Consider the following 115343-nt stretch of genomic DNA (forward strand, 5'->3'; position numbering starts at 1 on the left):
CCTTAGTAACTACTTCCTATTTTTATTTTTGCCCAAAACGTTTAGGACAATATTGTCATAAAACCCATAATTATGGTTTTCATAGCAATTTCAACGAGGTTAACTTTGAATCATGAAAATAAGACTCGCAATTACCGCTGTCATATTATTGTCGATATGCGGCACTTTGACAGCAAAAGAAACCGAAAATAACTATATGGATAATCTGAAACTTACGCAAGCATGGGACAAGAAGTTCCCGAAGAGTGACAAGGTCAATCATCGTAAAGTCACATTCATTAACCGTTTCGGCATCGAACTGGCTGCCGACATTTATGAACCTGAGGGCATGAGCGGCAAGCTGTCGGCTTTGGCTGTTGCCGGTCCTTTCGGCGCGGTCAAGGAACAGGTGTCGGGAAGATATGCGCAGGCTATGGCTGAGCGCGGTTTTGTGACGATGGCCTTTGATCCTTCGTTTACGGGAGAGAGCGGCGGTGAGCCCCGCAACACGGCTTCTCCCGACATAAACACCGAGGATTTTTCGGCCGCTATAGATTATCTTGCGACATTGCCGGAGGTTGATGCCGATAGGATTGGTATAATCGGTATTTGCGGATGGGGAGGCATGGCTCTAAATGCGACTGCTATTGATACACGCATCAAGGGTACCGTGACATCGACAATGTATAATATGAGTGAGCAGATGCACAACGGTTATCAGTTTGCACCTGTTTCTGCCGCTGATTTGCTCAAGACAAAGATCGCTATTAACGCCCAGCGTACAGCCGATGCTCTCGCCGGAAAACCGGAATATGTAGGAGGTTTCCCCAAAGAGCGTCCGGTCGATGTGCCGCAGTTTATGCTTGATTACTGGGACTTCTACATGTCGCCCGAAAGAGGATATATCGATCGTGCTCCGGCATGTTCCACAGGATGGACAAAGACAACGCCGCTGGCATTTATCAACACGCCCCTCGACACATTTATAGAAGATATTATTACACCGGTGCTGTTGATTCACGGCGAGAAAGCTCATTCCCGCTACTTCAGCGAAGAGGCGTTTATAAGACTCAAAGGCGACAACAAGCATCTTATGATTATACCTGGAGCAAATCACACCGACCTCTATGACAATCTTGATGTCATACCTTACGATGAGATAGAACAATTTTTTAAGAGTAACATGAAGTAAGTGATAGTGCGATAAAAAACTGATTTATATGACAAACTTTTTAAACCAACAATGAATCGCATATTTTTTACAATCGTTTCAATATTAATGACATTAATCCCCGTTATGGCACAACAGAAAATAATACAGACTGCGGGCCGTCAGCAGCTTGGCGACTTCGCCCCGGAGTTTGCGCATCTCAACGACGACATACTTTTCGGCGAGGTATGGAGCCGCAACGACCTCCTTTCGTTGCGCGACCGCAGCCTCGTGACGATAACCTCGCTCATATCGATGGGCATAACCGACAATTCGCTCAAATATCACCTGACTACAGCGAAGCAGAACGGCATAACCCGCACCGAGATTGCTGAAATCATCACTCACATAGCCTTTTACGCCGGTTGGCCTAAAGCGTGGGCCGCGTTCCATATCGCCAAAGAGGTGTGGAACGACGACATTAAGGGCGATGATGCCAAAGCCGTCTTTGCACGCACTATGATATTCCCTATTGGCGAGCCTAATACGGCCTACGCCAAGTATTTCACAGGCAACAGCTATCTTGCTCCCATATCCACTAAACAGATTCCTTTTTTCAATGTCACTTTTGAGCCGGGGTGCCGCAACAACTGGCACATCCACAAGGCTGAGAAGTGTGGCGGTCAGATGCTCGTAGGCGTAGCCGGCCGAGGCTGGTATCAGGAGGAAGGCAAACCCGCTGTGGAGATACTTCCCGGCACTGTAATCCATATTCCCGCCAACGTAAAGCACTGGCACGGAGCCGCAAAGGACTCATGGTTTGCTCATCTCGCTTTTGAGATACCCGGCGAGAAGACCGAAAACGTATGGCTTGAACCGGTCAACGACGAAGAATACAACAAATTTGAATCACGATGAATCGATTTATTTGCGCATTACTGTTGATTGGCTCAATATTTCTCAGCTCATGCGCCCAAAACAACAATATATCTGATATGGATAAGGAAAATAATAGTGCCTTGATAGTTTATTACTCTGAAACAGGTACTACCGAGGCTATTGCAAAAAAGATATCGCAAGTCACCGGCGCCGACCTCTATCGTATAGAGCCGGAACAACCCTATACCTCGGCCGACCTTGACTGGCAGGACAATAATTCCCGCTCTACCAAAGAGATGAATGACCGATCCGCGCGTCCGGCAATTAAGAACGGCAAGGTAAATCTTGATAATGTTGCTACTGTTTACCTCGGTTATCCGATATGGTGGGATCAAGCTCCTCGCGTCGTCAATACATTCATTGAATCCAACGACCTATCAGGTAAGAAAATAGTGACTTTCTGCACTTCAGGTGAAACCTCTATTGACGGAAGCGTGCGACAACTCAAATCGGCATATCCCGCTCTCGACTTCGTGAAAGGCAGACGCCTGAACGGAGCCTCAGTCAACGAAATCGAAAAATGGATTGCTTCCATGAAGAAATAGTTAGAAGCACGACATACCTTTTGCGAAGAATCGCCGATATAGGAGTGATGGCGGTATCGTCAATATAGGTAAGTGGCGGAACTGTAGCGGATTACTGCATATTTGCTTTGCGGGCGAGCTCAAATCGCTCGGGATGGATGTGACAATATCCGTCGGGATTCTTGTCGAGATAGTCCTGATGATACTCCTCGGCAGGGTAGAAGTTTTTGAGTTGCATTATCTCCACGACTACAGGACGGTCGTAATCCTTGGCAAGACGGGTTACCGTGTCGATTATGATGTGTTGCTGCTCGGCGTTGGTGTAGTATATGCCGGTGCGGTACTGTGTGCCTTTGTCGCCACCCTGGCGGTTTAGCGAAGTAGGGTCTATCGACTTGAAATATAGCTCGATTAGGAATTCGAGGCTCACGACGGCAGGATCGTATTGAACTTCCACACCCTCGGCGGCCATGGTCATGCCCGTACACACTTCGTGATAGGTGGGATGGGGGATGGTGCTGTTGGCATATCCTACGCAGGTGTTGACAACTCCTTTTATCTGTTTGAAATAGTGCTGGGTGCCCCAAAAGCATCCTCCGGCAAAGTATACGGTAAGCATTTGTTTATATATTAAGGGTTGAGGGGATGCAGATTCATTTTTGCGGCTACTTGGTGCATATATTCAAGGGCCGCGTCACGCTCGTTGGGGATTACCCCGTCGAGTATGGCATTCTTGATGCTCTCTTTTATTTGCCCTACTTCGCGTGAAGGCGACAGGCCGTATATCTCCATGATCTCCTCGCCCGATACCGGCGGCTGGAAATTGCGGATGCGGTCTTTTTCCTCCAACTCCACCATTTTGTGCCTTACGAGTGCGAAATTGTCGAGAAACTGTCGCACCTTGACCTGGTTTTTGGAGGTTATGTCGGCTTCGCACAGTGTCATGAGCTCATCGATGTCGTCGCCTGCGTCAAAGAGCAATCGCCTTACGGCCGAATCGGTTACTTCGTCTTCGACCAATGCAATGGGACGCATGTGCAGCTCTACGAGTTTCTGCACATATTTCATCTTCTCGTTGAGCGGAAGTCGCAGATTCCTGAATATGCGCGGAACCATCTTGGCCCCGATGAAGTTGTGGTTGTGGAAAGTCCATCCCGATTTTCCGTCCCATCGTTTTGTCACGGGCTTGGCGATGTCGTGCAACAGGGCACCCCAGCGAAGCCACACATTGTCGCTCTTGCGTGCCACGTTGTCGAGCACGGTAAGGGTGTGGTAGAAGTTGTCCTTGTGTCCACGGCCGTTGACCGTTTCAACTCCCTTCATCGCTTCAAGTTCGGGCAGAATGTAGGAGAGAAGTCCGCAGTTCATGAGGAGCGTCCAGCCTATCGAGGGGACAGGCGACGACATTATCTTCATCAACTCATCGGCGATGCGTTCGTGTGATATAATCTTGATTCGTGACGCATTGCGGCTTATTGCCTCGAATGTTTCATCGTAGATGGTGAATCCGAGTTGAGTGGCAAAGCGTATAGCACGCATCATGCGCAGCGGGTCGTCGCTGAACGTTATATCGGGGTCAAGGGGCGTGCGTATCAGCTGACGGTCGAGGTCGCCTACTCCGTCATAGGGGTCGATCAGCTCACCGAAGTTGTCACGGTTTACGCTCATTGCCATGGCGTTTATAGTGAAGTCACGCCTCGACAGGTCGTCGTCGAGAGTGCCGTCCTCAACTACGGGTTTGCGGCTGTCGTGGCTGTAGGACTCGCGACGCGCTCCAACAAATTCAAGCTCCGTGTCCCGGAATTTCACTTGCGCCGTTCCGAAATTCTTGAACACGTTACATCGCGCTCCCCGTCCGAGATGCCTGGCTACAGCTTCGGCCACCTCGATTCCGCTGCCTACGGTCACAAAGTCGATGTCCTTGGAGTGTCGACATAGGAACAAGTCGCGTACATAACCGCCTACGACATAGCATTGGCGGTTCATGGAATCGGCAATAGAGCCTACTGAGTGAAAGAGAGGTGTATCTATCTTCTGTGACGGGGTCATTTACTGAATGGTGATGTTAGTCAAGACTTATTATGTGCTCGGGAGCATTGGTTATGCGCTCAAGCCCGTTTGCGGTGACGATGTAGGTGTTCTCGATGCCTACGGCTCCAACCTGCGGGATTACAAACTTGGGTTCAAGGGCAATCACGTTGTTGAGCTGCAGGATGTCCTTGGAGCGTGGAGCTATTACCGGGAGCTCGTTTATCTCGATGCCCACGCCGTGACCTATGAATCCTGCTTTCTGGGCATGGCCCATGAAATAGTGTTCAAGGCCGTGTTGCGTCACAATCTCGATTGCGCGTTCATACAGCTGTGATGCCGGAGTGCCGGGGATGCCGAGTTTCTCAAGTTCGCGACATATCTTTATCGAGCACTCATGGGCTTCGGAGGCGAGAGGCTCTACATTGCCGAGCGAGAATACACGAGTCATGTCGGTCATATAGCCGGTGAAGTTACCGTTGGCATCGACCATGACGGTCATGCCGGGCTTTATTATCGTGCCGTTGGCTCCTACGGGCAGTGACGGATCAAGACCTCCGCCTCCCATTGCAAAGTCATAGGGGGTGGGGGTGTCGGCATTCTCACCGGTGAGAATGTTGCACATGAAAAGCTCCATCGACCCTCCGCTTATGCGGAATTGTCCGAGGCACCCTTCAAGACGCGAGGCGCGCTCAATCTCTATTTGCAGCTCTATGTCGCTCATTCCGTCCTGATAGAGGTTGGGGATGTGCTTATAGACCATGGCGTGTTTCACACCCGAACGGCGAAGCATTTCCAGTTCAAAAGGTGTCTTGACGGCGCGTGACACACGCAAAACCTGCGACGCATTGCTTATGGTCGAGGATGGGAACAGCTTCGACAGCCTCTCGGCGGTCATGTAGTCGGTCACGCTCAGTTCAAGGCCGAGGTTGCGCGGCTGCTCGATGCCTTTAGCCTCGAGGTATTCGGCAATTTGTTCGGGCTTGCGGATGTAGTGGATGTTGTCGCCTTTCAGCTCAACTGGGCGTCGGATGAAATAAGTGACATCACCGTCGGCCGGCAGGTATACATAGCCGTTTATCACACGGCCTGTAACATAATATATGTTGGCATTGTCGGTTATGAGAATGGCGTCAAGGTTCTGTTGAGCCATGGCGCTGCGTATCTTGGCAATGCGGAGGTTGATTTCGTCAATCGGGGTCAATGCATGTAATTCCATAATTGAATTTTGGTTTTTGGCCAACTATGGGCCGTGGTTGTCATTTCTTAGGAGAAACGAATGTAATACCTATTTGTTCAATGTCGCATAGTGTGTCGACACGCATTATGTGTCTGACCATTATCGGAGAACCGTTGATTATTGACGCGGGATATTGCACCGTGTCGCTGTATTGGTAGCTTGCGCCAAATCCGTTGCCGTGCCATCGACCGTAAATGTCGGCGAGCTCAAGGTTTACCGTGTCGCGTCGCACAATGCCTTCGGGCGTGTTACGTGTAACTTCCAGCCACAGGTTGCTGAACTCGTATTCATTGTTGTGGCGTATTGCCACAGTGAGTAACCCGGTGGCTATGGAGTCCTCGATTGACGGGACGAATTTGACTGTGTCATCGTAAATCCAGCCTTTGACAGGCAGATTCCTGAATTCACTAAAATCATTGTGCCCGGGAACGCATGCTCCCAGACACAATGTCATTATTGCTATTATGGAAAGTATTTTAAGCGGGTGTGTCATTGCTCGGTTGAGTTGACGGTTTGTTTCCGTTGTCGCGACGGTTATTGCCGTCACGTTGCGGCTGGCGATTGTCGTTGCGCTTGTTGTCGCGCTTGGGCTGCTGGCGTTGACCGTTGTTGTCGGGCCTTGGCTGCCGGTTGTTGCCTCCCTCCTTGCCGGGGTTGCCGTTGGGCTTCGGCGGTCGAGGCTGGCGCTGTTGTTGCTGTCCTTGTTTGGGCTCGCTTCCTTCTTGCCTGCTGCGTTCCTTGGGCTGATTGGGTTGCTGGTTATTGTTGTTGCTGTTGTTGTTCTTGCGCTTCTTTTTCTTCGCCTTGTCAAATCGGGTTACGCTGTCTTGTCCTACAAGCTCGACAAACTCCTTGGGGGCCTTGGGCTTTTCGTTGTCCTCCAACGCCAGCTTTTCGGGCTTCTCACCGCGCTTGTTCATTGTGATCACCTCAAATGCCCTGTCGGCGCTTATCGTCACCAGATTGGCCGGCATCGACTTGTCGGTCGAGTAGGTTATCTCACGCTTGAATATATCGGTCTTGAAGTGATAGTAGGTGCTGTCGAGTGTCTCAAGGGCGATTTCACGCGAAGGCATGCGCTTTACGCTTTCGACATAGGTGTCGACCTCGAAGTTGAGGCAACATTTCAGCTTGGCACACTGTCCGGCAAGTTTCTGGGGATTGAGCGATATGTCCTGATAGCGTGCAGCGCTTGTGGCTACCGACACGAAGTTGGTCATCCAGCTCGAGCAGCACAGCGGTCGTCCGCACGGTCCTATACCGCCGATGCGACCCGCTTCCTGGCGGGCACCGATCTGCTTCATCTCTATTCTCACCTTAAATGTTTCGGCAAGAACCTTGATGAGCTGTCGGAAGTCGACACGCTCGTCGGCGATATAGTAGAATATCGCCTTGTTGCCGTCGCCTTGATACTCGACATCGCCGATTTTCATGTTCAGCTTGAGGCTTTCGGCGATTTTGCGCGAACGTATCATCGTGTCGTTCTCCTTGGCTTTGGCTTCTTCATACTTTTCAAGGTCGTTGGCCTTTGCCTTTCGGAATATTCGGCGTATTTCGGCATCGGGACGCACATTGGCCTTCTTCATCTGGATAGCCACAAGGCGTCCGGTGAGCGTCACCATGCCAATGTCATGACCCGGCGAAGCTTCTACGGCAACCATGTCGCCGATGGAGAGCTGCAGGTTGGATGAGTTTTTGTAAAACCCTTTTCGGGTGTTCTTGAACTGGACCTCGACCATGTCGAAGTCGGCATATCCGCCGGGAATGTCATCGAGCCAGTTGTAACAATGCAACTTGCCTCGCGGAGCGCATTTGCTGCTGCAATTGCCTTCCGTGCACTTGGAGCATCGGTCACATTCCGACAACTCGCGACGGCATTTGTCGTCAAATTCTTTTGCCATAGTACTCTCTTAATGAAAGATTACTTGGCGAAGCTTACCGAACGAGTTTCGCGGATTACGGTTATCTTTACTTGGCCCGGATAGGTCATTTCGTCCTGAATGCGCTTAGCGATTTCAGCCGACAGCTTTTCGGTTTCGACATCGTCGATCTTGTCGGCTCCTACGATTACGCGGAGCTCGCGTCCGGCCTGGATGGCATAGGTCTTTATTACTCCGGGATAGGAGAGTGCAAGCTGCTCAAGGTCGTTGAGGCGCTTGATGTAGGCTTCCACGATTTCGCGGCGGGCGCCAGGACGGGCGCCTGATATGGCGTCGCACACCTGTACGATGGGAGCAAGCAGTGTTGTCTGCTCGATTTCGTCATGATGGGCGCCTATGGCGTTGCATATTTCGGGCTTTTCCTTGTATTTCTCGGCGAGCTTCATACCCAGCAGTGCGTGGGGCAGTTCGGGCTCCTCGTCGGGCACTTTGCCTATGTCGTGCAATAGTCCGGCGCGACGGGCCTTCTTGGGGTTGAGGCCGAGTTCCGAGGCCATGATTGCACACAGGTTGGCTGTTTCGCGTGAGTGCTGGAGCAGGTTCTGTCCGTAGCTTGAGCGGTATTTCATCTTTCCTACGAGGCGAATCAAGTCGGGGTGCAATCCGTGGATACCGAGGTCGATGGCGGTTCGCTTGCCGGTTTCCACGATTTCTTCCTCGATCTGCTTGCGCACCTTTGCCACCACTTCCTCGATGCGGGCGGGGTGGATGCGGCCGTCGGCCACGAGCTGATGCAGGGCGAGGCGGGCGATTTCGCGGCGCACGGGGTCAAATCCTGAAAGTACGATGGCCTCGGGTGTGTCGTCGACTATGATTTCAATGCCGGTAGCGGCTTCAAGTGCGCGTATGTTGCGGCCTTCGCGACCGATGATGCGACCTTTGATTTCGTCGGAGTCGATGTGGAACACGGTGACCGAGTTTTCGATAGCCGTTTCAGTGGCTACACGCTGTATCGACTGCACTACGATGCGCTTGGCCTCCTTGTTGGCGGTGAGCTTGGCTTCATCCATGATGTCGTTGATGTAGCTGGCCGCTGCGGTCTTGGCTTCGTCACGCAGTGATTCGATTAATTTTTCCTTTGCTTCGTCGGCCGACAGTCCCGATATGTGTTCCAGGGTGTCCTGGGCGGTGCGGGTGAGCTTGTCGAGCTCGGTCTTCTGGCTTTCAAGCACTTGTGCCTGTGCGTCAAGGTTGGCCTTTATTGCTTCGTTTTCGTTGCGACGGCGGGCTATGTCGCCTTGCTGCTGATTAAGCTGCAGTTCGCGCTGCTTGATTCGGGCTTCAGCCGCTTGTATTTTGGTCAAGCGCTGGTTGGCTTGCTTTTCGGCTTCGGCTTTTATCTGTAGTTCTTCTTCGCGTGCTTCGAGCAGTTTCTTTTGCTTAATCATCTCCGATTCCTGTTGCGCTTCTTCGATGATTGTCTTGGCTTGGCTGCGTGCCGATGACTTCTGGATGGCCACTCCTATCGCCAATCCTATGGCGGCCGCCGCTATGCCCACTAAGACGTATATTAATAACGATGTCATAAAATGGTATATAATAAATGGTTAAAAAAATTGCACCTTCAATTGTCGACATCCACGGCGGAATGCGGTGACAATTGTAAGTGCAGGTTAATACGCTCTAATACTGTGGGATAGAGCTGAGATAACTATATCATTCGACCTTCAGAAGCATTTGGTCGAGTTCGTCCTCAAATTGTGTCAGGACTTCTTGGGTGGCCTGTGACTGTCGGCGTTGCTCAAGGTACATCTTGGCAAACTGATAGGCCACCATGGCCAGAACTTCCTTTGAAGTCTTGTTTTTTTTGTAGGCTTCCATCCATTTGCTCCAGACGAGATTCACGTTATACTCGGCTGAACGAACGATTTCTTCCTCCTGAAGCTTCACCGACATGGCCATAGGGTCGAGGTCGGCAAGGCGTATAGTTATATTCAGTTTATCTTTCATTGCATCATTCGCTTAGTTCGGAGATGCATCTGTCGATTTCCCGCACTAACTCGGAAAGTTTGGCACGACTCATCTCAATATCCTTACGCGATGGAATCGCGGTAGTGACAATGGTCAGATATTCGACTCTGCGGTTTAATTCTTCGATTTCCTTGCGCATGTCGTAAACAGTTGTTTCCAACTCTTCTATCCGTGCCTGTGCCTCGTTTCTCTCTTTGAGAACTATAGAGTAGCGTTCTGTGAGCAATCGGGCTTTACGGCTTATGCGGTCAAGTGTTTGCTGCAGGTCGCTTGCCATTATTTCCAAGTTTTTACAAAAGTACTAAAAAATATTGTTGTTCCACAATTTTCCTGAAAAAAAATTGCGTAAAAAGTTAGACCGGGTTAAAGTACGGGGCTTAGCAGCCTTACGAGCGACTCCTTGATCTTTTGTGTCGCCGGTCGTTTGCGCCACTGGTTGGAGCTTACCCTCATGCACTTCTTCTGGTCCTCCAGAAATATTTCGCGCATGCGGCTGTTGACGGCATGGGAGTAGATGAACACGTTGCTCTCGAAGTTGTATTCAAAGCTTCGGAAGTCAAAGTTGGTGGAGCCTACCGACACAAACTCGTCGTCGACAATCACCGTCTTGGCGTGCATCATGCTTGGCTCGTAGAGATAGACCTTTATTCCCGAGCGCAGGCACTCCTGGATGTAGGAAAATGAGGCGTAAGTGAGTATTGATGAGTCGCTTCGGGCAGGAATCATTAGCCGCACATCGACTTTTGACAAGGCCACTGTCTGCAATGTGCGCAGCAGGCTCTCAGTGGGCAGGAAGTAGGGAGTCTGGATGTAGACACACTGTTTCGCTCCCGCTATGGCTTTGTGGAACATCATCGCGATGTTGCTCCAATGGCTTGTGGGGCCGCTCGTTAGCATCTGTATGCCCGATGTGAACCCCGGTGCGTCGGGAATGTTGGTATCGGTGGTTTCTTCAAGCAGCGGCTGACCCATGAAGCTCCAGTCGACGGCAAATGAGTATTGGAGCGCGCCTACGGCAGGACCTGTTATGCGCAAATGAGTGTCGCGCCACGGGCCTTCGCCGGTGCCGTAGATGTAACGGTCGGCGATGTTCATGCCGCCTATATAGCCTATGGTGCCGTCGATTATAACTATTTTGCGGTGGTTGCGCCAGTTTATGCGCGTGGCGAAGTGAGGGAATGTCACGCGGAAAAATGGATAGACCATTACGCCCGCTTCGCGAAGTTGCTTGAAAAACTTGTTTTTGGTCTTTATAGAGCCGATGTGGTCATATATTATCCTCACCTTGACCCCTTCGCGCGCCTTGCGCATGAGCAGTTCGCCTATGCGGGTGCCTATGCGGTCGTCGTCGAAAATATAGTACTGCAGGTGTATGTATTGTCGCGCATTTTCGATGTCGGCCATGAGTGCATCGAATTTTGAGTGGCCCGAGGTGAATATCTCCACTTTGTTGCCGGGATAGTATATAGCTCCCGACAGGGTTTGCCCCAGTTTGACCTGCTGTATGCTCTCGTCGCTGAAAGGCATGGTGTTGATGTCGATGCTGCGAAACGACTCGCGCTTGCGCAGTCGCCTGCGGTTGCGCCGGGTGATCATGCGTGTGTTTTTCAGGCTTCGGCCGAAAAATATGTAGAAGATGACGCCGAGCACCGGCACCATCAGTAGCACCGTTATCCACGCGAGCGACTTTACCGGATTGCGATTTTCCGATAGCACGACGGCTACGAGGCTTATTATGGTGCCAACGTAGGCGGCGATTAGCAGTGCGTAATACCAGGCCATTGATTTATTATGTGCATTAAATCATCCGCTAAGATAGTAAAAACTTGCTTAGCTTGTTCAGCATGGCGGTAAAAAAAATAGCGGAGATTGCAACATTGTGCAATCTCCGCTGATGAGCGTTATGTCAAATTCCGATTATTCGGCTACTACTTCAAAGGGAATCTCAACTGAAACTTCCTTGTGAAGCTTGATGGTGGCGTTGTATTTACCAACTTCCTTTACATTCTCCTTGAGAACGATGAGCTTGCGGTCGATGTTGTGACCGAGCTTCTCGAGAGCCTCGGCAATCTGGAGAGCGTTGACTGAACCGAATATTGTGCCGGTTGCGCTTGTCTTTGCTCCGATGGTGAGGGCTACTCCTTCAAGTGAAGCTGCAACAGCCTCGGCGTCGGCCTTGATCTTGGCGAGCTTGTGGGCGCGCTGGCGCTGATCCTCGGCAAGAACCTTGAGGGCTGCGGGGGTTGCGATGACTGCCTTTCCCTGGGGGATAAGGTAGTTGCGGCCGTAACCGCTCTTTACTTCAACGACATCGTCCTTGTATCCAAGGTTGTTAATGTCTTCTTTAAGTATAATTTTCATAATGTATTGTCTCCTTTAACGTTAAAGATTATTTCATCAAGTCGGTTACATAGGGAAGCAATGCCAAGTGACGGGCGCGCTTTACGGCCTGAGCCACGCGACGCTGAAACTTGAGCGAAGTGCCTGTGATGCGACGGGGAAGGAGCTTTCCTTGCTCGTTGAGGAACTTCTTGAGGAATTCGGGATCCTTGTAGTCGATATACTTGATGCCACTTCTCTTAAAGCGACAATATTTTTTCTTCTTAACGTCAACCGACAGAGGGGTGAGATAACGGATTTCTGATTGAGCTTGTGCCATGTCTTAGTTCTCCTTTACTTCTTGTGATGCATTATTTTTTGCTGCTCTCAGGCTGCGACGCTTGATGGCGTACTCTTCAGCGTACTTGTCAAGACGGAATGTGAGGAAACGCAGAACGCGCTCGTCGCGACGGAATTGAGTTTCGAGCTTCTTGATTACTTCGGGATTTGCGTCAAATTCCAAAAGTGTGTAGAAGCCGGTCGACTTCTTCTGGATGGGATAGGCAAGCTTGCGCAGTCCCCAGTTCTCTTCGTTGACAATAGCTCCGGCGTTGTCGGTGATGACTGCCTTGAACTTGTCTACCGCTTCCTTCATCTGAGCATCAGACAAAACGGGAGTTAAAATGAAAACGGTTTCGTAATGGTTCATGTTAAACGTTAATTAAAATGTTTTGTTAAAAATCGAGTGCAAAGGTATTGATTTTTTTTGGATTGCGCAAGTGAAGGACTGATTTTTAAGCTGTAAAAATCAAGAAGGCCGTCGCTGTTGTTGATGCGACGGCCTTACAATGTAATCTTTAAGTAGAGCGCAGGGCTTACTTGCGGATACCAAGCTCCTTCTGGGCGATGATTGCACGGTAGCGGTTGATGTCCTTTCTGATCAGGTAGTCGAGAAGACGACGACGCTTACCTACAAGTGCCTTAAGAGCGCGCGCAGTGGTATAATCTTTGTGATTTGACTTAAGATGTTCAGTCAAATGAGCAATACGAACCGAGAATAATGCTATCTGAGCTTCAGGTGAGCCAGTATCAGTCTTGCCCTTACCGTATTTCTCAAAGATTTCTACTTTTTCTTCAGAATTTAAATGCATTCTTAAAGGAATTAATAGTTAATAATTATGATAGTGCTCGCAAATGAGCGCACAAAGGTAGTGATTTATCCCGTTACGGCCAAATCCTTAGTCGAGATTTTTGCCTTTTGCGGGGTTGCGATAATGAATTTTGCCTTCAAGATACTCCTGAGTGGCAATCAGAGTGGGCTTCGGGAGCTTCTCGTAGTAGCGTGAAATCTCGATTTGCTCACGGTTTTCCGAAATTTCTTCGAGGTTGTCGTTGAGCGATGCAAACTCCTGCAGCTTCTTTTCAAGGTCGTGCTTCATCTCGCCGGCAATCTGGTTGGCGCGTTTGGCGATGATGCACACGGTTTCGTAAATGTTACCGGTGTCCTCCGACATCTTAATAAGGTCACGAGTCGTGGTCGTGAGGGGTGCATTGGATTTCTTGTAGTCCATTATTAATAATGTATAGTTGTGAGATTTATTCGTTTACGTATTTGCTGGCAATCTTCATTATGTTGTCGGCCTCCTTGCGGTTTTCCGAGTCGGGATAGTTGTTGATGAACGAGTAGTATTCATCGACTACATCGCGGAATCGGTCGGCTTTCTTCTCCTCGATACTTTGTGACGCTTCCTGATAGCGTGCTTTCAGTATGAGCATCTCAAGCTCCTCCTTGTACTTGGAGTAGGGGTAGTTCTTTATGGCGTTGCGGGCCACAATCACGGCCGACTCGTAGTTGTTGCCGCCGTAATTGCCGAGGTTGTAGTAGAGCTGTGCATTCTGTAGCTCCTTGAGGGTGAGCTTGTCCTGAAGCTCGAATATCGCGTTTTGTGCCACGGGCACTTTGTCGCTGCGCGGGTAGTAGTCGAGAAACGCCTGAAGCTCCTCGATGCCTTTTATGGTTTCGCTTTGGTCGAGCTGAGGTTCGGGCGAGTCGAGGTAGTAGCCGTAGCCCGAGTAGAAGCGTGCAAGCTCGGCATATTTGCCTTTGGGGTAGCGGCTGTAGTAGGTGTGGAAATAGAGTCCCGAGTTGTAGTAATCCTTGTTCTCGTAGTAGCTGAGGGCAAGTAGATAGAGCGATTCCTCGGCGTTTTTGGTGCCTTTGAGCTGCGTTACGATGTCGGTCAGCACGGTTGTGGCCTGGGTGTAGCGCTTCTGCTCGAATGCGCGGCGCGCGAAGTCGAGCTTCTCGTCGGGATTGGTGCTTTTTAATATTCGCTGGTACTCGCCGCATGATGTGAGGGCGAGCATTAGAACGGATAATGTTATATAAATGTATTTACGCATATATGCAATCAAATATTCAAGCTGCAAAGTTAAAAATAAATCGCGACAGGAGCAGAAAAATGTGCGCTTTTTTTGATGAAAAACGCTATTTGAGCTTTTTTAAGCTACAAAATTAATATAAATAGCCTCTCGTTTCGGCTTTTTTAGTTAAGTTTGCACTCTAAACTGACATCCTTGTCGGCGGCTCTTGTTTTAATCGCCGAGGGCCGGCTGCTGCAACCGGATTGTCGATAAATTGATTTTACGCGTGGAAGACAAAACTGACAAAAAGACTAATAAGCCGGTTGACTTCATAAAAAAACATCCGATACTGTTCAATCTGTTGTTGATAGTGCTTGTCGGGTGTGGCATCATCTGGCTTACACTCGTGGCGTTGGATGTGTGGACAGGTCACGGCGAATATCGCGTGGTTCCCGACATGAAAGGGCTGAGCTATGAGCAGGCCGTGAAGGCGCTTGATGAAGCCGGACTTCGTGCCGAGCTCTCCGATTCGATCTATGACTCATCGACTCGTCCGGGCACGGTGCTTGAGCAGTCGCCAAAGGTCAATGCCAAGGTAAAGCCCAACCGCACTGTCTATCTCACTATAAATGCCTTTTCACCGAGAATGATTTCGGTGCCGAGCCTCACCGACATGTCGTTGCGACAGGCACGTTCAACTCTTGAGGGACTTGGATTTGAGAAAATAAGGGAACTTTATGTCCCGAGCGAATACAAGGATTTGGTGCTCGGCGTCAGGTTCAACGGTATCGAGCTGGATCCCGGAGCGCGTGTTCCGGCATCGGCTTCGCTTACCATAGTGGTTGGCGAGGGCATAACCGAGGAGTCATCCGACACAATTGTTGACATGGCTGTTGCCGATGACACAGAGGCCGAGGTGCTCGACCTTGATTGATGAAAAACCGAGAATCGTTTCAATTATTATGCAAGACTCAGCCCCGCAGAGTAAGCCGATGACCGATGATGACGACGAACTCGATGCCCTGGAAGGTGTCGACGGCGTCGAGGGTGATGACGGCGGCGGACTATATGAACATTTCCGTTTTGTAGCCGATAAGGGACAGCAGCTGCTGCGTGTCGACAAGTTTCTTGTGGCGCGCATCGAGAAGTCGTCGCGTAACCGCATACAGCAGGCCGCCGATGCCGGGTGTATTCTCGTCAACGGCAAGCCGGTGAAATCCAACTACCGCGTGAAGCCTCTCGATGTGGTGAGCGTGGTCATGGACCGTCCGCGTTACGAGCTTGAGATAATAGCCGAGGATATTCCTCTCGACATCGTGTACGAGGACGAGCATCTGCTCGTGGTCAACAAGCCTGCCGGGCTTGTGGTGCATCCCGGTCACGGCAACTATCACGGCACTCTTGTAAACGCGCTGGCATTTCATTTCCGCGACAATCCCGACTATGATGTCAACGATCCGAGAATGGGACTTGTGCACCGAATAGACAAGGACACCTCGGGACTGCTGGTTGTGGCCAAAACTCCCGATGCCAAGACCCATCTCGGCAAGCAGTTCTTTAACAAGACCACCAAGCGTGAGTATGTGGCCGTTGTGTGGGGACAGCCTCGTCCGGCTTCTGGGCGCATCGAGGGCAACATCGGACGCAGCCTGAAGGACCGGCTGCAGATGGCGGTGTTCCCCGAGGGCGATTACGGCAAGCATGCCGTGACCCATTACGACACAGTGGAGCCGCTCGGCTATGTAAGCGTGGTGAAGTGTGTGCTCGAAACGGGCCGCACCCATCAGATAAGGGTTCACATGAAGCACATCGGACATCCCCTTTTCAATGACGCGCGTTACGGCGGCGACCAGATACTTCGAGGCACTCCCGGAGGGAAGTACAAGCAGTTTGTGGCTAATTGCTTTGCCGTGTGTCCGCGACAGGCGCTCCATGCCCGTACATTGGGCTTTGTGCATCCCGAAACCGGAGAGGAAATGTTTTTTTCGGCACCCGTGCCACCCGATATGACAGAGCTCATCGAAAAGTGGCGAAACTACAATCAGGGCTCCGAGTGATTAAAATTTCGTAAAGAAATTGCAGTGCTTCATGATTTTCTAATGTAAAATTGTTATCTTTGAGGAAATTGGATATTTCCATATTATTATAGAAATACAGACATGAATAAGGAAGAACAACTTTTTAATGATATCTGTCCCTATCCCGACAGTATGTTCCATGAAAAAATGGAGCACCTTGTAAAGGAACCGGGTTTTGAACATGCCGTAAAATGGGTTCTGCCGCAGGTCGATTTTCAGGAGTTCTGTAAAGAGCTGCTGCAGGTACAAGATAAAGAAACTTTCCAGCGAAAGATAATGTGGCCGTTCTTGGAGATGTTGGCCGCAAAAACCACTTCGGGCGTAACTATGGACGGTGTGGAGAATATAGATTGCTCAAAAGCCTATACTTTCATCACCAATCATCGTGACATAGTGCTCGACACATCATTCCTTAACTTGTGCTTCCTGCGTGCGGGACTTCCCACCACTGAGGTTGCCATAGGAAGCAATCTGTTGATCTACGAGTGGATAAGCGACCTCGTGCGCCTCAACAAGAGCTTCATCGTAAAGCGCAATCTGCCGCGTGCAAAGGCTCTTGAGGCTGCAAGCGAGCTCTCGGCCTACATCCACTATGCCGTAAGCGACCGCCGTCAGTCGGTGTGGATTGCCGAGCGTGAGGGACGAAGCAAGGATTCAAGCGACCTTGCCCAGGACAGCTTGATAAAGATGCTCGGATTGGCCGGCGAACATGATTTCCACGACAATCTGATGGAAATAAATCTTATGCCCGTGTCGATTTCCTATGAGTATGACCCCAACGACTATCTGAAAGCTCGTGAGTTCCTGCTGAAACGCCGCAATCCCGATTTCAAGAAGTCGCAACGCGACGACCTCTTCAGCATGGAAACCGGACTGCTTCAGCCCAAGGGACGCGTACATTACACTGTAGGCAACACGTTGACCGATGAACTTAAGGAGTTGCCCAACGACCTCGACAAGACTTCGATAGCGCGTGATGTGTGTCAATTGATTGACTGCCAAATACATTCGGGTTTCAAGATATTCCCCATCAACTACATTGCCTACGACAAGCTGCACGACACCGATGAGTTTGCCTGTCACTACAATGCCGACGATGTGGTCGGTTTCGAGCGATATATCGACGAGCAGTTGGCAAAAGTGGAGGATGTTCCCGACCTGACTGCCGACGATATGGCCTATATGCAGAAGATGATGCTCACCATGTATGCCAATCCTTTGAAAAACAAGATGTCGGCAAGCCGTTATTGCCGAAAGTAGTTGAACCGGTAATTATAATGAAAACGATATGCGTCTGCCTATCTTAACAATGATAATCCTGATAGTTGTCAATGTTTTTGTCGACATCTATATATGGCGATGCATCGTGAATAAAGAGCGCAAGCGTTGGCCCGGTGTGGTCTATGCATGGAGCTCGTTGTTCTTCATCATCTTCATCATCGTCACCGTGGCGTTGCCTCGGCGAAGCGGCAGCGATGCAGTGTTGCTTGCCGTGATGTGGATGCTCTATACCTACCTGTCGGTCTATATCTCCAAATACGTTTTCTGTATAATAAGTTTCATCGGCCTCATTCCGCGACTGTGGCGCGGAAAGCGTTGGAAGGCCATGAACATTATAGGATCGGTGGCCGCGGTAGCTGTATTTTTGACTATGTGGTGGGGTGCGTTGATTAATCGCACCCGCTACCAGATAAAGGAGGTGGTGATTGAATTTGCCGACTTGCCCGACGCTTTCGACGGGTATCGCGTGCTTCAGTTCTCCGATTTCCATGTTGGTACTTATGGCTCCGACACGACTTTTGTCAGCGAAATAGTTGATGTAATTAACAATCAAAGTGCCGACCTGGTGCTGTTTACCGGCGACATAGTGAACCGTCGCACCGATGAACTGTTGCCTCAGGTCAAGCCTCTGTCACGGCTCAAGGCTGCCGACGGAGTCTATTCGATTCTTGGCAACCATGACTACGGTGACTATAAGAAATGGCCGTCGGCCGAGATGAAGAGCGAAAACATGGACATGATGTACAGGCTGCAACGTGACATGGGATGGAATCTGATGAACAACCGGTCGGAGTACATAAGACGCGGAAATGATTCTATCGCGCTTATTGGGGTTGAAAACTGGGGCGACCCGCCTTTTACTGTGTATGGCGACCTCGACAAGGCTTATCCCATGCAGTCCGACAGTACATTTAAGATTCTGATGACCCACAATCCCGCCCATTGGAGTGAAAAGATAGCCGATAACGACACCGTCAACATCGCCCTGTCGCTGTCGGGTCACACTCATGCCATGCAATGCCAGATTGGTTCATGGTCACCCGCTGAGTGGCGATATGACAATTGGGGCGGATTATACGACGATTTATCTTCACGACATAAACTTTATGTAAACATCGGGCTCGGTACGGTGGCGTTGCCGGCACGTATCGGTGCGACTCCCGAAATAACTGTATTAACACTACGAAAGGCTCATTGATTATATCCATGACTAATGACTATTCCTCTATTATTGCACAAGAATTGAATATTCCGCGCAAGTCGGTCGCGGCAACTATAAAACTCCTTGACGACGGTGCGACAATACCGTTTATAAGCCGTTATCGCAAGGAGGCCACCGGAGCCCTTGACGAAGTCGGGGTGCACAACGTGCAGCTGCGTTACGAAGCTTTGAAGGCGTTGGCCAAGCGCAAGGAAACTATTCTCGACACCATAAAGGAGCAAGGTAAACTCACAGCCGAGCTTAAACGCCGCATAGAGGAAACTCTCGATTCGGCAACACTCGAGGATTTGTATATGCCTTTCCGCCCTCGCAGGCGCACACGTGCCCAGATGGCCGCCGAGAAGGGGCTTGAACCGCTTGCACGCATGATAATGGCGCAGAATCTCGATGATGCCGCAAGTGTTGCCAAGCGATTCAAGAACGACGAAGTGCCCGATGTCGACAGCGCCATTGCCGGTGCTTGTGACATAATGGCCGAGTGGATGAGCGAAAGCGAAAAGGCGCGTTCGATTGTAAGGTCGCGTTACATGCGCAATGCCGTGATATCGTCCAAAGTGGTGAAGGGCAAGGAGGAGGAAGGTCGCAATTACGAAAATTACTATGATTTCTCTTCGCCGTTGCGCACTTGCACATCCCATCGCCTACTGGCCATACTGCGTGGTGCCGATGAGGGATTTCTCAAGGTCACGGTGACAATCGACGATGACGAGATGATCGACCGACTGTCACGCCTGTTTGTCAAGGCCGGTACATCCGATAAGATAGCCTCGCTGATGCGACTCACCGTGAAGGACAGTTACAAGCGTCTTATAAAGCCGTCGATTGAGAGTGAAGCGTTGGCCGCCGCCAAGGTGCGTGCCGACGATGCCGCGATAGCCATGTTTGCCGAAAATGTGCGTCAGCTTCTTCTCGCGCCTCCGTTGGGACGCAAGAGAGTGCTTGCCATCGATCCTGGTTTCCGCACCGGATGCAAGATTGTGTGTCTTGACGAGCAGGGCAATCTGATGCACACCGAGGTAATCTATCCCAATCCGCCACAGAACGATTTCCACGGAGCCGCCTTTAAGCTGAGCCGTCTTGTGGAATCCTACCGCATCGATGCCATAGCCGTAGGTAACGGCACGGCAAGCCGCGAAACCGAGAAGTTCCTGGAGTCGTTGCGTTATCCCCGCAAGATTCAGATATTTGTCGTGAGCGAGAACGGCGCTTCCATATACTCGGCCTCCAAGGTCGCGCGTGACGAGTTCCCCGATTACGATGTCACGGTGCGTGGAGCCGTGTCGATCGGCCGCAGGTTGATCGACCCTCTTGCCGAACTGGTGAAGATTGATCCCAAGTCGATAGGGGTGGGGCAGTATCAGCACGATGTCGACCAGAATAAGTTGAAGGAGGCACTGAACTATACGGTGGAAAGCTGTGTCAACATGGTCGGCGTCAATGTCAACACTGCGTCACGTGAGCTGCTCTCCTATGTATCGGGTATCGGGCCGGCACTTGCTTCCAACATTGTGGCTTATCGGGCTGAAAACGGTGATTTTCGCAGCCGCAGGGAGCTGCTCGGCGTTCCTCGCATGGGTGAAAAGGCATTTCAGCAGTGTGCCGGATTCCTGCGTATTCCCGGTGCCGACAATGTGCTCGACAACACAGCCGTGCATCCCGAGCGTTACGAACTGATAGAGCAAATCGCGGCCGACAACGGCGGCGATGTCGAGAAGCTGGTAAAGGACGCTTCGATGCGACGCAGTGTCGACTTGTCGCGTTACATCACCAAGCAGGTGGGATTGCCTACGTTGTCCGACATTTTCCTTGAACTGGAGAAGCCCGGACGCGATCCGCGTGCAACGGTCGAGGTGATGGAGTTTGACGACCGCATCAAGGATATACACGACCTGCAGCCCGGACTTGAGCTGAACGGCATCGTCAACAACATAACGGCATTTGGCTGCTTTGTTGATTTGGGTATAAAGGAGAGCGGACTTGTGCACATCTCGCAGTTGTGCGACAGGTTCATCTCGTCGCCTGCCGAAGTGGTGAGCGTGCATCAGCACGTAACGGTGAGGGTGCTCGATGTCGACTACGAGCGTGGGCGCATAGCATTGACTATGAAAGGGGTACCGCAGCGATGACCGCATTTGTCGTAAGCATCGGAAGCAATGTCCTCGAGCGTGAAGCGATGATGTCACGCACTGTCAAGTGGCTTGAAGAGCAATTTGACGATGTGAGGGTGTCCGAGATTTACGAAACCCCCGAGTACAGCCGGCGTTACGATCCTTATTTTAATTGTGTGGCTTCGGCGTCGACCTGCATGTCGTTGGACGATGCAGTAAAGCTGATGAAGGAGTGGGAGATGAAGTGCGGGCGCACACATCAGTCCAAGATTACCGGAAAAGTGGTGATTGACCTTGACATAGTCATTTGGAATGACTCGGTAGTGAGGCCCAAGGAGTTGTCACGCGACTATTTTCTGCGCGGCTATCGCATGCTGTTTCAGTAAGAGCCGGTTCGAAAATAAACGTTATTCGGTTTCAAGCACTATACTTTTGGAGCATCCGGCCGCCGAGGCCATGATGCCTACACCGCCGTTGATGTTGGTGTAGACCTTCACGGGATTGGCAAGCCCGAGGTTGCCGAGGACGCTGTTTATGCCAGAGTGCGAGCGGTGTACCGACATCAGATAGGTGTAGTAGTCCTTGCTTATGTGGTGGAGCGTCACCTCTTCTTCGATTTTGTCTATGGGGTCGGATGTACGCAGATTGTGGATGAAACTCAGGTGTATCGTTTCTCCGTCTGATGACACATCACGAAATAACGGCACTCTGTTTCCGGCCGAGAATGATTCGTCGAGAATTGACTCGTTGGACGAGAATATGTCGTCAATCGACAGGTCAAAGTCATCGTCGGCACCTCCGGTAGTTCCGTTAAGGGCTAGATAATAGTAGTCATCGCTTCCCGCAGGGTCGTTGAAACTCAATGTGTAGAATATTCTGTAAAGGTAGCCGTATGTTGTTTGATTGTCAGAGCCTACTATGATGTGATTGGTGTCGATGAGTTTCTGTACGCGGCCTTCCATTGACTCAATTTCCACTTTCTCGGGAATTTCCGAAGTGCCCGATACCGAGGGATAGTCGGGGTGGGATGCCGTGATTGTTATTATGTCACCTTCATGAGCAGTTACGGTTGAGGCGTACAGTTTCGACTCGGCATCGAATGTCATTAGCGATGAAATCTGCCCGTTGACACTCAATATCACTGTGGCGTTGTCCTGTGTTACATCGGGACGGTTTTCGCTGTGGTTCCATGTGCGTGTTATGCTTGCCGATATTGTTGCGTCGGGAGTGACAAGCGAGTTCAGCACAAGCACTTGTGAGCCGTTTTCATCGATGTCGACAGTCGATGTGCATGCCGTAGCAAGTGCCGTGGTTGCAATGAATAGTATGATGAGTTTTAGTCGTGACATGGCTGTTAAAATTTCAAAGTGTAGGAAACCGAAGGAATCAATGGTATCATGCGAAGTTTTTCGTAGACGGCGCCTTTCCCCGGAGCATATTGTTGTTTTCGTATCGCGATAACGTTCATGTTGCAGTAGGCGTTGTAGAGGCTGAAGTTCCACACTCCCTCCTTGCCGTTGGCTCCTTTTATATGCAGGTTGGCTCCTATGTCGAGTCGGTGATAGGCAGGTAGTCGGTAGTTGTTGATTGATGTGATGTAGTCTATCGTTTCGTCCTTCCGGCTGCCTATTATTTCGTTGGTTCCGGGAAGCGGATTGTAGCTCTTTGTGGGCAGCGTTATGCGATTGCCGCTCATTATTGTCCATCCGGCATTTATTTCCCAACGGTCGTTTATGCGCCAATTGGCTACGATATTGGCCTTGTGACGGTTGTCGTAGGCCGATGGGAATTTTTGTCCGTTGTTCTTGTTTTCAAACCGTCGCTCGTTCCACAGCATGCTGTAGCTGATGTGTCCCGTTATGTTGCCGAAAGTCTTGCGCACCGACATGTCGATGCCCCTTACCTTGCCGTCGCCCACGGCAAGTTTTTCATATATTATGGTGTTGGATGGGTAATAATAGTAGTCGTCGCGATAGTCGATGAGATTGTACATCCTCTTGTAGTAGGCTTCCATCGACAGTGTGTAACGGTTGTTGATGTTGTAATAGGCTCCGATTGATGCCTTGCGGCTCTTCTGCGGCTTGAAGTCGCCGGCAATCGGAATCCACATGTCGGTGGGAAGACTCAGGGCTGTTTCCCGCAGTTGATGGTTGTACTGCGACAGCTGTGTGAACGAAGCCTTCACACACAATGAAGGTATCGGACGATACATCGCCGATACCCTCGGATTAAGTTTGAGGTAGTCTTTGTTGCCAGGATTGATCCATGAACTGAGCGACACGCCCGCCAATATGGCCCAATGCCGGTTAATGTACCACTCGTCGTCGATGTATAGGTTCATCTCATGGGGATGAGAACCGTACTGAAGTGTCGTGGAGGTGTTGGTGTTGTGGTTGACTTTCCTGATGAACTCGGTGAGGTAGGGGGTGAATACGTGATATGTGTAGTTGACGCCGAAGTTCAGATGGTGGCTGTGAGTCAGTTGCCAGTCGTAGTTTACTCGCAGCGAATAGTCGTCGATGCGATTATGGATTTTGGATGTCGTCGATGAGATGAGGTCGTTGAGAAATGTGTTTTTGTACTTCATCTTACGCTTCAGCATCGAGTTGTAACGTGAAAATGACATCGATATCTCGCCAAACAGCTGTGGAGTGTAGACATGATTCCAGTTGGCCGACACGATGAAGCTGCCCCAGTCGAGGGTGCTTATGTCGCTCGACTCCTCAAGATCCTTGTCGTGACGGTGCTTTCGTTTGGTGCCGCCTTTAAAGAAGTCGTTGCCGTAGTAGACCATCAGGTGCAGGCGGCTGCGGTCGTTGAAGTGATAGGTGGTTTTGGCGTTGAAGTCGGTGAATGCGTAACGTGACACAATCTTGCTCTTGTTTTCATTGATGGCCGCGTTATATATGGCTATGCCGGGTATCGACAGCAGGTCAAACCACGATCGGCGCACCGAAATCGTATAGGTCATGCGATTCTTTATTATGGGGCCTTCGATGTTGAAGCTTCCCGATGTCAATCCTATTTTCCAGCTGCCTTGACGGCGCGTCAGGTTGCCGTCGCGTGTGCGTATGTCGATTATCGACGAGAGGCGCCCGTCGTAGCGTGACGGAAACGATGACTTGTAGAAGTCGACATTGTTTATCGCATCGGTGTTGAACGACGACAACATCCCTGCGAGGTGATTTACCTGATAAAGCGGCACGTTGTCGAGCAGATACATGTTCTGGTCGTCGCTTCCGCCGTGTACCTGCAGCCCGGAAAATCCCTCTACGCCGGGAATCACTCCGGGTTGGAACTGAAGTGACTTTATGATGTCGCTTTCGCCAAACAGCGTTGGCGTCGATGTGATCGAATAGCGGTTCATGGAGAGGTTGCCGATGACCGGCGACTCAAATGTAAGTTCGGAATTCTTGTCGCCCACTATTATTACCTCGTCGAGCTTGCCCGACGGCGTGAGCGTTATGTCGAGTCGATTGTCGAGCTTAAGCGAGTCGAGGCGTATCGACATGGGGGTGTAGCCAGTGAGCGTGACATTGATGTCAGCTTCGGAAGAGGTTACGGGCAGGCTGTAAAAGCCATTGCTGTTGCTTGTGGTGAACGCTCCCGAGTTGGCGTCACGCACGATGGCTCCTATGGCAGCCTCTCCCGATTCCTCCTCACGTACAAAACCGCTTATTACCCGTTTGGGGCTTAATACCGCTTCGCGTCGCAGTATTATATTGTTGTCCTTTACGCTGTAAGTGACACGCGTGTCCTTTAATATTGCGTCAAGGCACTCTTTCAGTGTTGCGTCTTCGAGATGCAGGGTTATCTTGCGGTCGGGGATGTCCGATGTTATGTAGATGAGGTTGATGCCCGACTGCGCCTTAACCTCCTTGAGCACCTCTTTTATGGGTTGTGAGTTGACATTGATTGTGATACGCCCGGCGGCCGAAGCTACGGCTGCCAAGGTCAGTATCAACAACAATGCCAACCTATTGCGCATTGTCCGCTATTTTTAATTGTGTTCCGAGCAGGGAGTTTATTTCGTTGACGAGTTGTTGAGCATCGCCCTTGAAGTAAAGAGTTAATGAGGGGTCGTTTTTGGGGAGTCCGGTTACAGTGACTCCGTAAACGCGTTCGATTGTGCCTGCAATCTTGCTCAGAGGCATGTTGTCAAACTCGACATTGCCGTCGACCCATGCAAATGCGTTTACATCGTCGATTGCCTGAACCTTAAGTGCTCTGTCGGTGGCTATGGCCATTGTGCCGCGCTCGAGTGTCGCGGTTCCGCTGGGGCATGTCACCTCCACTTTTCCCTCCTGCACCTGCACGATTGTGCTTTGTGACTCATCGTCCACCGCAAATCGTGTTCCGAGCACAGTCACTGTGGCTACATCGGTGTTTACGGTGAATGGCGACGACTCGTTGTGCGTTACATCGAAGAATGCACGGCCGTCAAGCGTTATGTCACGCTTTTCGGCAAATGTTGACATGTCGTAGGTCAACTTGGCTCCGCGTGTCAGCGTGACACGTGAGTCATCGGGAAGCAGATAGGTGGTGTTGGCGTCATTGCAAGCCAGCGTTACGGGATGCGGTTCAGCCAATGATGATGACGAATTGATGAGATGTCGAATGACAAATGCCGATCCCACAATCACAATTACGGCAGCCGCTATGGCTATGACGCGACGACGATAGTAGCTGCTCGTACACGGAATGTCGAGCTTGCTCCAGGCCTGTCCGGCATCGAATGCTCCCTGGCGATAATGACGGGCTACAAATTGCAATGAACGTTCGTCGGCCGATGTGAGATTTATGTTATTTTCCTGCATAGAATAAACTTAATTGTTGTGTTTTACTATACATGATGCACATTTGTCGAAATACCCCTATTGTAAATTGAAAAATTTTCAACAAAAAATCCAAAAATATATGCGCAGAGCTGCTCCCTTGACCGCATCGCGCAGTCGTTCAAGGGCTTTGCTTATGTGATGCTCAACAGTGCGCACTGACAGATTCAGCTCTTCGGCTATCTGGGCATAGGTCATTCCGTCGCGCTTCGACATGAGGAACACGTTACGGCACTGATCGGGCAGCTTGTCGATGACGCCCCACAGCCGCGAGTCACGCTCCGAGGTGTCAATGGCCTCTTCAAGCGGCAGGTCGGAGTAGGATTCGTCGAAACTCACCTTGTTGATGCTGCCGCGCATGGCCATCAATGCGTTGTTGCGCACGGCGGTGTACATGTATCGGCGCAGGTCGGATATTTCGGTGCCTCGGTTGAGGCTTTCCCACACCTGGGCGAAACTTTCCTGAACTACATCCTCGGCACTATCTATGTCGCCTGTTATTCGCAGGGCATACATGCCGAGCGGGCGATATAGAGTGCGGTACTGAAGTTCAAATGCCCGGACTTCCATGACTATTGTTCCTTAAAGCCGGTTTCACTGAAGAGTTGCTTGTCGTCGGCCACGCTGTTGCCTATTGTGGTGAGCATGTCACCCATGAGCGCACCGTTCATTCCGCCGCGCATTATGCGTCGCATCGATTCGGGCGACAGCCTCATGCGTCCTCCGGCAAAGCGCAGGGTTGCCTTGGGCGCGATGAAGCGGAACAGTGCTACGGTGCGTATTATCTCTTCCTCCGACAATAGCGGAGTGTCCTCAAGCTTGGTACCCTTTATGGGGTTGAGGATGTTGATCGGGATGGATACCGCACCGGCATTTCGGGCCTCTTCGGCAAGTTCAAGGCGCTGGCGCATCGATTCGCCCATGCCTATTATGCCTCCGCAGCACACATCAAGTCCTATTTCACGTGCAAGAGCTATTGTCTTCAGTTTGTCGGCTTGGGTGTGGGTGGAGCAAAGCGAGGGGAAGTAGCTTGCCGAGGTTTCCAGATTGCAGTGATAACGCTTTACTCCGGCCTCCTTGAGCTGCATCAGTTCGTCGCGGTTGAGCAATCCCATGGATGCACACAAGTACAGCCCCGTCGACTCGCCCAACTTGCGGTAGAGGTCGCAGAAGCGTGACATGTCACGCGGAGCTACTTTGCGTCCGCTCGTCACGAGTGAGTATCGTTTTATTCCGTGGGTTTCGTTAAGCATTGCGGCGCGCATGGCTTCATTTTCGGGCACGAAGTCATACTCCTCGATGCCGGTATTGTGGAAGCGTGACTGCGCGCACCATTTGCAGTCCTCGCTGCATCGTCCCGAGCGGGCGTTGACTATCGAGCAGGTGTCGATGACATCGCCGCACCATCGGATGCGTATTTCGTCGGCTGCGTCAGCGAGCATGTCGGCAGAATAGGATTCGTTCAGCTTCAGAGCATCGTCCACAGTTGCCGGATTGCCGTTGAGAGCCTCTTTTTTCAATCGTTCAAGCATGATGAAGATAATGTTGGTTAAACAAAGATACGAATAAGTCGAGAACAAAAGAAAATTTATTTTGCTTTTGTCGAGCGAGAGTATCTAAGACGGTAGTCAAAGATACGAATAAGTCGAGAACTAATGCCTGGCCGATGCCGATTAATTAATATTTTTTAGCTAAGTTTGCGCTCAAAATTCCCAACTGCTATGTCAACAAAAGTCAAGCGCATTATAATTGCAAGCGTAATCGCGGCGGTGGTAATCGTGATTGCGTCAATAGCCGTGAGGGCCTGTCGTGAAAATCGGCTACTTGAAGAGGGGTCGGTTGATGTCAAGGCTGTGATAGAGAAGGTCGAGCGCCGTCACCATGAGGAGCGCTATCAGCGAATAAGGCATCGTGTTCACCGTCAGCCCGCCTATACCTCCTATACGATATATTTCGCCTACACTGTCGACGGTGTGGAGTATCACGATGACTTTACCACGCGAAAGGGAATGTTGCGTTCGCTCTACAAGGGCGACTCCATCATCATAACCTATGCCATAAAGGATCCTGCCGTGACAAGGGTCGACACCAAGCGCATAAAAAGGCGCGGCCTGCCGGTGTTTACCGACTGACCGCGCTACCGTTAACGTTTATTGTCGAACCGGCTCTAAGACCACGTTCCGACACAGCCCCGGGGGTTATTCATTCTTAAGCCTTATTACAGGATTCTCGTTCACGATTTTTCGTGTCATGACATAGACGCAAAGCACTATGGCGACAAGCACGGCAATCGATGCGAGAATGTAGTATCCGGCGAGGAAGTTGACTTCAACGGTGAACTGCTCCAGCCATATTTTGCCTGTAAACCATGCCGCAACGGCACCTGCGATTATCGACGGAACGGCAATCGACACGATGTCACGTATGAGCAGGCTGAACAGGTGGTGTGACTCGGCTCCGTTCACCTTGCGGATGGCTATCTCCTTGCCTCGGCGCTGCACTTCGTTGCGTATGTAACCGATGAATCCCATGAGAGTTATGAAGAGGATTACCACACAGGCCATGACGGTGGCGTTGCGGAACTGCCGCACGTTTTCGTAAGTGTCGGATATCTCCTTCTCCATCAGTGAGAATTCAATGTCGTAGGCCGGAAACAGCTCCTTCATCGACTCTTCGAGCTGCAGGAGGTTTTGCTTGAACGGCTCCTTTACGCGCAGATACATCGCCGGGTAGAAGTATCGGTTGTAGAACATCAGGTAGGGCATAGGTTCTTCAAAGAATCCGCCTATGTTGAAGTCACGCAACAGTCCCGTTACTGTCACGGGATGCTTGGCGATTTTGCTGCTTTCGGGCACGATGCGTCCCACGATGTCATCGCCCCAGTTCATGAGCCGCGCAAACTCCTCGTTGACCGCTATTTCGTTATCGTCCCTCGGCTCGCGACCTTTAATCAGGGTCATGCCCATGAAGTCGATGTAGCCGTTGATGCAGGCATCGTAACGTGACGAGAAAAGATCGTTGCCGCTATTGTCCGACACCATCATTCCGCTGTAGCCCCACACCGGGTTGTAGTAGGACGCGCTCAGGCCTTCAATCACGGGCAGGTCACGCAGGGCATTGTAGGCCGCATCCACCTCCTTTGCGGTTTGTCCCGGCACCTCGGCTATGACAACACGCTCGGGATTGTAGCCGAGGTCGTGATTCATCACCTCATGATATTGCAAAGCGGCTACGGTCATCATGCACACAATGAATGTGACGCCGGCAAACTCGACGCAGAGCAGCGTGCGCGTCCACGGATTGCGGCGCGAGCTGAAGCGACGGAATATGTTGCTGACAGGGATGCGGCTGAATATGCGTCCCGGTATGATTCCGCCAATGAGCACGAATATGAGCATTATGCTTATCGGTACCCACAACCGTGACGGCTCAAGCATCTGCTTCGGCGTGATGTTGATAGTGTCCTTTATCATGTCGCCAAACACCAGTGTGAGGATGACCATGAGCACAAGCGCGCAGCCGAGCACCATGAGAGTTTCGATGATGAACATGCTGAATATGGTGGGGCTTCCGGCACCGTTGCATTTGTGGATGCCTATCGACTTTGCCCTCTTTGACAGTGACGCTATTGTGATGAGCACGTAGTTCAGCGTCGTGATGAAGAGCAGGGCCAGGCTGAGCACGAGCATTATGCGGTCCATGCGCCTCACCTCGTCGTTGCTCATGTAGGTGTCGGTGAGCGGTGCTGCATCGATTACGAGCTGCAGCGACTCGGTGTCGGGCAGATTTTTCTGCAACATCTCATTAATGCGGCGGTTGAGTTCCACGGGATCGACACCGTCGGCTACCCTGATGAATTCGGGCCAGCTGTCGCCTCCGTTCCATGAGTAGTTGCCCCTTTCACGGCTCCAAAGCGTGGGCATGGATATAACGGCTTTATGCGGGGCCGTTACGTTGTCGGGCAGGTCACGGTATATGCCTTTTACGGTGAGTTCCCACTCGTTGTTGTACTTAAGCACCTCTCCTATGGGGTCGTCGCCGCCGAATATCATCAGTGCGTAGCTTTCGCTCAGGTACACAACATCCTTTTGGGCGAGGTCGGTCACCGGGTCGCCTTTCAACACCTCGATGCCCATTGTCTTGAAAAACAGTGAGTCGGCGGCTATCGCTTTCTCGGAAAACTTTGTGTCACCCCGAAAAAGACCTTGCCCCATGTTGCGGTTGGTAGTCGTGGCGGCGACAACCATTTCGGGCAGTTCCTCGTAGATGGCTCCCGCAAGTTTTCCCAGACATTGCTGCTGCCGGTCGAGAGTATTGCCGTTGATGGTGTACTGCATCCACAGCTGATAGAGCTGCCGGTGATTGTCGTAGCAGGTGTCGAAGCTATGGTTCAAAGCCATGCGCGACATGAGCAGGATTGTCATGAGCAGTCCCAGTGCCACCGATATTATTTTGATGGCGTTGGAGTTTCCGGGACCCGACATGGCCCGCCACGAATAGTATAGCTGTTTCATGTAGCGGGTCGACTGTTAGAGTTGGTTGTCGTTTGACACGTTGGCGACGATGTTTCCGTCGAAGAGATGGATGATGCGGTGGGCATATCCCGCGTCGTGCTTTGAGTGCGTCACCATGACGATTGTCGTGCCCTGACGGTTGAGCTCGGTGAGCAGTTCCATCACTTCGGCACCGTTCTTCGAGTCGAGGTTACCGGTGGGCTCATCGGCGAGTATCAGCTTGGGATCGGTGATGACGGCGCGCGCTATTGCCACACGTTGCTGCTGACCTCCCGAGAGCTGCTGGGGGAAGTGCTTGGCGCGGTGGCTGATGTTCATGCGCTTCAGCATTTCGTTCACGCGTTTTTTGCGCTCCGAGGCGCTGAGTCCCATGTAGGTGAGCGGCAGTTCCACGTTCTCAAATACGTTAAGCTCGTCGATGAGGTTGAACGACTGGAACACGAATCCTATCTCGCCTTTGCGCAGGCGTGTGCGCTCCTTTTCCTTAAGATTGGCCACTTCGGTGTCATTGAGCTTGTAACTTCCGCCGGTGGGGTTGTCGAGCAGTCCGAGGATGTTGAGCAGCGTTGACTTGCCGCATCCCGAGGGGCCCATTACGGCTACAAACTCGCCTTTGTCGACATTGATGTTTACCTTGTCGAGCGCTACGGTTTCAACTTCCGATGTACGGAACACTTTGCTGAGATTTTCAATCTTAATCATGATAGTTGTTTTTTAGTGTTATATTTTATTCTGATTTTAAATTCGATGAGGGATTTTCACATGCCTTATGCCTGGTCATGGCCACGGCACACACCACTATGAGAGTCAGCACCACAATGGCCGAGATCACATAGTATAGCGTCAGGTAAGGAACTTTCACGGAGAAGCTGTCAAGCCACATGCCGCTTATCAGGAATGCGGCCACGGTGCCGAGAACTACCGCCGGGACGGCTATCCAAAGCATTCCCGATGTAATCATTTTTATTATCTGAGGTGATGAAGCTCCGCTTATCTTGCGTATGGCTATCTCCTTGGAGCGGCGTTGCATTTCATCGCGCAGGAAGCCCGTAAGTCCCACAAACGCTATCAATGCGATTATGACGGCCACCGACAGGAATATGCGTTGTATGATTTTGGTATTCGAGTTTTGCTCGTCGGCTATGCTCTTGTAGCTTACAAGGTTGTATTCGCTTTCAGGATAATGATTTTTAATCTCGGCTTCAAGCTTGTTGAAGTTTGCGTTAAAAGGCTCCTTGAGCTTTATGGATATGTAAGGCACAATTTCGGGATCGTAATACATTATCAACGGCTTGATTTCTTCATTGAATGACTGCTGATAGTCCTTTATTATGCCTACGATGCGTTGTCGGTTGTGACGGTCGGTGCCTACCGTCAGATTGGGATTTTTGTCGAGCAGATTTTCCTCACGGAGGTTCATTTTCTTTATGAAAGTCTGGTTGACCACCGCTTCGCCTACATTTTTCGGAGCACGGCCCTGGAGGAGCGTCATTCCCATCACATCGATGTAGTTTTCCGAAATTTCGTCATAGGGTGAATAGAACATTGCATTGCCCTCGTCATTGTATATATCTTCACCTACGTGTCCCCATACGGGAGTGAATGCCGAGTAGGCCGTTTCTTCTATATAAGGCATGTTGCGGGTCAGGTTTATGATGCCGTCCATTTTCCCGGGTTCATACCGGCTGAACATGAACAGGGCTTTGTCGTGGATATTCCATCCGCGATCCTTGTTGGAGATGTAGATGTACTGAGCGGTGATTATCACAAGCCAAGCCATAACGAAGGCCACGCCTGCAAATTCAATGAAAAGCAATATGCGTTTCCACAGTGAGTTGCGTTCCCTGAAGCGTCGGAACACGTTGGCCACCGGAATCTTGGCGAATATATGTGCGGGAATCACACCGCCCACTATGATAGTGACGGCTATCACCACCAAGGCGATGATTATTTTATCAAGCAACGGTGTCTTTCCGAATGAATCGTTGTATAGTTCGGCTATCATGGGCTTGAATAACGCTGCGGTGGCAACCGTTACGACAAGCGACATGAGCACGATCAATGTGGTTTCGGCAATGAACATGGAGAATATCGTGCCTTTGCCGGCTCCGTTGCACTTGTGCACACCGATCATCTTGGCGCGTTTTGAGAGCGACGACACTGACAGCAGGGCATAGTTAAGAATCGCGATAAACAGTACGATCAGTGCGGTTGAAAGTAATATCACGATCATGTTACGGGTGTACTCATATTCAAATACTCCGTAATTGATGGGGCGTGCCATTGCTTCGTATGAAAGGCCGTCGGCCTCGGGGCGATTTTTCTGAAGTATATTGTTAAGCTTCTTGTTGAGCACCTCGATGTCGGTGCCTTTTTTCACGCGCAGGAAGGTTTGCCAGGCCAAGTAGTCGTTCCATCCGTGACCTACGTAATTGTTGCCGAGTTTGTAAACGGTAGGCATCGACAACACTATGTCAGGTCGGGACGAAGTGTTTGGCGGTAATGATTTATATACTCCCACAATTTCGACATCTTCCGAGTCAAAAAAGAATCTCATGTGTTTCCCTATCGGGTCGCCTCCGGGAAAATTTTCTTTCACGAAATTGGAGCTGACAAATGCAGTTCCGGGCCGCGCCAGCTCGACCGAGGGATTGCCTTTAAGCACCTCGATACCCATTGTCTTGAAAAACAGTGAGTCGGCGGCGACGCCCATTGAATTTACTTCCTGACCGTCCATCTTGAAGTAACCTCCTCCGCTGTAAAAATTGGTCACAACCGTCGATGACTCTACAAGGTCGCTCAGCTCTTCGTTGATGTGTTGGCTGAACGGACCGAACGACATTGACGAAGGCTCTCGGTTTTCATTTTCCATCTTGGGCTGGGTCCATACCATATAGAGTTTCCGGTAGTCGCGATAGCCCGTGTCCATACCGGTGTAGTAGGAGATAATGGTGAGCAGCACAATGGCTACCATGAGCCCGGCTCCGAGCGACAACACCTTGATGAATGTTGTCGATCGGGCATTCACTATTGTACGCCATGCGTAATATACCTGTTTCATTCTATTTTATTGGGATATTTATTCGTTTCGCAGTGATGTTACGGGATTTTCTTTAGCTATGCGCTGTGTCATGAGTGCTACGACAGCAATTACTACTATGATGAGAAGGAGCGCGATTGCTACGTACCACAATCCGATTCCGCTTACGACTGTGGAGTATTGGCTGAACCATGCCCGTTGAAAGAACCATGCCGCCAATGTGCCTATGGCGACTGCGGGAACGGCGGTTTTCAGCATGTTGGAACACAGCAGCTCGACGACTTCGCGGGCTGTCGCACCGTTTATCTTGCGTATGGCAATCTCCTTGCTCTTTCGTTGGATTTCATCGTTTATGAATCCTATCATTCCCATCGAGGTTATAATCACGATTATGATTATTGCGAGAGAGAAGATGAATATCGTGCTTTTTATCGATGAGTATCCGTTGGCGCCTAATTCGCTCACTTGATATATCCAGAAACCGTCATTACCCATGTAGTCGCTGAGCGATTCGTTAAGAAGCTTGATGCTCTCATTTACGGGTTGTTTAAGGCGCACCGTGAAAGGTGACGCCGGGTTGCCGATATAGTGCATTATGATGGGTTCCTGCTCATCGTAGAATCCGCCTATGTTGAAGTCCTTTGCGATTCCGGTGATGCGTACTCGTCCACGTTCGGCATTGGTAAACAGGCCTTCGCCGGCTGTAGGCGATGTGTTTTCGGGAAGTCCCGACTTTCGCAGAAACTCTTGGTTGACAATTGCTTCGCCTTCCTGCTGAGGAGCGCGTCCGGCCAGCAGGGTCATGCCCATGACCTCGACATAGTTGGGCGAGCAATCGTCGGTGCGGCTTGAGAAGATTATGTTTCCGTTGTCGTCGCGTATATATTCACCCGAGTAACCGAATGCCGGGCACGAGTAGGATGATGCTATTCCCTCCACCGCCTGATGGCTTCGGATGAAGTTATAGGCTGCTTCGGGCGATATGTCCATGGTCATGTTTTCGACCTGAACCAATAGATCGGAATCGTAACCCTTGTCGGCCGTGCGCAAGTGCCGGTATTGTAGCGATGTCGCGCACAGCCATGCAAATACGAATGACACACCCACCAGCTCTATAAACAGGAGCACGCGCTTCCACCCGTTATTGCGCTCGGAAAAGCGACGGAACACCTGCGACACCGGAACGCGGGCAAACAGTCGGCCGGGAATAACCGCTCCCACGGCTACCATCATCAGTGCCACGGCTACTATCACCCATGCACGGTCGGCGTTAAGCATTTCGGTCAGCGGGTTGCCTGTCAATTCACTTATCGTGTCATTGAACAGCCACCACATTATTCCCATCAGCAACAGAGCAATCAGGGTGATGGTGACGGTTTCCAATACAAACATTCCGAATATTTTATTGCTGTCGGCTCCGCAACACTTGTGGACTCCGATGGCCTTTGCCCTTTTGCTCAATGTGGATATTGACATGAGAGCGTAGTTTAACGCTGTAATCAGGAACAGTGCCAGAGCCAAGGCTCCGAGTATCATGAGCTGGCGCCGTAAGTCGCTGTTTTAAGGATGGAGTCACGAATTGATATGGCAAATGTTTCGCAGCTGTTGTCGTCGGCCGGCGGTGCGTGACGCTCGGTGACTTGATTTATGAGTGCATGGAGCCGCTCGGGATCGATGTCCTTGTCCTTAAGTCGCACGAATTCGGTCCATCCCGAACCTCCGTCCCAGCCAAAATAGCCTATGCCTCGATTAAGTAACGACGGGAGCGACAGCACGATGTCGCATGTGATGTCGCAATTGGCGGGCAACGCTTCGAATACACCCTTTATCGTAGCCTTGTCGTTGCCTCTTATCAGTTGGGTTCCCACGGGATTTTCGCCATGGAAAACTTCGTCGACCATGCGGGTGCTTACATATATCACATCATTCTGTTGAAGATCCATGCGCGGATTTCCGCTTATCACATTGATACCCATTGTTTCAAAGAATAGCGAGTCGGCTGCGGTGGTGAAATAGGGCAGATTCCGGCCGTCGGACATGTCAAAGCAGTAGCCTAAGTCGCGCATTGCCACTGCCGATTCAATCATATCGGGCAACTCCTCGTAGAGGCTTCCTGCGAGTTTTCCGTAACATTGCCGTGTTATGTCCGATTTATTTCCTGCCGTTTCAAACTGCATCATCAGCTGGTAAATGCTGTCATAGTCGCGAAGGCATTTGTTGTAGCTTAGCGTGTAGGCAATGCCTGCAAACAATATTATACTCATGCCGAGCCCAAGCGTCAGCGACAGGACTTTGATTGTCGTTGCCGCCTTGTTTTGTGACAATGACCGAAATGTATAGTATATCTGTTTCATTTTGGGTGATATTTATTCGCTTTTTAAAGATACTACGGGGTTTTCGAGCGCGACACGGCGTGTGAGCAGTATTGCCGTGACGGTTACGGCCAGCAGCACCGTGACTGCCGACACCGGGTACCACACGCCGATGTACGGTGCAACGATGGTGTATTGCATGAACCACTCGCGCAGGGATAACCATGCCACGACTGTGCCGATGAGTGTGGCGGGAACTGACGTCATCATTAAATCGCGGCACAACAGCTCGATAATCTGTCGTGACGACGCTCCGTTGATTTTCCGCACTGCAATCTCCTTGCTTCGGCGGTATATGTCGTCGCCTATGAATCCCACCAGTCCTATGACGGTTATGATGATGCACACAGCGAGCGCGATGCAATATATGGTTATTATGTTTCTGACAGGTGCGTTTTTTGCATCCTCCAGCTCTTTGACCGAGGAGGTAAACCATCCGTCATTTCCGAGTGATTCAGCGAGATTTTTGTTCAATGCGTTGAAATTTTTGCGGAAGGGCTCTTTCAGTTTTATGAGGAACCAAGCCGGTGACTCATTGGTGTAGGTCATGATGATGGGCTCGCTGATTCCATGGATGCGGTTGCCGCCGATGTCGAAGTCCTTGACTATGCCCGTCACGTTGACCGGTGAGTTCTGGAGGAAGACGGTGAATCGGCCCGACATGGCTTCGGGTGAATCATCGCGGAGTCCGTATTGTCTTACAAATTCCTCGTTGACGAGGGCTTCGCCGTCACGTTGCGGCAGGGAGCCTGATTTCAACTGCATCTCGGCCAGCTCCACGATGTTGGGAGAGCACATGTCGTAGCGGCTTGAAAATATGGGATTGCGGCTGTCGTCCATAACCGTTCGTGACGGATATTGCGCAATGGGTGAGCCGAATGATATAGCGGTTCCTTCAACGTAGGGCAGATTGTTGAGGTGACTCATCATCCCTTCGGGTTGGTTGGTCTGCATCATCACCAATCGGTCGGGATTGTAGCTCTTGTCGATGTTGCAGATGTGGATGTATTGCACCGTAGTGACGCACAACCATGCGAAAATAAGTGCCACAGCGGCTATTTCGACAAAGAGCAGTGCGCGTTTCCATCCCGGGTTGTTGCGGGAGAAGCGTCGGAATATGCTTGTTACGGGGATTCGCGTGAATATGGGCACCGGAATCATGACGCCTATCGCGGTTATCACTGCAACCACTGCAACTATGATCCATGCCCTGCCTGCGCTGAACAGGTCGTTGAGCGTGATGCCTATTTTGCTTTCGAGGGGCTCGCTTGCGATGAATAGGATGACCAACATCAGCAATAGGGCAATTATGATGGTGACAAAGGTTTCAATAAAGAACATCGAGCCGATGGCCGTGTCGCCTGCTCCGCAGCATTTGTGTACGCCTATGCCTTTGGTGCGTTTGCTGAGCGACGATATGGACATGAGCACATAGTTGAGTGCCGTTATCAGCATTATAGCCAGTGCTATGGCTCCCATGACGAAGATGAGTCGGCGCACATTGGGGTCGTCAAGCGTTATCTTGCGAATAGGGATGGCAAATATCTCGGCGCTGCTATCGTCGGTGGGCGGTGCGTGATTCACCAATACCCGGTTTATCAGCCGATGGAGATGCTTGGGGTCGATGTCATTGTCCTTCAGGCGGATGTAGCTGTGCCAGCCGTTGCCCGTTATCTCCATGCGGCGGTTCTGATTGTCCCACCTGTCATATCCCCAGATGCCGAGGCGCGTCTGCGGCAGAGTGAAGAGTATGTCGGGACTGTTGAGTGAATTGTTGGAGGGCAGCGACTTGAATATTCCTTTTATAGTGCCTTCCTGCTCTCCGTCGAAAAATGAGAGCTTGCGGCCGACGGGATTTTCTCCGTGCATGAAATCATTCACAAATTGCGAACTCACGTATATGGCGCCGGGCTGCTGCATGTCGAGTGACGGATTGCCCGACAATACTTCGATTCCCATCGTGGCGAAGAACATCGAGTCGACGGCGAGGCTTTGACCGTGAATGCGTTCCCCGTCGAGAGTCGAGAACGAATCTTCGCCTAAATCCCTGACGGTAGTGGCCGACTCTACGATGTCGGGCAACTCCTCGAGCAAAGCACCCGAAAGTCCGCCATAGCACTCTGCGATTTGTCCCGATTCATTGCCTGCGGTTTTATAGTCGGTTTTCAGTTGATAGAGGTTCTCGTAACCGTTCAGACAGGTGTCGTAACTTAAATCATAGGCTATTCGTGTAAACAATATAATACATATACCCAGCCCTAAGGCAAATGATACAACCTTGATGGCTGTAGTCGCCTTGTTGTGCCAAAGTGTGGTTAATGAATAATATATTATTTTCATCTTGGATTATTTGATAAAAATGATCGGTTTACTTAAAATAGTTGTAAATATCGTGCCAAACTCGCAATTGATTGGCTGTCAATAGGCTGCTCTCTGTGCTATTTTCGTGAGTGTAAAATTTTTAGACACAAGCGTATGATTTGTTGACAGTAGGGCTGCTCTAAAAAATGATTGTTTATTTACAAAGTTATACAATAATTTTGTAGATTTGTCCATTATGAGTAAACGCAATAAAATAGTTGTAGTCGACGATAATCGGGGTGTGCTTGCTGCGGTTAGCCTTCTGTTGCGTCCCTATTTCAATCAGGTGATTACGCTTCAGTCGCCTGTAAGGCTTGAAGAGGTGCTGCGTGACGGTGTTCCCGACTGCCTGTTGCTTGACATGAATTTCAGTGCGGGAATCAACACCGGCAATGAAGGCATATATTGGCTGAACCGTGTGAAGCGTCTTTATCCCGACCTGCCTGTAGTGCTGTTTACTGCTTACGGTGACATAGACCTCGCCGTGAGAGGAATGAAGGAGGGCGCGGTCGATTTCATCATAAAGCCGTGGGACAATGCAAGGCTTGTCGACACGCTGCTGAAGGCTTCAGGCGGCCGGAAGTCGAGAAATGCGGCTGCCGATGACGATAACTCCATGTATTGGGGCGAGAGCAAGGCCATGCTTGCGCTTAAGTCGCTTGTTGAGCGAATAGCTCCTACCGATGCAAATGTGCTTATTACGGGAGAGAACGGTACCGGCAAGGAGGTGCTTGCACGTGCGGTGCATCGTCGCTCGGCGCGTCACTCGCGTCCCATGCTCAGCGTCGACATGGGGTCGGTGACCGAAACCCTGTTTGAGAGCGAGTTGTTTGGCCACGTTAAGGGTGCATTTACCAATGCGTCGGCCGACAGGGCGGGAAAGTTTGAAGCTGCCGACGGCAGCACTCTCTTCATGGACGAAATAGGCAATCTGCCTCCCTACCTGCAGTCCAAGCTGTTAACCGTCATCCAGAACCGCAAGATCGTGAGGGTGGGGAGCAACAAGCCGGTCGATGTAGACATAAGACTTATATGCGCCACCAACTGCGACCTGCAGGCCATGGTTGCCGACGGACGCTTCCGTCAGGATTTGCTCTATCGCATCAACACCATACACCTTGAAATACCTCCGTTGCGTCAGCGAAAGGATGACATAGTGCCTCTTGCCGAAATGTTCATGAAGCGTTTCAGCGAGAAGTACAAGCGAGAGGCGTCGGAGCTCGACGGCTCGGCGCGTGACAAACTCATGTCACACTATTGGCCCGGCAACATTCGCGAGCTTGAGCATGCGGTCGAGAAAGCCGTGATAATAAGCGACGGCCCTGTGTTGAGGGCTTCGCACTTCGAGCTTCCCAAGGTTGAGGCTTCCGTTCCGGGCGATGTGGCCGGAGCCACTCTTGAAGATATGGAACGACAGATGATAACCGCAGCCGTCAACGACTGTCACGGGAACTTGAGCGCGGTTGCGTCACGCCTTGGCATAACGCGCCAGACACTCTACAACAAGATGAAAAAATTCGGATTATGAAAGGCTTTTTGTTGCGTATAGCGGTTGTAGTCGTTTTGTGTGCCGTAATCGGCGGGCTGTGCCTTTCACGCGACTGGATTGTCGCGTCATTTTGTGGGATTGGGCTCATTTTCCTCATCGTGGAGTTGTGCAGCTACTACAAGCGCAGCGACCGCAAGATAAAACTGCTTCTTTCAGCCTTGGAGAACGGCGACAGCAGTGTGCGCTTCTCGACCCGCAGGCTGCACTCGGTCAATTCCGAGGTCAACACGATGCTCAACAGCATAGCGCAGATACTTAATGAGGTGCGCACCGATGCGGCCCGGCGTGACAAGTACTACGAGGTGATACTCGATTTTGTCGATACGGGAATAATCGTGCTTAACTCGGCCGGTGCCGTGTATCAGAAAAACAGGGCGGCGCTGCAGATGCTGGGCCTGGAGGTGTTCACCCACCTTAGGCAGCTTAAGGGGCATCCCGAACTCATGGAGGCTTTGGCTCAATGCGGGTCGGGCGACAAGCTGCAGGTCGACATGACCTTGCCGCGCGGCAAGGTGACGCTGTCGTTGAGGGTGTCGGGGATGATGCTGAGAGGCGAACTGATGCGTATCGTTGCGTTGAGCGACATCAACCGTGCGCTTGACGAGCGTGAAATAACCACATGGATGAAGCTTACGCGCGTCATGACTCATGAAATTATGAACTCGCTCACCCCCATAACATCGCTTAGCGAAACGTTGATGACGATGCCCGATGACAATATCGACGAGATAAGGCAGGGCATGTCGACAATCTATTCCACAAGCCGTGACCTGATAGGTTTTGTGGCCTCCTACCGCAAGCTGACGCACATTCCCACACCTTGTCCGCGATTGTTCAACGTGAAGCCGTTTCTTGAGCGCATGATTGAACTTGCCAGGTATCAGGTGGAGGCGTCCAATGTGAGGATGACAGTTACGGAGTGTGCCGACGACCTTATCGTCTATGCCGATGAAAACCTGGTAGCCCAGGTGGTCACCAACCTGCTGAAGAATGCCGTTGAGGCTATGAACCACAAGGGTGAAGTGACCATGAAAGCCTACAGCGACAGTAACGAGAGCGTCAACATCGAGATAGCCAACGACGGGCCGCGCATCGACGATGAAGTGGCACAGCAGATATTCGTGCCTTTCTTCACCACCAAGCCAAGCGGGTCGGGCATAGGCCTGAGTCTGAGCAAGCAGATAATGCACCTCAACGGCGGCACGCTCACGCTGAGGCCCTATTCGTCATGCAGCAACACGACATTTGTCCTCACATTCTCCTGACGCTATCTCTCGCCCCAGCGCGAACGTAACGGATAGCGGCTCGGGTGCAGCAACAGTCTTAGCGAAGTGGGGTAGGAGAAGTAGGCCCATATCCAGTTGATGAGCACGGTGAACTTGTTGCGCATACCGAGTATTGAAATCAGATGCACAAACATCCAGCAGAACCATGCCGGGAAGCCCGAAAGTTGCACGTGATTCAGGTCGGCTACGGCGCGATTGCGTCCCACGGTGGCCATCGACCCTTTGTCCTTGTATCGGAACGGAGTCTTGAATTCCCCGTCATTGAGATTTTTTGCAAGTGTGCGCGCCTGCTGTATTGCCACTTGTGCCAGTTGCGGGCATCCGTGAGGATATGCGTCGTCGGCGTGATACGATATGTCGCCTATAATGAATAGATCGTCGATTCCCTGTGCGCGATTGAACTCATCGACCACAAACCGATGCCCCGGACCCATTTCAGGTGACGCTCCCTTGAACTCGAATGTCACGCCCGTGACTCCCGCCGTCCATATCACCATTTCGGAGTAGATTTTCGTGCCGTCGGAGAAGGTCAATACATTGTCTTCATAGGACTGCATGCGCCGTTGCAGGTGCACATCCACCATGAGGCTTTTTAGATATTCAAGCGCGTGACGCGAAGCCGAGGGACTCATGACCTGAAGCAGCCTGTCGGAACCTTCGACAAGGATTATCTGCACCTCATCGGGATTGATTCGCGGATATTCGCGATGGATTATGTAACGCTTCATCTCGCCTATGGCTCCGGCCACCTCAACTCCGGTAGGGCCGCCTCCGATGACAACGAAGCTTAGCAGCTTGCGACGCTCTTCAAGGTCGGTGGTGATGCTTGCGCGTTCGAGGCGGTCGAGAATCTCGTTGCGGCATCGCAACGCCTCGCTCGTACTCTTCAGCGTGTACACATATTTATATAGGTCGGTCATGTTGAAGTAGTTGTTGATTGTGCCGGCCGCAATGACGAGTTTGTCGTAGTGTATAGTTTCAAATTGTGTAGTCAGTTTCTTCTCGACGACATCGATTGTCTTCACCTCGCCCATGTTGTAGATGGGGCGCGGCTTCATTTTGCGCATTTCGCGCCTGAACGGAAATGAGATGCTGGCGGGGTCGAGGCCCGATGATGCGATTTGATAAAATAACGGCGGAAAGCTGTGATAGTTGTTGCGGTCGATGAGCAGAACATCATACTTGTTTCGGTCAATGCGCTTTATGAAATTTATTCCGGCAAATCCTCCGCCCACCACTACTATTTTTTCTTTGGAATCCATGTAGATATGTTATTTTTTCAAAATTCGTAAAATAATCAATATTAATGGCGTATCTTTACACGATATTTTGCAATGGATGCTATAAATCGATATTCAATGATATACCTAAGATATATACTCGTTTTTGTCATATTATGTTCATCGTGGACATCATCTATTTTTGCGCAGATTAATGCCGAGCAAGTGCTGAGGGTGGGACGCAACACATTGTATCTCGAGGACTATGTGCTGTCGATTCAATATTTCAATCAGGTGATAGCCGCAAAGCCCACTCTTGCGCAGCCCTATTTCTACCGTGCCATAGCCAAGATAAGCCTTGATGATTATCGGGGTGCCGAGAAGGACGCTTCCACTGCAATAAAATACAATCCTTTCATAACCAACGCTTACGAAGTGCGAGGTGTGGCCCGCCAAAATCTTGGCAAGTTGAAGGAGGCAATTGAGGATTACACTACGGCTCTCGAACAGTTGCCCGAAAACAAGGGAATCCTGTTTAACAAGGCTATGGCCGAGGAGGAGCTTAAGGATTATGATGCCGCCGAGGCCACTTATGCGACTTTGCTCGGTGCTTATCCCAACTACGACAACGGTTATGTGGGACGTGCCAAGCTGCGTCTTGCCAAGGGTGACACAATCAGCGCCGTGGCCGACCTTGACAAGGCTCTGGAATTGAACAAAAACTCAACCAACGCCTACGTGTTGCGCGCTGATATAGCAATCCAGTCGTCGCGTGACTTCAAAACGGCTCTTGACGACATGAACGAGGCCATAAAGCTTCAGCCACAGTATGCGGGCTTCTACATCAACCGAGCTTTCCTGCGTTACAACCTCGATGACTATTTCGGGGCGATGGCCGACTATGACTACGCCATCCAGCTTGACCCGCTGAATACAGCCGCGCTCTTCAACCGAGGACTGCTTCGCGCCGAGGTGCACGACAACAACAAGGCAATCGACGACTTCAGCAAAGTGCTCGACCTTGAAAGCGACAACTATAAGGCTCTCTATAACCGAGCCATACTCTACAAGGAGATTGCCGACTACAAGAACTCGGTCGCCGACCTCAATCGCGTAATCGAAGCGTTTCCCTCGTTTTCGGGTGCCTATTTCGCACGTTCCGAAAATCTGCGCATGATGGGTGACATGGCTTCGGCCGAGCGTGACTACAAGCGTTCGATGGCTCTTGCCAAGCAGCCTGTGAGCGATGACGGCAATAGGGATGAGAACAGCAGCAGTGCCGATGTTGTGAATGAGTCGCAGGAGGCCGTGGCTAAGCGCTTCACTTCGTTGTTGACAATCGACAATAATGTCGGCGCACGCGAGGAGTATAACACCGCCGGAATAAAGGGTCGTGTCCAGGATCGTAACGTGGCGATAGAGGTTGAGCCTATGTTCACACTCAGCTACTATGTCACCACCAACGAGATAAAGGAGATGCCTTACTACATCAAGGAGATCGACGACCTTAACTCAACCCGAATGCTGCGTTTCATAGTCATGGTGACCAATCATGAGCCCCAGCTTTCCGATGAAGAGGCCATAGCAAGGCACTTTGCGTCGATTGAATATTATAACTCCTACATAGCGACTCACCAGCCCCGAGCCATCGACTACTTCGGACGGGCTATGGATTTCTTCACGTTGCGCAACTATCAGGCTGCGTTGACCGACCTTGACCGTGCCATAGAGCTTACACCCGACTTCACGCTTGCCTATATGCTGCGTGCTGTTGTCAAGCTGAGAAATGCCGAAACCGAGCGATTGTCGGGAGAGTCGAAGACCGAGCCCGGATTGCGTGACTTTGGTGCGCAAGGTGCCAAGATGCTGGCCTCGACCGTTATGGCCGACATTGACAAGGTGATAGAGCTGTCGCCGCGCATGGCCTTCGCCCACTACAACAAGGGCAACGTGCTTGTGTCGCTCGGCGATTATACTTCGGCCATAAGCGCCTACACCAAGGCTATCGAGCTTAAGGCCGACCTTGGGGAGGCCTATTACAACCGCGGCTATCTCTACCTGATGCTCGGCAATAAGGATGCCGGCATAGCCGATCTTAGCAAGGCCGGTGAGCTTGGAATCGTTCCCAGTTACAACCTGTTGAAGCGAATGACTCGCTGATGCGGAAATTTTGTGGATGATTCTGTGGCGTGATTGCGGAATTTTGACTATTTTTGACATTATACTTTATACTATCATAAAATACCTATTTTTCTTATGTTACCTGAAGATCTAAAGACACTTGAGCAGAAGGGCATCAGCCCTGAAGCTTTCAATGCCCAGATTAAGAGATTTGAAACCGGATTTCCTTACCTGCGCATCCTTGATTCGGCACGCGTGGGTTGTGGAATAATCAGTCTTGACGATGCCGGCCGTGAAAAGGCTGTTGCACGTTGGGATGAATATTTGTCACATGGCGGACAGGTTTTCAAGTTCGTTCCTGCATCGGGTGCCGCATCACGTATGTTTAAAGCGCTTTTTGAATTCCTTGATGCCGAGGCCAACGAGCCGGCCGAGGGAAGTGCTATGGCCGACTTCTTCAAGCGCCTGCCTGACTTCGCTTTCTATGCCGAGCTTGACGCAGTGTGCCAGACCCTTTACGGAAAGGATATACCCGCATTGCTCGACGGAGGCGAATACAAGAAGATTGTAGCCGCTCTGCTTGGCAAGGAGGGAATGAATTATGGAAGCCTGCCCAAGGGACTGCTTAAATTCCATCTCTATGCCGATGGTGCGCGCACTCCTCTTGAAGAGCATCTTGTTGAGGGCGCACAGACCGCTACCGACAGCCAAGGTGTGGTTAACCTTCACTTCACTGTTTCGCCCGAGCACCGCACGTTGTTTGAGGCAAAGATTGCCGAAGCGGTTCCCGCACTGGAGAAGAAGCTTGGCGTGAAGTACAACATAAGCCTTTCGGAGCAGAAGAAGTCGACCGACACGGTTGCCGTGAATCCCGACAACACTCCCTTCCGCGAGGACGGCAAGCTGTTGTTCCGTCCCGGAGGTCACGGTGCCTTGATCGAGAATCTCAACGACATCGACTCGGCTGTCGTGTTTATCAAGAATATCGACAACGTGGTTCCCGACTCGCAGCGTGGCGTAACCTTGGAGTATAAGAAAGTGATTGCAGGATACCTGATTGAGGTACACGACAAGATTGAAGAGTATATGCGCAAAATCAATGCAGGCGACTACACAATGGACGATGTGCGCGAAATGATATCGTTCATGCACGACACTCTCAATCTGCGTGACGATGCGATGAAGAACCTTGAGGATGTCGACCTTGTGCTCTACATCAAGAATAAGCTCAATCGCCCCATAAGAGTGTGCGGAATGGTGCGTAACGAAGGCGAACCCGGCGGTGGCCCGTATATCGCTTACAATCCCGACGGCTCTACCTCGCCTCAGATTCTCGAAAGCACTCAGATTGATCCTGCCAACAGCCAGTACAAGGAGATGGTGGCCCGCGCCACTCACTTCAATCCGGTTGACCTCGTGTGCTTCCTGAAGGATGTCGACGGTAACAAGTTTGACCTTCCCCGTTATGTCGACCCCGACACCGGCTTCATCTCGTCGAAGTCACGCAACGGAAAGGAGCTTCGCGCACTTGAACTTCCCGGATTGTGGAACGGTGCCATGAGCGACTGGAACACGGTGTTCATCGAGGTGCCCATCGGTACGTTCAACCCTGTCAAGACCGTCAACGACCTGCTCCGTCCCGCTCATCAAGGTTAATGCCGTCGAGGCACAAACATTAAGTTCGCGTCAGGCGTTATAACAGTGTCATGAATAAGAAGGATGCTGTAAAAAAGATTTGGCGTGAAAGCTTTGATGATTCAGAGCAGTATGTCGACATGTTTTTCTCCCGGATTTACCGCGACGACGACGCTATGTTGCTCGTCGATAACGGAATCCCGTCGAGCTCATTGCTGTTACAACGTTACGCCATGAACTTTCATGGCGTAACTGTTTCTATAGGTTACGTGTGCGGGGCGGCCACTATCAAGGATGCCCGTTGTCACGGACTGATGCACCGGCTCATGAGCGATGCGCTGCGGGAGTCCTATCGCCGTGGCGATGTGCTGTGCTCGCTCATTCCCGCCAATGAATGGCTGTTCCACTACTACGGCCATCAGGGATTCTCGCCGGTGTTCTATGTCGATGTCGAGCGTTACACATCGATGCACACGTTCCGTCACTCGGGTAAGTATTTCCGGTTTGAAGATGTCGACTCGGACGATGCCTACGATTTCTTCAACACCATGATGAGGCAGCGCCCGTGCTGTGTTCAACATTCGCGTGAGCAGTATGACTGGATATTGATGGACAATTCGATCGACTCGGGCACGGTGCTCGGCATTGTCGACGGAATGGACAACATCGCCGCTCTCGCATTTGTAGTGTCACACGACGGCATCGCGCTGGTCAAGGATGTGCTTGCCGTGGACAATGATGCACGTGACGCCATCCTGGAGGAGATACACAATCTTTACGCCGACATGCCTGTAACGGTGCTCGGATACTACACTCCGGGACGCGAGGAGCTTGTGGCGCGCGGCATGGCGAGGATTGTCAATGCCTTCCGCTGCCTTGAGATAATAGCATCGGTCTATCCTCGGCTGAAGCTTGTGATGAGGCTGTGTGACTCAATCGTGCCTGAAAACAGCCATGTCTACAGGATTCACGATGGATTGTGTGAGATAGATGACGACTACGAGGGGCAGTGTGACTTCGATATTGACATAGAGGTTCTGACCTCGATAATATTCGGTAACGATGTCACGCGCCGGTTGCTCGATTTCCCGGCGACGCGCCCATTCATAAGCCTTATGCTTGATTAAAAACAGATTGTTATGATACGTAAACTTATATCCGCGACAATGCTCGCATTGTCGGTCTTTACAGTTTCGGCCGACGACGACGGCAAGGTTGAGAGCATCAACCAGGCCGAATTTTCGGAAAAGATATTTGATTACTCGACCCGCGAGAAGCCGGTGATAAAGTCGGAGCGTCCGGCTGTCATCGATTTCTGGGCACCGTGGTGCGGTCCATGCCGGCGACTCGCTCCGGTGATGGATTCACTTGCCGTGCGCTATAAGGGCAAGGTGGATTTCTACAAAATAAACATTGACAATAACGAAGCTATAGCCCGGCAATTGGGTGTAAGCTCGATACCCCTTGTGCTCTTTGTCCCGGTCGACGGTAACGATGTGCAGGGCATGATGGGAGTATATCCCACCGACGCCTATGTCGATGTGGTGGATGAGTATCTGCTGGGAATGCCCTCAAAGTCGCGTTAGGCTGTAAGCTCAATCGACTTCTCCTCGGCAATTCGCCTCATGTTGAGTATGGCGTAACGCATGCGTCCGAGTGCGGTGTTTATGCTCACTCCGGTAGCGTCGGCGATTTCCTTGAAGCTCATGTCGTTGTAGTAACGCATCTTCAGTACTTCGCGTTGAGAGTCGGGGAGTGCTTCGATGAGGTTGCGCACATCGGCGTGTATCTGGTCGATTACAAGGTGATCCTCGATGTTGTCGTCACACAGGTCACGACGGTTCAGCAGGTCGGCGGTGTATTCATCGGTCGACACGTTGTTCTCCGACTTTGACTGCCGGTAGTAGTCGATTATGAGGTTGTGGGCTATGCGTGTAAGCCAGGAGCCGAATTTTCCCGTTTCGGTGTATCGTCCCTGCTTCAAAGTCATTATGATTTTTATAAAGGTGTCTTGAAAGATGTCATCGGCGACATCCTTGTTCTTTACAATGTGCATTATGTAGGAAAATACTTTGGATTGATGACGGGTTAAAAGCGTGTCAAAAGCCTCGTTGTTTCCTTCGAGATAGAGTTCTACCAACTGCTGGTCGGTAAGATTGGTCAAATTTTGCATTATTGTCAGAAAATTGTTGATTGGAGTAAAGGTGTACTTATAGGCGGTAAGGTTAAAATGGTTAATAATGGATGTTTTTACAAATGTAGTCAAAAGCATTGAAATATTCAATGGTTTAAGGATTTTTCGCAATACTGATATAATAAAATTGTGATTTTTAAGTTGTCGCATCAATTTGCGTTACGTTGATAATAAACGGGGTTGTAATGGCGTTGTAAATATGTGTCGTCATTAAAAATTGCCTATGGATAGAAAGTCTACTCAACACAACTGCCCGATAAAAGCCTCAAAGTGCCGTAAGGATGTCGAGGCTCTCCCCGACAAACGCACCATCGAGTTTATAAGGATGTTTGCTCGAAGTTACCATTGCGAGCCGGCCCTTGCACGAGGGTTGCAGGATATGGTGCTTAACTGATGTGACGCTATCGGCGTGACGGATTGTAGCCCGACCTGATGAGTGGCGATGCCGAGTTGTAGAATGTCGAGTCGAGCATTTGCCTGAGCGTGGCCTCGGGATGTCTTTTCATGTAAGATTCTATGATGCGTAATCCTATGTAGCGTCCGGCGCGTCCGGGTGACTGCGGGTGGAGCAGTGTCGTGTGAGGTGCCGCCGCAGTGAGTCGTGACGCTACATCCATGTCGGTGGAGTAGAGCATCTTCCTTTCGATCAAGGCGCTCCACGCCGGAGCCTCGTTCTCCGCGAGCCATGTCAGCTGCGACTTGTCGTAGCCTAATGCTGTGGCAGTGTCACTGTCGGGGACAAGTAGCATGACGGCTTTAACAAGGGCTCCCTCATAAAGTAATCGGCTCAGCACGGTGGCATCGTTTGACGGTCGGAAGGGATAGGCCGTGGCGATGATCGATTCGGCTATGTCGTAGGGCAGCCGTGTGGCGGTTTTGGTGGCCCGGCGGTAGCTGTCAAGGTAGTTGTAGCCCTCGTAGTCACATCCCAAATAGTGGTTCAGGCCTAACAACATCACCGTGTCGGCGAGAATTATCGACTGGTTGTAGGTGATTGCCGCACTATAGATTTCAGGCGGCGTTATGTCGGGAAATTCATCACCCATGCGGCTGTATATGCATCCCGTGACGGCCTCGATTGAGTCGAGCGACAAGAAGCGTGATTCTATATCGGGAGTGAAAACTCTCACCCCTCGGCTTTGGGAGTAGGCGGTCAGCGACGAGTCGCTGATGTCGTTACCGAGCATGATGCGCAGCGCAACGGCAAATGTGTCGCGTATGGCCTGCCGGTCGGCACTGTCGGCCGTGTCATAGCGGTAGGCCGCTCTGTCAAATCGATGTATTTCAACAGGTGCGCAGTCGTCGGTCGGCGGCTTGCTGCAGCCGATGAGCATTGCCGTCGACAGCACGGTTAGGATTGCCTTAAGCTTGTGGTTCATTTTGTTGATTGGGTTCTGATTGTCGCAAATTTAGCCTATTTTTGTATTTATGGAGCAGATTGTTGTTCAAAAATGCTTCATTTCTATGCTTCACGGACAAAAATGTGCCGTATGTTGACGAAAATACGAGGCTATTTCTTAATTTTGTAGTGAATTTCAACCAAACTATGCTCCGATTGATAAGACTAATATTGTGCCTCTTCGTCGTGTCGTTGACTTCGCTGTCGATTATGGCCGGTGACTTCGTAGTAGTCCTCGACCCCGGTCATGGAGGTCATGACTACGGAGCTATCGGTGCAAAGGCAAGGGAGAAGGACATAAACCTCGGCGTGGCGCTCAAGCTGGGTGCCTTATTGAAAAAAGAGAAGGGTGTCAAGGTCGTCTACACACGCGACGGCGACTATTTCAAGACGCTGCAGCAGCGTGCCGACATTGCCAACAAGGCTCATGGCGACCTCTTCATCTCGATTCACACCAATTCACTCGACAAGAAAGCACGTAACCGCAAGACGATAAGCGGTGCGTCGACCTACACTCTCGGTCTTCACAAGAGTGCCGAGAACCTTGCGGTGGCTAAGCGTGAGAATGCCGTGATGATGCTTGAGGATGACTTCTCGACAACTTATTGCGGATTTGATCCTAACTCAACCGAGTCCTACATCATATTTGAGCTTAGCCAGAACAACCACCTCGACCAGAGTATCGACTTTGCCGGCAAACTTCAGTCGGAGATGAAGTCGACAGCCGGAAGGGTCGACAGGGGAGTGAGGCAGGCCGGATTCTGGGTCCTCGCAAAGACGAGCATGCCCGCGGTGCTGATTGAGCTTGATTTTATATGCAATCCCACTGTCGAGCGTTACCTCGCTTCGGAGAGCGGACAGAAAAAGTTTGCCGAGGCGATTCACAACGCCTTCAAGAGCTATAAGACCGCCTACGACCACCGCCAGGGCGTTGAGCCTGAGCCCGATGTCGATGTCGACGATGAGCAGCAGTCGGTCGATGATGACTCCGATAAGAAAAAGCGCAAGGAGATGAGCGAGCGCAAGAAGCGTGTCCTCAACCGTCCCGAGTCGATCGAGGGAAATAAATCGTCGGCCAAGGAGGCCGTCGTTGATGATGGAGATGTCGCTTCCGAAAGCACTGATGAGGGATTGCGTTACAAGATTCAGTTCCTTACAAGCGGAAAGCCTCTTTCCAAGAAATCGAAAGAGTTCAAGGGGCTGAAGAATATCGACTCCTACCGTGACGGAGGTCTTCACAAATACACCGTAGGCAACTACAAGTCGATGGATGATGCCGTGAAGGAGCTGCGTAAGGTCAGAGCCAAATTCCCCGAGGCTTTTGTCATTACCATGCGCGACGGTAAACGTATAAAATGATTAGATTGTTTAAATCGTAAACATACAAAAAAAGATGAAACGCTATTCAAGAGAGTTGATAATAGGAGTGTCGGTGCTTATTGCGCTGCTGGTGCTTTTCTTCGGCATCGATTACCTTAAAGGCATCAACGTGTTCAAGGCCGCCAACTATTATTATGTGTCCTATACCAATGTAAACGGACTTACAGTGTCGTCGCCTGTTACCATCAATGGATTCAAGGTGGGTCAGGTGCGTGACATAAACTATGAATATGACAATCCCGGTCATGTGCTTGTGGAGCTGTCGCTCGACAAGAAACTTAAGGTGCCCTCGGGCAGCAAGGCTATCATAAAGAGCGATCTGCTCGGTACGGCTTCGGTAGAGCTGCAGTTTTCCACCTCGGCCGACAGCCACGATGTTGGCGACAAGCTGATAGGCGAGGCCATGCCTTCGATGCTCGACAATGTTGCGAGCGAGCTGATGCCTACGGTGAGCTCCATATTCCCGAAGGTCGATTCGCTGCTTACATCGGTCAACCGACTGGTGTCGGATTCGGCTTTGCTTTCGTCGGTGAAGCGTCTTGACAAGATTACCGCCAACCTGGAGGCTACAACCGTAAATCTCAACCGCACTCTTGCAACGATGCCCAAGGTGATGACTACGGTCGACGGCGTGGCGTTGAACCTCGACACCATAACGGCCAATCTCGCCCTCGTGTCGCAGGAGCTTAAGGAGATGCCCATCGAGTCGACATTGCAGAATGTCCATGACATAACTGCCGACATGAAGGTTCTTGCCGGAAAGCTGAACTCGACCGACAATTCACTCGGACTGCTGCTTAACGACCGTGGCCTCTATGACCACCTTAACGGGGCCGCAGGCGGATTGGATTCGCTCTTGTTTGATGTGAAGAAGAATCCCAAACGATATATTCCGCCGATTAAGGTATTTTGACGGTAGTTGCTGCTTATTTGGAATTATTCTAAATAGCTGATAACTGTCGGCGGAAAATGTTCCACAATCCACTCCTTAGTGGTAAAGCAATGTTCAGGGAGTTTCACGGAACTCCCTGAACATTTTATTTAACATTTGTGATTGTGCTAAAATGCTGGCTATTAGCTGAATGATATTTTATAGCTATCGTGGATGTGATTAAAATGTTAAAGGTTTGATAATGCGCTGACTGACAGATGTGTTGCAAAACCATTATAAAATCCAAATTTTTTCTTCATTGTTTTTGTAAAAAAAAACGAAGAAATTTGCAATACAAAGATAAGCCCTAAAGAATAACTACAGATGGAAAAGACTCACATTAATTTGTGGGAGGACTGCCTTGAAATATTTAAGGACAATCTTCCTACGGAACAATTTGACGCCTGGTTCAAGCCTATAACATCAATAAGCTTTGATGGCCGTACGCTTAAATTGATGGTTCCGACATCCTTTTTCGTTGAGCAGCTTGAGGAGAAATATATGAAGCTCCTTGCGCCGACTCTTCGTAAGGTTTACGGGCCCAAGGTGCAGCTTTTCTATCAGTATGACACAGTGGCAAAGGATCCCACCTCGTCGGTCACTATCGAAAGCTCGCGTCCGAGTCCCGCCGTGCAGCCCCATTCGGCCAATCCTTTCAAGACCGATGTCGTTGCCGACTTTGACTCGCAGCTTAATCCGCGTTACACATTTGAGAACTATTGCGGCAGCATCAGCAACAAGATTGCACGTTCCATCGGTGAGGCTATCGCATCCAATCCCAAATGTAAGACTTTCAACCCTCTGTTTATCTTTGGGCCTACCGGTGTAGGCAAGACTCATCTCATTCAGGCTATAGGCATACGCATCAAGGAGCGCAATCCGCAAAGTCGTGTGCTCTATGTGTCGGCGCGCCTCTTCGAGAGCCAGTACACTACCGCCGCAACAGCCAAGCCGAGCCGCATCAATGACTTCATTAACTTCTATCAGTCGATCGATGTGTTGATAATCGACGACATTCAGGACCTCATGCGCAAGACGGCTACACAGAATGCGTTTTTCCACATCTTCAATCATCTGCATCAGAATCAGCGACAGATAATCCTGTCGAGCGACTGTGCGCCCTCCGAGATGATGGATATGCACGACCGACTGTTGTCACGCTTCAAGTGGGGAATGACCGCCGAACTTGAGCGTCCCGACCTCGACCTGCGTCGTGAGGTGCTGACTCAGAAAGCTTCACAAGACGGACTCGATCTTCCGTGTGAGGTAATCGAATACATAGCCGCCAATGTCACCGACAGCATCCGCGAGCTTGAGGGCATCGTGGTGTCGCTGATGGCCCATGCTACAGTGCTTGGCAAGGAGGTGACGCTCGACCTCGCCCAGTCGGTGCTGGCCAATGCCGTGAAGATACAGCGCAAGACTGTAAACTTTGAAATGATTGCTCAGTGTGTGAGCGACTACTACAATATAGAGCCCGACCAGCTCTTCACCAAGAGCCGTAAGCGCGAAATTTCCGATGCCCGACAGATGGTTATGTACTTGTCGAAACGTCACGCCAAGATGCCTGTCACGGCAATAGGCGCAAGACTTTCACGCACTCATGCCACGGTGCTTCACGCTTGCCGTAACATAGAGGAGCGACTTTTGCTTGAAGTTGCGTTACGCGATGACGTGTCGAAGATTGAGGCTTCGCTTACATGTTGATTGTGCAGTTTTTTATTTAAAATGTAGATTAAGGTAAGGCGGCTGATCTAACAGCCGCCTTTTAATATCCGGTTCCCCAGCGTTAAAAAATATTGAGGCACGGGGCCTGTGGTAAGGCGGCTGTGAAATCAGTCGCCTTTTAATATCTATTAACGGGTGTGTGCCTGATTGCCGCACAGGCGGAGGGCTACCTTTGCCATGTAATCTTTAGGCAATCGATATGGGAACAATCAACACATCCGACATTATTTTCGCCACGCTTTTTCAGCATGGCCGTCAGGTAGTCACACTCCGTCTAAGCGGGCTTTCATCGTTCAGTGACATAATCAGGCAAGTGCGCCGCGCATCGGCCGGATGCATCGGGCTTGTCACTCTTCATCTCCGCAATTGCACCCAGGGCTGGAGCGGCAATCGCCCCATAATGATGCGTGGATGCGAGGTGGCTCCGGTGCAGCTGTCGCTTTTCTGATTGGGCGTTATTTGTGGCAGAGGAGTGAAAATGTGATGTTTTTGGCAAATTATTCTTATTTGTACGATTATTATATATAAATTTGTGCAAAGCAATGCAACTTATACATCATATTTCACAATAAATTACAATGAGAAAGTTTATCCAACGGCTCGTGTGTATTGCATGCATGGCCGTGGCTATGCCGGTTTTTGTTTCGGCACAGCAGCAGATGCCGCCTATACCGGTGGACAATCAAGTAAGGATAGGTAAGCTTGACAATGGTCTTACTTACTATATTCGTCACAATGAATATCCCAAGGGACAAGCCGATTTCTATATCGCACAGAAGGTGGGCTCGATTCTTGAAGAGGATAATCAGCGTGGTCTTGCTCACTTCCTTGAGCACATGTGTTTTAACGGCACCAAGAATTTCCCCGGAAACGAAATCGTTTCGTGGCTCGAAAGCGTGGGTGTAAAGTTTGGCCAGAACCTTAATGCGCGCACCGATGTGGATGAAACCATCTACAATATATCGAAGGTGCCCACCGCACGTGAAAGCGTACAGGATTCCTGCCTGCTCATACTTCATGACTGGGCCGACGGGCTGTTGCTCGAAGATGGCGAAATTGATAAGGAGCGCGGTGTGATACACGAGGAGTGGCGCAGCACCAACGTTGGTTCCAATCGCATTCTCGAGAACCTTCTTCCGCTTATATATCCGGGTGACCGTTACGCTTACCGAATGCCTATCGGAACAATGGAGGTGGTCGACAATTTCCCTTATCAGGCTCTGCGTGACTACTACGAGAAGTGGTATCGTCCCGACCAACAGTGTATAGCCGTTGTGGGTGATGTCGATGTCGACCGCATAGAGGGAAAAATCAAGGAGATGTTTGCCGACATAAAGATGCCCGAAAACCCCGCACCTCGCGTCTACTATCCTGTCGCCGACAATGACAAGCCCATCATAGCCATTGGGAAAGACAAGGAGCAGTCAAGGGCTCTCGTGCAGCTTATGTTCAAGCGTGAAGCAACGCCCGACTCGATGAAGGGCAATCTCGACTACCTCGTCGAGCTTTATGTTGTCAACATGATAACCAATATGCTCAATTCGCGTCTTTCCGACATCATGTCGACTCCCGACGCTCCCTTTGCCGTGGCTCAGGCCATGGATGGACGATTCCTTGCCGCCAAGACCAAGAAGGCGCTCACTCTTGCCGGACTTGCAAAGGGCAATGACATAAAGCCGGTAATTGAATCGATCTATCGCGAAGCATTGCGTGCAAAGCGTGGCGGATTCACTGCCACCGAATATGACCGTGCCCGCAATGAGTTCCTTTCGGCACTTGAGGCTGCTTATAAGAACCGCAACACACAGTCGTCATCGGTACTCGTCGAGGAGTATGTGCGAAACTTTATCGACAACGAGCCCATTCCCGGTATCGAGAATGAGTATAATATAATGAATCTTCTCGCCAAGCAGATTCCGGTAGAGGTGATTAATATGGCCATGTTGTCGTTGATTCCCGACAAAAACCTCGTGGTTCTTGCCATGTTGCCCGACAACGGACAATTCATAATCCCCACCGAAGCCGAACTTTCCGATGTGCTGACAAAGGTGGCTGCTGAAGACATATCGGCCCATGTCGATGAGGTGAAGAGCGAGCCGCTTATCGCTCAGCTTCCCAAGCCCGGCACTGTAGTGTCGGTGGGCGAGGACAAGCTCTACGGTGCAACCGTGTGGACTCTTTCCAACGGCATAAAGGTTGTGTTTAAGCACACCGACTTCAAGGATGACGAAATCCTCTTTATGGCCACTGCCAACGGCGGAACATCGGTCTATGGAGCCGATGACGACCTGAACCTGCGATTCCTGCCAATCGCCATGCTGCAGTCGGGCCTCGGCAGCTACACCAACTCCGACCTGTCGAAATATCTTGCCGGTAAGCAGGCTTCGGTGAGCGTTACGCTCGACGACTATGCCCGCAGTGTGAGCGGCTCATGTGTGGTCAAGGATCTTCCTTCGCTGATGGAGTTGATATACATGACCTTCACCGCCTACAACATAACTCCCGACGAATTTGCTTCGACCCAGAATGTCTATACCGGTGCATTGCAGAATCAGGAGGCAAATCCCGAATACCAGTTTGGCAAGGGATTCCAGATGGACACTTACGTATCTCCGCGTAATTATGCCGTGGATGTAGCTACAATTCAGAATGCCAACCGTGAGCGCATTCTTGATATAATTCATCAGCAGCTTGCCGATGCGGGTCAGTTCACGTTCTATTTCGTGGGTAATGTCAATGCCGAAACCCTCAAGCCGCTCGTGGAGCAGTACATAGCCACACTGCCCAAGGGCGCGGCTCCTAAGGAGGTTAAGCTTGCCGGACTCGGATTTAAGAAGGGTGCCTCGACCGACCGTGAAACATTCAAGATGGATATTCCGCAGACCTATGTCGGCATTACCGTGACAGGTGATATGCCTTACACATCCAAGAACCAGAAGCTTGCTTCGATTGCCGGACAGATATTGACCGGACGTCTTGTGAAGCTTGTTCGCGAGGATGAGGGTGCCGTATATTCAATCAGCGCACAGGGTGCTATGCAGCGCGTTTCCGACAATCCTGTGGTGATGCAGTCGGCATTCCCCATGAAGCCTGAAATGAAGGACAAGGTGCTCGGCATAATCGCCGAACAGTTTGATGACATGTCACGCAATATCACCCCCGAGGAGCTTGCCAAGGTGAAGGAGTTCATGGTCAAGAGTGCCACCGAGGGGCTTGAGCGTAATGCCTCATGGCTGTCGGCCATGGTAGGTTACAACCGATTGCCTGTTGACACACTCACTGATGCTGTCGATGTCATAAACTCAATTACCGAGGATGATGTTGAGGCATTCATGAGCCAGCTTATGAAGCAGAACAACTATCGTGTCTACATTCTCGACCCTGCCGAGTAATCGAGATTCTGTAATTGCATAATATAAAGAAGGAGCCATGCCTCACATCGGGCATGGCTCCTTTGGTTTTGTATCCGTTGTCAGTTGATTTGGAGCCGTTAATATTTATTGTCGAACCGGCTCTTACTCCATCAGGAAGTTCTCGCGGATGAAGTCGTAGTATATCTTCGAGAAGCGCTCGTTGTTCTCGCGAGGGTAACGCACATCGGTAAACACCTGGGCGAGGGTGGTCTTGCCGTTCTCCTCGATGAATTTGCGGCTGTCCTCGCGAGCCTCCTTTTCGGCATAGATGTCACGTATATCCTCCACGGTGTAGTCGTGATATGCCTCCTCGTGGATTATTCCCTCTACGGGAATGCGGTCCGACACCGGGGCATCGCCCTCGGGATAGCCCACGGTGAGCGTTACGAGTGGAATCACCCGTTTGGGCAGGTTGAGCACTTTGGCTATTTCGGGTGCGGTATAGGTGGTTGTGCCGAGGTAGCAGCATCCAAGTCCGTGCATCTCGGCTATGGTGTTGAACTGCTGTGCGAAAATGCAGGTGTCGAGGGCTCCTGTCATGAGCGACTGGAAGTTGTCGTAGCCGGGAACGGCGTCACTTGCGTCACACCACTTCACAAATCGGTTGTAGTCGATGCAGAATGTGAGCAGCACGCTGCATCCTGTGGCCGAGGGCTGGTTGAAGTGCAACGGGGCAAGAGCTCTCTTTCCTTCCTCCGATCGGGTTACGATTACCGAGTAGAGCTGCATGTTGCCGGTGGTGGGAGCGTGCGATGCCTCTTCGAGCATCTCTTTCAGCAACTGTGGCTCGACCTCGCGTGAGCTATAGCGGCGCACTGTGCGCCGTGTCTTGAAATAATTGTCGATATTCATGTGCAAAATGTATAAATGTTATTTCACTGTGTGCGAATGTACGATTATTTGTCAACATATCCAAGAAATAAAGTGCGTTCGTTGAAATAAAGTGTGTTCGTTTTCTTGTGCTGCCGTCAGTTTCTGTTTTGGAAAACTTTTGAACATTGTGATTTTATTTAATATGCTGATTGTTAGCTGTATCATGTTTCGTTTTGGAAAACTTATCAACATTGTGCGTTTTTGTCAATTAATCATTTGGATAACTGAAATGCTTTTATGTATCTTTGCGGTGTAGAAAATTTTTAAGGCTTATCTTTTTTAATAACCAACCTGTCTAATAAAATTTAAACATAGAATAGTGGCTACGATTTACACTTACGACGAAGCTCAGCAGGCTTCGTTGGACTATTTTGGAGGTGATGAACTTGCGGCTCGCGTTTGGGTAACCAAGTATGCGCTCAAGGATTCATTCGGCAATCTCTTCGAGAAAACGCCCGACGACATGCATCGTCGCATAGCACGCGAAATTGCGCGCGTGGAGAATAATTATCCTAACCCTATGAGCGAGGACGAAGTGTTTGAGCTCATTCGCAACTTTAAGTATATCGTTCCGCAAGGCAGTCCCATGTCGGGCATAGGCAACAACTATCAGGTTGGTTCGCTTAGCAACTGCTTTGTTATCGGCATTGACGGCACCCCCGACTCCTACGGCGGCATAATGAAAATCGACGAGGAGCAGGTGCAGCTCATGAAGCGCCGAGGCGGAGTGGGGCACGACCTCAGCCACATTCGACCCAAGGGTATGCCGGTAAAGAACTCGGCATTGACCTCTACGGGACTGGTTCCCTTCATGGAGCGTTACTCCAACTCTACCCGCGAGGTGGCTCAAGACGGACGCCGTGGCGCGTTGATGATGACCGTAAGCATAAAGCATCCCGACAGCGAGGCATTCATCGATGCCAAGATGATCGAGGGCAAGGTGACAGGTGCCAATGTGTCGGTGCGCATCGACGATGACTTCATGCAGGCTGCCGTTGACAACAAGCCCTACGTTCAGCAATATCCCGTTGACTCCGACGAGCCTATGGTGAAGAAGGAGGTCGAGGCTGCTGCGCTGTGGGGCAAAATTGTGCACAACGCATGGAAATCGGCCGAACCGGGAGTGCTTTTCTGGGATACCGTGACACGCGAATCGGTGCCCGACTGCTACGCCGATCTCGGATTCCGCACCATCTCCACCAATCCGTGTGGCGAAATACCGTTGTGCCCCTACGACAGCTGCCGACTGCTTGCTATAAATCTCTACAGCTATGTGCGCAATCCGTTCACTCCCGAGGCTTCGTTTGATTTCGACCTATTCAAGATGCACGTGGCCAAGGCCCAGCGCATGATGGACGACATCATCGACCTTGAGATGGAGAAGATCGACAAGATTATAGATAAAATAGATTCCGACCCCGAAAACGCCGAGGTTAAGCAGACCGAGCGTCACCTTTGGGAGAAGATTCGCTCAAAGACATTGAAAGGCCGCCGCACTGGCGTGGGAACAACTGCCGAGGGCGACATGATTGCCGCACTTGGACTGCGTTACGGTACTCCCGAGGCTACCGACTTCTCGGTTGAGGTACACAAGGCCCTTGCAATTGCAGCCTATGGCTCGTCGGTGAATATGGCCAAGGAGCGTGGCGCATTTGAAGTCTACGACGCCGAGCGCGAGAAAAATAATCCCTATATCAACCGTCTTCGTGAGGCATCGCCCGAATTATATGACGAAATGGTGGCCAACGGACGACGCAATATCGCCTGTCTTACCATCGCCCCCACCGGAACCACGAGCTTGATGACGCAGACCACATCGGGTATTGAGCCGGTGTTCCTGCCCGTCTACAAGCGTCGTCGCAAGGTGAATCCCAATGACCCCGAAGTGCACATCGATTATGTCGACGAAACGGGCGACGCATTTGAGGAGTACATCGTTTACCATCCCAAATTCCTTAAGTGGATGGAGGTCAACGACATCGAGCGAAGGGACTCCTATACTCAGGAGGAGCTTGACGCACTTGTGGCCCGTTCGCCTTACTACAAGGCCACTTCCAACGATGTCGACTGGATGGAGAAGGTGAAGATGCAGGGTCGTGTGCAGAAGTGGGTCGACCACTCCATCTCGGTGACCATAAACCTGCCCTCCGATGTTACCGAGGATCTTGTCAACCGCCTATATGTCGAGGCTTGGCGCTCGGGATGCAAGGGATGCACCGTCTATCGCGACGGTTCCCGCTCGGGTGTGCTTGTGGCTGTCGAGAAGAAAGCCGAGCCTACGGTCAAGGAAGCCGACGCCCATGTTCACAAGCGTCCCATCGAGCTTGAAGCCGATGTGGTTAGATTCCAGAACAACAAGGAGAAGTGGATTGCCTTCGTGGGATTGCTCGACGGTGAGCCCTACGAGATTTTCACCGGTCTTGCCGACGACGAGGACGGAATCTTCTGCCCCAAGAGCGTTACTCACGGAAAGATTATCAAGGCCATCGACGATAAGGGCAACAAGCGTTACGACTTCCAGTTTGTAAACAAGCGTGGCTACAAGACTACCATCGAGGGACTTTCCGACAAGTTCAATCCCGAGTACTGGAACTATGCCAAGCTTATCTCAGGTGTGTTGCGTTACGGAATGCCTATTGACCAGGTGTTGAAGCTTGTGGGTACTCTTGAGCTCGACAGCCAGTCGATAAATACATGGAAGATGGGAGTTGAGCGTGCGTTGAAGAAGTATCTCCCCAACGGCACCAAGGCTAACGGACAGAAGTGTCCCAACTGTGGCAACGATACTCTCATTTATCAGGAAGGATGCCTGATATGCACATCCTGCGGCACTTCAAAATGCGGATAAAGGATTATAAAAGTATATAAATTGTAAAAAATGGCTAATGGCGGAAAAATTTCCTGTCAATTAGCCGTTTTTTATTTATAATGTAACTAACTTTACAGAGTCTGTTTATAGCGATTATAAAGAATTCTAAAGATTGACTGAAATTCAAAAAAATAATACCAACATGAAGCTTAATTTTAATATCGACTACCGCACCAATTGGGGCGAATCGGTATACATCGTCGGACATACTCCCGAACTTGGCGATGGTGATGAATCTCGTGCCGTGAAGCTTGAACTTGACGGTGTGGGATTGTGGTCGCTGTCGATTGATGTCGCCGATGAAACGCGTGACTTTGACTATCGTTACATTGTAAGACGCGACGACGGTTCGACGCGTTACGAGTGGGGACGTCCCCACAGGTTTGTTGTAGGGTGCGATGTGAAAAGTTACGAAATCTACGACCGATGGCAGGATCAGCCTTACGACAAGCCCTACTATTCATCGGTGTTTGTCGACTGTATCAACCGTCGTGACGACCGTGACGAGTCACAGTCGCTCTATCCAGGATCGGTGACATTGCGTGTCGACGCTCCTATGGTGGGCTCCGATGAGGTGCTTGCATTGTGCGGCGACGACGAGGCAATCGGCGAGTGGAATCCCGAAAATACCTTGGTGATGAACGACAGCAATTTCCCTGAATGGAGCATAACGCTTCCCAACAAGGAGATTCATCTGCCGTTCCGTTACAAGTTTGTGATTCTTGACAAGACTACCCGTAAGCTGCTCGCCTGGGAGAACGGCGACAATCGAGTGATGAACATAATACCCGAGCACAAGAGTTCGGCGCTCGTTGTGGGCGGAATGCGTTTCATCAATTCCCGTCCGGCATGGCGCGGAGCGGGTGTGGCCATTCCCGTGTTCTCGGTGCGCAGTGATGATGACTTCGGCGTGGGCGACTTCTTCGACCTTAAGAAGATGGTCGATTGGGCTGTTGTCACAGGACAGAAGTTCCTTCAGATTCTGCCTATCAACGACACCACGATGACCCACACATGGACCGACTCCTATCCTTACAACGCCAATTCAACATTTGCGTTGCACCCCATGTTTATGCGTCTTAGCGAACTTGGACGCCTTAACGACGAGAACCGTCAGAAGTACTATGACGACCTCGCCGTTGAACTTAACGCGCTTCCCACAGTTGACTATGAGCGTGTCAACAACGCCAAGAACGAGTTTATGCGCGAAATATTCCGTCAGGAGGGCGCAAAGACTCTTGAGCTGCCCGAGTTCAAGGCGTTTGTCGAGGCCAATGCCTACTGGCTGACTCCTTATGCCGCTTTCTGCGTGCTTCGTGACATGAACGGCACTCCTGAATTTGGCAAGTGGGGCGAATATGCCGTTTATGATGAGGCTAAGGTATCGAAATTTGTCGATGAGCATGCCGATGACATAAACTTCGTGTACTATGTACAGTATCACCTCGACAGGCAGATGCGTGCCGTCCATGAATATGCGGGCAAGCACGGCGTGGCCTTCAAGGGCGATATACCTATCGGCATTTCGCGTGACTCGGCCGATGCATGGATTTCACCTCGTCTGTTCAACATGGATTGCCAGGCCGGTGCTCCGCCCGATGATTTCTCGGTGCTCGGACAGAACTGGGGATTCCCGACCTACAACTGGGAGGAGATGAACAAGGACGGTTTTGCCTGGTGGAAGGCACGTTTCCGCAAGATGGCCGAGTACTTCGACGCCTACCGCATCGACCACGTGCTTGGTTTCTTCCGAATATGGCAAATACCGATGGATGCCATACACGGATTGCTGGGAATTTTCAATCCCGCATTGCCCTATACACCCGATGAATTGCGTCACAATTATGACTTCTGGCTCGATGTCGATTTGCAGACGACTCCGTTCATAATGGATTACTTCCTCTATGACTTCTTCGGCGAATATACCGACGAGGCCAAGCGTCGCTTCCTGATCGATGTTGGCTACGGACGCTACAAGCTCCGTCCCGAGTTTGACACTCAGCGCAAGATTGCCAACTACTTCGCAACCGAGGAGAAGTGTGAGAAAAACGATAAGCTGTGCAACGCCCTGCTCGGTCTTGTCGACGAGGTGCTCTTTATCGAGGATCCCTACGAGAAAGGCAAGTATCATCCGCGCATCTCGGCACAGTTCACCTATATATATCGCTCGTTGACCGACTATGAGCGCTGGTGCTTCAACCGTCTTTACAACGACTTCTACTACCACCGTCACAATGACTTCTGGTATGGAAAGGCTATGTGGAAGCTTCCTCCGTTGATCGACTCCACATCGATGCTCACCTGCGCCGAGGATCTTGGCATGATTCCCGATTGCGTTCCTGCCGTGATGAATGCGTTGCAGATGCTGTCGCTTGAGATTCAGCGTATGCCTAAGGACCCGAAGGCTGAATTCGGCAACACGTGGACCTATCCCTATCTGTCGGTCTGCACGACATCTACCCACGACATGGGCGGAATACGCCAGTGGTGGGAGGAGAATCGTGATGTCACGCAGCATTTCTACAACAACATGCTCCATGAGCAAGGTCCGGCACCGCACTATGCCGAGCCGTGGATTTGCGACAAGATAGTGACGCTCAACCTTCAGTCGCCATCGATGCTTGCCATATTCCCGCTTCAGGACTGGCTGTCGATCGACGGCAATCTGCGTCGCAACGACCCGCGTGAGGAGCTGATTAATATTCCGGCTAATCCGCGTCACTATTGGCGTTACAGAATGCACATGACGGTCGAGGAGCTTCTCGATGCTCAGCTCTATAACGACTATGTGCACTCAAAGATTAAGTCGGTAGGCCGATAATACGGATACATCATCGTGACACATAAACGTAATGGCGATTGCTCCAATGCAGTCGCCATTATTTTTTGACCTATTTTTGACCTATTATCTGACCTAATCATTCTATATTGTTGAGCCTTGCGAGCAGCTCTTCTTTTGTCATTTTTGTGGGGATTAGGTTGTAAAGTTACTAATTTTTCAATGATTATAACTTTTGGCTCAGATATTTTGGTTAAATTTGCGGGTGGAAAGTTTTTGACTGCTCCATGACATTTTTTTAATAAGAAGCGTTATGCTCATCTTGTAATTGGAAACCTGAGAAATTTTCGATTTGATGCAAGAGATAGCATAGTGGTTCTCACGTGCATAGCGTGGGCTGCTATTGTTACATCTGCATCATGGGCTTTCTCAGGGCCTCCAATTAGACGTGGCATAGTTGGCTCACGTTTTCTATTTATAATTAATTTTCCATTGAGCTGATGGAAAAACACATTGCAATGACAACAAACCGACTTATCACAATGTTGGTCCTTCTTTGCTTGGCTCTCGGAGCAAACGCTAAAAAGAAGAAGCAGGACTATCCGCGTTCTGAAATCAAGGTGAGCTATAATTACCACTATAAGTTTTGGCGTGGAAGTGATGGCGTTGTGGAGAAAGATACGCCTTTCATTCTGCTTGCCAACCACAATGAAAGCAAATTCTATTGTCCGAGTACAGAGTATAGGGATTCCTTGCTTTCCACACCTTCGGGGAGCGCAAAGGAAAAAAAGATGTTTGATGCTGCAGTGGCAGCATACGTGCAAAATCGTGATGAAAGTGTTATGGACGCGGTGGTATATCACTCGCGTTTATATGTGACTAAAGATTTTGCAAAATCTGTTTCTACAACCTACGATCAAGCCGGAATGGGAGAATATGGGTATTATGATGAGCCTTTTTCCGAAATCGACTGGCAGATAGTGGAGGACAGCACCAAAACTGTATTAGGCTATCAATGTATAATGGCTTCCACTGATTATCACGGAAGAAAATGGACTGTATGGTTCACTCCCGAGATTCCGGTTCAGGATGGTCCTTGGAAATTTTGCGGATTGCCCGGGCTTATACTTGAAGCCGCCGAAGAGAAGGGTCATCACCATTTTACAGCCGACGGTATCGAGCAGTCAAGTCAGTCGATATACCCGATATATAACAACGATTACGAAAAAATGGGGCGGCTTGACATGCTGCGCAATCTGCGAAATTACCGAGATAACAATAATTCGATAATCAAGGCATCGACCGGCGGTATGCTTGATTTCGGTCCCGATGCCCCCGTGCAAACTGAATATGACTTTCTGGAAACCGACTATCGTTAGAATTACACTTTTGGGTATGGCTCAGAATTAGTCACTTTTGTAATTTTGCGAAAAAATAGAGTTATGTCAAAACGATTCTTCACATATATGTTGTTTATTGCCGTTGCCTTTTCGGCCGTGGCGCAGGTCAATGTGACAGGAAAAGTCATTGACAAGGAGAGCAATGAACCGCTGACAGGGGCGTCGGTTATTGTCAAGGGAACCGACGGCAAAATCAAGAAATTTGCCTCGTCGAAAGCCGACGGCGCATTCGCTATGACGCTGCCGTCGGTCACGGGGTGCCGATTGGAAGTTGCCATGATGAGTTTCGCCAAGCAGTCTATTCCACTTGACAGCGTGACATTCCCTTTGACTGTCTACATGGAGCCGGGGACGACCTTACTCAAAGAAGTGACGGTAAAGGCCGACCGCATACGTGAGCAGGGTGATACGATTACATATAATGTAGGCAGCTTCGCCCAGCAGCAGGATCGCTCCATAGGCGATGTGCTGAAGCGAATGCCCGGCATCGATGTTGCCAAAAACGGCAAGATTCAGTATCAAGGCGAGGACATCAACAAATTCTATATCGAAGGCTCCGACCTTCTCGGCGGTAAATATGGCATAGCCACCAACGGCATCAGTCATGACGATGTGGGTGCGGTCGAGGTGATGGAAAATCATCAGCCTATGCAGGTGCTTTCGGGAATATCATTCTCCGACAAGGCTGCTATCAACCTCAAGTTGAAAAATAAGGCTAAGGCCACATGGACTTTCCACGGTGATGCGGGTGGCGGTTATTCGTGGCAGCCCGAGGGAGCCATCTGGGACGGAGAGCTGTTCACAATGGCTGTTATGCCTGGATTTCAGAACATAACGACCTTCCGCACTAACAACACGGGCGAGGATCTTTCATCGTCGAGCATCGACTTCTTCGCAGGTCGTCGCAATACGGGATTGAGCCGTTATGTGAGCGTAGGACTGCCGGGAGTGCCGTCACTTAGCGACAAGCGGACGCTGTTTAACCGCTCGTTTCTCGTGTCGACCAATAGCCTGTGGAAACTGGAAAACGGTGAGTTCAAGGCCAACATCGACTACTCCTTCAACCGCGTTACGGCCGATGCCTCTAACATCACGACATACTTCTTACCCGATGTTGAACAAGGCGGACGCGATGTATCGCGTCCCTACGATGGGAACCGCGTAATTACCGAAAACCGCAGTGGAACGGAACACACCCACTCGCTCAGCGGCAAGTTCATCTATGAGTTGAACCGGCGGACAGCTTTCATCAACAACACGTTACGTGCTAATGTAGACTGGGATGATGTCGACCTCGTCACATCGGGGTTGATACCCAACGAGCAGTCGGCGAAGCTGCCCGACTACTATGTCAGCAACAACTTCAAGATGATAAAACGCTTCAAAGGAAACCATCTTGTAACGCTGCAGAGCGTGAACGAATGGGAATCACTGCCGCAGACGCTTACTTTGACTATGGTTCCAGATGCTGCGGACGAGATGTATCGCGTCACTACCGGCAATAAATTTCGTCAGCACATCTCCGACCATGCTTTCTATACTCACGAGAGTGCGGCTTACGCATTCAACATAAAGGGCGTGACATTGAGTCTTGAAGGCGGTATAAAGGGTTACTTCCGTTCTATGGACTCGCAGTTGCCCGACTTCCCTGAGGAGGTGCCCGGACTTACTGAAAATGTAGTCAATACCAACTACATGACGGTATATGCCGACCCGGAGTTTGAATACTGGGTGCGACGCGTCAACATTTCTCTCAACTTGCCTGTAAGTTACGCGCATTACACCTTCGACAAGGCTATCGCCAATCATGATGAGGTATATTTCTCGCCATCGTTAAGCTTCGACTGGAAGCCTAACAACCGCTTCTCGGGATCGTTTAGCGGCGGTCTGGGGCGCTCGCCTATGAACATGAATCTTATCCATCCGGGACTCATAATGACCAACTACCGCACGTTGAAAGCGGGAACTGAACAGTTCTACAACTCTTCGTCGCAGAACGTGTCGGCAAGCGTCAGCTACAAGCACACCCGTCATGGACTCTTTGCCAACGGAACCGTAATGCAGTCGTGGACTCACATTCCCTACACGATGTCACAGCAGCTCTACGGCGACTATGTTGTCTACAGCTATGCCGACGCCGACAATGACAGCCGCATGCTCATGGCTATGGGAAGTGTCGGCAAGACTCTCGACTTCATGCGGGGAAGCTGCAACGTGAACGGCTCGTTCAGCCGCAACGAGTCGCAATTGCTTTCGCAGCAGCAATCGGTCAACTCCGTCAGCACCGGCTGGAGCATTGGCGGCAAAATCAACGGCAATCCATGCCGCTGGTTCAGCTTCGACTACAGCATAGACTATTCCGACAGCCGCCTGACGATGAACGGCATGAGCGAGTCATGGCTCTCGACGATGGAGAATGAATTGAGCCTCACATTCATTCCCTACCGCAAATGGCAATGGACCGTGAGCGGCGAGCATTACCGCAACGAGATAACTGAAAACTCTTTCAATAATGTCGTTATGCTCGACACCAAGCTCATCTATCAGCTCAACAAGAGGATAGAACTTGCCGCGTCGCTCACCAACATCCTCAACAAGCGCAGCTACAACTACATCACCTATTCGCAGCTCTCGTCATTCGAGAGCCGGCGACAGCTCCGCGGTCGTCAGCTCCTATTCTCGATAACCCTCCGAAAATAAGCATTATGGCTGATTGTCACATGTTTCGCGCTGAATGGCATGACTACAACGACGGGATATTATTCGTTACCGTATGCGCCAAAGATAAAAAGCATCTCTTTGGAACGATAACTAACGATGAAATGCACAAAAATGCATTAGGCACAATTGTCGAAGAATGTATAAAAGCCATTTCCGAACATCATCCCCAAGTCACCATCCACAACTATGTAATAATGCCCAACCACATCCATTTAATTATAGCGACAGTAGGGACGCGATATATCGCGTCCGCAACAGCAAAATTAGCAACAGCAAAAATACCGGAAACAACAAAACCAATAAACCCACCAAAACCATCCATCGGCTGTCTAAAACCACCCGCACATGGAGAGCCAATAATTGATTATCATCACAATTCAAGGTTGGCAGTAATAATCGGTTCGTTAAAAGCTGCGGTAACTCGCATTGCCCGGACGCGATGTATCGCGTCCCTACCTTGCTGGCAATCACGGTTTCATGAACATATTATAAGGAATCAACGCGCGTTTGACAATATTATGGATTATATCGACAATAATGTTGCACGCTGGGAGCAAGATTGTTTCAATTTAAAATAAATACTTATATGATTAATAAAGTGAATAATATTATTAAACAAATCATTCTTATGGTTGCATTATTGTCAACCCTCCCTGTTGTTGGCAAGAACAGTGCAGTAAAAAGAGTTGAGGCACAGTTTGACGAAAGAATAGAGTTGATGAGCGTTATATGCCATCTTGCCGGGTTCGGTGAATACAATATGAATCTCGGTGGGAAATATATAGCAGAGATAGATTCTTTTTTCGCAGGCGTAAAAAATCATCCTGTAATAGAGATGATGGACAGTTTGCGGCAATATAACGGCATATCGTTTGATTCACCTATGGCTTTTGCCGTAAACCTTCAAAAAGAAGGTAATCAATTTACATTGATTAACGATACAATCGTACCTGAAAGGCGATGGAACGGTGTCGATTTTCAAAAAGTGACAAAAAATATATCAGACTTCTACATCGCTTCCAATTTCAGCAAATTTTTCGATTCACACAAACCCTTCTATCAAGAAATGTGTGAAATATTTAATTCAAATGTGATATCAAAATTCAATCAAAAATGGTATGAACAGTTTTACGGTACTGAACCGACGGAGAATTTCGAGGTTATAATAGGTTTTGTTAACGGTGGAGGGAATTATGGCCCTTCTCGTCAGTTACCAGGGAAGCCTCGTGATGTTTATGCGATTATGGGGTATGCGCTCGATGAAAACGGCGAATCTTACTATTGTTCTGATCCTCAGAGCTATTTATCCACTTTGGTTCATGAGTTTAACCACTCGTTTGTCAATCCATTGGCCGATGACTCTCGTTTCAATAGCCGTATACAACAGCCTGCAGAAAAGATGTACCAACTATCTCAGCAGACCATGCGCCGTGGCGCTTATGCCGGTTGGAAAAATCTTGTCAACGAATCCATAGTTCGTGCCGCTGTAATTCGCTATTTGATTGACAATAATACTCCTAAGGATGAAATCCGTCAGTCTATAATTGACGAGATGTCGGTTGGATTCTATTGGACGCCTGAGCTTGTCAAGTGTCTTTCGGAATATAGTGAAAACCGAAACAGATATCATACCATAGCAGACTTTTATCCTAATCTCATTAAGTTTTTCGACAAATATGTTCAGGAACGAGAGGCTGCAATAAATGATGCTCTGAAATAATATATTTTCTAATTATATCAAAAACTTATAAAGTAACGATGACAAAATTAATTACATCGATATTTATGTGTCTTGCGGCGATAGCCGCAAGCGCACAGCCGAAAGCCGACATCGAGGTCAGCTACACGGCTCATCATCCTAATCTTCGCAACGGTAAAGATGATCTTACGAGTCAGTATATTTTGCTCGCCAATGCCGACGAGTCAAAATTCTTCTCACCGATGACCGAATATGTAGATTCGCTCAACTCTACGCCTGAAGGGAAGGCAAAACTGAATGAGATGACGAGCAATGCCTATCTCGGAGGAAAATTGGACGACATACCTCGTTCCGACGGCTCATACTATGTCGTTAAATCGGCTGACAAATGCACCTGTTATGACAACTCCGGCCTTGAAAAATACGTGTATGAAGAGCCTGTTGCCGAAATGAAGTGGGAAGTTGCAGAAGATTCAACTAAGAATATCCTCGGTTATGAGTGCATAATGGCTGTTGTCGATTACCACGGCCGCCGATGGACTGCATGGTTTACGCCTGAGATTCCTATAAATGCCGGACCGTGGAAATTTGCCGGCCTTCCGGGACTGATATTGGAGGCGACTGCCGACGGCAATCAATACAGTTTTGTGGCAACGGGTATTCAGCAGACCGACAAGTCCATAACTCCCGTATATCTTGCAAATGAATATGAGAAGACCGACCGCATTAAATTCTTAAAAACGCGTCGCAGTTTCCTCGACAATCCGCTGGGTAAAATCAACGCCCAATTCGCAGGTGCCGGAGTTACTGTGGGCAAAGTTCAAAACGAAGACGGCAGTGATGCGACAGGTTCAATCTTCGCTCCCGCGTCGGTCGTTGACCTTATTGAAACCGACTATCATTAACAATCGGTAACAGTGATGTCTATCAGATATAATTGTGTGTAGGTACGCGAAATTTTTATACCTTTGCAAGCTGAAATGAATAGCATTCTATGGATAAGTTGTATTGGAAACTTTTCTTCACGTTCCTGAAGATAGGCGCATTCACCTTCGGCGGCGGATGGGCCATGATTTCATTGATAGAGCGCGAGGTGGTCGACAAGAACAAGTGGATTGACCGGGAGGAGTTTCTCGACCTTTTGGCCATATCGCAGTCGATGCCCGGCATACTTGCAGTTAACATTTCAGTGTCGATAGGCGACAAGTTACGCGGATTCCGCGGCAGTCTTACGGCAGCCCTCGGCACCATCCTCCCTTCGTTTCTCATAATATTGGCCATCGCCATATTCCTGACCCCCGACATTATCAAGAACAACCCCATAGTGTCACGCATATTCATGGGCATTCGTCCGTGTGTGGTTGCGCTCATCGTGGCTCCGGTCATCACATCGGCCCGTGCCGCCAAAATATCATGGCGCACTGTGTGGATTCCCATCGTGGTTGCCGTGCTCATCTACATAGGCTGGAACCCAATAGTGTTCATCGTCTTGGGTGGACTGGGCGGTTATCTGTGGTTTACGCGTCACCATCGCATGTTGCGTGACAAGCAAGGAAAGGAGGATGAAAAATGAGCGTCTACCTTAAACTTATATGGGCTTATCTCAAGATAGGCCTTTTCGGATTCGGCGGCGGTTACGCCATGCTTGCACTTATAGAGCGTGAGGTTGTGACACCGGGATGGATCACCGAGCAGATGTTTACCGACATAGTGGCTATTTCGCAGATGACACCCGGCCCTATCGGCATCAACAGCGCTACTTACATAGGTTACGTTGTCACCGGCAGTGTGCTTGGCTCGATAGTTACCACCGTCACCGTCATGTTGCCCTCGTTCCTGCTGGTGCTCTATGCGAGTCACTTCATTCGCCGTCACAAGGAGTCGGCGATAATCAAGGGAGTGTTTGCCGGGTTGCGTCCTGTGGTCATAGGACTTATCGCATCGGCTGCACTGTTGCTGATGAACCGTCAGAACTTCCCCGACAACACCTGGAGCATCCTCATAGGTGTTGCGTCATTCCTTCTTGTATATTTCACCAAGATACATCCTATATTCATAATCTGCCTTGCCGGAGTAGCGGGACTTGTAATATATTGATTATTATGAACTACGACGAAGCCATCGACTATCTTTATACGCGTCTTCCCATGTTTCAGCGCATGGGCGCACCGGCCTACAAGCCCGGTCTTGACACATCGCTCAACCTTGCACGGGCATTCGGCAACCCTCACCGTCATTACCCCTCAATCCATGTGGCGGGAACCAACGGAAAGGGCTCCACGGCCCACACATTGGCGGCTATCCTGCAAAGTGCCGGATACAAGGTGGGGCTTTACACATCGCCTCATCTTGTCGACTTCCGCGAGCGCATGAGGGTTGACGGAGTGATGATTTCCCGCGAACGCGTAGTCGATTTTGTGGAGCGTTACAAGGCTCTCGGATTCGACGGAGCGCCATCGTTCTTTGAGCTCACGATGGTCATGGCGTTTGAATACTTCGCAGCCGAGCATGTCGACATCGCGGTCATCGAGGTGGGACTTGGCGGACGGCTCGACAGCACCAACATCATTTCGCCCGACCTGTGTGTCATCACCAACATATCATTTGACCACACCCAGTTCCTCGGCGACACGCTGCCGCAGATTGCCATCGAGAAGGCCGGTATAATAAAACCCGGTGTACCTGTGGTGATAGGGGAGTCGGATGGTGATGTGCGTCGCGTATTTGCCGAGAAAGCCGCAGCCGAAGGAGCCCCGATACGTTACGCCGACGACGAGAAGCGTTACGCATCATTCGACATGACACCTCAGGGCATCATTTATCACGACACTCCGTGCGGCGAGCTGCTCGGAGCCCTCTCGGGCGAATGTCAGCTTAAGAACACCTCGACGATTCTTACCGCCGTTGATGCGTTGCGCTCGCTTGGCCGTGACCTGCCCGATGAGGCTGTGCGTCGCGGATTTGCCGAGGTGTGTTCGCTCACCGGCCTTGCCGGACGGTGGATGAAGATTTCGTCACATCCCATGGTCGTGTGTGACACCGGGCACAATGTAGGCGGCTGGCAATACATTGCCCCTCAGCTCGATGCCGCTCCCGGGCGCAAGCATCTCGTAATCGGATTTGTCAACGACAAGGACATCGACCACATTCTCAACATGATGCCGCGTGACGCCCGCTACTATTTCACGCAGGCTTCGGTGCAACGTGCGTTACCGAGTGCCGAGCTTGCCGCCAAGGCAAAAGAAAAAGGCCTCCACGGGGAAGCCTTTGGTGATGTTGACGGCGCATTTGCCGCCGCTATGGAAGATGCATCGTCGGGTGACACGGTGTTTATCGGCGGAAGCACATTTGTCGTTGCCGATTTCCTTGCGTCGCGCGACAAAGCGTGACATGCCGTTAGCGCACGGCAAGCACTTCGATTTCCACAAGCACCTGCTTGGGAAGCTCTCTCACGGCTACAGCCGAGCGGGCGGGGTAGGGAGCGCTGAATGCTTCGGCGTAAACTTCGTTCATTGCGGCAAAGTCGTTCATGTCGGCAAGGAATACGGTAGTCTTAACCACGTTGTCGAGAGTAAGACCTGCCTCATTGAGTATGGCCTTTACATTGGCGAGCGACTGACGGGTCTGCGCCTTGATTCCTTCGGCGATATTGCCTGTTGCGGGATTGATGGGAATCTGTCCCGATGCAAATACGAATGAACCTGTGTCGATGGCCTGGCTGTAGGGACCTATTGCGCCCGGAGCCGCTGTGGTTGAAATTGGAGTCTTCATTGTAGTTCTGATTTTGGTTGGTTGTTAATCGTGATGCCAAAATTACTACTTTATTTGCATAACTCCATCCACTGTGGCGGTGATTTTTTACTTCGGAGTTCCTTTTATGTTGACATTGAGATTCTTGAGCAGTACATCGGATGTGTTGCTGACCATGTTTTCGATACGGTCGTCTATCAACTCGATTATTTCCTCAAATTCGTTCTTGAAATAGGGAATGAAGTCCGATGAACCGTGAGCGTTCAGCTTCTTCAGCACATAACCCAAGGTTATTATGTTGGGGTCGATTGCCGGCTGATAGGCGTGTTCATCGCTGGTTGACATCACGACCGACAGCAGCCCCGCGCCCGTCATCTCGTCAATGAGTGCCGATATGAGTCGTGCCGGCATGTGATAAAGCTCGGCAAATCCCGCTACGGTGAGCGGCGGCTCCTGGTTCTCGAATCGCTTCACGATTACGGTCATTATCACCAGCGCTATCTTGCGTTTGTAGTCAAGCGATATGGCGTTGACATCGTTGCGGAAGTTGAACTGGAATATGTTCTGCGATGAGTAGCACAGCACCGCTCCGGCAAGGGTTATCGTCCACACGAGCTGAAGCCATATAAGCAACAACGGAAGAAATGCGAAGCTACCGTAGATGGCATTGTACTTCGACACATATAGCTGACCGGTGAGAAACAGGAACTGAAGCACCTGGAATGCCGTGCCGGCGAGAAGTCCGCACAGAAAAGCGTTCTTGAACTTGACCTTGGTGTTGGGGAAGAGCAGATACATTCCCGTGTAGGAAATCCAGGTAAGGAAAAACGGCGTGCAGTCGAGTATGACCTTCAGCGCCGGAGTGATGAAGCGTATGTGGATGTTATCAAGGATGGTAGTTGACATGAGCAGTGAAACACCGCTCTGGCATATCATGAGTATGGGCAGAAGAAACAGTATGGCCGTATAGTCGATGATCTTGCGTCCCAGCGAGCGGTCGGAGTTGATGCCCCACACTCGGTTAAACGACATTTCGATATTGCTCATCAACGATATCATGGTCCACAACAGGAACACGAGGCCCACTCCAACGAAAATGCCCTCGGATGCTTGGGCAAGATACTGGTCGACAAATCCGAATGCCGTCGACAGCACCTCCCTTTGGGCGGGAAAAAAGTTGAACAGCTGCGACTGCATGAGGTTCTGGAAGCCGAAACCGCGGCCTATGGCAAACAACAGCGCCAATGCGGGCACTATGGCAAGCAGGGTGTTGTAGGTGAGTGACGAGGCACGGGTCTGCAGGTCGGTGTTTAGGAACGACCTCACCGATAGGTTGAGAATCTTTATCGTGTTGACCTGCCATGTGCGCCGCGTGTCGCTCCACACCCCTTCGGAACAATATTTCCAAAAGGCTATGGCGCGGTCGGCGATTGCCTTTGCGCGCAGTGCGAGTCGATTGCCTTGTTTATTGTCGGTTTCTTCCATGGATCAATAAAATCGCTTTACGTTACAAAAGTAACAAAAAATGAGAGTGAAAAGTCGGCTTTTGCCGTGAAAAACATTTGAACATATAAAATTTGTTTAACCGCGTAGTTTGGTGTATCTTTGCACTGCAATGATTGACGACAAGTTACGGACAGCCGCGCGTGCCACGCTCACGGAGTATCTGAAGGCGAAGCGTCTTCGCAAAACCCCCGAGCGTTATGCAATACTTGACAAGGTGTGCGAGATGAACAAGCACTTTGACATCGAGGCGTTGTATGCGGCCATAGAGGGCGACGGCTACCATGTGAGCCGTGCCACCATCTACAACACGATGGAGCTGCTCTCCGATTGCGGCATCGTGAGGCGTCATCAATTCGGTGCTCAGCCTGCTCAGTATGAGCGGGTTTCGGCGACGGTCAATCATCTGCACCTGATATGCCAGCAGTGTGGCAAAATCAAGGAAGTCAAGGATCCCGAGCTTGTGTCGTTCATGAACTCACGGCGCTATTCGGCCTTCCACGACTCCTACTTTTGCCTCTATGTCTACGGCATCTGCGCCGCGTGTACCCGTCGCAACAGGCGGGAAGCCGGTAAGTGACAGTAAAGAAAAAAGTAACTAAATAAGAAACTTTGAACATTTAAGAAAATGAAAGTTGACGTTCTGCTTGGGCTCCAATGGGGCGATGAGGGAAAAGGCAAAGTCGTGGATGTGCTGACTCCGCGCTATGATGTCGTTGCACGTTTTCAGGGAGGTCCCAATGCCGGCCACACCCTTGAATTTGAGGGTAAGAAATACGTATTGCGTTCAATTCCGTCAGGAATCTTCCAGCATGGTCAGCTCAACATCATAGGCAATGGAGTTGTGCTTGACCCGGTGTTGTTCCGTGAAGAGGCCGAGGCTCTTGAAGCCAGCGGAATTCCCTTGAAGCAAATCCTGAAGCTGTCAAAGAAGGTGCATCTGATTCTGCCCACCCACCGATTGCTTGACGCTGCCAACGAGCGTGCCAAGGGCGGTGCCAAAATAGGAACCACAGGAAAGGGCATCGGTCCCACCTATACCGACAAGGTGAGCCGCAACGGCTTGCGTCTTGGCGATGTCTACCACAATTTCGACGCAAAATATGAGGCGGCACGCAATCGTCACCTCTCGATGCTCAAGGCAATGGGCGAGGAGCCTGAATTTGCCGAGCTTGAGCGCAAGTGGCTCGATGCAATCGAATATATAAAGGGCTACGACATTGTCGACAGCGAGCATCTCATCAACCGCATGCTCCGCGAGGGCAAGTCGGTGCTTTGTGAGGGTGCTCAGGGCACTCTGCTCGATGTTGACTTCGGAAGCTACCCCTTTGTCACCTCAAGCAACACGGTGTGTGCCGGCGCTTGCTCGGGACTCGGTGTGGCTCCCAACCGCATCGGTGAGGTATTTGGCATATTCAAGGCCTACTGCACCCGCGTAGGTTCGGGCCCGTTCCCCACCGAGCTTTTCGATGAAACAGGAAAGCGCATTCGCGACCTCGGTCATGAATATGGTGCCGTCACCGGCCGTGAACGCCGTTGCGGATGGATTGACCTGGTGGCATTGAAGTATGCCATAATGATAAACGGTGTGACTCAGCTCATAATGATGAAGAGCGACGTGCTCGACGACTTTGACGAAATCAAGGCCTGCGTGGCTTATGAAATCAACGGCGAGCGTGTCGAGGAGTTCCCCTTCTCGATTGAGGAAGATGAGATCAAGCCCGTCTATGTCACCATGCCCGGATGGAAGACCGACATGACAAAGTTCCATGACGAAAGCCAGTTCCCCAAGGAGTTCAGCGACTACATCGCATTCCTGGAGAAGGAGCTTGAAACACCTATAACCATCGTGTCGATCGGTCCCGACCGTGAACAGACCATAATTCGCCAACGTTAACCTAAACCCTATAATCAGGAACATAACACCATGGCTAAAGTAAAACCTTTCAAGGGCTTGCGCCCTCCTCGCGAAATGGTCACCGAAGTGGCTTCGCGTCCTTACGATGTACTTAACTCCGATGAAGCACGTGCCGAATCGGAGGGTAACGAAAAGTCGCTCTATCACATCATCAAGCCCGAAATCGACTTCGAGCCGGGAACCGACGAGCATGACCCCAAAGTGTACGGTAAGGCGTTGGCCAACTTTGAGGCGTTCCAGCGTAACGGATGGCTCGTTCAGGACAACGAGGAGCACTACTACATATATGCCCAGACGATGAACGGCCGCACCCAGTACGGATTTGTGATAGCCGCCAATGTCGACGACTATATGCAGAACCGCATCAAGAAGCACGAACTCACCCGTCGCGACAAGGAGGAGGACCGCATGAAGCATGTGCGTGTCAACAACGCCAACATTGAGCCGGTGTTTTTCGCGTTTCCCGATAATGCCGAGCTTGAAGCCATAATAAAGAGCGTCGTGTCGGGTGCTCCGGAGTATGATTTCATCGCTCCCGACGGATTTGGCCATCACTTCTGGGTGATCGACGACCGAAAGACTATCGACCGCATCACTGAACTCTTTGCCGAGATTCCCTATCTATATATCGCCGACGGACATCACCGCACAGCCGCAGCCGCTCTCGTCGGCAACGAGAAGGCGAAGCAAAATCCCGCTCACACAGGCAATGAGGAGTACAACTACTTCCTTGCCGTGGCATTCCCCGCTTCTCACCTTAACATCATCGACTACAATCGTGTGGTGCGTGACCTCAACGGCCTCTCTGAAGAGGAGTTCCTGAATGCGCTCAACAAGGACTTTGTGGTTGAGGACAAGGGAGTCGACGAGTATCGTCCGGGCCGTCTGCACGAGTTTTCGATGTATCTCGGCGGCCACTGGTACAGCCTTGTTCCGCGTGAAGGCCGATATGACGACAGCGACCCCATCGGTCAGTTGGATGTAACCATTTCGAGCGACCTCATTCTGCGTGACATCCTCGGAATCCACGACCTGCGCAGCGACAAGCGCATTGACTTCGTGGGCGGTATCCGCGGACTCGGTGAGCTGAAGCGTCGTGTCGATTCGGGTGAAATGAAGGTGGCTTTGGCTCTCTATCCCGTGTCGATGGATCAGCTGATGCGTATAGCCGACACAGGCAACATAATGCCTCCCAAGACCACGTGGTTTGAACCCAAGCTGCGCTCCGGTCTTGTGATTCATAAACTTGACGACTGAAACCGATAGATCGTAAAAATGTCCCGAGGCGTTACCCACAAGGGAGTGGTGGTCGCCGCAAGCGCACATAATGTCAAGGTGCGCATCGACGACGGCAATGCCGCAGGTTGTGCAGCCTGCAGTCTTCACTCGTTGTGCAGTCCGCTTGGGAAAAGTGACGATTCGGTTACTATACTTGCTCGCGTTCACGATTCATTGCCCGTCAATGAGGGTGAGCGTGTGATTGTGGGAATAAGCGACGGCGCTCAATGGAGGGCCGTCGCGATTGCATTCTCGCTGCCGTGTCTCTTGATGCTGATGATTGTCGTGGCAGGCCGTTTTCTCGGCTTCGGAGACGACACTTCGGCCTTGGCGGCGCTTATTGCGACAGTGCTATATTTCGGCGTGCTGTACATTTTTCGCAGCAGGCTGCGCGTCAGTTACCGGTGGAAGGTCATCGGCAAGGCGTGAAAGAGGAGAAAAAACGAGGGAAAAACAGAATATAAATTTTAGGTATTACAATATAATGTGATAATGATTATGTCTGCAATCGTTGTTGCTGTAATTGTATTAGGAGGCTTGGGTGTCGTTGGAGCGTTGGTGTTGTATTTGGTTTCCAAGCGCTTCTACGTTAAGGAGGACCCGCGCATCGAGCTCATCGAGCAGCTTCTGCCGGGAGCCAATTGCGGAAGTTGCGGGCGCTCGGGCTGTCATGACTTTGCCTGCGCATGTGCGTCGGCATCTACGCTCGACAATCTTGTGTGCCCCGGTGCCGGCGATGACGCCATGTCCAAGATAGCCGAAATCGTCAATCTTGCGCCGGTCAAGTCCAACCCTATGGTGGCTGTGCTTAAGTGCAACGGCTCGTGTGCCAACCGGCCCGTCACTTCCGTGTATGACGGGGCTGAATCATGTGCTATTCTTAATTCGCTATGTATCGGAGCTACCGGATGCGCCTACGGTTGCCTCGGCGAAGGCGATTGTGTGGATGTGTGCCGGTGGAATGCCATAAAAATGAATCCCGTGACCGGACTGCCTGTCATCGACGCCTCCCTGTGTACGGGATGCGGAGCCTGCTCGCGTGCGTGTCCGCGTGGCATCATCGAGCTTCGCGGCAAGGGCCCGCGCGGCTTGAGGGTGTGGGTGGCTTGCTCGAGCACCGACCGAGGCGCATTGGCCATGAAGGCTTGCAAGGCGGCATGTATCGGTTGTGGAAAGTGCCTGCGTGAGTGTCCTCACGGGGCGATAACGCTTAAGGACAATTTGGCCTATATCGACTGGAAGGCTTGCAAGCTTTGTCGCAAGTGTGAGCTTGTGTGTCCCACCGGAGCTATATGTGATGCCGGATTCCCCATGTCGGCGCGTGACATGAAGGTGCTTGCCGACAGTCACAGGAAATCATGATGAAGTAGAGAAAAAATATCAACGAGATATAATATAAATATGCTTACGTTTCACAAAGGCGGTGTTCATCCGCCCGAGAATAAGCTTACGGCTTCAATGCCGATAGTGCCGGTGGAGCTGCCTCGCGAGGTCACGGTGACATTCTCGCAGCACATAGGTGCCATGGCACGTTGCGTTTTAGCCAAAGGTGACACGGTAAATCGTGGCGACCTCGTGGCCGAGGCGGTGGGATTTGTGTCGGCCAATGTACACACTCCCATATCGGGCACTGTCACGCGCGTCGACAAGAGCAAGACGGCCTACGGATTTACTGCCGACACCGTGACGATTACAGCCACCTCCGAGGATCATGAGCGTGACATGAAGGTTATTGCCGCGATGAGCCCTGTGAGGAGCGACAGTCAGATTGACGCGTTGACTCCCGAAGAGATTGTCGCAATAATCGACCGTGCCGGAATCGTGGGGCTTGGCGGAGCTACATTCCCGACCAAGGTGAAGCTCGCGCCTCCGCCCGGATGCCATGCTGAAGTACTTGTTATTAACGGAGTGGAGTGTGAGCCCTATCTTACTAACGACCATGCGCTCATGCTTGCCCACAGCCGTGAGATTGTTTCAGGAATAAGACTGCTCATGCGCGCTGCCGGTGTGAATCGGGCCATAGTGGGCATCGAGAACAATAAGCCCGACGCAATTGCTGCCATGAGGGATGCCTCACGTGATGTCGACGGTGTCGAGGTGGCCGCTCTTAAGGTGAAATATCCGCAAGGAGGTGAGAAGCAGCTGATCGAGGCCCTGCTCGGCAAGGAGGTGCCTTCGGGCGCTCTGCCGGTGTCGACGGGTACCATCGTGCAGAATGTGGCCACCGCCTACTCGGTCTATGAGGCCGTGTGCTACGACAAGCCGTTGATCGACAGGATAGTGACGGTTACCGGCCCGTCGGTGACACATCCCGGAAACTATCTCGTGCCTATAGGCATGAACATCATGTCGCTTATACAGGTTGCCGGCGGTGTGCCGGCTGATACCGGAAAGATAATCCTCGGCGGTCCCATGATGGGGCGTGCCGTGGTTACCATCGACACTCCTACCGTCAAGGGGGTGTCGGGAGTGCTGATGCTGCCTGAGTCGCAGTCGCGTCGCGGGAGGGTGGAGCCTTGCATAAGGTGTGCCTCATGCGTGTCGGCCTGTCCTATGGGGCTTGAGCCCTATCTTATGTCAACGCTGTCAAGGCTCGGCCGCTGGGATGAACTTGAGCACAACAAGGTCATGAATTGCATCGAATGTGGATGCTGCAGCTATATATGCCCCGCGTCACGGCCGCTGCTTGACTACATTCGTCTTGGAAAGTCCAAGGTGGGTAATTTGATTCGTTTACGTAACAAAAAGTAATGATATATTCATTATGAGTCAGATGTTAACAATATCGGCCTCGCCTCATCTGCACACTTCGCGCAGCGTGTCGAAGTGCATGTGGCATGTTATTGTCGCATTGTTGCCGGCGGTGGCCTGTTCGCTCTACTATTTCGGACTCGGGGCGATGGTGGTTATTGCCTCGTCGATTCTGGGATGCGTCATTGTGGAGTATGCCATAAACCGATGGATGTTGCGCGCTCCGTCGACAATAGGCAACGGAAGTGCTATACTCACCGGACTTCTGCTTGCACTGAACCTCCCCTCCAACATTCCGGTGTGGATTGTGTTGATAGGCTCGGTCGTTGCAATAGGCATCGGTAAGATGTCGTTTGGCGGCCTCGGATGCAACATCTGGAATCCTGCTCTGGTGGGACGAGTGTTCCTGCTCATCTCTTTCCCGGCGCAGATGACCTCATGGCCCGTTCCGCTTGAAAATCAATGGCGTTACCTTGACGCTACTACCGGTGCCACAACATTGGGTATGTTGAAGCTTGGCGAGATTTCGCCCGAGTCGGTCGACCTTTGGCACAGTGCCATGGGACTTACCGCAGGCTCGCTCGGCGAGGTCAGCGCCCTCGCTCTGTTGCTCGGATTTGCCTGGCTGCTTGTGACGCGTGTCATAACATGGCACATCCCGGTGGCGATATTTGCATCGGTTGCCCTGCTTGCTTTGGCCGTGGGTGACAATGTAGGCGTTCAGCTGCTTTCGGGCGGATTGATGCTCGGTGCCATTTTCATGGCCACCGACTACGTGACATCGCCCATGTCACGCAAGGGCATGATTATATATGGCGTTATGATAGGTGCAATCACGGTGGTGATACGCAAGTGGGGTGCCTATCCCGAGGGAGTTTCATTTGCGATTCTGCTAATGAACAGTTTTGTTCCCCTGATCGACCGTTACATCAAGCCGCGTAAGTTTGGAGAAAGGAGGGCCCGGAAATGAAGAAACTTGCATCCACTCTGTCCAATATGGTGTTGTCGCTTGGTGTGATAACCATTCTGTCGGCCGTGCTGCTCGCATGGGTTGACAATGTTACCGCCGGGCCTATAGCACTTGCCGCGCAGCAGAAGAAGATTTCGGCGATACAGTCGGTCGCTCCGGTCTTTGACAATAATCCGCTTGACGACAGCTGGGAGTGGTCGCCCGAGCAGTCGGCCCGGCCCTATTCGGTCTATCCCGCATTTAAGGATGGCAAGCTGGTGGGTGCCGCAGTCGAAGCCTACTCGCTGAACGGATTTTCGGGCGAGGTGAGGGTTATGTACGGATTTGATGCATCGGGCGATGTCACGGGCTATGAAGTGCTCTCCCATGCCGAAACGCCAGGACTTGGTGCCCGCATGAACGAATGGTTCCGCTCCGATGAGGGCAATCGCTCGGTAATAGGACACAATCCCGGCAGTGAGAACATGACCGTGGTTAAGGATGGTGGAATAATCGATGCCATAACGGCCGCCACGATAAGCTCACGCGCTTTCCTTGAAAGCACTCATGGGGCCTATGATGCATTTGTCGCTTATAAAAAATACAGAAATGAATAGACTACGCATAATATATAACGGTCTTGTAGTTGAAAATCCTACCTTCGTGCTGTTGTTGGGAATGTGTCCCACGCTCGGCACCACGGGTTCGGCAATGACCGGAATGTCGATGGGACTCGCCACCGCCGGAGTGCTCGTGTGCTCCAACATGGCCATATCGGCTATCAAGAAACTCGTTCCCGATAAGGTGCGCATTCCCGCCTACATCGTGGTGATAGCGACATTTGTCACTCTGTTGCAGATGTTCATGCAGGCCTATCTGCCGGCGCTTAACGAGAGCCTTGGCATATTCATTCCGCTCATTGTGGTCAACTGCATACTGCTCGGCCGTGCCGAAGCCTACGCATCCAAGCACTCGGTGATTGACTCCTGCATGGACGGTGTGGGAATAGGACTTGGATTCACTGTCGCACTCACTCTGCTCGGCTCGGTAAGGGAGCTGCTCGGCAACGGCACGCTCTTCGGTCTTGAGGTTTTCCCGGCCGACTACGGTTCGCTGGTGTTTGTGCTCGCACCGGGAGCGTTCATCGTGCTCGGCTTCATGATTGCTTTGATTAATTATATTAGAAAACGCGCTTAACTGCATCGCCATGCTTACATATCTGTCAATTATCATCACCGCGATATTCGTAAACAACATTGTGTTTGCCCAGTTCCTGGGTATATGCCCCTTCCTCGGGGTGTCGAAGAAGCTTGGCTCGGCTGTAGGAATGGGGGCTGCCGTGACATTTGTCATGGCCATAGCCACCTGCGTCACATGGCTTTTGCAGTCGTGTGTGCTCAATCCGTTGTCGCTTGGCTATATGCAGACGATTGTCTTCATCCTGGTGATTGCCGCCCTGGTGCAGATGCTTGAGATTGTGCTGAAGAAGATAGCCCCCGGCCTGTATCAGGCTCTCGGAGTGTTCCTGCCGCTGATAACCACCAACTGCGCCGTGCTCGGTGTTGCCATACTGGTGGTGCAGAAGGATTTCAATCTGGCCGAGTCGCTTGTCTATGCCGTGTCGACGGCTGTAGGCTTCACGCTCGCTCTCGTGATCTTTGCCGGCATACGCGAGCAGCTGACGCTTGTCGATGTTCCTCGCCCGATGCGCGGTGTGCCCATCGCTCTTATATGTGCGGGGCTGCTTGCCATGGCATTTATGGGATTTGCGGGAATTTCCATCGCTTGATTTTGTACATTTGGCGCTTATTGTAGTTCTTGCATTAGTCAAAATGTAGTTTATTGTGGCTGCTTTTGTCCTAAATCGCCTATTTTGACCTAAAGATATCATGCTGGAGCAAATTTAACTCTGTTAAATGGTCATAATAACATATTTATTTTGTAATTTTGTGTGATATGTTGCATAACATTGCTATAGGGCAAAAGAATGATTAAAAAAAGCACTTTAGAAAAAGTAATTCGTGACGATTTGGCCGAGCTTTGGTCTATACTTAACGGTGACGAAAAGCGTCGCATCGTTGAGAGCTTCACGACACATACATTTAAGAAGAACCAGATAATTTACGCCGAGAAGGAGGAGCCTGAATATCTGTGGTGTCTTCTAAAGGGAAAGGTGAAATTGTACAAGGATGGCATCGGAGGTCGTCAACAGATTCTGCGACTGATTCGCCCGGTACAATATTTCGGCTATCGCGCTTATTTTGCCGATGAGCCTTACGTTTCCACGGCGGCGGCCTTTGAGCCTTCGGTGCTCGGCTCCGTGCCGATGGAACTGGTTAAGGACCTTATTCAGCACAACATAAAGTTGGCATGGTTCTTCATCCACGAGCTTTCGCGAAATCTTGGAGGCTCCGATACGAAGATTGTAAATCTCACGCAGAAGCATATACGCGGCCGACTGGCCGAGGCGCTGATCGCTCTTCAGGAAAGTTACGGATATGAGGATGACGGCGCTACGTTGAGAATATACATGGCGCGTGAGGATTTGGCCAACTTGTCAAACATGACCACCTCCAACGCCATACGCACATTGTCGGGTTTTGTCAATGAGAAGATTTTGATTGTCGACGGTCGTCGCATCAAGATTATGAACGAAGCCGCATTGCGTAAGATAAGCAAGTTCGGCTAAAGCCGTTTTATTTTTCCGGAATCGGTCCGACTGAAGTTCGGAATCGCGATAACATCTTTAGGTACGCTGTAACGGTCGAGCACCGAGCGTGCCTTTTCCATTATATAGTCACGGTCGATGTCACATCCCTCGATGTAGAGCACCGCCTCTTCGCCCCACAGTTTGCTGGGGCGTCCTGCTATATAGAAAGGGCGGTCGATGAAGCGTGACAGCTTTTTTTCAATCTCCTCGGGATGAAGCTTCACGCCTCCCGAGTTGATTACATTGTCGTAACGCCCTTTCCAGCGGAAACGGCTGTTGTCGATAAGCTCGACGGTGTCGTTGGTGGTCAGGCTCCGGAACGAGTAGTGCGGAGCCTCGATTACGAGGCATTCGCGCTCGTCGGTCTTGAAGCTTATTCCGGGGAGCGCATGGAAGTGCTCGTCGCCCGCCGTGATGTCACGCAGTGCCACGTGACTGCATGTTTCGGTCATTCCATAGGTGGCGTAGGCTTTGAGGTGGCAGGCGGCAAGCTTTTGCTCGGTTTCGGGATCGAGTGCGCCGCCGCCCACGATTAGGTTGCGCACTCCCGTTATGTAGGGCGACTGAAGCAGTTCCGTCACCTGCGACGGAACCACCGGCAGCAGGCCGACAATGCCGTAGTCACGCTTCAGCGGTGACATGGACGGCTCTTCAATCCACAGCTCGGCACCTGATATTAACGCTCTCACAATCATCATCTTTCCCGCTATGTAACCTGGCGAAAGCGGCAGCACGAGGCGTGACTCGGGGCCTATGCCGAAGTAACGGCATGTCGCTTCGGCCGACAGTCGCATATCGCTTTTGAGCAGGCGTATCTCCTTGGGCTTTCCGGTCGAGCCTGAGGTGTGGGCTATGATGTAGTCATGGCTGTTGTTCCACTCCTCGATGAATTGCCGGGCCTCGGGCGTGATGTTGTGTATCATCGCTTCCATGGAAGTTGCGGTATTTGCCATGACGCTTCGGTGTCGTAACGCAGCACGTCGCCGGTCTGTCTTAGCGGCGATGTGATGTTGTCGGTGTAAAGTGCTCCTGTGCCGAGCCCCTGCGGCATGTCACGTGTGTCGAGTGTGGCAGTCCATTGGGCTATTGCGTTAAGCCCCACGTTGGATTCGAGTGCCGATGTCACCCACCGGCCTATGCCTCGCTTGTCGGCCTCGCTTATCCATGATGACGCTTTGCCGAATCCGCCGCACAGCGACGGCTTCAATATGATGTAACGCGGCATTATGACATCAAGCATCTCCTCCATTCGGTCAAGCGTCACGATGCCTATAAGCTCCTCGTCGAGAGCTATGTCGATGGGGCTTTCACGGCTGATGCGTGACATTGCATCCCACTGTCGCGGCTTTATGGGCTGCTCGATGGAGTGTATGTCGTAACGTGCCAGCCTGTCGAGATGATTCAGTGCGTTATCGGGCGTGAAGGCTCCGTTGGCGTCGAGTCGCAGCTGCAGGGTGGAGGCGGGGTAGGATTCACGGATGTAGCTTATCAGTCGCAGCTCTTCGTCGAAGTCGATGCCGCCTATCTTCAGCTTCACGCATCGGAATCCCTGTGCCAGCTTCTCGTCGATGCGTTGCAGCATGTCATCGGCATTGCCCATCCACACAAGGCCGTTGATGGGAATTGCACTGTCGCCGTTGCTCCACGGCGACGGGAATATGACCCGTCGGCCTCCGTTGGCGAGGTCGGCGAGAGCGGTTTCCAGACCGAATACTATTGAGCTGTAGAGCGGGTCAACCGGGAGCGGCAGGCCGCGATGCCATGATGTTATGTCACGGCAGGCGGCGGCAAGCCGTTGCTCGTAGTCGGGCAGGTCGTCGGCACCGAGCCCTTTGAAGAGTGCGCACTCGCCAACTCCGTAAACTTCGGGATTGTCGTCGTCCCATATCTTTACGAAGTAGGTAGTCTTGTCGAGCATTACCGCGCGTGATGTTATGGCCGGCTGCTTGAAGTGCAGCAGGTAGCGGCAGTAGGCGGCTTGAAGCATCAGCCCGGGAATTTGGGGAACTGGCCGAAGTCGGGATCGCGTTTCTCAAGGAATGCATTCTTGCCTTCCTGAGCCTCGGCCATGAGGTAGTACATCAATGTAGCGTCGCCGGCAAACTCCATCATGCCGCGCTGTCCGTCGAGCTCGGCGTTCATGGCGCGCTTGATCATGCGTATGGCCATAGGGCTGCGTTTGAGTATCGTTTCGCACCACTCTACGGTTTCGTCCTCAAGGCGTTCGAGGGGCACTACTTTGTTCACCATGCCCATCTCCTCGGCCTCCTTGGCGGTGTATTGGCGGCACAGGAACCATATTTCGCGGGCTTTCTTCTGTCCCACGCATCGGGCAAGGTACGATGAGCCGAATCCGGCGTCGAAGCTTCCCACTTTGGGGCCCGTCTGGCCGAAACGTGCGTTCTCCGATGCGATTGTGAGGTCGCACACCACCTGAAGCACGTTGCCGCCGCCTATCGCGTAACCGTTGACCATGGCTATTACAGGCTTGGGAATTGAACGGATGGCTTTGTGGAGGTCGAGCACGTTGAGGCGGGGCACTCCGTTGTTGTCGATGTAACCGCCTATGCCCTTCACCTTCTGGTCGCCACCCGAGCAGAAGGCCTTGTCGCCCGTGCCGGTGAGGACGACTACGCCTATGTCGCTGCGCTCGCGGCATATCGACATCGCGTCGAGCATCTCGAAATTGGTCTGCGGACGGAATGCGTTGTAAACTTGCGGACGGTTTATGGTTATCTTGGCAATGCCGTTGTAATACTGGAATAGAATGTCTTCATACTCCTTTATGGTGCTCCATTCTCTCATTGTGATTATCGTTTTTGTTTTGTGTAACGCAAATTTAGCCACAAATCTTCAATCTATGAAATAAAAAATCGGGCGACATCGATTGACGATGCGCCCGATTGGTCGATTGTGTCACTCTTATTCGGCTGTAAGTTTCACTTTGGTGCCTTTGAGCAGCGGCGAGGTGAAGTTGACCGTTATTTCGCCCGGCTCGCCTGTCGTCTGGATGTAGGCGAGCAGTCGGCCGCGATAGGCGCGGTGACGGTTGTCGGTGTAGTCGCTCATGTCGGAGTTGTTGCATCCTTCAAGTCCGAGCAGTCGGGCCGACCCCTGGATTGTGCAGGTTATTTCGTTGTCGCCGAGCGTCACTATGTTTCCGTCATCGTCGAGAATGTCGACAAACACGTGGGCCGTGGCCTTGTCGCGATTCAGTGTCGGCTTGTCGGCCGATGCCTTGAGTGCAAACGGCCTTCCCGAAGTTACGATGTCATATCCGGCCGTTACGTTGCCGTCATTGTCGCACGCCTCCACAGTGAGCTTGCCGGGAGCGTAGGGAATGTCCCAATGTATAATGCCGCTCTTGTGGTCGTAGGGCTTCATGGCTCCGACCTCCTTGCCGTTAAGCAGCAGGCGTGCCTGAGGCTGGTTGGTGTAGCACACAACCCTTATCGTTTCTCCGTCGTCGTAGTTCCAGGTGTCCCACGCGTCGACCGACAGATAGTCGCGGCGAGGCTTGGGGTAGGTGCCTATATAGGCTACGGGATTCTCACACCACAATGACGCACGGAAGTGTCCGCGAGGTTTCGGAAAGCTGCCGAAGTCAAGCAGGCCGGTGTAGAATCCGCGTGCGGGCCAGATGCCCGACTCGCCGAGATAGTCGGTGCCTGTCCAGATGAATTGTCCGAATATGAAGTCCCTGTCGCGTGCGGCATACCATGCGTCGATGTCCGACCTGTTTTCGCTGCCGTAGATTATGCGTGACGGATAGGTGGCATGGTCGGTGTCGTAACGGTCCTCGGTGTAGTTGTAACCCACCACATCCACCGCTTCGGGATATTCGGTTTCGTTTGACATCACCACTCCGGCAAGTGCGCCGGTCACGGGGCGTGATGTGTCGACACTTCTTACACAGGCTGCAAGTCGCTTGGCAATCTTGCCTATGCGTTCGGCGTTGGGGGCTTCGGGATTGTAGCCGCCAAACATGGGCTGGCTTATGGTCGAGCCGTCGAGCACGGGGTGGGAGTAGGGGTCGTTGGGATAGTCGACCTCATTGCCGATGCTCCACATGAATATCGACGGATGGTTGCGGTCGCGGCGCACCATGTCGGTGACATCGCGGTCGATCCACTCCTCAAAGAAGTCGTAGGTGCCGTCAAATCCGGGAGTGCCTTTGTTCCAACCCTCGATCCACTTGCGCTTGGGAAATTCCCACTCGTCCGAAGCTTCGTCCATAACGAGAAGTCCTATTCGGTCGCACACATCGTAGAGTGCCGGGGCCTGCGGATTGTGGGCGCAGCGTATGGCATTCACGCCTATTGACTTCAGATTGGCAAGGCGGCGCTCCCACACCTCTTCGGGCACGGTGGCGCCAAGCACTCCGGCATCGTGGTGCAGACACACTCCCTTGACCTTCATCCAACGGCCGTTGAGTGCGAATCCCTTGTCGGGGTTAAACTCAAGCGAGCGCAACCCTGCTGTGGTAGTGCAGCCGTCGATGCGCTTTCCGTTGGCCCACAGTTCGGTATTGAGCTTGTATAGATAGGGATTGTCTATGTCCCAGCGTTCGGGATTCTTTAAGCGCAGAGTCAGGGTTGACTTGCCGTTGTTGACTCCGGCAGCCGATTGCGACACGACTTTTCCGTCGGCATCGGTAAGCGTTGCCTTGACCTGTAGCTTCTTCGCCTTTTCGGGATTCTCGATGTCGACCGTCACCTTGATGTCGGCACGGTCGTCGGTAAGGCGAGTGGTTTCGTAGCCCACGCCCCATTGGGCTATGTGGGTTTCGGGTGCCTCGACAAGCCACACGTCACGGTATATTCCCGAGCCGGTGTACCAGCGTGAGTCGGCGTAACGGCTGTGGTCGACCCGCACTGCTATTACATTGTCGCCGGGAACGAGGTAGGGTGTCATGTCATACATGAACGACACGTAACCGTTGGGTCGCTTGCCGAGCAGGTGACCGTTGACATAGACCTCGCTGCGGTTGTACACGCCTTCAAAGTATATGTATTGGCGGGCGGCATCGCCGGCAGGGGTGAAGTGCTTGCGATACCATGCAATGCCTCCGGGAAGGAATCCGGTGCAACTTGCAAGTGACGGCGACAGCTGTCCTTCAATTGACCAGTCGTGGGGCAAGTCGAGCTTGCGCCACTTTGAGTCGTCGTAGTCGGGATTTACAGCGGTTGAATCGTCGGCGAGCTTGAAAAGCCATCCGTCATTGAATTTCGACGGCTCGCCAAACGACACCTGCGCTTGTGCCGCAACGGCGCACAGCACAGCAATGAGTGACAATAAAAGGGTTCTTATCATAGTTGTTTACGGGTATTGATTTGGTCGTGATCAGTTTTGTGGCAATGGCTGTCACCTTGCACGCAGTTCCCAAAACGCCACCGCTGCCGCCGCTGCCACATTCAGTGAGTCGACGCAGTGCGACATGGGTATCCTCACCACATAGTCGGCATCGGCTATTACATCGTGAGGAAGTCCGTCGCCTTCGGTGCCCATGATAATTGCAAGTCGGGGCTGCTCGGCAAGTACAGGATGGTCTATAGGCACGGAGTTGTCGGTCAATGCCATTGCCGCGGTCTTGAAGCCGAGCTCGCGCAGAGTGCCTGCCGGAACAGTGAGCCTTGTCCACGGCACGAGAAACACCGAGCCCATCGACACCCTCACGGCGCGGCGGTTGAGCGGATCGCATGACGAAGGAGTGAGCAGCACCGCGTCGATGCCAAGAGCGGCCGCCGAGCGGAATATCGCCCCTACATTGGTCGAGTCGACTACGTTGTCGACTATCACGACACGCCTTGCGTCGGCGCAGATGTCGGCGATGTCACGCAGTTGGGGCCGCCGCATGGCACACAGCACACCGCGTGTGAGCGTGTAGCCCGTGAGCGACGACAGCAGTTCGCGGCTTCCGGTGTAGACGGGGATGTCGCCGCAGCGTGCTATTATGTCGGCCGCGTCGCCGGTTATGTGGCGATGTTCACACAGCATCGCTACCGGAACGTAGCCTGCGTTGAGCGCGACATAGATCACCTTGGGGCTTTCGGCGATGAAAATCCCCTTGTCGGGTTCAAGTCGGTTGCGCAGCTGCGCCTCGGTGAGGCTGCCGAACATCTCCACTCCGGGATGTGACAGTGAATCGATTTCGATTACAGGCATGGGCGATGGTTATTTACGGAACAGCCTGCGCAGTGAGTTGGCAAGGCAGTAACGAGCGTGCATCCAGGTGTGGCTTCCGCTGCGCTCCTCGGCCTGATATTTTATCGCCTTGTCGTCGAAGTAACGCTTGTTGCGCACTACATCGTTATAGAGGAAGTCGCTTGTGCCTACACACATCCACAGCGAGTTGAGGCTGTTGGCGTCATTGACGATGTTGGGGAAGTAGGCGTCGATTACTTCGGGGGTGAGATATGCGCTGTAGGATTCGAGCCAGCCGAATTTGTCGGGGCATGAGAAGGCGGTGAACATCGATTGTCCGCCTCCGCGTGAGAATCCGGCGATGGCGCGTGAGTCGCGATTGTTGATTGTGCGGTAGTTTGACTCGACATATGGCATGATCGACTGGGTGAGCTCCTTGACAAACACCTGATACATCTTGGCGGCTTCGGGCGACGACGGACGAGGTGTGCCGTTGTTCATGTAGCCGTAGGGCATCACTACGATCATCGGTTCGGCTTCGCCTGATGCTATGAGGTTGTCGAGCAGTGTGTTGGCGCGACCTACCTTGAACCACACCTCTTCAGTGTCGGTGGTGCCGCTTACCAGATAGAACACAGGATAGCTCTTGTCGGGATTGGCTTCGTACTCGGCCGGAGTGTAGACGATGAGGTTGCGGTGTTGTCCGAGCACATCCGACTTATAGGTGTTGTAGTGTATCTTTCCGTGGGGAACATCGCGAACGGTGTAGAGGACGTTGTCGTCGGGAATCTCGAGCACACTCGCCTTGAAGCTTTCATTGGGGAATATGTTGATGTTGCCCGGGTCGGCCACGCTTATTCCGTCGATGATGAAATTGTAGGGGTATATGTCGGGTGTGGGGGTGGGTACGGTCACGCTCCACACGCCCTTGTCGTTGCGTGACATGGCTACGGAACCCTGCATGAACTGTCCGGTGAGTGACACCGACGATGCGTTGGGTGCCGCTACGCGGAATACGATAGAGTCACCGAGAATGACGGGTGAGTTCATTACATCGAGAAATGCAAGGGGGTCGGCGGCGTTGGCTTGAAGCGACAACATGGCTGCGCCTAAAAGCAGAGAGCTTAGTTTCATAATTACGTGTAGTTTCAGAGGGTTATTTGGTTATGTTAAATCCTAACTTGATGATGCACTTCAGGGTTTCCTGCGAAGTGGCGCGGTCATACTCCTTTTCGCTGTCGGGGAGTGAGTCGTAGTCCACAAGGCACGGATGATGCTTGGCGGCATCGTCACGCACGGGGCCGTAGGTCCAGCCTTCGGCCATGCGGTTTTTGGCCCACACTTCATGTACGTTTCGGGCCATATCCTCGATTAGAGGCATGAGTTGAGCGGGCAGTTCAATGTCGGATGTGTCGACGGGCGACGGGATATATTGCTTCATTTCAGTAGGGTGTTATGTTATTTGTTGTTATTTTTGTCATCTTCGTCATCGGCTGTTCCTTTTTCGAAGGTGTATTGCTTTGGGTCGAAATATCGGAGAGCTTTCAGCATCATGGGTATGTTGCGTGAAAATCCGTTATCCTTATCCCGGGTTTCTTCGGGCAGGTGGTCAAAGTCCTTGATGTCGTAGTGTATCATGTTGCGGCGAAGCTCTTCGGCGCTATTGAATCGGCTGTCGCTGCTCAGTTGCGGCCTGAAGCCCATCATGAGTTGCTCGACATTCCATCGCAGATGCTCCATGCGGGCCAGTTGGGCCAATTGCTCCGTTGTAATTTCTGCACCCTCTTGGATGCCCAATGAACCGATCTTGTAATAGATGGCCGATGCGTGGTACATGTTGGACCATCTCATCGACATGAGCGGCTTGCCTTTGTTGCCTTTCATCTCACTCCAGCTCTTTTCCACATCATTTAAACGTAACTCTCCCGATGAAAATATCTTTGACAGATCTTCGCCGGGCCCCAGTCCGTAGGTGTAGTTTATGAGCTTGGCAAGCAGGTCACGCTTCTCGGTGTCGTAGTTGGAGCGGTCGATCATGCCAAACGGAACCAGCTTCATAAGCGGATGCCCGTTTATTGCGTCACTTCCTTTGCGGATTGCCGACACAAGGGCATCGGTGGTCGATTGTTGCACGAGAATCTGATGACTGTCGAGTAATACCTTCTCGGGTAGATATATCGCGGCTGACACCGCTTCGGGAGTTACCGGCAGACATATAGCCAGATTGGTGACGGAATCAGGGTCGGATGCCGCATCGATGAGATAGGACCGGATGTTGGGATTGGATATGTCGCCTTCAATGAATTCCCAGTCAATGTCGACAATGTTGTCGCCAAGATTCTCGTCCTTAAACCGTGATGTTGAGTCGACATCATTCATCGGGTCAAGCCACTTGTGGGCTTTGCTTACAGGCGATGAAGGATTGGCATCATAGAAATGTTCCACGGAGTATCCTGATGACGGTAATTGATTGGCGTTTACATAGCGGTGGCGCGATATTTCAAAGAGATTGGAAAACCGTCCTTTGAAGAATGTCATTTCGCGGGCGGCATTGCGGTCGATAAAGGTGATGAGTGTTCTCACACCACGGGACGAGAAGTTAGGGAAATGAGCCACTTGTGCAGCCTCAATGGCCATGGCTACGCCCATTTTCGACATTCCTGCGATGATGAGGTGCACACGCTTCTTCGATTTCGGGTCGATGGGCGTGTCGTAGAGCGGCTTGTAGATATTAGGCTTCTGCGACATCAAATCGGGCACCAGCACCTGCTGCGCCCAATTCTCGTAGTAGTTGAACGGAATGAAGTCGAGGAGGTGACAGTTGGCCTTGTCGATGTCGAAGTATTGGAATGCCGTGAATGTGGATTGATACTCAAACATCACATGGCATTTTATGGGCTTACGTTTTTTGTTGTTATCTGCCTTTTCGGCAATGAAGGCCGACAGGGTGTAGTAGGTTTCGAGGTTTACGGTGTCGTGGTCAAATCCGTCCTCGGGAAAGTTCTCGCCTATGATGTAGATTTCACGCGCTTTTTCGGGATTGAGTGAGGTGATGTTGAGTTTCGACGAGCGGTCGCCTTTGTACACTACAATACGTTTGCGATGATTCTTGTCGATAAGCGATTCAAAAATCTCCTTTCTCACTTCGTCGGTGTCACGTGAACCCAATATCACTATCCATCGCGGGATGTCGCCTTTGCTCAACAGCGTGTTGCACAGATTGGACACCATCTTGTGGGTGCCTATTATGGTCACAAAGTTTTTGGTGATGTGGTAGCGCGCTTCGCCGCTTTGCCAGCGCTCCTTGCGGCGGTCAACCCAGTTTATAAGCGTGGTAGTGAGCAGGCCGGTGAGCAGCAGCGAACCTATCATGGTAATTATGAAGCCTATTATTCGCTGCAGATGCGACGGCGTGCCTATTGTTTTGGCATTTTGGATTTCGGGATTTAGGCCGAAATCATATTGCGGATTGAAGATGTGGATGAATGTTTTGTAGGGATGGTCGGCGCCGGCCCACCATCCGAGCAGGCCGAGAATAATGAGAACAATCGATACGATAAAGAATATCCAGCAAAATTGCTTCATAAAGTTGCCCGAAAGACGGCGGTCGATTATGAAGAACAGCTTTCTGGGATGTCCGAATTTTTCCCACATGGCTGTCAGCCATGGCATAAGTTGATTTTGTTTCCCCGACTTATTCAAAATGTGATGCGAATGAATGGATTATTATTGAGGTTCAGCCGATAGATACGGTCAAGTATCTAAGGCGTTAGCCAAAGATACGTAAAATTGAAAGATTACGGCGTTAAATTGCCAAATAAAATGTGATAATGTAAAAATTTGAGCGGTAATGCGTAACTGTGTGCCTTGTCGGTGTCGGGGAAGGGAGGTGGAAAAAGAATCACCCCGTGACATCATGAACAGCGATTTTGTGCCACGGGGCGATCCATTACTTACCATAAGTATAATCTATGCCCGGTTTTTCCCTCACGTAGGAGGGCATACACATTCCGGTTACCGAACCTATATAGGTGGGATCGGATATGTAATAAGTTTTTCCGCCGTGATGATAGGCGTCGCCTTTGATGGGTTGTGACAGTTTCACCGATGCGCTTTCGTGACCCGGATAGTTGATGAGTTGGTTCTCTACGCCGAGCACATTCCACAGCAGATAGGTGTAGAATATGGCGCGGTCCTCGCAGTCGCACTTCGGGTAGTAAAGAATCTCCTCAAGGAAGTAGGGCTTTTCAAATCCATGCAGATCCTCATCGGTGGCGTATTCAAAAGCTCCCTGTACAAATTGCAACAGCGAGTTCACGGCTTCGAGCTCGTCCTTGTCTTGTAGCTGAGCCTTGAACTGCTTTACGATGTCCTCTCTCACATCGGCCAGCACGGTCGAGCGTGCGAAGTCGGCTGTAGGCATCTGGGGATAGCGGTATAGGATGGGGAATATGTTGGCGTTGATTTCGCCGCTTAGGGTGAGGTCCTTGAACCGGAGGTCGTATCGATGGGGTTTGTAAGGCAGGTTCAGACCGTTGATTTTTAGATCCATAGCCGAACCTGTGTTGGCGTTTTGCGGCAGCTCGCAAGTCGATATGCGCATGTTGATGATGCTTTGCGGGTTGACCGACTTGTCGGTGAAGATGTAGTATCTGTTGCCGTTTACCTTCATGTAGGTGCGGGCATATACGGTCTGCTGAAATGGAATCAGGAGTACGGCGGTGTTGCCCGACATGCCTACGCGCACATCGTAGCCCATGCCTACAAGCAGATAGTGCTTCAATGCCATGCGCGATGTGGAGTGAACCGAGCGGAAGCGGCTGTCGACATAGGCGCTCACGAGTTCATACTTCAGATAGTCGTTGAGCGACATCGATGCGGCGAGTTTCTCGATTGCGTCGATGAGGAGCTTGGTGTCGTCGTTTTTGTTGAGATTGCGCCACTGCGATGCGAAGTCACGGGGCGACGACAGGCGGTCGGTGATGTTTATGTCGATAGCGGGAATGGTCACCGGCAGGTCGTAGAACTTGAAATCGAAGTTGCCCTCGGGCATTCGCGTCGGTTTTGATGTCGGTTGAGGGGCGGGCTGTTGCGGTGTCACCTCGGGTTGGGGGACGGTGGCTACAGGTGCTGCCGGCGTGGCAGGTGTGGGGTCGGGCAGCAATACCGGTTCGGAGCTTGACTCTGGGAAGTCGCCCACACGCGGCACGCGGTCGGGCTTGGGTACAGTGCTGCTTTCCTCGCCCTTGAATTGCTGGAAGTCGCTCCACACTCCGTCAAGAAACTGATCGTAACGCTCCATCACCCCTTTACGGTAGGCATTGTAGTCCTCAAGCAGTCCTTTGCGAAATTCAGCGAAGGAGCCTCCCGGTGACTGTGCCACGGCTGAAGCGGTTCCGGCTACGGCGATTAGTATCGAGGTTATGACGCGATGTTTCATGACGAGATTGATTTGGGTGTTGTTGTGGTTGTGACAGGATTGGTTGTTGGTTGAGTTGAGAGGCGGTTGAATCGGGAGTGCGATGTGATGTCACACTCCCGACCGGTAGATATAGGTTCTTTTACTTTTGCCGTTTACTGCTGCTCAAAACCTTCACGGACAAATGAAGAGATCTTATCGGCGTTACGCTGAGCTGCTTCACTCTCCTTCAATGCGTTTTCGAGTGCGCGCAGGCGAGCCTTTGAAGCTGCGCTTTCGCTTACGATGTAGAATGTCTGGAGCTCGTAGGTGCCGTCGCCGTTGTCACGGATTACCGAGTAGCTCTCCTCCATCTCGCCCTTGATTTCCTTCTCGACAAGACGCTCGTAAGCTCCATAGAAGTGGTCGAATTCGCCTTCGGCTGATGTGCCGTCGCCGGCCATGTCACTCATCACGCGACCCTTGAGCGAGCTTCCTGCCTGCTGGGCGTAAGTAACGCATGCGTTGTTGGCAGCCATCTGCTTGCCTATGTTTTTTGACTTGAACTTGGAGGCCACGCCCACTACCTCACGGCCGTCGTCGCCGAGGGTGTTGAGCTTGTCATAGTGCTTCAGAAGGGCTACTTCGAGAGTGCGTGAGCTGGCAAAAAGTTTCCAATTTTCCTTCTTGTATTCCTTCATTTTCTCTTTTTTCTCCTTGTTCAACGCCTTTTGCAGCTGCTTGTTGGTATCGGCCATTGCCATGGGTGCCATGAGGCATGCGGCAACGAGGAGCATGATTAACTTTTTCATTTTTGATAAGAATTGATTGTTAGTAGTTATTTTTGGATTTCAATATTCATGATTTTTACAGCCATGCGGGGATCATATTTGCGGCATTTCACGAGCCACTTTGAAAATTCGTCGTGGCTGAGCATTCGCGGCATATTTTCTCCGGCATAGTTGTCGACTGCCTTGGCAAATGGCTGAGGCGAGAACACCACGTAGAGCATGTTGTGTTCCAACTCGTCGTCGGCTGTCATTACGAGCTGATCGACCTCGCCGTGGTCGGGGTCGGCCGACGCGGGGTCGAAAAACACATAATCCTTGTTGTGCTTCACCTTTATCTCGCCTTTGGTGTTGCCCTGGTAGGGGAGGAGCGAGTACACGTTGTTGTGTGCGTCGACAAGGAATGCGGCGACGTAACCGTCGACAGGACTCTTAAGGTAGAGATACATGTCGTCGCCCGAGCGGAAACGCGTGTCGGCGTTGACAGTGCGTGTGCCGTTGCGCAGCACGCTGGTGGCAAATTCCACCGAGCGGTTGTCGATTTCGCGGGCTTTGCCTGTAACCTTGCAGGTGACGATGTAGAGGCCGTCGGAGTCAAGCTCGTAGGTGTAGACCGGCTCCTTCTCGTCGGCTATCCATTCGCCTTTCAGGGCCGACTCGTTGAGCATCGAGAAGTAGGTCGACTCACCTTGCGCCGACACGACATCGCGCTGATAGGTGTCCTGAGTCACCACGGTGCCGAATTTCTCGGCAAGGGCCTTGGCTCGCGCTCCGTTGAGTGCGTTACGCTCGCAGTCGGCACGTGACTCGGTCTTGGAGCCGTAGTAGGTGAACTCGCCGTGCACCGTCACAATGTCGGCAGCCATCAGCGACAGCGACATCATCACGGTCGACATGAGCAGCATGATCAATCGCTTCATGGCAGGCATCAGTTACGAATTTTGCGTTTGGTCCACTCGACAGCCATGTTGCCCGAGGTCGACACCTGGGGAGTCTGCGGCTTCTTGTTGACAATTGTAGCCTGACGGCGCACATTGTCAATCACATAGTCGCTCAGCTCCTTTAAGGTAACGTTGCCTTTGCTCTCCTGAAGCTTTTTCAGCAGATAGTAGGTGAACAGGCCGTGATTCTTCTCCTTGTAGGGCATTGCGGTTTCCTGTCCCGATGCGGCCGAAAGGGTGAACATGTTGCCCTTGGGCGATGTCTGCTTGGGCTTTATCGCAACGCCACGGGCGGCTGTGAGCATACCTCCCGAGCGGTTGCCGCCGCTGAAGCAGGCGTCGAGGAACACCATTACCGAGTTGGCTCCCATGTCGCCGAGGTCGGAGTAGAGTTTTCCGAGCGATATGCAGCTTTCCGACACCATTGCGTCACCGTCGACAGGCAGCAGGAATGCATCCTTGGTGCTTTCATCGGGCATTCCGTGTCCGGCATAGTAGAATATGACATCGGCGTTGCCGTCGACCGACTTGACAACGTTGCGTATGTCGGCTATGGCACGCAGCATCTTTCCGAGGGTCGCATCCTTGTAGACGCGGATGTTCTCCTTGGGAATGCCGAGGGTGAGGTTACAGTATTTGCTGAATGTTTCTCCGTCGTTCAGGGCCGCTTCGACGCGCGGAACGTTGGCGTAGGATTCGTTGGCGATGATGACGGCGAATGTCGACTTGGAGGGCTTGTTGTTGTAGGGAATGTTCTCGTCCACATCCGAAGGCTTGAAGGCGGTAGGCGTCGAGGGTGCCACTGTGGGGCGTGAGCCGTCGGGTGTGTAGATGTTTATTCCGGCAATGTCGATGGGCGGCACGTAGTGGGTAACGCCTTCGGTCTTGCTGTAGGAGTACTCCTTTCCGTAGGGCGTCACGAATGTGATGCCTGAGATGAGCACTTCGTTGTCCTTGATATAGTAGGAGGGATTCTTGAAGTGCACGCCTTTCCAGTTGGCCTTGAATGTTTCGGCCTCGCTGTTCTCGCGCGGAATGTTCAGATAGATGGGGCCGTAGGACGACTTTATCATGTAGACTTCGTTTTCGGCATCGTAGGGCTCGAGCGAGAAGTCGGTGACGCGCAGTTTCTTGCCGTAGGCGGTGAGATACTCGTCCTGGGCTTTGCGCGACAGGCGGTCATACTCCTGGCTGAGTGTCGTTTCGTTGACGCGCTTGCGATAGTCGTCGTTGGTTTCAAATTCACCCTTCTTGGCCCATGCGTTGAGGTTCTTCTCTACGTAGCTCTTGGCAAAGTCGGTGTAAAGCGGAGCCTTTGAACCGATGGAGGGGGCGTTCTTGCCTGAGCTTGCAAAGTTGGGCAGGTCGTTGGCGTTGGCCGTGATGAGGTCGGGCATCGACTTCTCGGCGATGGGATTGTCGCCGAGTGCGCGGATGCGCACGTTCACGTTATCAAACTTCTCCTTGTTGCCGAGGCATCCGTAGCTCACGGCGAGAGCCTTGAGATATTTCAGCGATGTGGGGTCGTTGGCCACCACCTCCTCAAGTTTCATCGAAGCCGCGTCGAAGTAGGTGTTGCTCTGTCGGCCATATTTCTTGGCAATCTTATCGTCCTCCTCGTAGATGGACTTGTTGTAGAAGTCTACGCCGAGATTGTAGTAGCAAAGGGCTATGTGACGGGCCACGCCGAGGTTGTCGGGGCGTATCTCCTCAAGTTTGCGATAGGTGTCGAGCGCTTTCTGGTACTGTTGCATATCCTCATGCAGCTTTCCCTGGATGTTGAGCAGCTGCTCGTCGAGCGGCTTCATTGCGAGAGCCTTGTCGAGGAATGTCTGCAGCAGTTCGGGGTGACCGCCGTCGATGCAGCCCTGGATGCCTATGAGCATCATGTTGTAGTTGTCGGGGTAGAGCACGAGTGCGTCCGACATGGCCGTGATGGCACGGTCGTATTTGCCTGTATTTATGCAGGCTTGACCGAGAAACATGTAGATCTGCTCGCGTGACTTGTCCTCGCCGGTCGATATGTATCGGTCGAAGTAGCCTATGGCGCGGTCGTAGTCCTTGACATTGTAGGCTCCCGACGCAGCGCAGTAGACTATTGACGGATAGACCGATGTGAGGGGGAAATCCTCGCCCTTGAATGCATCCATCATGTGGGTGTCGACATAGGCTTGTGCAAATTTTGTCAGTCGGTCGTTGTCGCCTGCCGATGAGTAGTGGAACGCTCCGGCTTCGAGGTCCTTGTTGATGTCACGCAGGATGCTCTTGCAGCGGTCCATGTCGGGGGAGTTTTTGGCGGCGAGCTTCATTGCGTCGACACACACGCTGTAACAGTCGAGGGCTGTGGTGTAGACTTCGGTTTCGGGCTGATTCTCATATTTCAGCCATTTCAGGTGCTTGTATAGGTCGGCCGCCTTCTGGATTTTGCTTTCAAGTCCGGCCTGCTTGAGGCTGTCGCCGTCGAGCAGGATTCCCTGATGCATCATGTCGTCATCGGGCATCAGCGACCCGATACTCATCATGTCGGGAGTGTCGGGCATCGAGGCGGCCGAGGGTGTGTTGCCGTTTACGGCATAGGCGGTTATTGCCGCCGAAGCCGTAAACAGCATTGATAGGTTGATTAATATTCGGTTTTTTCTCATTATTAATGTCTTTAGACTTTAAAATGCATCAATGAATGTGAATTCGGTGGTGATGCGGCGGAATTCGCCACCCTTGCCTTCGGATACGGTTATGTAGTAACGGTAGTCCGACTTCATTTCATTGAGATTGGATACGTTCTTCTCAAGGTAGTCCTTAACGCCCATTGCGCGGATGAATGCCAGCTGCTCGTTCTGCTTGATTCCGTCCTTTGTGTTGACGCTGATGTTTGTGAGCTGGTCGTTCTGATAAACGGGCTCGTTCTCGAAGTCACCGTAGGCTCCGTCATACTTGATGCCGTGGATGATGGGCGAGCTGTCGGCGGTTCCCGAAATCTTGACGTTGAGCTTCTTGCCGTCCTTGACATACTGTGCAAGGTCGCCTTCAAATGCCTGCTTTACAATAGAGAGCATCGATGATGCGGCTCCCGACTCCTCGACATGATACTTGCCGGGAGCGAAGTCCTCTTGAACCGAGAATTCGGGCTCAACCTCGTAGGAGAATTTGACGATGTAGTTGAGTATCTTCTCGCCGTTGGCGTCGAAGTCCGAAGCCACTCGCGAATCCACGGTGATGTTGGTGTGGTCGGAGATAACGTTGCGGAGTTTTGCCTCCTCGATTACCTTCTGCTTGATTTCCTGGAGCTTCATTTCCTCCATCTGTTGCTGCTGGATGATTTCAAGCGAAACAACATTATCGTCGCCGTCCATGAAGTTGAGGGGGACGCGGTCGTGGTTGTCGTAGATGTAGGTTTCACCGTCGGCGCGGTTGTAGATCTGGGCGTAGATTATCTCGAAGTTGTCGTTGGCCATTACACCGTACTTAACATCGCGGAATTCAAGGTCGTCGGCGTTCTTGAATCCGCCGACCTTCTCTTCGGGTACGGGGATGTAGATGGTGGGCATGTTGCTGAAGTCGACGGCGAGTATGTTGTTGCTGCGGTCATATTTTCCGAGCTTTACCTGCGACATCGAGAGGGGATTGCCGGCGAGTCCGGTCGAAATCTCGTCCTCGAAGAGCTTGCGCTGACGGGCGCGTGACTCGTCGGTGACACGAGCGCGGTACTCTTCCATAGTTTCACCCGGCATCATCTTCAACCACTCTTCCATTCGCAGGTTAACTTCGTCGGAGATTAGCTTGGCGTAGTAGGGCTCAAGCTTGGTCATGCGCTTTGCGTTGATGGCGTTGGTTGAGTTATAGGCGAGCAGGGTGTTCTTGCGCGAGTCGGGGAGGAACATGATCATCGACACATTGCCGTCGGGCACATCGATGAAGTCACGGTCGCTTTCGTCAAGAAGGTTGATGATGGTGATGAGAATAGGCGAGGTGGCCACGGCTATGTATTTTCCGTCGAAGTTGTAGGAGCATCCGAGTGCGTCGCCGAGATTGTCGAGAGTGCGCTTGATGATGAAGTTGCGGGTGTCGTAGATGTTGAGCACTCCGTCGGCGGTGAGGATTGCAAATTCGGTGTTGTCCTCGTTGAAAGCTATGTCGTTGACTTCGATGTCAAAGTTCCAGTCCTTGCGCAACTTGTGTTCCTCGAAGTTGTAGACGGCCACTTTCTTTCCGTCGGATATCACTAGGTAGTAACCGTTGTTGCTGAGAAGTATCTCGGTGGGCGTGAACGGAATCTCGAATGATTCAATTTCATCAAACTGCTTGGCATCGAGAACGTGTATGCCTGTCGATGTGGCAAGTATCACCCTGCGTGCGTCGGGGGTGAATAGAACGGCGGTGGGATTTCCCAGCTTCTTGGTCTTTAACTTAAACAACTCGGTATCGTAGGTGCCGAGATCATATACGGTGGCACTGTTCTTGTCCTTTTCTTTTTTGATGACAATATAGTTTATTCCCGACGGATTTATGGTTACGTCCAGCAGGAAGTTCTTTTTGCCCAGTTCACACAACGGTTCTTTGCGGCAGGTGAACAATGAATGGTCGTCATAACCGTATATTGCAAGTGAACAGCGTGTAAGACCGGTGGGTGTGGTCAATTGCGGGAATTTGTATTCCATACGTGTCTTAGGCTGAGCATTTTGTCCATTGTCCTCAGCGAAAGTTGTCGAAGCTGCACATAGCACAAGCGATAAAGCAGCAGCTCGAATAAAGGTAGTCTTTCTAAAGTGCATAGTTTTTTATGATTTTGATTGATTATATTTTCCTTTTCTTAAAGGAGGCGCATGTAGACCGGAAGCTGGTTGTCCGATGCCACTTGGGTGCCCTCCTTCATCAGTGATTCCATGTTTTCAATAAGTTCGTCGATGTCAAAGTAGCAGTGGGTCATGATCAGGATGTGCTTTCCGGCCGGATTGAGCCCCTTTGACTGGCTGCGTACAATCGACTGGTTCTGAAGCACTACATAGTTGCCGGTGGGCTGTCCGAGTTCCGAAATCTCGACTTTGCCCTCCTCGGGAATTATGCGCAACACGTTGAAGTAGACGGGAAAGTTGAGTGTGTTCTCAAGCATGAATTTGAGTCCCGATTCATTGACAGGCGCATTAAGCAGAGTGGTGGGGAAGTCGGATGTCTTCAGGGCCTCCAGGTCCTTCAACGCATTGATTACATTGGCGCTCAGCTTCTTGGTGTCGACCTGTAGATTGTCGCCTTCGGGGTCGTAGGCTTCCATTGACCGTCTTACGAGTCCTTTTTCCACATATACCCGGTCATCGCCGCTTGTCGATGACTTGCCGAATCGGATTTTGTCATGTATCGCGGCGCGATTGTCGCTCGATTGCTCCTTTGCATCAATCATTATGCGTGTCGTAGTGAATGTTCCCGATGTAGTGGACTTGTAAATCTGGGAGTTGATGGAGTTCAGAATCTGTATTGAAGAGTTGTCGCCTATGGTAATCATGTCGGTGGCGTTGAGCTTGAGCCCCTTTTCAGGAGTCACGGACTTGCCTCCGCGCTTTATGGCGACATTGCCGCTATAGTCGTATAGCGAGTACTGGGCCGTGGCTGTAGCGACGACCGAGAGCAGCAGAATCATAAATGTGATTAATCGGTTCATTGTGTATAAATGTTTTCGGTGCGTGATTCTCTTATGTGATTGATCTTATTGTAGATCCATGTTATTATCGTGGTCATTCCTATCCAGATGTCGCCGGCAAACAGCCCGAAAGTAAGCATCATCAGCGAGTAGGAGAAGTTGATGATGATGTTGTGCTCGATGAAGAAGTAGTAGCCAAGGCGTATGGTGAGATATAGCAGCGTCACTTGAACTATGCGCATTATCAATCCTTTTACGCCGATGTTTATCATTAGGCTTATCATGATTACTATGAAGCAGCTTATGAAGGCGATTGCCCAGTTGGTGTAGCGGTGCAGTTGATAGAAGTAACGTCCCGAAAGAATGGTGGCTACGGTGTAGGCATGGATGTTTATGCCCGACATTGCGGCTGAAACCGGTGTCACGTGCAGGTCATAGGGGTCGTTGGCGGCTCCGATTAGCACTATTTTGTCGATCAGCTCCTCGGCGCGGTCGGCAAGCTCCTCGGGTGATATGGTCTTGAATATTCGGGAGTAGTAGGTTATGAATTCAAGATCGTTGCCTCGCTTCATGAAGCTGTCGACGATTTCACCCGATTGCTTGCGGCTCGTGGCGAGGGCAAATGAGGGGATTCTTTTTCCGTCGGCGGTCATGTAGTCGGGCTTGAATTCGCGGATGGTGCGGTTGCTGCTGCCTGTCGGGAAGTTTATTGCCGCCAACTCCACATTTTCAAGCTCGGGCGTGAAATAGGACGACTCGTCGATGTGGAATGTCTTGGCGGCCGAGTCGGCCTCAACCGACACGGCGAGCACAAGGTTGGGGCAATTCTTTATCGCCTCGATGAGGCGTGAGTCATGCTCCTTGGGCTCGGCAAACACAACATCAAGCCCCACGGTGCGCGGCGAACACAGGGATACTGTTTCGATGATTTCGGCAATGCCTTCCCTGTCGCAGGCTGCAATGTCGACGATGACAATGTTGCTGTCGAGAGTGGTGACATGGCGGCTGTCGGCCACCTTATTGTAAAAATCGTTGATTGTGAAATCGTTGCCGTCGGCCGATGAAAGAAGCGATGCGGCCGAAAATGAAAACGGTTGCATTAACACAAACGACAAGCCAAACGCCAGAAAGGTTATACCGAGCGTCTTTAATATTAAGGCCTGAAGCTTTCCGACACTGAATGTGATAGGATTAGGCAGTAACACCACTCTGTAAAAAAACAATAATTTACGATTAGGCAAGCATTCTCTTGCTATGAAAATACTTAATTTAAAACAAAATTATACACTAATTATGAAATATACAAGTAATTACTTTGATTTTAACATATAGGATGTTGGATAATGTTAAACTTTTGTTGGCTCGACATGGCTTTTTTATTGGGATGCGTCCTTTCCCGGGTTTAGAAATGATGTGATGCCGGGAAAATAGGTTTTAACATTGTTAATTTGGCTATTCGCGACATTATGGGGTGAAATCGGGTACTTCGGCCTATTATCTTTGCTGAAAAAATATAATATCATGGAAAACAACGGAACCAAGAAAAGCAAGAGAGTCTACAAGCTGAAGTTTGACCAACTGTGGGTCGATGCAATCAACCAGATACCGGTGTGCTATCACAGCGAGATATACTACTGGCTCGATTATTATCAGAATCATAACCACAGCGATTTGATAGGTACTATCAAGGATGATCTGGTGCGCTCGCTGTTCATGCTCATCTATCCCACAATCAGGCGTCGCCGCCTTGCACGCGAGCGTCAGCGCCGCTATCGAGCACGCAAGAAAGCCGCCCGCCTCGCCTCAATGGCTCAGCCGGCGGCTTCAATGAGTTCACAGTCGTTGAAGGATGGAAACTGCGATTCAACAACCGCTCAATCAGGCAAGTATGACATGAAAGCTGCTGATGCGGTTAATGTCGGTCGACAGTCACCGGTCATCGGTCGCGAATCGATTCGCGCTTCAGTCAATTACCCTGCTGACGGTTATCGATCTTCTTGAGTACAAGCACGTTCTCGCCGTCCTTGTCACGCATGATCACGGTGCCCGATTTGCCTCGCTGTGCAGTTTCAACGCGCTCAAGTGCTACGAGAAACGCCGTTTCGGTTTTGGCTTGCTCGTCGGGGCAACGCATCTTGGTAGTGGCGAGGTTGTTAAACTGGATTGAATTGGATTTCTCGGGGTCGATAATCAGCGAACCGTTGACGATGTTGCAACCGGTGTTTCCGTGAATGGTGTGTTCCGGAATGTCGATTACGAGCTCCACATCCTCGTTATTGTTGTAGGTTCCGGTTATCTCCTTCACTGTCCACGCTCCGTTGAGGTAGTCCATGTTGTGCTTTCGCATCACCATCTCGACGATGTTGTGCTCGTTGCGCAGGTCGAGATAGTATTCATGGCCTTTCTTCGTTACCGAGAAGGTGCGTGTGCGTTCGAGAGCCTTGTTGATCAATGCCTCGTATTGCGAATCCTGACAGGCCATCATGGTGGAGATGACATTGGATATACGCAGCGACGAGCCTTCGTTGACGAAATCGCCGTTGATGTAGTTGCATCCGTTGAAGCCGTAGATGCGGTGGTCGGCCATGTTGAATGTTACATAGGGGTGGGTTTCACCTGTGCCGGTGACGCGCTTGCCGTTTACCTTGTAGACAGTCCACTCTCCGTCGAGGGCCTCCTCCTTGTTAATGGTGGGCTTGGGCTTGGGGTTAGATGCGGGTTTTTCAACCGGAGCCGGAGCTTCGGGTTGCGATTGATTCTTGAATATTCCACAGCTCGACATCCCTGCTGCGAGAAGAGATATTGCTAATATTTGGCTTAAGCTTTTTTTCATACTTTTGTTCAATTTAGTGTTTGGAATAAATGCCTCGTTTAGATATATGACAATCGGCGCGCATTAAAGTTTAATGGCGCGGCTTTTCAGTCGGGTATGTCTATGATCAGGCTGTCGTAGGCTATGTGTACGTTGGGCGGTAGTTTTGCCGCCATTACTGATTGCAGTCCGAATCCGTGGCTTAGATGGGTGAGATAGGCCGCTCTCGGATTCACACGGACTATTATCTCCAGTGATTCGGGCAGGCTCATGTGGGATATGTGCGGTTTCTGTCGCAATGCGTTTATGACGAGGGTGTCGACTCCCTGCAGCAGGTCGACGGTGGTGTCGGGGATGGTCTTGGCATCGGTTATGTAGGCGAATTTTCCAATGCGGAATCCCAGGATGGGCAGATTAAGATGCATTACCGGCAGCGGAATCACTTCTATGTCATCGACCATGAACGGACGGCTGTCGATTTCGTGGATGTCAAACGACGGAACACCGGGATAGGGGTGCTGACGGAAGCAATAGGGCACGCGTTCACGCAGGTCGCGGGCCACATCGCTCTTGCAGTAGAGAGGAAAGCTGCGGTGGTTGGCGCAATAGGGGCGCAGGTCGTCGATGCCGCCCACATGGTCGTAGTGGCTGTGGGTGAGCAGCGCACAGTGCAGCTGAGGGCATCCGGCGTGAAGTATCTGCGTATAGAAGTCGGGCCCGCAGTCGATGAGCAGGTTGCGCCCGTCGTTCAGTTGGATTAAGGCCGAGCTGCGCGAGCGTTTATCGTGGGTGTCGGTCGAGGTACACACCTCGCACTTGCACATCAGTTGAGGAACTCCCGATGAGGTGCCTGTGCCTAAAAATCGCAGTCGCATGGCTAAATGACGTTTACTTCAGGTGAAAGCATTATTCTGAATCGGTTGTAAACCGTGGCCTGTACACGCCGGTAAAGCTTCACCACATCGTCGCTCGTGGCATTGCCGGTATTGACGATGACGAGGCACTGGCGCTGATAGACCATGGCTCCGCCTTCGACCGCTCCCTTGAGTCCCGAAGTTTCGATAAGCCATCCTGCGGGAACCTTGACAAGGTTGTCGTCGACATCGTAGTGCGGAGCTTCGGGATAGGATGATTGAATGTGCCGCCACATTGACTTGTCAATGACGGGATTCTTGAAGAAGGAGCCTGCGCTGCCAAGCTCCGAGGGTTCGGGAAGCTTGGATCGTCGTATCTCTATGACTCGATTGCGCACTGTGGCCGGTGTAAGATAAGTCACTTCACGCAGCTCCTTAAGAGGGCCGTAGTCGAGCGTATAGCGTGGCGTGTGCCACAGCCGGTAGTGGACGGCAGTGATGATGTAGCGTCCTGCCAGGTCGGGGCGCTTGAAGAGGCTGTCGCGATAGCCGTACCGGCACTCGTCGGCGGTGAATGTCACCATTCCGGAGGTGAAGGTGTCCAATGCTTCTACCTTGACAATCAAGTCCTTTACTTCGACACCGTAGGCACCGATGTTCTGTACGGCCGAGGCTCCCACCTCGCCTGGAATGTAGGATAGATTTTCGGCTCCGTACAGGTTGCTGTCGACGCAATGTTGCACGAAGTCGTCCCACACGATGCCTGATTCGGCACGTATTATCACGCTTTCGCCGTCGTCGGCCACCGTCGACATTCCTTTCATGGCCGAGTGCAGCACAAGTCCGTCAAACGACTTGGTGAACAACAGGTTGCTTCCGGCTCCAATGTGGAGTCGCTTCATCGTGGCAAACTGTGAGTCGGCAAGAATCGAGCGCAGTTGATCGACCGAATCGTATTCGGCCATCCATCGAGCCCGTGCGGGGAGGTGGAATGTGGTTGCGGATGACAGGTCGAAGTCTTGAATCAGTAGCATTGGCAGTGTCGTTTATTATAATCGGAAGCTTTGAAGCAGTCCGTCGTCAAATATCAGGTAAACTCCGTTTTCATAGTTCCATAGCTCGTGCATGGTGCTTATGCCAGGACGGCGGTCGACCGAAGTGGGCGCGCCGAGTGCGAGTCGGCACTCCTCGCGGGTCATGTACTTCACTATGCGTCCGTGAATTATGTTACGCCAGTTTTCGTCGGAGATTTGGGGATATTTCAAGTGAGGGTCGTTGAGGAAGAAGAGTGAGGCGAAGTTGCGCGATGAGTTTCCGCTGTCGCCTACCGACATGAACACGTAGGCCGGCCGGCCGTTGTCGAGCTCGGGGTTGCGGAATTTCACCATTACGGGGTAGACGGAGTTGCCGGGCAGCACATCCATCACCTCCACAGGAATGAATTTCAGTCCGTTGCGGGCTTTACCGTCCTTGTCATACCACATCGAAGTGCGGATATAAAACTTTTTCCCTTTTATGGCTTTCATTGTGCTGTCGACGACGCTCAACTCAATGGTGAAAGGAATTTCGATTTGGCTGCGTCGGGCAAGCTCTTCAGGCGAGGAGTTCAGTCGGTAGACCACCTCGCGCCCCTTGGAGTCGGCAAACAGCAACTCGGTGTCGGCTTCGCCCGTGAGCGACGGCACCGTGCGGTATTTGCTGAATGAAAGCAGGTCGCCTTGACGCGGCGACGGAGTAGACGAGGGCTCGAGGGCGAGGTTGATTTTGTCGTCGGTGACATAGAACAGCTTGCCTTCGTGCCACTTGTCGAGTGGAGCGTGACGCACATTGTCGAGGTAGCGGTCTTCCTCAGTTACCGCAACTTTTTCGCGCTTGACATCTGATGCGGTAATTTTGGGAGTGCTCTCAATGCCGGTAAAGCATCCCGACATTGAGAGCATTATTGCTGACGCCGCTATGTAAGTTGCAATGCGCGACATTTACTTAGTGACGGGTGTTATTCCCAGGTTATAGAAGATGAACGAATATATGTCGGCATACTCGTCGAGCACCTTTGCAACGGGCTTGCCGGCTCCGTGACCCGCCTTGGAGTCGATGCGGATGAGCTTGGGAGCGTCGCCGGTGTTGCTTGCCTGAAGCTTGGCGGCATACTTGAACGAGTGTGCGGGAACTACTCGGTCGTCATGATCGGCTGTGGTGACAAGTGTTGCGGGGTAGGGTGTGCCGTCGTCCTTGATGTTGTGCAGTGGCGAGTAGGAGAGCAGGTAACCAGCCATTTCGGGAGAATCGGCGCTTGTTCCGTAGTCGGAAGCCCAGTTCCAACCGATGGTGAACAGGTGATAGCGCATCATGTCCATTACGCCTACACGGGGAATGGCCACCTTGAACAGGTCGGGGCGAAGGTTCATTGTAGCGCCCACGAGCAATCCGCCGTTGGAGCCGCCCTCGATTGTGAGGTAGTCGGGCGATGTCCAGCCTTCCTTGATCATGTACTCGGCAGCTGCGATGAAGTCATTGAACACGTTCATCTTCTGCTGCTTGGTACCGGCGAGGTGCCAGGGTTCGCCGTATTCGCCGCCTCCGCGCAGATTGGCCTCGGCGTAGATGCCGCCGTTTTCAAGCCAGAACAGACGCTGAGCCGAGAAGCCGGGATTGAGCGACACGTTGAAGCCTCCGTAACCGTAGAGGTAGACGGGGTTCTTGCCGTTGCGTTCAAGGCCTTTTTTGTAGGTGATGAACATCGGTATCTTGGTTCCGTCGGCCGAGGTGTAGAACACCTGCTCGGTAACGTAGTCGTCCATGTTGAATCCGGGGATTTCAACTGCCTTGTAGGGCTCCGACTTGCCTGAAGCGAGGTCATACTTGTAGATTTCCGACGGATAGGTGAACGATGTGAAAGTATAGAACACTTCGTCGTGCTTGCGACTTGACGACACGCCTGCCGAACCGAGAGTGGGCAGCTCGATTTCGCTGAGTTGTTTTCCGTCGAGCGAGTAGACATAGAGGCGGTTGGAGGCATCGATGTCGTAGGTGAGGATGAGTTTGTCGCCGGCAAAGTTGACACCCGACAACACGCCTTCGCCCTCAGGCACGAGCTCTTTCCAGTTCTCGCGTTGGGGAGCTTTGACCGAGGCGGTCATGAGGCGGTAACGCGGTGCGCCGTAATTGGTGTAGATGTACATCGTTCCGTCGATTATGTCGAGGATTGATATGTCGTAGTCCTGTGAAGGCTCTACAGTCACCCATTTGGCATTGGGATCCTTGAGGCTCTTCATGGTGATTGACGAGCCGAGTCCCTCGCCGCCACCGTAGATTATAAGAGCCGATTCGTCGTCGGGCACTGAAGCCGAGTGGAAGTGCAGGGGATGATCCTTGTCCTCATACACAAGCTTGTCGTCGCTCTGGGGAGTTCCTATTTTGTGATAGTAGACACGATGGTTTTCGTTGGCGTGGGAGAACTCCTTGCCGTCGACGGGTTTGTCGTAGGCGCTGTAGTAGAAGCCGTCGCCTTGCCATGCGGCATCGGTGAACTTGGCCCATTCGATGTGGTCGGGCAGCAGCTCCTTGGTTTCGGTGTCCATCACATAGATTTCGGTCCAGTCAGAGCCGCTGCGCGAAATGGTGTAGGCGGTGTACTTGCCGTCGTTGGAAGTGCTTATGCCGGTCAGGGCCACTGTACCGTCGTCGCTGAGCTTGTTGGGGTCGAGGAACACCTCGGGTTTCTCGTCAAGAGAGCGTGTGCGGTAGAGCACCGACTGATTCTGCAATCCGTCGTTCTCGTAGAAGTAGTACCATCCGTCCTTCTTTGAGGGCATTCCGGGTTTCTTGTAGTCGTAGAGCGTTTTGAGTCGCTCGCGGATGTCCTTGCGGAAGGGTATCTTCGAGAGGTAGCTTTCGGTGAGTGCGCGTTCCTCTTCCACCCACTTTAGGGTGGCTGCCGAGGTGTCGTTTTCCAACGGACGGTAGGGGTCGGCTACTTGCACACCGAAGTAATCGTCGACAGTGTTGTCGGCGGGTGCTTCAGGATACTGAAGTTTGTTGGTCGAGCATGATGCCACTATTGCCATAGTTGCTAAAGATAGAAGTATATGCTTCATAATGTGATAATTGATGATATTGATTTATTGTTAAGCATTTCGCCCGTGGCAGTTCTTGAACTTCTTGCCCGAGCCGCAGGGACAGGGGTCGTTGCGGCCCACCTTAGGCCCGTTGATAATGGGCTGGGTGCGCTGTTGCTCGCCCTGTGGTGCCGAAGCGGCCTGACGCTGTGCGCTTGAACCGGGATATTGCTCGCGGCTTGCGCGGTAGCGGCTATAGTCGTTGGGACGGTCGGGCATAGCCTCCTTCACCTCGGGCTGACGCTGTGCGGGCTGCTGGCGATCCTGTTCGGAGCTGAGGCGAGCGTCCTCGGCGCGCTGCTGCGGGATGAATATCTGTCCGCGCATGAGTGCCGACACGGCCTTCACGTTGAGCGTGTTCATTGCGTTCTCAAACAGGTGGAATGATTCAACCTTATATATTACAAGGGGATCCTTCTGCTCGTAGGATGCGTTCTGAACCGACTGACGCAACTGGTCGAGCTCGCGCAGGTGCTCTTTCCACACTTCATCGATTGTGACAAGCATGATGGCCTTGTGCCACTCCTTGAGGAGCGCCTTGCCCTTGCTGTTGTAGGTTTCGGTGATGTCGGCCGGGATGTTGAACACACGCTTGCCGTCGGTGATGGGAACGAGGATGCGGCCCTTGGCATCACGCTTCTCTACCCATTCCGAAATCACAGGCATGGCTATTTCGATGATGCGGTCGGACTTGCGGCGGAAAGCTTCGTTGACCGATGCATGGATGCGGTCAAACACTTCGTTCTTTGGCATCGAACGGAACTCCTCCTCGGTGAACGGAGTTTCGACAGCAAACACTTTCAGGAGCTCGAGCGAGAGGTCGGCATAGTCGGCCGGCGAGTCATAGGTGTTTACGATGTTCTCCACCGTGTCGTAGAGCATGTTGTTGATGTCGATTCCGATACGCTCACCCATGAGTGCGTGGTGACGGCGACCGTAGATGTACTGACGCTGCTTGTTCATCACGTCGTCGTACTCAAGAAGACGCTTACGCACGCCGAAGTTGTTTTCCTCGACACGTTTCTGAGCGTTCTCGATAGCGCGGTTAACCATCTTCGACTCAATCATCTCGCCCTCCTTGATGCCGAGTGTGTCGAGCATCTTGGTTACGCGGTCGGTTGCGAATAGACGCATCAACTGGTCCTCAAACGAGAGGTAGAACACCGAAGAACCAGGGTCGCCCTGACGGCCTGAACGGCCTCGGAGCTGACGGTCGACGCGGCGTGACTCGTGACGCTCGGTACCGATGATGGCAAGACCTCCCGCCTCCTTGACTTCGGGCGGAAGCTTGATGTCGGTACCACGACCGGCCATGTTGGTGGCTATGGTGACGGTGCCTTTCTTACCGGCCTGTGCCACGATTTCGGCCTCTCGCTGGTGCAACTTGGCATTGAGCACATTGTGGGGGATGCGGCGCAGTGTGAGCATTCGCGAGAGCAACTCCGATATTTCGACCGAGGTTGTACCCACGAGCACCGGGCGGCCCTGCTCGACGAGGTTGACGATCTCATCGATTACGGCGGCATACTTTTCCTTCTTGGTCTTGTAGACGCGGTCGTTCATGTCAATACGTGCCACCGGCTTGTTGGTGGGTATTGTCACGACATCGAGTTTGTATATGTCCCAGAACTCGCCTGCTTCGGTTTCGGCCGTACCGGTCATACCTGCAAGCTTGTGATACATACGGAAGTAGTTCTGGAGGGTGATTGTGGCGAATGTCTGTGTCGCAGCCTCGACTTTCACGCCCTCCTTGGCCTCGATGGCCTGATGGAGTCCGTCGGAGTAGCGGCGGCCTTCCATGATACGGCCTGTCTGCTCGTCGACAATCTTGATTTTGTTGTCGTCGATTACGTATTCCACATCCTTTTCAAAGAGGGTGTAGGCCTTGAGCAGCTGGGTCACGGTGTGTACGCGCTCGGCTTTCACCGCGTAGTTCTGCATCAGCTCGTCCTTGCGTTGCTGGCGTTCGGTTGTTGAAATTGACTGGTTGCCTTCGACTTCCGAGAGCTGCGAAGCAATGTCGGGCAGAACGAAGAACTGCGGATCCTCGCTTCGTCCGGTGAGCTCGTCGATACCTTTGTCGGTCAATTCTACCGAGCGGTTCTTCTCGTCGATTACGAAATAGAGGGGCTCGACAGCCTTGGGCATCTCGCGGTTGTTGTCCTGCATATAGAATGCCTCGGTTTCGAGCAGAAGCGGCTTGATGCCTTCCTGCGACAGGTATTTGATGAGCGCGTTGTTCTTGGGAAGACCCTTGTAGGCCCGGAACAGCTGAAGGGCACCTTCCTTACGCACTTCCTTGTCTTCGCTTGCGATTTTTTCCTTGGCTTCGATCAGGAGTCGGCCCACGAGCTTGCGCTGTGCCTCATATACTTTCTCTACATTATACTTGTATTCGTTGAAGAGCTGATCCTCGCCCTTAGGCACGGGACCTGAGATTATAAGCGGTGTACGGGCATCGTCGATGAGCACTGAGTCGACCTCGTCGACGATTGCGTAGTAGTGCTTGCGCTGAACCATGTCCTGAGGCGACATGGCCATGTTGTCACGCAGGTAGTCAAAGCCGAATTCGTTGTTGGTACCGAATGTTATGTCACATGCATAGGCTTTGCGACGCTGCGGCGAGTTGGGCTGATGCTTGTCGATGCAGTCGACCGTCTGTCCGTGGAACATGTAGAGCGGACCCATCCACTCGGAGTCACGTTTCGACAGGTAGTCGTTGACGGTTACCACGTGTACGCCTCGGCCGGTGAGTGAACGGAGGAATACGGGGAGGGTTGCAACGAGTGTCTTACCTTCACCGGTTGCCATCTCGGCGATTTTGCCTTGATGCAGCACGATACCGCCAATGAGCTGTACATCGTAGTGTACCATGTCCCATTTGATTTCGTTACCGCCGGCCATCCAGTGGTTGCGGTATATGGCTTTGTCGCCTTCGATGCTCACGAAGTCCTTGCCGGCAGCGGCGAGGTCGCGGTCCATGTCGGTTGCTGTTACCTCGATTGTTTCGTTGGCTGCGAATCGGGCAGCTGTTTCGCGCATTGCGGCAAATACGGTGGGCAACACGTGATCGAGTTCCTTCTCGTAGGTTTCGAGGATGTTTTTCTCTCGGTTGTCAATGTCGTCCCACAGAGGCTGACGCTCATCGAAGGGGAGTTCCTCGATTTTATCCTTTATCTCGGCAATTGCGGTTGTGTCGGCCGATGTAGCGTCGGCGAGTTCCTGCTTGATGCGGTTGATTGTATCACGGAGTTCATCGTTGGTCAGCTCCTTCATGCGGGGGCCGAGTGCGTTGATTTGGTCCACTATCGGCTGTATTTCCTTCAGGTCGCGCTGCGACTTGTTGCCGAATAGCTTGCTTAAAATAGAGTTTAATGACATTTATGTAGATTTTTTGATTTATCGAATTTAGTAATATAGGGGCCCGGTGGGGCTGTGTAATGATTGATGCGTTGTAGCGGGATTGAATAATCCGTAACCGCCGGCCTATTGAGAGTGACCGGATTATCGGTTGAAGCGCATCGGAGGCAGTTCGGATGCGTTGGGTGATCGTATGCGCAGAAGTCGAGCCACGGTGGGGGCTATGGTGCGTGCGTCGATTTCCGATGTTATGCGCTCGGCCTTTAGGTCGGGCGACAGGAAGAATACGGGCGACGACATGAAGCCTGTGCGCACGGTTGAGCGTACTTCTTTCTGGTTATTGGGATTTTGGTCGACGATTTCCCATCCGGGTGTTACTTCGATGAATACATCGCCGGCATAGTCGACCTGGGTGTTGCGCTTCAGTGCGTCGGCATTGTGTCCGGCACGTCCGGCCTCGATGTCGTCGATTGTCCACACACGGCTTACTCCGCTCATGCGCAGCAGCAGATCGGCGGCTTCGGTGCGGATGGTCTTGGGGTCGATGCCGTTATCCTTTATCAACTTGTGGTTGAGGAATATCTGTCCGTTGTGGTAGCCTGACACCCATTCTCCGTTGCCGTATTTGGGAACGAAGTAGACATTGAGCAACGACACTGCTCGACGGGGGATGAACTCTCCGTTGGGGATGCCCCACTTTTCATCGTCACGCTTGGTGCTTGGCTGTGCGGGAGTGCCGGCCACCATTATGAATGTGTTCTTTAAGCCTACATTGGTGTCGATGGCGCGGAACAGGCGTGCAAGGTCGGCATCGAGCTTGAGGTAGCTGTCCATCGTTTCGATGCGATTGTCGGCATCCTTGGCTGCTGCAAAGGGGGCGAGAGTGTAGCCGAGATTGAGCATGTCCATGGCATCGTGTGTGCCGAGGCGCAGACCCCTGATGTAGTCGGCCGCGATGTCGGTCACCTCGGTGTTGAC

Annotated in this window: 98 protein-coding genes (1 of these 98 running past the window's edge); 44 read left to right on the top strand and 54 right to left on the bottom strand. The window is 51.6% G+C overall.

What is annotated here, in order from left to right:
- Positions 1 to 109 precede the first annotated feature (109 nt).
- The 3 genes from E5354_RS09950 to E5354_RS09960 all read left to right on the top strand — a co-directional run bounded on the left by E5354_RS09950 (position 110) and on the right by E5354_RS09960 (position 2613).
- The gene (locus E5354_RS09950) at positions 110 to 1171 is read left to right on the top strand and encodes an alpha/beta hydrolase (RefSeq protein ID WP_370649245.1); all 1062 of its coding nucleotides are present in this window, start codon (positions 110 to 112) and stop codon (positions 1169 to 1171) included.
- Between the two features lie 51 nt (positions 1172 to 1222).
- Entirely contained in the window at positions 1223 to 2047 is an 825-nt protein-coding gene (locus E5354_RS09955; RefSeq protein ID WP_135947379.1) for a carboxymuconolactone decarboxylase family protein, read from the top strand.
- A 77-nt stretch (positions 2048 to 2124) separates the two neighbouring features.
- Entirely contained in the window at positions 2125 to 2613 is a 489-nt protein-coding gene (locus E5354_RS09960) for a flavodoxin (RefSeq protein ID WP_246863794.1), read from the top strand.
- A 91-nt stretch (positions 2614 to 2704) separates the two neighbouring features.
- Here E5354_RS09960 and msrA read toward each other — a convergent pair whose 3' ends face one another.
- The 15 genes from msrA to E5354_RS10035 all read right to left on the bottom strand — a co-directional run bounded on the left by msrA (position 2705) and on the right by E5354_RS10035 (position 14493).
- Positions 2705 to 3211, bottom strand: a complete 507-nt coding sequence (msrA, locus tag E5354_RS09965) for a peptide-methionine (S)-S-oxide reductase MsrA (protein ID WP_135947381.1) — start codon at positions 3209 to 3211, stop codon at positions 2705 to 2707.
- Between the two features lie 11 nt (positions 3212 to 3222).
- Positions 3223 to 4641, bottom strand: coding sequence for a CCA tRNA nucleotidyltransferase (locus E5354_RS09970; protein WP_135947382.1), 1419 nt, complete (start codon positions 4639 to 4641; stop codon positions 3223 to 3225).
- A gap of 16 nt (positions 4642 to 4657) precedes the next feature.
- Positions 4658 to 5839, bottom strand: a complete 1182-nt coding sequence (locus E5354_RS09975) for a M24 family metallopeptidase (protein ID WP_135947383.1) — start codon at positions 5837 to 5839, stop codon at positions 4658 to 4660.
- A gap of 40 nt (positions 5840 to 5879) precedes the next feature.
- Positions 5880 to 6353 carry a gliding motility lipoprotein GldH gene (locus E5354_RS09980; RefSeq protein WP_135947384.1) on the bottom strand — a complete coding sequence of 158 codons (474 nt, stop codon included), beginning with the start codon at positions 6351 to 6353 and terminating at the stop codon, positions 5880 to 5882.
- Positions 6337 to 7761 carry a stage 0 sporulation family protein gene (gene ricT / locus E5354_RS09985; protein WP_123396160.1) on the bottom strand — a complete coding sequence of 475 codons (1425 nt, stop codon included), beginning with the start codon at positions 7759 to 7761 and terminating at the stop codon, positions 6337 to 6339. The genes E5354_RS09980 and ricT overlap by 17 nt, the downstream gene beginning before the upstream one ends.
- 20 nt (positions 7762 to 7781) lie before the next feature.
- Positions 7782 to 9326, bottom strand: a complete 1545-nt coding sequence (rny, locus tag E5354_RS09990) for a ribonuclease Y (RefSeq protein WP_123396159.1) — start codon at positions 9324 to 9326, stop codon at positions 7782 to 7784.
- A gap of 130 nt (positions 9327 to 9456) precedes the next feature.
- Positions 9457 to 9750 (bottom strand): cell division protein ZapA, encoded by a 294-nt coding sequence (gene zapA, locus E5354_RS09995; protein ID WP_123396158.1) that lies wholly within the window; start codon positions 9748 to 9750, stop codon positions 9457 to 9459.
- 4 nt (positions 9751 to 9754) lie between these two features.
- On the bottom strand, positions 9755 to 10048 hold the full coding sequence (locus E5354_RS10000; protein ID WP_123396157.1) for a hypothetical protein: 294 nt from the start codon (positions 10046 to 10048) through the stop codon (positions 9755 to 9757).
- Positions 10049 to 10134: 86 nt separating this feature from the next.
- A complete protein-coding gene (cls, locus tag E5354_RS10005) occupies positions 10135 to 11553 on the bottom strand; it encodes a cardiolipin synthase (protein ID WP_135947385.1) in 1419 nt (472 codons plus the stop codon).
- A gap of 135 nt (positions 11554 to 11688) precedes the next feature.
- A complete protein-coding gene (gene rplI / locus E5354_RS10010) occupies positions 11689 to 12132 on the bottom strand; it encodes a 50S ribosomal protein L9 (RefSeq protein ID WP_123396155.1) in 444 nt (147 codons plus the stop codon).
- A gap of 28 nt (positions 12133 to 12160) precedes the next feature.
- Positions 12161 to 12430: a 30S ribosomal protein S18 gene (gene rpsR, locus E5354_RS10015; protein WP_068961324.1), complete on the bottom strand. Its 270-nt coding sequence runs from the start codon at positions 12428 to 12430 to the stop codon at positions 12161 to 12163.
- 3 nt (positions 12431 to 12433) lie between these two features.
- Positions 12434 to 12799: a 30S ribosomal protein S6 gene (rpsF, locus tag E5354_RS10020; RefSeq protein WP_123396154.1), complete on the bottom strand. Its 366-nt coding sequence runs from the start codon at positions 12797 to 12799 to the stop codon at positions 12434 to 12436.
- A gap of 166 nt (positions 12800 to 12965) precedes the next feature.
- Positions 12966 to 13241 carry a 30S ribosomal protein S15 gene (rpsO, locus tag E5354_RS10025; protein WP_123396153.1) on the bottom strand — a complete coding sequence of 92 codons (276 nt, stop codon included), beginning with the start codon at positions 13239 to 13241 and terminating at the stop codon, positions 12966 to 12968.
- Positions 13242 to 13328: 87 nt separating this feature from the next.
- Positions 13329 to 13661: a DNA-directed RNA polymerase subunit omega gene (locus E5354_RS10030; protein WP_123396152.1), complete on the bottom strand. Its 333-nt coding sequence runs from the start codon at positions 13659 to 13661 to the stop codon at positions 13329 to 13331.
- A gap of 25 nt (positions 13662 to 13686) precedes the next feature.
- Positions 13687 to 14493 (bottom strand): outer membrane protein assembly factor BamD, encoded by an 807-nt coding sequence (locus E5354_RS10035; RefSeq protein ID WP_123396151.1) that lies wholly within the window; start codon positions 14491 to 14493, stop codon positions 13687 to 13689.
- Between the two features lie 247 nt (positions 14494 to 14740).
- On the opposite strand from E5354_RS10035, the gene E5354_RS10040 reads away from it, so the two are divergent.
- The 6 genes from E5354_RS10040 to E5354_RS10065 all read left to right on the top strand — a co-directional run bounded on the left by E5354_RS10040 (position 14741) and on the right by E5354_RS10065 (position 21529).
- Positions 14741 to 15388, top strand: coding sequence for a PASTA domain-containing protein (locus E5354_RS10040; RefSeq protein ID WP_123396150.1), 648 nt, complete (start codon positions 14741 to 14743; stop codon positions 15386 to 15388).
- A gap of 28 nt (positions 15389 to 15416) precedes the next feature.
- Positions 15417 to 16511, top strand: a complete 1095-nt coding sequence (locus E5354_RS10045) for an RluA family pseudouridine synthase (RefSeq protein WP_369698986.1) — start codon at positions 15417 to 15419, stop codon at positions 16509 to 16511.
- Positions 16512 to 16613: 102 nt separating this feature from the next.
- The gene (locus E5354_RS10050) at positions 16614 to 17792 is read left to right on the top strand and encodes an acyltransferase (protein ID WP_135947386.1); all 1179 of its coding nucleotides are present in this window, start codon (positions 16614 to 16616) and stop codon (positions 17790 to 17792) included.
- A gap of 49 nt (positions 17793 to 17841) precedes the next feature.
- Positions 17842 to 19011 (top strand): metallophosphoesterase, encoded by a 1170-nt coding sequence (locus E5354_RS10055; RefSeq protein WP_168353877.1) that lies wholly within the window; start codon positions 17842 to 17844, stop codon positions 19009 to 19011.
- A gap of 8 nt (positions 19012 to 19019) precedes the next feature.
- Positions 19020 to 21161: a Tex family protein gene (locus E5354_RS10060; protein ID WP_135947388.1), complete on the top strand. Its 2142-nt coding sequence runs from the start codon at positions 19020 to 19022 to the stop codon at positions 21159 to 21161.
- Positions 21158 to 21529 carry a 2-amino-4-hydroxy-6-hydroxymethyldihydropteridine diphosphokinase gene (locus E5354_RS10065; RefSeq protein ID WP_135947389.1) on the top strand — a complete coding sequence of 124 codons (372 nt, stop codon included), beginning with the start codon at positions 21158 to 21160 and terminating at the stop codon, positions 21527 to 21529. Before E5354_RS10060 ends, E5354_RS10065 begins: the two co-directional genes overlap by 4 nt.
- Before the next feature lie 21 nt (positions 21530 to 21550).
- Here E5354_RS10065 and E5354_RS10070 read toward each other — a convergent pair whose 3' ends face one another.
- The 5 genes from E5354_RS10070 to bioB form a co-directional block, all read right to left on the bottom strand.
- Positions 21551 to 22492, bottom strand: coding sequence for a DUF4249 domain-containing protein (locus E5354_RS10070; RefSeq protein ID WP_168353878.1), 942 nt, complete (start codon positions 22490 to 22492; stop codon positions 21551 to 21553).
- A 5-nt stretch (positions 22493 to 22497) separates the two neighbouring features.
- Positions 22498 to 25131 carry a TonB-dependent receptor gene (locus E5354_RS10075; protein ID WP_135947391.1) on the bottom strand — a complete coding sequence of 878 codons (2634 nt, stop codon included), beginning with the start codon at positions 25129 to 25131 and terminating at the stop codon, positions 22498 to 22500.
- On the bottom strand, positions 25121 to 25960 hold the full coding sequence (locus E5354_RS10080) for a FecR family protein (RefSeq protein WP_123396142.1): 840 nt from the start codon (positions 25958 to 25960) through the stop codon (positions 25121 to 25123). The genes E5354_RS10075 and E5354_RS10080 overlap by 11 nt, the downstream gene beginning before the upstream one ends.
- A gap of 78 nt (positions 25961 to 26038) precedes the next feature.
- Positions 26039 to 26548: a sigma-70 family RNA polymerase sigma factor gene (locus tag E5354_RS10085; RefSeq protein WP_238337313.1), complete on the bottom strand. Its 510-nt coding sequence runs from the start codon at positions 26546 to 26548 to the stop codon at positions 26039 to 26041.
- Positions 26549 to 26550: 2 nt separating this feature from the next.
- Complete coding sequence (bioB, locus tag E5354_RS10090; protein ID WP_123396140.1) at positions 26551 to 27510, bottom strand: biotin synthase BioB; 960 nt, start codon at positions 27508 to 27510, stop codon at positions 26551 to 26553.
- A 189-nt stretch (positions 27511 to 27699) separates the two neighbouring features.
- Between bioB and E5354_RS10095 the strand changes: the two genes are divergently transcribed.
- A complete protein-coding gene (locus tag E5354_RS10095; protein ID WP_123396139.1) occupies positions 27700 to 28110 on the top strand; it encodes a hypothetical protein in 411 nt (136 codons plus the stop codon).
- A gap of 66 nt (positions 28111 to 28176) precedes the next feature.
- On the opposite strand, the gene E5354_RS10100 is transcribed toward E5354_RS10095, so the two are convergent.
- From E5354_RS10100 to E5354_RS10125, 6 genes are read right to left on the bottom strand one after another with little or no spacing between them, the layout of a single operon-like run.
- Positions 28177 to 30492, bottom strand: coding sequence for an ABC transporter permease (locus E5354_RS10100; protein ID WP_123396138.1), 2316 nt, complete (start codon positions 30490 to 30492; stop codon positions 28177 to 28179).
- Positions 30493 to 30507: 15 nt separating this feature from the next.
- Complete coding sequence (locus tag E5354_RS10105) at positions 30508 to 31194, bottom strand: ABC transporter ATP-binding protein (protein ID WP_135947392.1); 687 nt, start codon at positions 31192 to 31194, stop codon at positions 30508 to 30510.
- A gap of 25 nt (positions 31195 to 31219) precedes the next feature.
- Complete coding sequence (locus E5354_RS10110) at positions 31220 to 33553, bottom strand: ABC transporter permease (RefSeq protein ID WP_135947393.1); 2334 nt, start codon at positions 33551 to 33553, stop codon at positions 31220 to 31222.
- Positions 33554 to 33571: 18 nt separating this feature from the next.
- Complete coding sequence (locus E5354_RS10115) at positions 33572 to 35068, bottom strand: ABC transporter permease (protein WP_135947394.1); 1497 nt, start codon at positions 35066 to 35068, stop codon at positions 33572 to 33574.
- A complete protein-coding gene (locus E5354_RS10120) occupies positions 35065 to 35886 on the bottom strand; it encodes an ABC transporter permease (protein ID WP_135947395.1) in 822 nt (273 codons plus the stop codon). Before E5354_RS10120 ends, E5354_RS10115 begins: the two co-directional genes overlap by 4 nt.
- A gap of 12 nt (positions 35887 to 35898) precedes the next feature.
- Positions 35899 to 38244 carry an ABC transporter permease gene (locus E5354_RS10125; protein WP_135947396.1) on the bottom strand — a complete coding sequence of 782 codons (2346 nt, stop codon included), beginning with the start codon at positions 38242 to 38244 and terminating at the stop codon, positions 35899 to 35901.
- A 217-nt stretch (positions 38245 to 38461) separates the two neighbouring features.
- Here E5354_RS10125 and E5354_RS10130 point away from each other — a divergent pair, with 217 nt between their 5' ends.
- Both E5354_RS10130 and E5354_RS10135 read left to right on the top strand, forming a co-directional pair.
- Positions 38462 to 39793, top strand: a complete 1332-nt coding sequence (locus E5354_RS10130; RefSeq protein WP_135947397.1) for a sigma-54-dependent transcriptional regulator — start codon at positions 38462 to 38464, stop codon at positions 39791 to 39793.
- Complete coding sequence (locus tag E5354_RS10135; RefSeq protein ID WP_135947398.1) at positions 39790 to 41079, top strand: sensor histidine kinase; 1290 nt, start codon at positions 39790 to 39792, stop codon at positions 41077 to 41079. The genes E5354_RS10130 and E5354_RS10135 overlap by 4 nt, the downstream gene beginning before the upstream one ends.
- A gap of 2 nt (positions 41080 to 41081) precedes the next feature.
- Here the strand turns inward: E5354_RS10135 and E5354_RS10140 are convergent, their stop codons facing one another.
- Positions 41082 to 42362, bottom strand: coding sequence for an NAD(P)/FAD-dependent oxidoreductase (locus tag E5354_RS10140; protein ID WP_123396130.1), 1281 nt, complete (start codon positions 42360 to 42362; stop codon positions 41082 to 41084).
- Between the two features lie 96 nt (positions 42363 to 42458).
- Here E5354_RS10140 and E5354_RS10145 point away from each other — a divergent pair, with 96 nt between their 5' ends.
- The 4 genes from E5354_RS10145 to E5354_RS10160 all read left to right on the top strand — a co-directional run bounded on the left by E5354_RS10145 (position 42459) and on the right by E5354_RS10160 (position 47662).
- Positions 42459 to 44480, top strand: coding sequence for a tetratricopeptide repeat protein (locus E5354_RS10145; protein WP_168353879.1), 2022 nt, complete (start codon positions 42459 to 42461; stop codon positions 44478 to 44480).
- Positions 44481 to 44576: 96 nt separating this feature from the next.
- A complete protein-coding gene (locus tag E5354_RS10150; protein ID WP_135947400.1) occupies positions 44577 to 46097 on the top strand; it encodes a DUF4301 family protein in 1521 nt (506 codons plus the stop codon).
- A 50-nt stretch (positions 46098 to 46147) separates the two neighbouring features.
- The gene (locus E5354_RS10155; protein ID WP_135947401.1) at positions 46148 to 47203 is read left to right on the top strand and encodes a GNAT family N-acetyltransferase; all 1056 of its coding nucleotides are present in this window, start codon (positions 46148 to 46150) and stop codon (positions 47201 to 47203) included.
- A gap of 12 nt (positions 47204 to 47215) precedes the next feature.
- The gene (locus tag E5354_RS10160) at positions 47216 to 47662 is read left to right on the top strand and encodes a thioredoxin family protein (RefSeq protein WP_135947402.1); all 447 of its coding nucleotides are present in this window, start codon (positions 47216 to 47218) and stop codon (positions 47660 to 47662) included.
- Here the strand turns inward: E5354_RS10160 and E5354_RS10165 are convergent.
- Entirely contained in the window at positions 47659 to 48249 is a 591-nt protein-coding gene (locus tag E5354_RS10165) for an RNA polymerase sigma factor (protein ID WP_135947403.1), read from the bottom strand. The genes E5354_RS10160 and E5354_RS10165 overlap by 4 nt on opposite strands.
- Positions 48250 to 48493: 244 nt before the next feature.
- On the opposite strand from E5354_RS10165, the gene E5354_RS14215 reads away from it, so the two are divergent.
- Positions 48494 to 48664 (top strand): hypothetical protein, encoded by a 171-nt coding sequence (locus E5354_RS14215; protein WP_168353880.1) that lies wholly within the window; start codon positions 48494 to 48496, stop codon positions 48662 to 48664.
- Between the two features lie 7 nt (positions 48665 to 48671).
- Here E5354_RS14215 and E5354_RS10170 read toward each other — a convergent pair whose 3' ends face one another.
- Complete coding sequence (locus E5354_RS10170) at positions 48672 to 49649, bottom strand: hypothetical protein (RefSeq protein WP_123396125.1); 978 nt, start codon at positions 49647 to 49649, stop codon at positions 48672 to 48674.
- A gap of 176 nt (positions 49650 to 49825) precedes the next feature.
- Here E5354_RS10170 and E5354_RS10175 point away from each other — a divergent pair, with 176 nt between their 5' ends.
- From E5354_RS10175 to E5354_RS10195, 5 genes are all read left to right on the top strand, one after another.
- Positions 49826 to 51028, top strand: a complete 1203-nt coding sequence (locus E5354_RS10175) for an N-acetylmuramoyl-L-alanine amidase family protein (RefSeq protein ID WP_410504214.1) — start codon at positions 49826 to 49828, stop codon at positions 51026 to 51028.
- A gap of 34 nt (positions 51029 to 51062) precedes the next feature.
- On the top strand, positions 51063 to 51962 hold the full coding sequence (locus E5354_RS10180; RefSeq protein WP_123396123.1) for an MlaD family protein: 900 nt from the start codon (positions 51063 to 51065) through the stop codon (positions 51960 to 51962).
- A 342-nt stretch (positions 51963 to 52304) separates the two neighbouring features.
- Positions 52305 to 53687 (top strand): chromosomal replication initiator protein DnaA, encoded by a 1383-nt coding sequence (gene dnaA / locus E5354_RS10185; RefSeq protein WP_135947405.1) that lies wholly within the window; start codon positions 52305 to 52307, stop codon positions 53685 to 53687.
- A gap of 220 nt (positions 53688 to 53907) precedes the next feature.
- Positions 53908 to 54156: a hypothetical protein gene (locus E5354_RS10190; protein ID WP_135947406.1), complete on the top strand. Its 249-nt coding sequence runs from the start codon at positions 53908 to 53910 to the stop codon at positions 54154 to 54156.
- A 130-nt stretch (positions 54157 to 54286) separates the two neighbouring features.
- Positions 54287 to 57100, top strand: coding sequence for a M16 family metallopeptidase (locus E5354_RS10195; protein ID WP_135947407.1), 2814 nt, complete (start codon positions 54287 to 54289; stop codon positions 57098 to 57100).
- Positions 57101 to 57223: 123 nt separating this feature from the next.
- Here E5354_RS10195 and E5354_RS10200 read toward each other — a convergent pair whose 3' ends face one another.
- Positions 57224 to 57973 carry a nitroreductase family protein gene (locus tag E5354_RS10200; protein WP_135947408.1) on the bottom strand — a complete coding sequence of 250 codons (750 nt, stop codon included), beginning with the start codon at positions 57971 to 57973 and terminating at the stop codon, positions 57224 to 57226.
- 340 nt (positions 57974 to 58313) lie between these two features.
- On the opposite strand from E5354_RS10200, the gene E5354_RS10205 reads away from it, so the two are divergent.
- The 10 genes from E5354_RS10205 to E5354_RS10250 all read left to right on the top strand — a co-directional run bounded on the left by E5354_RS10205 (position 58314) and on the right by E5354_RS10250 (position 72851).
- Positions 58314 to 60842 carry an adenosylcobalamin-dependent ribonucleoside-diphosphate reductase gene (locus E5354_RS10205; protein ID WP_370455950.1) on the top strand — a complete coding sequence of 843 codons (2529 nt, stop codon included), beginning with the start codon at positions 58314 to 58316 and terminating at the stop codon, positions 60840 to 60842.
- 163 nt (positions 60843 to 61005) lie between these two features.
- Positions 61006 to 63684, top strand: a complete 2679-nt coding sequence (locus E5354_RS10210; protein WP_135947410.1) for a 4-alpha-glucanotransferase — start codon at positions 61006 to 61008, stop codon at positions 63682 to 63684.
- Positions 63685 to 64160: 476 nt separating this feature from the next.
- Complete coding sequence (locus E5354_RS10215) at positions 64161 to 65021, top strand: GLPGLI family protein (RefSeq protein WP_168353881.1); 861 nt, start codon at positions 64161 to 64163, stop codon at positions 65019 to 65021.
- A 63-nt stretch (positions 65022 to 65084) separates the two neighbouring features.
- Positions 65085 to 67742, top strand: coding sequence for a carboxypeptidase-like regulatory domain-containing protein (locus E5354_RS10220; protein WP_135947411.1), 2658 nt, complete (start codon positions 65085 to 65087; stop codon positions 67740 to 67742).
- Positions 67743 to 67747: 5 nt separating this feature from the next.
- On the top strand, positions 67748 to 68341 hold the full coding sequence (locus E5354_RS10225; protein ID WP_135947412.1) for a transposase: 594 nt from the start codon (positions 67748 to 67750) through the stop codon (positions 68339 to 68341).
- Between the two features lie 8 nt (positions 68342 to 68349).
- On the top strand, positions 68350 to 69483 hold the full coding sequence (locus E5354_RS10230; RefSeq protein ID WP_135947413.1) for a DUF4932 domain-containing protein: 1134 nt from the start codon (positions 68350 to 68352) through the stop codon (positions 69481 to 69483).
- A 38-nt stretch (positions 69484 to 69521) separates the two neighbouring features.
- Positions 69522 to 70367: a GLPGLI family protein gene (locus E5354_RS10235; RefSeq protein WP_135947414.1), complete on the top strand. Its 846-nt coding sequence runs from the start codon at positions 69522 to 69524 to the stop codon at positions 70365 to 70367.
- Positions 70368 to 70456: 89 nt separating this feature from the next.
- Positions 70457 to 71035, top strand: a complete 579-nt coding sequence (locus tag E5354_RS10240) for a chromate transporter (RefSeq protein WP_123396113.1) — start codon at positions 70457 to 70459, stop codon at positions 71033 to 71035.
- The gene (locus E5354_RS10245) at positions 71032 to 71559 is read left to right on the top strand and encodes a chromate transporter (RefSeq protein ID WP_123396112.1); all 528 of its coding nucleotides are present in this window, start codon (positions 71032 to 71034) and stop codon (positions 71557 to 71559) included. Before E5354_RS10240 ends, E5354_RS10245 begins: the two co-directional genes overlap by 4 nt.
- Before the next feature lie 5 nt (positions 71560 to 71564).
- Positions 71565 to 72851, top strand: a complete 1287-nt coding sequence (locus E5354_RS10250; protein WP_135947415.1) for a bifunctional folylpolyglutamate synthase/dihydrofolate synthase — start codon at positions 71565 to 71567, stop codon at positions 72849 to 72851.
- Between the two features lie 7 nt (positions 72852 to 72858).
- Here the strand turns inward: E5354_RS10250 and E5354_RS10255 are convergent, their stop codons facing one another.
- Together E5354_RS10255 and E5354_RS10260 are read right to left on the bottom strand one after the other, a co-directional pair.
- Positions 72859 to 73233 carry a RidA family protein gene (locus tag E5354_RS10255; protein ID WP_135947416.1) on the bottom strand — a complete coding sequence of 125 codons (375 nt, stop codon included), beginning with the start codon at positions 73231 to 73233 and terminating at the stop codon, positions 72859 to 72861.
- A gap of 87 nt (positions 73234 to 73320) precedes the next feature.
- Positions 73321 to 74697 carry a YihY/virulence factor BrkB family protein gene (locus tag E5354_RS10260; RefSeq protein ID WP_135947417.1) on the bottom strand — a complete coding sequence of 459 codons (1377 nt, stop codon included), beginning with the start codon at positions 74695 to 74697 and terminating at the stop codon, positions 73321 to 73323.
- Positions 74698 to 74827: 130 nt separating this feature from the next.
- Here E5354_RS10260 and E5354_RS10265 point away from each other — a divergent pair, with 130 nt between their 5' ends.
- The 11 genes from E5354_RS10265 to E5354_RS10315 all read left to right on the top strand — a co-directional run bounded on the left by E5354_RS10265 (position 74828) and on the right by E5354_RS10315 (position 84300).
- Positions 74828 to 75295, top strand: a complete 468-nt coding sequence (locus tag E5354_RS10265; RefSeq protein ID WP_123396108.1) for a Fur family transcriptional regulator — start codon at positions 74828 to 74830, stop codon at positions 75293 to 75295.
- Positions 75296 to 75343: 48 nt separating this feature from the next.
- Positions 75344 to 76612: an adenylosuccinate synthase gene (locus E5354_RS10270; RefSeq protein ID WP_123396107.1), complete on the top strand. Its 1269-nt coding sequence runs from the start codon at positions 75344 to 75346 to the stop codon at positions 76610 to 76612.
- A 30-nt stretch (positions 76613 to 76642) separates the two neighbouring features.
- Complete coding sequence (locus E5354_RS10275; protein WP_135947418.1) at positions 76643 to 77890, top strand: DUF1015 domain-containing protein; 1248 nt, start codon at positions 76643 to 76645, stop codon at positions 77888 to 77890.
- An 18-nt stretch (positions 77891 to 77908) separates the two neighbouring features.
- Positions 77909 to 78340 carry a SoxR reducing system RseC family protein gene (locus tag E5354_RS10280; RefSeq protein ID WP_135947419.1) on the top strand — a complete coding sequence of 144 codons (432 nt, stop codon included), beginning with the start codon at positions 77909 to 77911 and terminating at the stop codon, positions 78338 to 78340.
- A 69-nt stretch (positions 78341 to 78409) separates the two neighbouring features.
- The gene (locus E5354_RS10285) at positions 78410 to 79273 is read left to right on the top strand and encodes an RnfABCDGE type electron transport complex subunit B (RefSeq protein WP_135947420.1); all 864 of its coding nucleotides are present in this window, start codon (positions 78410 to 78412) and stop codon (positions 79271 to 79273) included.
- A 39-nt stretch (positions 79274 to 79312) separates the two neighbouring features.
- Positions 79313 to 80662: an electron transport complex subunit RsxC gene (gene rsxC, locus E5354_RS10290; RefSeq protein WP_135947421.1), complete on the top strand. Its 1350-nt coding sequence runs from the start codon at positions 79313 to 79315 to the stop codon at positions 80660 to 80662.
- 13 nt (positions 80663 to 80675) lie between these two features.
- Entirely contained in the window at positions 80676 to 81632 is a 957-nt protein-coding gene (locus tag E5354_RS10295) for an RnfABCDGE type electron transport complex subunit D (protein WP_135947422.1), read from the top strand.
- Positions 81629 to 82228, top strand: coding sequence for an RnfABCDGE type electron transport complex subunit G (locus E5354_RS10300; RefSeq protein ID WP_135947423.1), 600 nt, complete (start codon positions 81629 to 81631; stop codon positions 82226 to 82228). The genes E5354_RS10295 and E5354_RS10300 overlap by 4 nt, the downstream gene beginning before the upstream one ends.
- The gene (rsxE, locus tag E5354_RS10305) at positions 82221 to 82808 is read left to right on the top strand and encodes an electron transport complex subunit RsxE (RefSeq protein ID WP_123396100.1); all 588 of its coding nucleotides are present in this window, start codon (positions 82221 to 82223) and stop codon (positions 82806 to 82808) included. Before E5354_RS10300 ends, rsxE begins: the two co-directional genes overlap by 8 nt.
- 10 nt (positions 82809 to 82818) lie before the next feature.
- The gene (rsxA, locus tag E5354_RS10310) at positions 82819 to 83400 is read left to right on the top strand and encodes an electron transport complex subunit RsxA (protein ID WP_123396099.1); all 582 of its coding nucleotides are present in this window, start codon (positions 82819 to 82821) and stop codon (positions 83398 to 83400) included.
- 198 nt (positions 83401 to 83598) lie between these two features.
- A complete protein-coding gene (locus E5354_RS10315) occupies positions 83599 to 84300 on the top strand; it encodes a Crp/Fnr family transcriptional regulator (RefSeq protein WP_123396098.1) in 702 nt (233 codons plus the stop codon).
- Here E5354_RS10315 and E5354_RS10320 read toward each other — a convergent pair.
- From E5354_RS10320 to E5354_RS10390, 15 genes are all read right to left on the bottom strand, one after another.
- On the bottom strand, positions 84297 to 85274 hold the full coding sequence (locus E5354_RS10320) for an AMP-binding protein (RefSeq protein ID WP_135947424.1): 978 nt from the start codon (positions 85272 to 85274) through the stop codon (positions 84297 to 84299). The two genes, E5354_RS10315 and E5354_RS10320, sit on opposite strands and share 4 nt — an antisense overlap.
- Complete coding sequence (gene menC / locus E5354_RS10325) at positions 85241 to 86308, bottom strand: o-succinylbenzoate synthase (protein WP_135947425.1); 1068 nt, start codon at positions 86306 to 86308, stop codon at positions 85241 to 85243. Before menC ends, E5354_RS10320 begins: the two co-directional genes overlap by 34 nt.
- Positions 86308 to 87126 (bottom strand): 1,4-dihydroxy-2-naphthoyl-CoA synthase, encoded by an 819-nt coding sequence (menB, locus tag E5354_RS10330; RefSeq protein WP_369698988.1) that lies wholly within the window; start codon positions 87124 to 87126, stop codon positions 86308 to 86310. The genes menC and menB overlap by 1 nt, the downstream gene beginning before the upstream one ends.
- 117 nt (positions 87127 to 87243) lie before the next feature.
- On the bottom strand, positions 87244 to 89634 hold the full coding sequence (locus E5354_RS10335) for a glycoside hydrolase family 2 TIM barrel-domain containing protein (RefSeq protein ID WP_135947426.1): 2391 nt from the start codon (positions 89632 to 89634) through the stop codon (positions 87244 to 87246).
- Positions 89635 to 89685: 51 nt separating this feature from the next.
- Entirely contained in the window at positions 89686 to 90486 is an 801-nt protein-coding gene (locus tag E5354_RS10340; protein ID WP_135947427.1) for a TrmH family RNA methyltransferase, read from the bottom strand.
- A 9-nt stretch (positions 90487 to 90495) separates the two neighbouring features.
- Entirely contained in the window at positions 90496 to 91599 is a 1104-nt protein-coding gene (locus E5354_RS10345) for an esterase (protein ID WP_135947428.1), read from the bottom strand.
- 22 nt (positions 91600 to 91621) lie between these two features.
- On the bottom strand, positions 91622 to 91906 hold the full coding sequence (locus tag E5354_RS10350) for a RyR domain-containing protein (protein ID WP_135947429.1): 285 nt from the start codon (positions 91904 to 91906) through the stop codon (positions 91622 to 91624).
- 17 nt (positions 91907 to 91923) lie between these two features.
- Entirely contained in the window at positions 91924 to 94137 is a 2214-nt protein-coding gene (locus tag E5354_RS10355; RefSeq protein WP_135947430.1) for a hypothetical protein, read from the bottom strand.
- A gap of 277 nt (positions 94138 to 94414) precedes the next feature.
- Entirely contained in the window at positions 94415 to 95905 is a 1491-nt protein-coding gene (locus E5354_RS10360; RefSeq protein ID WP_135947431.1) for a hypothetical protein, read from the bottom strand.
- A gap of 134 nt (positions 95906 to 96039) precedes the next feature.
- Complete coding sequence (locus tag E5354_RS10365; protein WP_135947432.1) at positions 96040 to 96675, bottom strand: hypothetical protein; 636 nt, start codon at positions 96673 to 96675, stop codon at positions 96040 to 96042.
- A 26-nt stretch (positions 96676 to 96701) separates the two neighbouring features.
- Positions 96702 to 97571: a DUF4384 domain-containing protein gene (locus tag E5354_RS10370; protein WP_168353882.1), complete on the bottom strand. Its 870-nt coding sequence runs from the start codon at positions 97569 to 97571 to the stop codon at positions 96702 to 96704.
- Between the two features lie 8 nt (positions 97572 to 97579).
- Positions 97580 to 100234 carry a caspase family protein gene (locus E5354_RS10375; RefSeq protein WP_123396087.1) on the bottom strand — a complete coding sequence of 885 codons (2655 nt, stop codon included), beginning with the start codon at positions 100232 to 100234 and terminating at the stop codon, positions 97580 to 97582.
- Between the two features lie 18 nt (positions 100235 to 100252).
- Positions 100253 to 102247, bottom strand: a complete 1995-nt coding sequence (locus E5354_RS10380; protein WP_135947434.1) for a WD40 repeat domain-containing protein — start codon at positions 102245 to 102247, stop codon at positions 100253 to 100255.
- Positions 102248 to 102399: 152 nt separating this feature from the next.
- Positions 102400 to 103242: a hypothetical protein gene (locus E5354_RS10385; protein WP_135947435.1), complete on the bottom strand. Its 843-nt coding sequence runs from the start codon at positions 103240 to 103242 to the stop codon at positions 102400 to 102402.
- Complete coding sequence (locus E5354_RS10390; RefSeq protein ID WP_135947436.1) at positions 103239 to 104321, bottom strand: CHASE2 domain-containing protein; 1083 nt, start codon at positions 104319 to 104321, stop codon at positions 103239 to 103241. The genes E5354_RS10385 and E5354_RS10390 overlap by 4 nt, the downstream gene beginning before the upstream one ends.
- A 421-nt stretch (positions 104322 to 104742) precedes the next feature.
- On the opposite strand from E5354_RS10390, the gene E5354_RS10395 reads away from it, so the two are divergent.
- A complete protein-coding gene (locus E5354_RS10395; RefSeq protein ID WP_135947437.1) occupies positions 104743 to 105222 on the top strand; it encodes a hypothetical protein in 480 nt (159 codons plus the stop codon).
- Here the strand turns inward: E5354_RS10395 and E5354_RS10400 are convergent.
- The 7 genes from E5354_RS10400 to E5354_RS10430 form a co-directional block, all read right to left on the bottom strand.
- On the bottom strand, positions 105188 to 106054 hold the full coding sequence (locus tag E5354_RS10400) for an META domain-containing protein (RefSeq protein WP_135947438.1): 867 nt from the start codon (positions 106052 to 106054) through the stop codon (positions 105188 to 105190). The two genes, E5354_RS10395 and E5354_RS10400, sit on opposite strands and share 35 nt — an antisense overlap.
- Positions 106055 to 106140: 86 nt before the next feature.
- A complete protein-coding gene (locus E5354_RS10405) occupies positions 106141 to 106908 on the bottom strand; it encodes an MBL fold metallo-hydrolase (RefSeq protein ID WP_135947439.1) in 768 nt (255 codons plus the stop codon).
- A gap of 2 nt (positions 106909 to 106910) precedes the next feature.
- The gene (gene murB / locus E5354_RS10410; RefSeq protein WP_135947440.1) at positions 106911 to 107921 is read right to left on the bottom strand and encodes a UDP-N-acetylmuramate dehydrogenase; all 1011 of its coding nucleotides are present in this window, start codon (positions 107919 to 107921) and stop codon (positions 106911 to 106913) included.
- Between the two features lie 15 nt (positions 107922 to 107936).
- Complete coding sequence (locus tag E5354_RS10415) at positions 107937 to 108866, bottom strand: hypothetical protein (protein ID WP_168353883.1); 930 nt, start codon at positions 108864 to 108866, stop codon at positions 107937 to 107939.
- Positions 108867 to 110984, bottom strand: coding sequence for a prolyl oligopeptidase family serine peptidase (locus tag E5354_RS10420; RefSeq protein WP_123396080.1), 2118 nt, complete (start codon positions 110982 to 110984; stop codon positions 108867 to 108869).
- 30 nt (positions 110985 to 111014) lie between these two features.
- On the bottom strand, positions 111015 to 114386 hold the full coding sequence (gene secA, locus E5354_RS10425; RefSeq protein WP_123396079.1) for a preprotein translocase subunit SecA: 3372 nt from the start codon (positions 114384 to 114386) through the stop codon (positions 111015 to 111017).
- Between the two features lie 123 nt (positions 114387 to 114509).
- Positions 114510 to 115343, bottom strand: the 3' portion of a protein-coding gene (locus tag E5354_RS10430) for an alkaline phosphatase family protein (RefSeq protein WP_123396078.1). Its footprint extends 780 nt past the window's final position; 834 of the gene's 1614 nt are visible here — the last part of the coding sequence; the start codon falls outside the window, past its right edge; it ends in the stop codon at positions 114510 to 114512.

Source organism: Muribaculum sp. NM65_B17 (assembly GCF_004793735.1).
Classification (GTDB): domain Bacteria; phylum Bacteroidota; class Bacteroidia; order Bacteroidales; family Muribaculaceae; genus Muribaculum; species Muribaculum gordoncarteri.

Excerpts from the sequence above, each read along its gene's own strand:
- E5354_RS09955 (WP_135947379.1), top strand. The coding sequence starts at position 1,223 with ATGAATCGCATATTTTTTACAATCGTTTCAATATTAATGACATTAATC.
- E5354_RS09960 (WP_246863794.1), top strand. The coding sequence starts at position 2,125 with ATGGATAAGGAAAATAATAGTGCCTTGATAGTTTATTACTCTGAAACA.
- msrA (WP_135947381.1), bottom strand. The coding sequence starts at position 3,211 with ATGCTTACCGTATACTTTGCCGGAGGATGCTTTTGGGGCACCCAGCAC.
- E5354_RS09970 (WP_135947382.1), bottom strand. The coding sequence starts at position 4,641 with ATGACCCCGTCACAGAAGATAGATACACCTCTCTTTCACTCAGTAGGC.
- E5354_RS09975 (WP_135947383.1), bottom strand. The coding sequence starts at position 5,839 with ATGGAATTACATGCATTGACCCCGATTGACGAAATCAACCTCCGCATT.
- E5354_RS09980 (WP_135947384.1), bottom strand. The coding sequence starts at position 6,353 with ATGACACACCCGCTTAAAATACTTTCCATAATAGCAATAATGACATTG.
- ricT (WP_123396160.1), bottom strand. The coding sequence starts at position 7,761 with ATGGCAAAAGAATTTGACGACAAATGCCGTCGCGAGTTGTCGGAATGT.
- rny (WP_123396159.1), bottom strand. The coding sequence starts at position 9,326 with ATGACATCGTTATTAATATACGTCTTAGTGGGCATAGCGGCGGCCGCC.
- zapA (WP_123396158.1), bottom strand. The coding sequence starts at position 9,750 with ATGAAAGATAAACTGAATATAACTATACGCCTTGCCGACCTCGACCCT.
- E5354_RS10000 (WP_123396157.1), bottom strand. The coding sequence starts at position 10,048 with ATGGCAAGCGACCTGCAGCAAACACTTGACCGCATAAGCCGTAAAGCC.
- cls (WP_135947385.1), bottom strand. The coding sequence starts at position 11,553 with ATGGCCTGGTATTACGCACTGCTAATCGCCGCCTACGTTGGCACCATA.
- rplI (WP_123396155.1), bottom strand. The coding sequence starts at position 12,132 with ATGAAAATTATACTTAAAGAAGACATTAACAACCTTGGATACAAGGAC.
- rpsR (WP_068961324.1), bottom strand. The coding sequence starts at position 12,430 with ATGGCACAAGCTCAATCAGAAATCCGTTATCTCACCCCTCTGTCGGTT.
- rpsF (WP_123396154.1), bottom strand. The coding sequence starts at position 12,799 with ATGAACCATTACGAAACCGTTTTCATTTTAACTCCCGTTTTGTCTGAT.
- rpsO (WP_123396153.1), bottom strand. The coding sequence starts at position 13,241 with ATGCATTTAAATTCTGAAGAAAAAGTAGAAATCTTTGAGAAATACGGT.
- E5354_RS10030 (WP_123396152.1), bottom strand. The coding sequence starts at position 13,661 with ATGGACTACAAGAAATCCAATGCACCCCTCACGACCACGACTCGTGAC.
- E5354_RS10035 (WP_123396151.1), bottom strand. The coding sequence starts at position 14,493 with ATGCGTAAATACATTTATATAACATTATCCGTTCTAATGCTCGCCCTC.
- E5354_RS10045 (WP_369698986.1), top strand. The coding sequence starts at position 15,417 with ATGCAAGACTCAGCCCCGCAGAGTAAGCCGATGACCGATGATGACGAC.
- E5354_RS10050 (WP_135947386.1), top strand. The coding sequence starts at position 16,614 with ATGAATAAGGAAGAACAACTTTTTAATGATATCTGTCCCTATCCCGAC.
- E5354_RS10055 (WP_168353877.1), top strand. The coding sequence starts at position 17,842 with ATGATAATCCTGATAGTTGTCAATGTTTTTGTCGACATCTATATATGG.
- E5354_RS10060 (WP_135947388.1), top strand. The coding sequence starts at position 19,020 with ATGACTAATGACTATTCCTCTATTATTGCACAAGAATTGAATATTCCG.
- E5354_RS10065 (WP_135947389.1), top strand. The coding sequence starts at position 21,158 with ATGACCGCATTTGTCGTAAGCATCGGAAGCAATGTCCTCGAGCGTGAA.
- E5354_RS10070 (WP_168353878.1), bottom strand. The coding sequence starts at position 22,492 with ATGTCACGACTAAAACTCATCATACTATTCATTGCAACCACGGCACTT.
- E5354_RS10075 (WP_135947391.1), bottom strand. The coding sequence starts at position 25,131 with ATGCGCAATAGGTTGGCATTGTTGTTGATACTGACCTTGGCAGCCGTA.
- E5354_RS10080 (WP_123396142.1), bottom strand. The coding sequence starts at position 25,960 with ATGCAGGAAAATAACATAAATCTCACATCGGCCGACGAACGTTCATTG.
- E5354_RS10085 (WP_238337313.1), bottom strand. The coding sequence starts at position 26,548 with ATGGAAGTCCGGGCATTTGAACTTCAGTACCGCACTCTATATCGCCCG.
- bioB (WP_123396140.1), bottom strand. The coding sequence starts at position 27,510 with ATGCTTGAACGATTGAAAAAAGAGGCTCTCAACGGCAATCCGGCAACT.
- E5354_RS10095 (WP_123396139.1), top strand. The coding sequence starts at position 27,700 with ATGTCAACAAAAGTCAAGCGCATTATAATTGCAAGCGTAATCGCGGCG.
- E5354_RS10100 (WP_123396138.1), bottom strand. The coding sequence starts at position 30,492 with ATGAAACAGCTATACTATTCGTGGCGGGCCATGTCGGGTCCCGGAAAC.
- E5354_RS10105 (WP_135947392.1), bottom strand. The coding sequence starts at position 31,194 with ATGATTAAGATTGAAAATCTCAGCAAAGTGTTCCGTACATCGGAAGTT.
- E5354_RS10110 (WP_135947393.1), bottom strand. The coding sequence starts at position 33,553 with ATGAAACAGGTATATTACGCATGGCGTACAATAGTGAATGCCCGATCG.
- E5354_RS10115 (WP_135947394.1), bottom strand. The coding sequence starts at position 35,068 with ATGATACTCGGAGCCTTGGCTCTGGCACTGTTCCTGATTACAGCGTTA.
- E5354_RS10120 (WP_135947395.1), bottom strand. The coding sequence starts at position 35,886 with ATGAAACAGATATACTATACATTTCGGTCATTGTCACAAAACAAGGCG.
- E5354_RS10125 (WP_135947396.1), bottom strand. The coding sequence starts at position 38,244 with ATGAAAATAATATATTATTCATTAACCACACTTTGGCACAACAAGGCG.
- E5354_RS10130 (WP_135947397.1), top strand. The coding sequence starts at position 38,462 with ATGAGTAAACGCAATAAAATAGTTGTAGTCGACGATAATCGGGGTGTG.
- E5354_RS10135 (WP_135947398.1), top strand. The coding sequence starts at position 39,790 with ATGAAAGGCTTTTTGTTGCGTATAGCGGTTGTAGTCGTTTTGTGTGCC.
- E5354_RS10140 (WP_123396130.1), bottom strand. The coding sequence starts at position 42,362 with ATGGATTCCAAAGAAAAAATAGTAGTGGTGGGCGGAGGATTTGCCGGA.
- E5354_RS10145 (WP_168353879.1), top strand. The coding sequence starts at position 42,459 with ATGATATACCTAAGATATATACTCGTTTTTGTCATATTATGTTCATCG.
- E5354_RS10150 (WP_135947400.1), top strand. The coding sequence starts at position 44,577 with ATGTTACCTGAAGATCTAAAGACACTTGAGCAGAAGGGCATCAGCCCT.
- E5354_RS10155 (WP_135947401.1), top strand. The coding sequence starts at position 46,148 with ATGAATAAGAAGGATGCTGTAAAAAAGATTTGGCGTGAAAGCTTTGAT.
- E5354_RS10160 (WP_135947402.1), top strand. The coding sequence starts at position 47,216 with ATGATACGTAAACTTATATCCGCGACAATGCTCGCATTGTCGGTCTTT.
- E5354_RS10165 (WP_135947403.1), bottom strand. The coding sequence starts at position 48,249 with ATGCAAAATTTGACCAATCTTACCGACCAGCAGTTGGTAGAACTCTAT.
- E5354_RS14215 (WP_168353880.1), top strand. The coding sequence starts at position 48,494 with ATGGATAGAAAGTCTACTCAACACAACTGCCCGATAAAAGCCTCAAAG.
- E5354_RS10170 (WP_123396125.1), bottom strand. The coding sequence starts at position 49,649 with ATGAACCACAAGCTTAAGGCAATCCTAACCGTGCTGTCGACGGCAATG.
- E5354_RS10180 (WP_123396123.1), top strand. The coding sequence starts at position 51,063 with ATGAAACGCTATTCAAGAGAGTTGATAATAGGAGTGTCGGTGCTTATT.
- dnaA (WP_135947405.1), top strand. The coding sequence starts at position 52,305 with ATGGAAAAGACTCACATTAATTTGTGGGAGGACTGCCTTGAAATATTT.
- E5354_RS10190 (WP_135947406.1), top strand. The coding sequence starts at position 53,908 with ATGGGAACAATCAACACATCCGACATTATTTTCGCCACGCTTTTTCAG.
- E5354_RS10195 (WP_135947407.1), top strand. The coding sequence starts at position 54,287 with ATGAGAAAGTTTATCCAACGGCTCGTGTGTATTGCATGCATGGCCGTG.
- E5354_RS10200 (WP_135947408.1), bottom strand. The coding sequence starts at position 57,973 with ATGAATATCGACAATTATTTCAAGACACGGCGCACAGTGCGCCGCTAT.
- E5354_RS10210 (WP_135947410.1), top strand. The coding sequence starts at position 61,006 with ATGAAGCTTAATTTTAATATCGACTACCGCACCAATTGGGGCGAATCG.
- E5354_RS10215 (WP_168353881.1), top strand. The coding sequence starts at position 64,161 with ATGACAACAAACCGACTTATCACAATGTTGGTCCTTCTTTGCTTGGCT.
- E5354_RS10220 (WP_135947411.1), top strand. The coding sequence starts at position 65,085 with ATGTCAAAACGATTCTTCACATATATGTTGTTTATTGCCGTTGCCTTT.
- E5354_RS10225 (WP_135947412.1), top strand. The coding sequence starts at position 67,748 with ATGGCTGATTGTCACATGTTTCGCGCTGAATGGCATGACTACAACGAC.
- E5354_RS10230 (WP_135947413.1), top strand. The coding sequence starts at position 68,350 with ATGATTAATAAAGTGAATAATATTATTAAACAAATCATTCTTATGGTT.
- E5354_RS10235 (WP_135947414.1), top strand. The coding sequence starts at position 69,522 with ATGACAAAATTAATTACATCGATATTTATGTGTCTTGCGGCGATAGCC.
- E5354_RS10240 (WP_123396113.1), top strand. The coding sequence starts at position 70,457 with ATGGATAAGTTGTATTGGAAACTTTTCTTCACGTTCCTGAAGATAGGC.
- E5354_RS10245 (WP_123396112.1), top strand. The coding sequence starts at position 71,032 with ATGAGCGTCTACCTTAAACTTATATGGGCTTATCTCAAGATAGGCCTT.
- E5354_RS10250 (WP_135947415.1), top strand. The coding sequence starts at position 71,565 with ATGAACTACGACGAAGCCATCGACTATCTTTATACGCGTCTTCCCATG.
- E5354_RS10255 (WP_135947416.1), bottom strand. The coding sequence starts at position 73,233 with ATGAAGACTCCAATTTCAACCACAGCGGCTCCGGGCGCAATAGGTCCC.
- E5354_RS10260 (WP_135947417.1), bottom strand. The coding sequence starts at position 74,697 with ATGGAAGAAACCGACAATAAACAAGGCAATCGACTCGCACTGCGCGCA.
- E5354_RS10265 (WP_123396108.1), top strand. The coding sequence starts at position 74,828 with ATGATTGACGACAAGTTACGGACAGCCGCGCGTGCCACGCTCACGGAG.
- E5354_RS10270 (WP_123396107.1), top strand. The coding sequence starts at position 75,344 with ATGAAAGTTGACGTTCTGCTTGGGCTCCAATGGGGCGATGAGGGAAAA.
- E5354_RS10275 (WP_135947418.1), top strand. The coding sequence starts at position 76,643 with ATGGCTAAAGTAAAACCTTTCAAGGGCTTGCGCCCTCCTCGCGAAATG.
- E5354_RS10280 (WP_135947419.1), top strand. The coding sequence starts at position 77,909 with ATGTCCCGAGGCGTTACCCACAAGGGAGTGGTGGTCGCCGCAAGCGCA.
- E5354_RS10285 (WP_135947420.1), top strand. The coding sequence starts at position 78,410 with ATGTCTGCAATCGTTGTTGCTGTAATTGTATTAGGAGGCTTGGGTGTC.
- rsxC (WP_135947421.1), top strand. The coding sequence starts at position 79,313 with ATGCTTACGTTTCACAAAGGCGGTGTTCATCCGCCCGAGAATAAGCTT.
- E5354_RS10295 (WP_135947422.1), top strand. The coding sequence starts at position 80,676 with ATGAGTCAGATGTTAACAATATCGGCCTCGCCTCATCTGCACACTTCG.
- E5354_RS10300 (WP_135947423.1), top strand. The coding sequence starts at position 81,629 with ATGAAGAAACTTGCATCCACTCTGTCCAATATGGTGTTGTCGCTTGGT.
- rsxE (WP_123396100.1), top strand. The coding sequence starts at position 82,221 with ATGAATAGACTACGCATAATATATAACGGTCTTGTAGTTGAAAATCCT.
- rsxA (WP_123396099.1), top strand. The coding sequence starts at position 82,819 with ATGCTTACATATCTGTCAATTATCATCACCGCGATATTCGTAAACAAC.
- E5354_RS10315 (WP_123396098.1), top strand. The coding sequence starts at position 83,599 with ATGATTAAAAAAAGCACTTTAGAAAAAGTAATTCGTGACGATTTGGCC.
- E5354_RS10320 (WP_135947424.1), bottom strand. The coding sequence starts at position 85,274 with ATGGCAAATACCGCAACTTCCATGGAAGCGATGATACACAACATCACG.
- menC (WP_135947425.1), bottom strand. The coding sequence starts at position 86,308 with ATGCTTCAAGCCGCCTACTGCCGCTACCTGCTGCACTTCAAGCAGCCG.
- menB (WP_369698988.1), bottom strand. The coding sequence starts at position 87,126 with ATGAGAGAATGGAGCACCATAAAGGAGTATGAAGACATTCTATTCCAG.
- E5354_RS10335 (WP_135947426.1), bottom strand. The coding sequence starts at position 89,634 with ATGATAAGAACCCTTTTATTGTCACTCATTGCTGTGCTGTGCGCCGTT.
- E5354_RS10340 (WP_135947427.1), bottom strand. The coding sequence starts at position 90,486 with ATGCCTGTAATCGAAATCGATTCACTGTCACATCCCGGAGTGGAGATG.
- E5354_RS10345 (WP_135947428.1), bottom strand. The coding sequence starts at position 91,599 with ATGAAACTAAGCTCTCTGCTTTTAGGCGCAGCCATGTTGTCGCTTCAA.
- E5354_RS10350 (WP_135947429.1), bottom strand. The coding sequence starts at position 91,906 with ATGAAGCAATATATCCCGTCGCCCGTCGACACATCCGACATTGAACTG.
- E5354_RS10355 (WP_135947430.1), bottom strand. The coding sequence starts at position 94,137 with ATGCCATGGCTGACAGCCATGTGGGAAAAATTCGGACATCCCAGAAAG.
- E5354_RS10360 (WP_135947431.1), bottom strand. The coding sequence starts at position 95,905 with ATGAAACATCGCGTCATAACCTCGATACTAATCGCCGTAGCCGGAACC.
- E5354_RS10365 (WP_135947432.1), bottom strand. The coding sequence starts at position 96,675 with ATGAAAAAGTTAATCATGCTCCTCGTTGCCGCATGCCTCATGGCACCC.
- E5354_RS10370 (WP_168353882.1), bottom strand. The coding sequence starts at position 97,571 with ATGAAGCGATTGATCATGCTGCTCATGTCGACCGTGATGATGTCGCTG.
- E5354_RS10375 (WP_123396087.1), bottom strand. The coding sequence starts at position 100,234 with ATGAGAAAAAACCGAATATTAATCAACCTATCAATGCTGTTTACGGCT.
- E5354_RS10380 (WP_135947434.1), bottom strand. The coding sequence starts at position 102,247 with ATGGAATACAAATTCCCGCAATTGACCACACCCACCGGTCTTACACGC.
- E5354_RS10385 (WP_135947435.1), bottom strand. The coding sequence starts at position 103,242 with ATGAACCGATTAATCACATTTATGATTCTGCTGCTCTCGGTCGTCGCT.
- E5354_RS10390 (WP_135947436.1), bottom strand. The coding sequence starts at position 104,321 with ATGCAACCGTTTTCATTTTCGGCCGCATCGCTTCTTTCATCGGCCGAC.
- E5354_RS10395 (WP_135947437.1), top strand. The coding sequence starts at position 104,743 with ATGGAAAACAACGGAACCAAGAAAAGCAAGAGAGTCTACAAGCTGAAG.
- E5354_RS10400 (WP_135947438.1), bottom strand. The coding sequence starts at position 106,054 with ATGAAAAAAAGCTTAAGCCAAATATTAGCAATATCTCTTCTCGCAGCA.
- E5354_RS10405 (WP_135947439.1), bottom strand. The coding sequence starts at position 106,908 with ATGCGACTGCGATTTTTAGGCACAGGCACCTCATCGGGAGTTCCTCAA.
- murB (WP_135947440.1), bottom strand. The coding sequence starts at position 107,921 with ATGCTACTGATTCAAGACTTCGACCTGTCATCCGCAACCACATTCCAC.
- E5354_RS10415 (WP_168353883.1), bottom strand. The coding sequence starts at position 108,866 with ATGTCGCGCATTGCAACTTACATAGCGGCGTCAGCAATAATGCTCTCA.
- E5354_RS10420 (WP_123396080.1), bottom strand. The coding sequence starts at position 110,984 with ATGAAGCATATACTTCTATCTTTAGCAACTATGGCAATAGTGGCATCA.
- secA (WP_123396079.1), bottom strand. The coding sequence starts at position 114,386 with ATGTCATTAAACTCTATTTTAAGCAAGCTATTCGGCAACAAGTCGCAG.